We start from the raw sequence: 114012 nt of genomic DNA on the forward strand, positions 1-114012 counted from the left end.
GCCGGCCCACACCAGGACCGGAATCCGAAAATTTTCCATGCAATCTCCCTGCGTATGTTTTCAAACAGACTTTTGAACATGAACGAAGCAGAAGGTTCGCATACAAAATGGAGAAATGGCAGCGCGCAAGGTTGCGGGGCGCTTGGCGTCTGACCGGCGGCCATCGCTGATGGCGGCCGGTCAGGTGGTGCAGCTACTGTTTTTTTAGCCCAGCAGCAGGGCGTCGTCGTCCAGTTTTTCGCCACGTGTGCGCTCGAACATGGCGAGCAGGTCGGGCACATCCATGCGGCTGCGTTCTTCGCCGCTGACATCCAGTACCACCCGTCCTTGGTGCAGCATGACGGTGCGGTGGCCATGGTCCAGCGCCTGGCGCATGGAGTGGGTCACCATCAGGGCCGTCAGCTTGTTTTCGCTGACGATACGGTCGGTCAGTTCCAGCACGAAAGCGGCGGTTTTGGGGTCGAGCGCGGCAGTGTGCTCGTCCAGCAGCAGCAGGCGTGAAGGCTGCAAGGACGCCATCAGCAGGCTCACCGCCTGGCGTTGGCCACCGGACAGCAAGCCCATGCGGTCACCTAGGCGGTTTTCCAAGCCCAGTTGCAGGGTGGCCAACTTGGCGCGGAATTGCTCGCGATAGCTGGCTTTGACTGCACGCGACAGGCCACGACCCTGGCCACGCTGCATGGCCAGCGCCAGGTTTTCCTCGATGGACAAGCCTTCGCAGGTGCCGGCCAGCGGGTCCTGAAATACCCGTGCTACCAGTCCGGCGCGCTGCCAGGCTGTCTGGCGCGTCACATCCTGGCCATCGATGCTGAGGCTGCCGCTATCCGGGCTGATGTCGCCGCTGATGGCATTCAGAAAGGTGGATTTGCCGGCCCCGTTGCTGCCGATCACGGTGACAAACTGGCCAGATTCGATGGTGAGCGACAGGCCACGCAGCACCGGGTTTTCCAGCGGCGTACCGGGGTTGAAGGTCTTGAACAGATTGTCGGCGCGCATCATGCGGTGCGTCCTCCTTGCTTGTTGCGCAGTTTGGCCTTGATCTTGGGCAGTACCAGCGCCAGGCCCACCAATACGGCGGTAATGAGGTTCAGGTCCTGCGCTTGCAGGCCGATGAAATCGGCGTTGAGCGCCAGGGCAATCAGCAGGCGATAGAGCAGGGCACCCAGTACGGTGGCCAGCGTCACCAGCCACAGACTGCGCGGTGGCAGCAGGGTTTCGCCAATGATCACGGCGGCCAGACCCACCACGATGGTACCGATACCCATGGAGATGTCGGCACCACCCTGGGTTTGCACATAGAGGGCACCAGCCAGGGCAATCAGCGCATTGGACAAGGCCATGCCGGCCAGCGTCATGCGGTCGGTGGAAATGCCCTGAGCACGCGCCATACGCGGATTGGCGCCGGTCGCGCGCAGCGCCAGTCCGGCTTCGGAGGCAAAGAAGGCATCCAGCAGCAGCTTGGCCAACACCACGATGACGGCCAGGACGGCAGGCTGGATCAGCCAGGCATTGTCATTGACGGTGCTGATGAAGGGGGTGAATACGGTGGGCAGGCCGATCAGCGCGATATTGGGCGCACCCATGATGCGCAGGTTGATCGAGTACAACGCAATCATCACCAGAATACTGGCTAGCAATTGCAGGATGCCCAGGCGGACATTGAGCCAGGCGGTGACCCAGCCGGCTGCGGCACCGGCAATGGCCGCCAGGCCACAGGCCAGCCAGGGATCATGACCACCGGCAATCAATACGGCGGCGACGGCACCGCCCAGCGGGAAGCTGCCGTCGGCGGTGAGGTCGGGGAAATTGAGCAGGCGAAAGGAAATCAGCACGCCCAGTGCGACCAGCGCAAAGATCAGGCCGATTTCCAGCGCACCCATCAGTGAGATCAGGGACATGAAAACCTCTACGACAAACCGGCTGCCCGGATAGGGGGCCGGCAGGCCCTGTCTTGGCAGACCGGGCGGTGATAACGGACAAAGCCCCGACGGCCATCCGGCCATCAGGGCAGCGTTGCACAGGTGTTGCTTACTTGACGGTGGTCTGGGCCTCTTTCAGCAGGGTGGCCGACAGCGGGGCACCTTGCTTGATGGCGGCTGCCGGGTTAACGGTCAGGCTCAGCTTGCTGCCCACTTCCGGGGCGATGGTGCCGGCTTTTTCACCCTTGAGCAGGCGCACCACGATCTTGCCGGTCTGGCGGCCCATATCGTAGTAGTTCATGCCCAGCGCGGCGATGGCACCGCGCTTGACCGAGTCGGTATCGGAGGCGATCAGCGGCAGCTTGGCCTGGTTGGCCACGGCCACCAGCGATTCGTAAGTGGACACCACATTGTTGTCGGTGCTGGTGTAGATGGCATCAACCTTGCCGATCAGGCTCTTGGCGGCCGGGGCCACGTCGACGGTACGTGCTGCCGGAGCTTCCACCAGGGTCATGCCGCGCTTGGCCAGCTCGGCCTTCAGCTCTTTGGCCACGATGGTGGAATTGACTTCACCCGGGCTATAAACCATGCCGATACGCTTGGCGGCCGGTTTCACTTTCAGGATCAGGTCTACCTGCGGGCCCAGCGGCAGCATGTCGGACACACCGGTGACATTGGTGCCACTGGCTTTCCAGTTGCTCACCAGTTTGGCGGCTACCGGGTCGGTTACCGCAGTGAACACGATGGGCAGGGTCTTGCTGGCGGCAACCAGAGCCTGGGCTGACGGGGTGGCGATGGCTACCGCGACAGTCGGCTTGTCACCCACGAATTTGCGGGCGATCTGGCCGGCGGTGGCCGGGTTGCCCTGGGCGCTCTGGTACTGCACCTTGAGCTTGTCATCACCGTAGCCGGCGGCTTTCAGTTCATCGGTCACACCCTTGCGTGCGGCATCCAGTGCCGGGTGATCGACGATGGCGGTAATGGCGACAGATTGCATTTCTGCCGCGGCGGCAGACAGGGACAGCACGGCAGCGGCAGCAGCCAGCAGTTGGCGATGGCGTAGGGACATGGCGTTTCCTTGTGAGTCAGGATAGATTTTTTTGGAAAATGTTTATTTCGCGCAATTTTATTCCAATGCCAAAGATTTTTCTTGCTGCGATGCGCAATAAAATGGCTGAAATTGGATATTGGAGACAGGAAGTTGCCCATTCGGCGGGCAGGCATAAAAAAAGCGGCCCGGATCACGGGCCGCATGAGTGTAAGCTGGCAAATTGCCAGCTATAGGGTCGATCGTTTAATCGATGTAGTCGTAGCCTGGCAAGGTGAGGAACTCGACAAAGTCGTCCGAGGTGGTCAGCAGATCGAACATGCCGGCCGCGTCTTCATATTGCTTGCTCCAGCGGCTGCCGTATTCGGCTTTCAGCTTGGCTACTTCTGCCGCTTGCAGTTCGCGGAACAGTTCCACGGTCACCTTGCGGCCATCATCCAGCACGCCCTTGGGGCTGCGGATCCACTGCCAGATCTGCGAGCGGGAGATTTCTGCGGTCGCGGCATCTTCCATCAGGTTGTGGATGGGCACGCAGCCATTGCCGGAAATCCACGAGCCCAGATACTGGATACCCACATTGATGTTCATGGACAGGCCGGCTTCGGTGATCGGGGCTTCCGGCTGGAAATTCAGCAGGTCGGCAGCGGTAACATTCACATCCGGGCGCTGCTTGGCAATCTGGTTGGGCGCATCGCCCAGCACACGGGTGAAGGCTTCGTTAGCAATCGGTACCAGGCCCGGGTGAGCCACCCAGCCGCCATCGTAGCCGTCGGTGGCATCGCGGTCCTTGTCGGCCTTCACGCCGCCCAGTGCCTTTTCATTGGCCACCGGATCGTTCTTGATCGGAATCAGTGCAGCCATGCCGCCGATGGCCGGCGCATTGCGCTGGTGGCAGGTTTTCAGCAGCAGCAGGGCATAGGCACGCATGAAGGGTACGGTCATGGTGATCTGTGCGCGGTTGGCCAGGCAGAAATCACGATTCTGCTTGAACTTCTTGATGCAGCTGAAGATGTAGTCCCAGCGGCCGGCATTCAGGCCCGAGCTGTGTTCGCGCAGTTCGTAGAGGATTTCGTCCATCTCGAAGGCCGCGAGGATGGTTTCGATCAGTACGGTGGCCTTGATACTGCCTTGGGCGATGCCCAGTTCCGTTTGCGCAAACACGAATACATCGTTCCACAGCCGCGCTTCCAGATGGCCTTCCATCTTCGGCAGGTAGTAATAGGTGGCGCTGCCCACGCTTTGCAGGTAGGCGATGTTGTGGAAGAAGGACAGGGCAAAGTCGAACAGCGAACCGGAGACGATTTCACCATCCACGGTCACGTGCTTTTCCATCAGGTGCCAGCCGCGCGGACGCAGGATCAGCGTGGCCACGCTGTCGTTCAGGCGGTATTGCTTGCCGTCCGGATTGGCAAAGGAAATGGTCTTGCGATAGGCATCGCGCACATTGATCTGGCCGCTGATCTGGTTTTCCCAGCTCGGACAGTTGGAGTCCTCGAAGTCGGCCATGAAGCTCTTGGCGCCGGAGTTGAGCGCGTTGATCATCATCTTGCGGTCAACCGGCCCGGTGATTTCCACACGGCGGTCCAGCAGATCCTGCGGCAGCGGGGCAATTTTCCAGTCGCCGGCGCGGATGGCGGCGGTTTCCGGCAGGAAGTCGGGCAGCTTGCCGGCATCCAGTTCGGCCTGGCGTACCACGCGGGCGGCGATCAGTTCGCGGCGGCGCGCTTCAAACTGGCGGTGCAGCTTGGCAACAAAGGCCAGCGCCTCGGTAGTGAGGATTTCTTCAAACGCCGGGGTCAGCGGGGCGAGGATTTCCACGCCTTGCGGAAGGGTGATAGCCATGTGCTTGCTCCTGATTGAATTGCCGTAGGCGGCGGAGTGCCGTCCTGATTGATCAAAATGCTGCATTGCGATGACAGCCAGTGTATCTAGCCAAACAGTAAAAAAAAATGCATAAATAGGCATAACATCTTTTACTTTTAAGTATGCAATGAGCGAGTTCAAGCAACTGGAAACCTTTGTCGCCGTGGTCAATCACGGCAGCTTGTCGGCCGCTGCGCGCCAGCAAGGCGTGGTGCCGGCCATGATAGGGCGGCGGCTGGATGCGCTGGAGGAGCGGCTGGGGGTGAAATTGCTGGTACGCACCACCCGCAGTGTGACTCTGACCCAGGAAGGGGCGGCGTTTTTTGAAGATTGCCAGCGCATTCTGTCCGAGCTGTCCGAGGCCGAGGCGGCGGTAGCCTCTGGCAGCGGCCGGGCGCGCGGGCATCTGCGGGTGTCGGCTCCTGCAGGCTTTGGCCGCCGTCATGTGGCACCGCATATTGCGGCTTTCCAGCTGGCGCAGCCGGACATCCGGGTTACGCTGGACTTGTCCGACCGCCTGATCGACCTGCAGCGCGAACGCATCGATTGCGCCATCCGTATTTCTGATCTGGCTGACTCCTCGCTGGTGGCGATGCGTCTGGCCGAAAACCGCCGCGTGGTGGTGGCCTCGCCCGCCTATCTGTCACGTCATGGCATTCCGCGCACGCTGGAACAGCTGGCACAGCACAACTGCCTGTCTCTGGGGGAAAGCCAAAGCCGCGGCTGGAGCTTTGAGCGCGATGGCGAGCTGATCAATCTGCGCGTATCCGGCCGCCAGGAATGTAATGACGGTGCGGTGCTGCATGACTGGGCCTTGCAGGGCCTGGGCCTGGCCTGGCGCTCCTTGTGGGAGGTGAAGGACGATGTGTCGGAGGGGCGGCTGGTGACGGTGCTGGAGCAGTTTGCTGCGCCGGATTACCCGGTGTATGCCGTGGTGCCGCAGCGGCGCTTCCTGCCGGCACGTGTGCGGCATTTCATCGAGCACCTGCGGCAGATTTACACGGCTGCCGGCTACTGGGACTGAGTCATGGGCGCGGGTGGACCGACGTCGGGCAGTCTTGTAAGGTAGCGTTTCTCATCCGGGACGCGAGTCCCGGCCAATGGCCGAGTGAAAGCCTGTGAACAAGTACAACCAGATTTATTCCGACATTGTTGCCGATATCGACAATCAGCGTTTTGCCCAGGGGGAACGCATTCCTTCGGAAACCGAGCTGATGAGCCAGTACCAGGCCAGCCGTGGCACGGTGCGCAAGGCGGTCGACATGCTGCAGGAGCGCGGCTATGTGCAGAAAATTCATGGCAAGGGCGTGTATGTGCTCAAGCCGGGCAATATCGAATTCCAGCTGAGCGGCATTGTCAGCTTTCAGGAAATGAACGACCGCATGGGGCGGCAGGTGGTGTCGCAGGTGGCCGCGCTGGAACAGGTGCTGGCTGATGCGGTGCTGGCCCGGCAGATGGGGCTGGCGGAAGCGACGCCGCTGGTCAAGATCAAGCGGGTGCGCAATATCGACGGCGAAAATGTCATTGTCGACATCAATCATTTCGTGGCCGAGCTGGTTCCCGGCTTGGATGCCGGAGTGGCGGCCGGCTCCATCTATCACTACATCGAACAACAACTGGGGCTGACCATCAGCTATGCCCAGCGCATCATCGAGGCCCAGCCCTGCAATGAAGATGACCGCCAGTATCTGGATCTCAATGGCATGGACCACGTCATCGTGGTGAAGAACCTGACTCATCTCTACGATGGCCGGCTGTTTGAGTACACCGAGTCGCGTCATCGGCTGGATAAGTTCTACTTTACCGATATTGCCAGACGTTAGCGTTTTTTGGAGTTTTTTTGCCAACAATTTAGGGCCCGGTACTGGTTGATCCAGGCCGGGCCCTTGTCATTGCCGCAGCCGTGTTGCGTTTTGGTCGCAGCGTTTTATGATAAAAATGCCAACTCGTACATACGAGTATTGCAATAACTCGTCTGTACGAGTTTAATGCCGTCATGGTGACTGACAAACCATCAGTCTGGGCAAGCGGCATTAATGTCTTGTCCCGGCTGCCAAACAGGACGGAGACAAAATGAGCCAGAACTATTCAGCAATTGCCGCTCAACTGCTTGCTGCCATTGGCGGGGCTGGCAATATCCAGCAGGCAGCCCACTGCCTGACCCGGCTGCGCATCGCCCTGCGTGACGACAGCCTGGTGCAGGTCGATGCCATACGCCAGGTCGAACTGGTCAAGGGCTGTTTCAGCAATGCCGGGGTGTTTCAAATCGTGATTGGTGCCGGGGATGTCGACCGGGTTTATGCCGAGCTGGTGGCGCAGGCAGGGATCGCCACCGCCACGGTGGCACAGGTGAAGTCCAGTGGTGATCACAAGCAAAACCGGCTGCAACAGCTGGTGAAGGTGTTTTCCGATGTGTTCATGCCGATTCTGCCGGCCATTATCGTGGCTGGCCTGCTGATGGGCCTGAACAACCTGCTGGGTGCCCGTGGCATGTTCATCGCGGATAAAACCCTGCTGCAGGCCTATCCCGGCCTGGATGGGGTGTGGGGGCTGATCAATATGATGGCCAACACTTCCTTTGTGTTCTTGCCGGCGCTGGTTGGGTGGTCGGCAGCCAAGCGCTTTGGCGGCAGTGAGATCCTTGGCATCGTGTTGGGCTTGTTGCTGGTGCATCCGGATTTGCTCAACGCCTGGAACTACGGCAAAGCCGCTGCCGGGCTGGACGGTGCATCCGTGCCGTATTTTGATGTATTTGGCCTGCATATCGAAAAAGTGGGCTACCAGGGGCAGATTCTGCCGATTCTCGCCGCCAGCTGGGTCATGAGCCGTATCGAGCTGTGGCTGCGCCCGCGCGTGCCCAACGCCATCCAGCTGCTGGTGATTCCCATCGTGACCATTGTGATCAGCGGCCTGCTGGCGCTGGCAGTGATCGGCCCGCTGACGCGCCATCTGGGTATCGCCATTACCGATGCGCTGGTCTATGTGTTCAATCTGGCACCATGGCTGGGCGCTTTACTGTTTGGCGCGCTGTATGCCCCGCTGGTACTGACCGGCATGCATCACATGTTTATCGCGGTAGACCTGCAGCTGATTGCCAACCAGGGCGGCACCTTCATCTGGCCGATGATTGCGCTGTCCAATATCGCGCAGGGTAGTGCGGCGCTGGCCATGTTCTGGCTGCTCAAGTCGCCACGCGACAAGAGCATGGCTTCCACCTCCGCCATCTCGGCCTTCTTTGGCATCACCGAGCCGGCCATGTTCGGGGTGAACCTGCGCTACAAGCTGCCCTTTTATGCCGGGCTGACCGGTTCGGCCTGCGCCGCTGTGCTGATTACCCTGGGCCATGTCCGGGCGGCGGCCATCGGGGTAGGCGGCCTGCCGGCATTTATTTCCATCATTCCCACATTCATTCCGCTGTTTTTGCTGGGAACACTGGTGGCGATCATCGTCCCGATCTGCCTTACCCTGCTGCTGGCGCGCCGGCATGCTGCCATGGCCGGGGATGAGGTAGCACAGCATGCCTGACAACATGAAGCAGGCCGTGGTCTACCAGATTTATCCCAAGAGTTTCAGCAGCCATCGCCAGCAGACTACCGGCGATCTGCTGGGGGTGGTCGACCGGCTGGACTACCTGGCCTGGCTGGGCGTGGATTATCTATGGCTGACGCCGTTTTACTGCTCGCCGCAAAAGGACAATGGCTACGATGTCAGCGATTATTACCGCATTGATCCGGCCTACGGCAGCATGGCTGATTTCGAGCTGCTGCTGGCCGAGGCGCGGCAGCGTGGCATCGGCATCATGCTGGACATCGTGGTCAACCATACCTCGACCGAGCACGCCTGGTTTCGCCAGGCGCTGAAGGGGCGCGACAATTTCTACCGCGACTTCTATATCTGGCGCGACCAGCCCAATAACTGGCAGTCCAAGTTTGGTGGCTCGGCCTGGGCTTTCGAGCCGGAAAGCGGCCAGTATTATCTGCATCTGTTCGATCAGACCCAGGCCGACCTGAACTGGGAAAACCCGCAGTTGCGTCAGGCGGTGTTCGAGATGATGCGTTTTTGGGCGGACAAGGGGGTGGCCGGTTTCCGGCTGGACGTGATCAACCTGATCTCGAAAGACCCGGCTTTTTCCGAAGATGACAGCGATGGCCGCCATTTTTATACCGATGGCCCGCGCGTGCACGAATACCTGCAGCAGATGCACCGCGAAGTCTTTGCCGGGCGCGAACTGCTGACTGTGGGCGAGATGTCGTCCACCTCGCTGGCGCACTGCATCGATTATTCGCACCCGGAGCGGCGTGAGTTGTCGATGACCTTCAATTTTCATCACCTAAAGGTCGATTACCCGCAGGGGCAGAAGTGGCAGCTGGGCCGCTTCGACTTTGTCGGCCTCAAACGCATCCTGTCGGACTGGCAGCAGGGCATGCATGCCGGGGGGGGCTGGAACGCTTTGTTCTGGTGCAACCATGATCAGCCGCGCGTGGTATCGCGCTTTGGCGATGAAGGCCAGTACCGGCAGGTTTCGGCCAAGATGCTGGCCACCGCCCTGCATGGCCTGCAAGGCACGCCTTATCTCTTTCAGGGCGAGGAAATCGCCATGGCCAATCCGGCATTCCAGCACATTGAAGAGCTGCGCGATGTGGAAAGCCTCAATGCCTACCAGCAGCTGCTGGCCAGCGGGCTGGATCGCACACAGGCGATGGCGGTGATCCGCCAGAAATCACGTGATAACAGCCGCACGCCCATGCAATGGGACAACAGTCGGTTTGCCGGCTTCAGCCAGGCCCAGCCCTGGTTGCGGCTGGCCGATGATGCTGGCCACATCAATGTGGCCGCTGCCCTGGCCGATCCGGATTCGGTCTTGCACCACTACCGGCGCTTGATTGCCCTGCGCAAGCAATACCCGGTACTAGCTGATGGCGATTACCGCTGCCTGACGCCGGAACACCCCAGCCTGTGGGTGTATACCCGGCGTAGCGCCGCAGAAATGTTGCTGGTGATCAGCCATTTCGGAGCCGAAGCGCAAAGCTACCGGCTGCCGGAGGGGGTGATTCCGGAGGGCTGGCAAGCCGAGTTGCTGTTGAGCAACTACCCGGCACCGCCAGCCGGCTGGCAATGGCAGCTGCGCCCCTGGCATTCGCTGCTGTACCGGTTTTATCCCGTCACACCACCTTAACGACACCTGACCCCGCATGACCGTCATGCCTGCGCTTGCGCCGGCAGGGCGGAGCTTTGCCCGCACGCCACGCTCTGGGGGACAGCAGGGCGGCGTTGCGCAGATCAATAACACGGATAAGGAGAATACCCATGACAACAACACCATCGACCATCGTCCTGAGTGCCTTGCTACTGGGCCTGAGTGGAGCCGCCATGGCCGCCGACAGTACAAGCGGCGGCAGTACGCCCAGTGCCGAGCAATTGGGCAGTGCCATGAAACAGGCACTGGAAGACAGCGGTTTCAGTTTTGATGGCTATTTACGTAGCGGCTTTTACTCCGGCGGCAAGGATGAACCGCGCGGCCAATACCAACTGGGCGGCGATTTACAGCACTTCCGGCTGGGTAACGAAGGTGACACCTACGGCGAATTCGGTATCGGCAAGAAATGGAGTGGCAGCGGTGGCGTCAGCTGGGGGGTATACGCCATGCCCACCTTTTATAGCTATGACCCGGTGATCGGCGACAGCGGCAGCACTAGCAAGACCAGCGCCGCACAGCTCTATGCCTATCTGTCCGGCTTGGCCTTTGCCCCCGAGTTGACCTTCTGGGCTGGCCAGCGCTACCACCGCATTCAGGACATCCATATTCTGGACAACTGGCTGATGCAGGATGGTGACAATTACGGTGCCGGCGTCGACGGCATTGCCATCGGCCACAGCGCGCGGCTGAATGTGTCCCTGTCCAGCTCGGGCAACTATGCCAATAGCAATGCCACGCTGAACAATGCGCGACGTGTCAATTTCCAGCTGATCAATATTGCAAGCAATCCCGGGGGCAAGCTGGCGCTGACCGGTGGCGTCATCAGCGGAGACTTTGCCATGGGCAAGGCCGGCAGTGCCTGGGGGCTGCTGCATAATCAGCAAGACTTCCTGGTGACCGGGCTGCAAAACGCACTGTTCCTGCAGACTGCCTCCGGCCATGCCTCACTGTCCGGCGAGTTTTACAATCTGGATAGCGCGGGGGCCGCCCAGCCAGGGGCCAGACAGAACCGGCTGGCCGAAGTGCTCAGCTGGCAGCGTGGTCGTTTTGGCGGACAGGCGGTGTTCGGCTACCAGACCGTGGCTCCCGATCATGCCGCCAAATACCGTGATGTCAGCCTGGGTGGGCGCCTTTCCTACGGGCTGGTGGCCAATATCAAGTTGCTGGGTGAGGTTGGCCTGACCAGCCGCAACACCGACGGGCAGGATACGCAGCAGTTGAACAAGGCCACGCTGGCGCTGGCGTTTGCTCCGGATACCGATTTCTGGAGTCGACCGGAGTTCCGGCTATATGTCAGCCGCTTTAACTGGAATGATGCCGCAGCCCTGGCCAATGCCAGTACGTTTGCCAGCAATGGCCGGCGCAATGCCACCACGCTGGGGGCGCAAATCGAAGCCTGGTGGTGATTCAGTCTGCTGTCATCGCGCCCTGTCGCATTATGTTGCGGCAGGGCGAATCAGATTTGCAGTAAGGCAAACTGCTGTCAAATAGGCATGGCATTGCGTTTTTATGGCAATTTCTACCGGATTGTGGGCTATCTAGCGCTATTAACTGCCTTGTCTTGCAGGCTTATGACAGCTTTGAGGCAAATCCTGCTGCCAGAACTGCCATGGAATGGATAATGGATACACTTTGTCCGATTTTATGGCTTGAACTGTTCCCCCCTTCCTGTAAGATCGCGCGTTTTCCGCTGCAGTGTCCTGCGTTGAGGTGTCGGTCACGAACCGGCAACAGACGGGGCAGCCGCGGATGGGCTGAGTATGATCATCAACGCCGGCTACCCCGTCGCCCAAACATGGCAAGGGGAAGCGGCGCACACAGGATAGTCTGAACATGAGTTTGATGCGCAAGAAGAGCGTTCAGGGCATGCTGGAATTTGCCCAGACCGCCAAAGGGCTTCGCAAGGAGCTGACGGCTTTCGACCTGACCATGCTGGGGATCGGTGCCATCATCGGTACCGGTATTTTCGTGCTGACCGGTACCGGTGCCACGGTGGCCGGCCCGGGACTGGTGCTGTCCTTCATCATCGGTGCCATGGCCTGCGGTTTTGCCGCGCTGTGCTATGCCGAATTTGCCGCCATGCTGCCGATTTCCGGCTCCACTTACACCTATGCCTATGCCACGCTGGGCGAGCTGGTGGCCTGGATCATCGGCTGGGACCTGATGCTGGAATACCTGCTGGCCTCCTCGGCGGTATCCGTTGGTTGGTCCGGCTACTTCCAAAGCCTGTTGGGTGGTTTCGGCATTCATCTGCCGGTGGCCCTGACGGCCGCCGCCGGGGCTGTGCCGGGCAAGGAGACGCTGTTCAACCTGCCGGCCTTTACCATCGCCATCCTGATTACCGCCTTGCTGGCTTTTGGCATCAAGGAATCCAAGCGCGTCAACAATATCGTGGTGCTGATCAAGGTCGCTGTGGTACTGGTATTCATCGCCATCGGCATCTGGCACGTCAAGCCGGTCAACTGGAGCCCGGCCCTGCCTTATGGCATGAATGGCGTGTTCCATGGCGCGGCTATCGTGTTCTTCAGCTTCCTCGGGTTTGATGCAGTGACCTGCGCAGCCGAAGAAGTGAAAGACCCGGCGCGTGACATTCCCAAGGGCGTGATCTGGTCGCTGGCCATCTGTTCCATCCTGTACGTCATCGTGTCGGCCATCATGACCGGCATCGTGCCTTACGCCCAGTTTGCCGGTATCGACCACCCGGTATCGCTGGCCCTGCAAGTGGCCAAGCTGGACTGGTTTGCCGGCTTTGTCGACCTGGGTGCCATTCTGGGCATGCTGACGGTGATTCTGGTGATGACCTACGGCCAGACCCGCATCCTGTTCGCCATGAGCCGAGATGGCCTGCTGCCAAAGATCTTCTCCGAGGTAAACCCGAAATACGGCACGCCGTACAAGGCCACCTGGCTGATCGGCTCCATCATTGCGCTGATTGCCGGTTTCATTCCGCTGCACACCCTGGCCGAGCTGGTGAACATCGGCACCCTGGCGGCGTTCTCGCTGATTGCCATCGCCATCATCAAGCTGCGCAAGACCGAACCCAACCTGCCGCGCAAGTTCCACTGCCCGGGTGTACCGTATGTGCCGGCACTGGCGGTCATTTTCTGTGTCTTCCTGATGACCCAGCTGTCCGCACTCACCTGGCTGTGCTTCGTGGTGTGGCTGGTGATTGGCCTGGCGGTCTACTTCGGTTACTCACGCAAGAACTCTCATCTGCACAAGCAGTCCTGAGCCGGCGATTGCCCATGAAAAAAGCCACCTTGAACAAGGTGGCTTTTTTTACATCTTTAGCTAGCTGATACAGCTAGCACAATCAGCCGCGCAGCTTGGCGGCGATGGCGGCTACGCGTGCGCCGTATTGCTTGGCGGTGTCCAGGTCGCCTTGCGGAATTTCATCCACGCTGGCATCTGACGGGGATTGCACCAGCAGGCCGACCGAGCCACCCAGATTGTTGACGTCGGTACGGGCGGCTGCCTTGCTGTTGCTGGGCAGCAGACCCAGGCTGACCCAGATGCCACCGTGTTGCGAGGCCAGGGTTTGCAGGTTGATCAGTGCTACCTGCTTGTCGCCATTCAGACTGGCGCTATTGGTGAAACCGCCAAATACCTTGTCCTGCCAGGCGCGGGTAAACCAGGCTTTGGAGCTGGCATCGGCAAATTTCTTGAACTGCCAGCTCGGGCTGCCCATATAGGTGGGCGAGCCAAAGATGATGGCATCTGCAGCCGCCAAGGTATCCCAGGCGCTGTCCGGCACATTGCCTTCGGCATCGATGGCGATGAGTTCGGCATTGGCACCGGCAGCCACTTGCTGGGCAACGCGTTGGGTATGACCGTAACCGGAGTGATAAACGACGACGACTTTTGCCATGTTCTTGCCTTTCGTGAAGGACGATCATGAGAAGTTAAGCGGCCTGCGCTGCCGCAGGCCGGATGTTCATAGTATTGGTGAGAAATCGTGCAAGAAAAAGCGCTGTTGGATGAATAAATTGTTTAGCTCAACTAAACAATCACGCGGCAGCCTCCGCGCTGGTGATGGTCGGCGTGGTGGTGAGGCCTGCCAGTACCGCGCGCAGCGCTGCGCGCTCCACATCCGCATCTGTCGCTGCAGCCAGGACGCGCTTGCCTGCGGCTAGCATCAGTTCGACGTAGCAGATGGCGCAGGCATCCGAGCCACTGGCCAGCGCATGCTCCTGGTAATCCAGCACCTGCACCGCTTGTGGCAAGGCGTCTAGCAAGGCGCTGATTAGTCCTTGGCCGCTGCCGCGCAGCGTGCATGGGCCATTTGCGGTCAGCAGTTGCACTTCCAGCGTGACAGCGCCGTTTGCTGTGTTGCTCAGCGAATGCGCCTGATAGCGCCAGTTGTTGGCCGGCGTCAGATAAGCGGCCTCGAACAAGGCGTACAGCCGGATGGGCTCCAGCTCTTTACCATCGCTGTCGGCGGCGAGTTGCGCACGGTGGCTGAGGTCGGTCTGGAAGGCGCGTGGCAAGCGCAAGCCGTAGTGTCTTTCCAGCAGCCAGCTAATGCCTCCCTTACCTGATTGACTGTTGACGCGGATTACCGCTTCGTAGCTTCGGCCTACATCGGCCGGGTCTATCGGCAGATAGGGTACACGCCATGGCTCATCGGCCTTTTGCTGCGCGAGGCCTTTGCGGATGGCGTCCTGATGCGACCCGGAAAAGGCGGTGTAGACCAACTCGCCGGCGTAGGGGTGGCGTGGATGCACCGGTAATTGCAGAAAGTCCTCTACTTGTCGGCGCAGGGTGTCGATGTCGGAAAAATCCAGGCCTGGTGCAAGCCCCTGGCTGTAGAGGTTGAGCGCCAGCGTCACGAGGTCGACATTGCCGGTGCGTTCGCCGTTACCGAACAGACAGCCTTCCACCCGTTCAGCACCGGCCAGCATCGCCAGCTCGGCTGCCGCTACCGCGCTGCCCCGGTCGTTGTGGGGGTGGACGCTGAGAATCAGGCTGTCTCGGTGCGGCAGGCGGCGGGATAGCCATTCGATCTGGTCGGCATAGGTGTTGGGTGTTGACATCTCTACTGTTGCCGGCAGATTGAGGATCATCGGTTTGCTTGGCGTGGGTCCCCAGCAATCGATGACGGCGGTACACACCGAGAGGGCAACCTCAGCCTCGGTCGCAGAGAAGGTCTCCGGTGAATACTGGAATACCCATTCTGTGTCTGGCTGTTGTTGTGCGTGCTTACGTATCAGACGGCAACCATCAACTGCCAGTTGGGTTACTCCGGCTACATCCAGGCCGAATACCATTTCGCGCCAAGCCGGCGCGGTGGCGTTGTAGAGGTGAACAATGGCGCGCCGTGCGCCACGCAGGGCATCGAAGGTGCGGGCGATCAAATCGACGCGTGATTGGGTGATCACCTGCAGCGTGACATCGTCGGGAACCCGGCCGTCTTCAATCAGACGTCGCACGAAATCGAAATCTGTTTGCGAGGCGGCAGGGAAGGCAACTTCGATTTCCTTGAAGCCACATTGCACCAGCACGTCGAAAAAGTGCAGCTTCTGTTCCACTGTCAGCGGCTCGGCCAGGGCCTGGTTGCCGTCACGCAGATCAGTGCTGAGCCAGATCGGAGCATGAGTCTGCTGACGTGACGGCCATTGCCGGTCTGGCAGCGGCCAGGGCTGGAAAGTCGGATAACGATGGGTGGGGAAGGGCAGCATGGGGATCTCCTTTGCAAGGGCATGATGAGCTTGTGGCTTGCAGAGAAGTTTGACAGAAAGTCTTATATTTTCATTTAATTTGATTTAATTTTATTTAGAAAGAAAATAATTTGGACTTAATGTAGAAATTATTGATGTTTAAGGCTGTTTGTTTTACAAATTGTAGAATTGACTGTGGTGGTTTTGCCACGACATCATTTTGCGCGGGCAATAAAAAACCCGCCTTGCGGCGGGCTGTCGATGCGTTACCGGCGACCGGTATGCGCAGCTTAGTGGAACTGCTCTTCTTCGGTGGAGCCGGTCAGCGCGGTCACGCTGGACTGGCCGCCCTGGATCACGGTGGTGACATCGTCGAAGTAGCCGGTGCCCACTTCCTGCTGGTGCGATACGAAGGTGTAGCCGCGGTCGCGTGCTGCGAATTCCGGCTCTTGTACCTTCTCGACGTAGGCCGACATGCCGCGTGCAACATAGTCTTGTGCCAGATCGTACATGTTGTACCACATGCTGTGGATACCAGCCAAAGTGATGAACTGGTATTTGTAGCCCATGGCACCCAGTTCGCGCTGGAACTTGGCGATGGTGGCATCGTCCAGGTTCTTTTTCCAGTTGAAGGACGGCGAGCAGTTGTAGGCCAGCAGCTTGCCCGGATGCTTGGCGTGTACCGCTTCGGCAAATTTGCGGGCAAATTCCAGATCCGGCGTGCCGGTTTCGCACCATACCAGGTCGGCGTAGTCAGCGTAGGCTACGGCGCGGCTGATGGCTTGTTCCAGACCCTTCTTGGTCTTGTAGAAGCCTTCGGCAGTGCGCTCGCCAGTCAGGAAGGGCTTGTCGTTGGCATCGTAGTCGCTGGTGATCAAATCAGCAGCTTCCGCGTCGGTACGGGCAATCACCAGGGTCGGCACGCCGTACACGTCGGCAGCCATACGGGCGGCGATCAGCTTCTGGATGGCTTCCTGGGTCGGTACCAGTACCTTGCCGCCCATGTGGCCACATTTCTTAACCGAGGCCAGTTGGTCTTCAAAGTGCACACCACCGGCACCAGCGCGGATCATGGCCTTCATCAGTTCGTAGGCGTTCAGTACGCCACCGAAACCGGCTTCGGCATCGGCTACGATGGGAGCGTAGTAGTCAACAAAACCGGCGGCACCTTTTTCAACACCTTTGGAGTGCTGGATTTCGTCGGCGCGGGTGAAGGCGTTGTTGATGCGCTCTACTACCTTCGGCACCGAGTCCACCGGGTACAAGGACTGGTCCGGGTACATGGCGGAGTATTCGTTGTTGTCAGCAGCCACTTGCCAGCCGGACAGGTAGATGGCCTTGATACCGGCTTTCACCTGCTGCATGGCCTGACCACCGGTCAGCGCGCCCAGACAGTTGATGTAGGGTTCGTTGTTGACCAGGTTCCACAGTTTCTCGGCGCCTTGGCGGGCCAGGGTGTGTTCCACTTGCACCGAACCACGCAGACGCTCTACGTCGGCGGCGGTGTAACCACGCTTGATACCCTTCCAGCGCGGGTTGGTGTCCCAGTCATGTTGAATGGCGGCGATACGTTGTTCGCGAGTAGTCATGTTCAAACCCTTCTCGAATAGTTTTCTCTGCAGACCGGTGAATTCCGGCAATCCTCTGGCCAAATGACATTCCGGTTTTTCCGGAGTGATTTTGTTGACAACGGTTTTTGCCTGTTGCCCGTTCTGACCACCAAAAGCCCGCGGATAACGGCTTTGCTTGGTGGGTCATTCAGCGTGTGTGGCTCATTATAAGCACAAAAAAAATAGCTTGTGTGCGGTGCAACACCGAAAAAACCACGATGTTCAGAAGGTGACAATTGTGGCGAAAAATGAATAATTGATCGCCCAGTTTTTGTTGCAGTTGCGAAAAGAAAAGTCCGAAAACGCACCGCGAGGTGAGCGCTGGTCACAGCGGTTGTGAACCCTTGGCAAGACCAGGGACTTGAATTCCCGCAGAGAGACCTTATCTGGCATCGGGACATCGTTAAAAGCTGATTCACTTGAGGTCTTGCCATGCAGGAAAACCAGAACAACGCGACCAACGAAGCCGCGGTCGACGAAACCATCAACGCAGCAGCCAGCGAACAGACTGTCGAGCAAACCGCTGAACAGCGCATCGCCGCACTGGAGGCACAGCTTGCCGAACTGCAGGATCAGTTGCTGCGCAGTCGTGCAGATCAGGAAAACCAGCGTCGTCGCAATGCTGAAGAGCTGCTTAACACCCAGAAGTACGCCATCAACAAGTTTGCCCAGGAACTGGTACCGGTAAAGGACTACCTGGAAATGGCGCTGCTGGACCAGAGCGGTCAGATCGACACCCTGAAAATGGGCGTGGACATGACGCTGAAACAACTGGTGGCCGCCTTTGACAAGGCGCAGATCAAGGAAATTTCGCCGGCAGTGGGCGACAAGCTCGACCCGCACCAGCATCAGGCCATGAGCGCGGAAGAATCCGATGCCGAAGCCAATACGGTGTTACGGGTGCTACAGAAAGGTTATCAGCTGGCTGAGCGCACGCTGCGTCCGGCCATGGTGATCGTGGCCAAGGCGCGTGCCTGACCCGGAAATCATAAAAAGGTTCTTGGCGGCCACTTGAAAAAGACAGCATAGCCAATACCTATGAAGACAACAGGCCTCGGCTATCAGCGTTTGGCCGCAGTCGCAACGAATTGAGATAAAGGAATACTGAATATGGGCAAAATCATTGGTATCGACCTGGGCACCACCAACTCCTGCGTAGCAGTTGTTGAGGGCGGTAACCCCAAGGTGATTGAAAACGCCGAAGGCGCACGCACCACCCCGTCCATCATTGCTTATATGGAAGACGGCGAAATCCTGGTTGGCGCACCGGCCAAGCGTCAGGCTGTGACCAACCCGAAAAACACCCTCTACGCAGCCAAGCGCCTGATCGGCCGCCGCTTCGAAGACAAGGAAGTACAAAAAGACATCGACCTGATGCCTTTCCAGATCATGAAGGCGCCCAATGGCGACGCCTGGGTCAAGGTACGCGATCAGGAACTGGCTCCGCCGCAAATCTCCGCAGAAGTACTGCGCAAGATGAAAAAGGCTGCCGAAGACTACCTGGGCGAAGAAGTGACCGAAGCGGTGATTACCGTTCCGGCCTACTTCAACGACAGCCAGCGTCAGGCTACCAAGGATGCCGGCCGTATTGCTGGTCTGGAAGTAAAGCGCATCATCAATGAACCGACTGCCGCTGCGCTGGCGTTTGGCCTGGCCAAGCAGGAAGGCGACCGCAAGATTGCAGTATACGATCTGGGCGGTGGTACTTTCGACGTGTCCATCATTGAAATCGCCGACGTTGACGGCGAGCACCAGTTCGAAGTGCTGTCCACCAACGGTGACACCTTCCTGGGCGGTGAAGACTTCGACCAGCGCATCATCGATTACATCGTGACCGAGTTCCAGCGCGAACAGGGCGTGAACCTGAAGAACGACGTAATGGCCCTGCAACGTCTGAAGGAAGCTGCTGAAAAGGCCAAGATCGAGCTGTCCAGCGCCACCCAGACCGAAGTGAACCTGCCGTACATCACCATGGATGCCACCGGTCCGAAGCACTTGGCCATGAAGATTACCCGTGCCAAGTTCGAAAGCCTGGTTGACGACCTGATCACCCGCTCCATCGAGCCGTGCCGCGTGGCCCTGAAGGACGCCGGTGTCTCGCTGTCCGACATCACCGACGTGATCTTGGTTGGCGGTCAGTCGCGCATGCCGAAGGTACAGGATGCCGTTAAGGAATTCTTTGGCAAGGAACCGCGCAAGGACGTGAACCCGGACGAAGCCGTGGCCGTTGGTGCTGCGATTCAGGGCTCGGTACTGTCCGGCGAGCGCAAGGACGTGCTGCTGCTGGACGTGACCCCGCTGTCGCTGGGTATCGAAACCCTGGGCGGCGTGATGACCAAGCTGATCCAGAAGAACACCACCATCCCGACCAAGGCTTCGCAAACCTTCTCGACGGCAGATGACAACCAGACTGCGGTAACCATCCACGTGCTGCAAGGCGAACGTGAAAAGGCAGCCGCCAACAAGAGCCTGGGCCAGTTCAACCTGGGTGATATCCCGCCGGCACCGCGTGGCATTCCGCAAATCGAAGTGGAATTCAACATCGATGCCAACGGTATCCTGCATGTGTCCGCCAAGGACAAGGCTAGCGGCAAGCAGGCCAACATCACCATCCAGGCGTCTTCTGGTCTGTCGGAAGATGAAATCCAGCGCATGGTGAAGGATGCCGAAGCCAATGCCGAGGAAGACAAGAAGCTGCATGAGCTGGTGACTGCCCGTAACCAGGCAGAAGGTCTGATCCACAGCGTGAAGAAGTCGCTGGCGGAACACGGCGACAAGATCGACGCTGCTGAAAAGGCCAAGATCGAAGACGCCGTCAAGGCCGCTGAAGAAGTGGTGAAGAGCGAAGACAAGGCTGTCATCGAAGCCAAGACCGAAGAACTGGCCAAGGCCAGCCAGAAGCTGGGCGAAATCATGTATGCCCAAGCGCAGCAGGCTGAAGCCGGCCAGGGCGCTGCCGATGCTGGCAAGGCCAAGGAGGAAGGCGATGTGGTGGATGCCGAGTTCGAAGAAGTGAAAGACAAGAAGTAAGCACCCGCTTGCTGACTGAACGAGGCACAGGGAATGGCGGAGGGCTCTCCACCGGCCTCTGTGCCTTTGCCGTATCAAGAAGATCATTGCCTGCCGGACCGGCTGGTCGCGGCCAGAGAGTGAAACACCATGTCCAAAAGAGATTTTTATGATGTGCTCGGCATCAATCGTGATGCTTCCGAGGACGACATCAAAAAGGCATACCGCAAGCTGGCGATGAAATATCACCCGGACCGCAATCCGGACAGCAAGGAAGCCGAAGAAAAATTCAAGGAAGTCAAAGAGGCCTATGAAATCCTCTCTGACAGCCAGAAGCGCAGTGCCTACGACCAGTTCGGCCATGCCGGGGTAGACCCGCAAGCCGGTGGTGGCGGCGGTGGTGCCGGTTTTGGTGGCTTTGGCGATTTCGCCGACATTTTCAGCGACATTTTCGGCGGTGGCCGTGGCGGTGCTGGCGGTGGTGGTCGTTCCAATGTCTATCGCGGTGCCGACCTGCGCTACAACCTGGATATTTCACTGGAAGAGGCGGCGCGTGGCTGCGAAAAGCAGATCCGCATTCCCTCGCATGAGGATTGCGATGTCTGCCACGGCACCGGTGCCAAGCCGGGTACGCAGCCCAAGACCTGCTCCACCTGCGGTGGACATGGTCAGGTGCGCATGAGCCAGGGTTTCTTCTCCATCCAGCAGACCTGCCCGACCTGCCACGGCACCGGCAAGCAGATCAGCGATCCTTGCACCAGCTGCCATGGTGCAGGTCAGAAGAAGACCAACAAGACGCTGAACGTGAAGATTCCGGCCGGGGTGGATGAGGGCGACCGTATCCGCCTGTCTGGTGAAGGCGAGCCGGGACAGAATGGCGGCCCGTCCGGCGATCTGTATGTGGTTACCCATATCAAGCAGCACGCGGTATTCCAGCGTGACGGCATGGACCTGCATTGCGAAATGCCGATTTCCTTTGCCACGGCAGCGCTGGGCGGCGAGGTGGAGATCCCCACGCTGGACGGCATGGCCAAGGTGAAGATCGCCGCCGAAACGCAAAGTGGCCGGGTATACCGTCTGCGCGGCAAGGGCGTCAAGGCCGTACGCGGTACCGACTATGGCGATCTGCATTGCCACGTGGTGGTGGAAACGCCGGTCAAGCTGACCGAGCGCCAGCGCGAACTGCTGCGTGAGTTCGAAGCCATCAGCCAGGGCGACGTTGCCATGCATAATCCGCGTTCCAAGTCCTTTATGGACAAGCTGCGCGATTTCTTCGAATAAGCCGCCAGACAGCGTCTGCGGCTGCGTGCAGGCACTATTGAACAACCCCCGGTTTTCCGGGGGTTTTGTTTTTCAGGGGTGTTGATGGCGGCAGAATGAAAAAAGCCACCGCGGCAAAGCGGTGGCAAATGACTTTTCAAAGGAACCAGCCAGTGGATCTTGCTTAGAAGTTGTGTTTCAGCATAACCCAGGTAATGGAAGCTTTGTCTTCTGCCCAACCCAGTGCAGCTTGTGCACCCTTGTCTTCCTTCACCTGACCGTAGCCAGCTTGCAGCATGGTGCGCTTGCTCAGGCTGTAGTCCACTGCAGCTGCCCACTGGGTAGCACCCCAGTCTTGTGACTGGCCGTCAACCTTCACGCTGCTGCGCTTGGAGTAGACGATGGACGGCTTGAAGGCGCCGATGGTGTAGGCCGCATTGATAGCCCAGGAGCGGCTGGTCAGCTTGTTGGCGCCAGTATTGGCAACGGTAGTGCCAGCAATACCAGACACTGCATAGCTGCCATCGGTGTTCTTGGACCAGGCATCGCCCCACAGAGTGGTTTTCTGCAAGGTGGCGGCCAGGTAGAGATTGTTGGCGTCGTAACCGAATTCAACACGGTGTACACCGCTGTTGTGATCGGCAACGGTATTGTACTTGGCCATGTAGGCGTAGGCACCGAAGAAGCCGGCATTGGAGTAGGCCAGACGGGTACCCAGGGTGTTGCCGGTTTTCTTGCCGCCAGCAGCTTGTGCTTCACCGGAGCCCAGGTGAACCATGGCATTGAAGCCGTTCAGATCCGGGCTGTCATAGCGCACGCCATTTTTAACGCGGCTATCACCATAAGTGCCGAATACGTCGCTGCCTTCATACAGCGGGAAAGCCATACCAGTGTTGTCGCGACGCGGGCCGTACAGGTTGTCGGTAGACTCGGTCTCGCCCAGTACGTCATCGAGGTAACCCAGGCGGATTTTACCGAAGTTGCCTTCTACGCCAACAAAGCTGGTACGGTTGGCGAAGGTGCCTGAACCGGTACCGCCGGTGGTAACGCCATCCACGTTCATACCGGTTTCAACTTGCCAGATAGCCTTCAGGCCATTGCCCAGGTCTTCGCTACCCTTAAAGCCGATACGGCTGGCAAAGTCGTCAACACCGGTGTTCGACTTGAAGTTGGTGTCGCTGCTCTTCATGCTGTCAAGGCCAGCACGAATGGAGCCGTAGATGGTCACGTCTGCTTGGGCGAGCACCGGCATGGCTGCTGCGAGGGCAGCAACGAGTACGAGTTTTTTCATTCCTCTAAATCCTTTAGTAGTTTTTTCTAGGCCTGCCTGATCTGTTGGCAGGCTGGGCGCGGTGTAAAGCAAGCCATGTGAAAACTTGATCTCACCAACGGGGCTGAGTGTGCGAAACACGTTTGTAACCGTCAATGAACATTTATTAACAAATTGCCATGGGAAAAATCTTCTACTGAGTATGTTTCATGATGTTTTTTTTGATTTATATTTTGTTTTCTTTTTTAAAACAATGGTTTGCTATTATTTTTTAGTTCAGTGGCCATCTGCGGAATATTGTTTTTTATTGTAGTTTTCTGATTCAAACGATCGTTCTACTCAGTATTTTGACTGTTGCATTTTGGTAAATTAGACGTTTTGTCTGATAAAAATGCAGTTTTTACACAACAGTTATTGTCAATTGCCATGAGCTGTAAGAATGCTTGGTATGATTTTTTCTGATGTATGACGCGCTGTTGCAGCGACTGCTTGCCTCAAATGCACTGCTTGCCGCAGCGCATGCCACCAGCAGTCGCGCCGCAGGGGAATGGCACTGCCAGTTGGCAGTAACAGGCGTACAATTCCGGACATTGCTATTGTCACCTGTGATGGAAACCCCATGATTTTTGCCAACCGCTATTTCCCTGCCACCCGCATGCGTCGCATGCGCAAGGATGATTTTTCCCGTCGGCTGATGCGCGAGAACGTACTGACCACCAATGACCTGATCTATCCGGTGTTTGTGCTGGAAGGCGAAAATCGCGAGCAGGAAGTCGCCTCCATGCCAGGCGTGGTGCGTCAGAGCCTGGACAAGCTGCTGTATACCGCCGAGCAGGCGCTGGAACTGGGCATCCCCATGTTGTCGCTGTTTCCGGTGATTGAAACCGGCAAGGACAATGCTGCGCAGGAAGCCTATAACCCGGATGGCCTGGTACCCACCGTGGTACGTGCGCTCAAGCAGCGCTTTCCTGAGCTGGGCGTGATGACTGATGGTGCACTGGACCCGTATACCGTGCATGGTCAGGATGGCCTGATCGATGACAGTGGCTATGTGCTGAATGATGAAACCACCGAGGTGCTGATTCGCCAGGGTCTGTGCCATGCCGAGGCCGGCGTCGATGTGTTTGGCCCGTCCGACATGATGGATGGTCGTATTGGCGCGCTGCGTGATGCCTTTGAAGAAGCCGGTTTCATCCACACCAAGATTTTGGCCTACTCGGCCAAGTATGCTTCCGCCTTTTATGGCCCTTTCCGTGATGCGGTAGGTTCGGCCGGCAATCTGGGCAAGGCTGACAAATACAATTACCAGATGGACCCGGCCAATCTGGATGAAGCCATCCAGGAAGTGGCGATGGATCTGGAAGAGGGCGCCGACATGGTGATGATCAAGCCTGGCATGCCTTATCTGGACGTGATTCGCCGGGTGAAAGACACTTTCCGCGTGCCGACCTATGCCTATCAGGTGTCCGGTGAGTACGCCATGCTCAAGGCCGCCTTCCAGAATGGCTGGCTGAACGAAGAAAAGTGCATGATGGAAAGCCTGCTGGCATTCAAGCGGGCCGGTGCGGATGGCATCCTGACCTACTTTGCGCTGGATGCGGCGCGCCTGCTGCGTCGCGGCTGATCACTCGCACTACGCCGCCTGTTTGCCCGGGCGGCGCACTGTGCTGAAAAAGGAGTAGGCCATGGATTTTCTGCACTCAACCTGGTTCTGGCTGTTTGTCATCGTGGCGCTGGTGATGTCCACCATCGGTTCGCTGGCCAGACTGTCCAAGGCCCCGCCGCCGGTCGACCTGCCCGGCGTCAAGCCGCAGCCCTATGCGGCGGATGATGATGATGACGAAGACGGACCGGATAGCCCGGCCGGCCATACTCCGGCCAGCCTGCGCAAGCCAAAGTAGTGTGTTGTATTGTTGCTGATCGGCGTGCGGGCAGGGGCATCACGCCAGCCCGCCGCGCTGAAAATACTGCTGGATGAATTCGACACAGACACGCAGTTTGGCCGAGTTGGCCAGCTTTTCCGGATACACTGCCCAGATGTCTGCCGGCAGATAGTAGTCTGGCAGTACCTGTACCAGTTCTCCCCCTTCCAGTTCGTGCGCCACATCCCATAGTGAGCGCAGCATGATGCCATGTCCCTGCAAGGCCCATTGGTGCACCACCTCGCCATGGTTGGCCGCTAGCGCACCCTGTACCCGAATGCTGCATTCCCCTTGCGGGCTGAGCAGGCGCCATACCCCGAAAGGGTGATCTCTTTCCTTGATGACCAGGCAGTTGTGCTGGCTCAGTGCATTGAGCGTGGCCGGAGAGCCATGTTGTGCCAGATAGGTTGGTGAGGCGCACAGGATGCGCCGGTTATTGGCCAGCTTGCGCGCCAGCAGCTGTGGGGCAATCTGGTTTCCCACCCGGATGTCCAGGTCGATTCCCTCTTGTGCCAAGTCAACCAGACAGTCGGCTACCTCGAAGCGGATGCTCAGCTCAGGGTAGTGCTGTGCCAGTTCCCCCAGTGCCGGTGCCAGATGCACCCTGCCAAAGCCAAAGCTGCTGCTGATGCGAATGATGCCGCGTGGTTGCTCGCGTGCCGTACCGATCTCCACGCTCATCTGCTCCACATCCTGCAGGATTTTCCCGGCCCAGCCGTAGATGCGTTCTCCACGTTCCGTCATGGCAATACGCCGGGTGGTACGGTCCAGCAGGCGACATCCCAGGCATTGCTCCAGCACACGAATACGTTTGCTGACATAGGCCGGGGATGCGGCCATGGCTTCGGCGGCGGCGGCAAATCCTCCCTTGCGGACGACCAGGCAAAATACCCGCAAATCCTCTAGCTGCAGCAGATCCTTCATGTTTCGTGTCTTCTGTATGCACGGAGCAGCCCATTATCCAGGCTTTGTTTTCCGCCATGCTAGGCCTCGAAGTACAAAGTCATTATGACGAAAGAACAGAGGAGGGCAGGATGCGGGCTTACAGGATTGCGGCCATCGCGGGCGATGGCATCGGGCAGGAAGTGCTGCCGGAAGGCTTGCGGGTGCTGGAGGCAGCTGCCAGGCGCTTTGCTATCGAGTTGACGGTGACCCGGTTTGACTGGGCCAGCTGTGACTATTACCTGCAACACGGGCAGATGATGCCTGACGACTGGTTTGACACCCTGCAGGGCTTTGATGCCATCTATTTTGGGGCGGTCGGCATGCCTGATCAGGTGCCTGATCATGTATCGCTGTGGGGCTCATTGTTGAAGTTCCGCCGCCAGTTCGACCAATACGTCAATCTGCGCCCGGTGCGTTTGCTGCCTGGTGTGCCCTGCCCGCTGGCCAATCGCCAGCCAGGTGATATCGATTTCCTGGTGGTGCGGGAGAATACCGAGGGAGAGTACTCCGCAGTCGGTGGCCGCATGTTTGAAGGAACAGAGCGCGAGCTGGTGTTGCAACAATCGATATTTACCCGCCATGGCGTCGATCGCATCCTGCATCACGCTTTTGCCCTGGCACAAAGCCGGCCGCGCAAAAAGCTGACGGCCGCGACCAAATCCAACGGCATCGCCGTGAGCATGCCCTATTGGGATGAACGCGTGGCGGCGGTGGCACAGCACTACCCGGATGTGCAATGGGAACGCCAGCATGTGGATATTCTGGCAGCGCGTTTTGTATTGCAGCCCGACCGTTTCGACGTGGTGGTGGCATCCAATCTGTTTGGCGACATCCTGTCCGACCTGGGGCCGGCTTGCACCGGCACCATTGGCCTGGCAGCGTCCGCCAATCTCAACCCCGAGCGTCGTTTCCCCTCGCTGTTTGAACCGGTACATGGTTCCGCCCCGGACATCTTCGGTAAAAACATCGCCAACCCCATCGCCATGATCTGGTCCGGTGCACTGATGCTGGATTTCCTTGGCCATGGCCAGGGGCCTTGCCGTGCTGCGCACGACGCCATCATGCAGGCCATCGAATCGGTGCTGCTCAGCGGGCCACTGACCGCTGATCTTGGCGGTAAGGCCAGCACAACCGAGCTGGGTCAAGCCATTGCGGCTGCGGTTTCGCAGGCCTCGCTGGCGGTAAAGGGCTAGTCCAGAGCCTGCTGGCAGACCGGTCCGCAACATTGCGGCAGTGTCTGCCGCGATCCCCCGGCAGCTGCTGGGCCAAGGATATTAAGGAGAAAACATGCAAACCTCCAAGCAGGGCCAGCGTGATATTCCGCTGGCCATCATTAGCCTGTTGATTGTGTTTGCGCTGGTCTTTGTCATGATTGCCATGCCAAAAGAATCGGTCGCGGTGGCCAATCGACTGATGTACTGGTGTACCACGGTATTTGCCTCGCCCATATTGTTGTTTGCCTTTTTTGCCGTGCTGTTTGTCATCTGGCTGGGCCTGAGCAAGTACGGTCAGATTAGGCTGGGGGAGGGCGGGCCGGACTATTCGACTTCAACATGGATTTTCATGTTCATCATGTCCGGACTGGGTTCGTCCACGTTGTATTGGGGTTTTTTGGACTGGGCGTATTACTACCAGACCCCTGGCCTTAATTTGCCACCCGCATCGCCGCAGGCATTGAAATACAGTGTGGCTTACTCGTTCTTTCATTCCGGTCTGAGTGCCTGGGCCATGTATGCGCTGGGGGCGGTGGCCATGTGCTATCACTTTCATGTGCGCAAGAACAAGGGTCTGAGCCTGGCCGCGATTATTGGTGCCATCACTGGTCGCAAGCCCGATGGGGCCTTGGGGCGATTGGTCGATTTGCTGTTCATGTTGTGCATGTTTGGCGCACTGACCATCTCGCTGGTACTGACCGCCATCACCTTTGCCCGGTTGCTGTCCATTCTGACTGGCATTCCCGATAGCTTCACCATGCAGCTGATCATCATTCTGGCGGTATCCGTGCTATTCACCCTGTCTTCCTGGGTGGGCATGGATGGTGGCATGAAGCGCCTGAGCCAGATGGTGTGCTGGGGCGTGGTGCTGCTGGCTTGCTACATCTATTTGCTCGGCCCCACTCAGTTTATTACCAGCAATGCTTTGTCCAGCCTGGGGCTGATGCTGAGCAGTTTTGTCGACATGAGTCTGTTTACCGATCCGATGGGCGATGGCAAGTTCACTCGCGAATGGACGGTGTTCTACTGGCTCTGGTGGATTTCCTATGCACCGGGGGTGGCATTGTTTGTCACCCGCATTTCGCGTGGCCGTACCATTCGAGAAGTATTGCTGGCCATGGTGGTCGGTGGCTGTGCTGGTATCTGGTGCGTCTATGGCGTACTGGAAAGTTACAGCGTGCATAGCTTCATCAGCGGCCTGATCAATGTGCCGCAAGTGCTGAGCGAGCAGGGTGGTGAAGTGGCGATTGGCCAGCTGCTGGATTTGCTGCCGGCCGGGCGTTGGGTGATGGCATTTTTCCTGGCGGTGATGGCGATCTTTTTGGCCGCCCACATGGATGCCGTGGGTTATGCGGTAACCGCGACCTGTACCCGCAATCTGGCCGAAGGTGAAGACCCATCCCCTGTCGATCGCCTGTTCTGGTGCGTGATGCTGACGCTGGTTCCGCTGGCAATGATCTTTGCCAAGGCACCGCTCAATACCATGAAGACCACGGTGATTGTAACGGCCATCCCCTTTGCCCTGATCACGCTGGTCATGGTGTATGGCCTGCTCAAGTGGCTGCGTGAAGATTATGGCGATGTTCCGGCACATCAGATTGGCGAACAGCCTCCCCCTGAAGTGGCCAGTAATCAGTCCAGCAGCTGAGCCCGGCCATGGCGAGTACTTATCAGCTTTCTGCGGAAATGCAGTCTTTTGTCAACCAGTGCGCCTTGTTTCAACCGGCGGATGACAGCCTGTCGGAAATGCGGGTCGCCTACGACGCCCTGTGCCGTTACTTCACACCGGTGCTGCCGGATGGGCTGCAGGTTGAGGACCATCTGCTGCTGGTAGCCGGACGACATATCCCGCTGCGCTCGTACCGTCCGGCTGCGCCTATGCCGCCAGCCGGTTGGCCCTGTGTTCTGTATTTGCATGGTGGTGGCTGGATACTGGGCGGCTTGGATTCACATGCTTTTATTGCGGCACCGCTGGCGCAGGAATGTGCTGCGGCTGTGCTGGTCGTCGATTACCGCCTGGCTCCAGAGCATGTATTTCCTGCCGCATTTGAGGATTGCATGGCGGTGTGGGACCAGCTGCGCGTGGATGGCCTGACGCTGGGTATCAATGCCAGCAGGATCGTGGTCGCCGGTGACAGTGCCGGTGGCAATCTGGCTGCTGCACTCTGTATGGCCGCACGTGGCAAAGACGGCCCTGCCTTGCGCGGGCAGGCGCTGATCTACCCCGCGCTGGCCGCTGATCCAAGCCCACCAGCTGCAATTGAACATGCGGCTGCGCCGCTATTAAGCCGCGTGGACATGGCGTATTACCTGGCGCAGTACGCCCCAGATCCAGCAACGCATGCCGACCCACGGCTGGCACCACTGATGGAGGCCAATCTGCAGGGTTTGCCCCCGGCCTTTGTTGCAGTGGCAGAGTACGACCCGCTTCGTGACGATGGCCTGTGCTATGTGCAGCGCCTGCTGGCACATGGCATTGCCGCCGAGTGCCATGTTGGTCGCGGGCTGCTGCATGGCTGCCTGCGCTTTTGGCCACAAGGCATGGAGACTGCCCGCATGTACCGTGCACTGGTCACCGCCCTGCGTCGCCTGTTGGCTGGCCAGGCATGACACTTGTCGCGTATTGGCACGCGATATGGCGCTGCACAAGCTTTCCCGGCCTTGCCATCCTTATTCGTCAGGCATGACCGGACAAGAAAAGGGCAGGCATTTACCGCCCTGTGACGACCCCAAGCAGAGGAGAACACCCATGAATGACTACATCAGATTGAGCCCGGATTTCTGTGCCGATCCTGAGCGTGCCTGGACCTTGCCGGCCGAGTATTACACCTCAGCGCGGGTTTATCAGTATGAGAAGGAGAAGATTTTTGCCCATAGCTGGATTTGTGTAGCACATGTCAGCGAACTGGCCGAATCCAACGACTACATCACGCGGGATGTGGCGGGCGAGAGCATCATCGTGGTGCGTGGCCGGGATGGCGTGCTGCGCAGTTTCTACAATGTCTGTCCACACCGTGGTCATCAGCTGTTGCAAGGCAGTGGGCGTGCCAAGAATGTGATCACCTGCCCCTACCACGCCTGGACCTTCAAGCTGGACGGGCAGCTGGGTCATGCACGAAATTGTGAAAACGTGGTCGATTTTGATGCCAACAAGGCTACGCTATCGCCGCTCAAGGTAGAGCAGTATGCCGGCTTCGTGTTTATCAGCATGAATCTGGATGCCGGCCCGGTGGAAGAACAACTTCCCGGGCTGGAAGAGAGTTTGCGCACGGCCTGTCCGGTGATCGACCAGTTGCACCTGGCTGCTCGTTTTGTCACTTCTACCCCGGCCAACTGGAAAATCATCGTCGACAACTACATGGAGTGCTACCACTGTGCGCCGGCACATCCGGGCTTTGCCGACTCGGTACAAGTAGACAAATACACCCATACCTTGCATGGCAACTGGACCGTGCAGTTCGGTTTGGCGCGCTCGTCGGAAAAGTCGTTCAAGATCGATCCCTCGGTAGAGAACCCCAGCTTCAGTGGCTACTGGGCTTGGCCTTGCACCATGTTCAACGTACCACCGGGGGCCGACTTCATGACGGTGATCTACGAATACCCGGTGGATGCAGAAACCACCTTGCAGCACTACGACGTCTATTTCCGCAACAAGGAACTGACGGCGGAACAGCAGGCACTGGTGGAGTGGTATCGCACCGTATTCCGTCCGGAAGACCTGCGGCTGGTGGAAAGTGTGCAGCGTGGATTGAAGTCGCGTGGCTACCGTGGTCAGGGCCGTATCATGACCGACCGCCAGCGCAGTGGCATCAGTGAACACGGCATTGCCCATTTCCACCAGCTGGTGGCACGTCAGCACCAGGACTGATTCCACTGGCGGCGGTGCCGGTTTTGTCGTAGCCGCCGCTGGTGTGCAGTTCGCTGGCATTGCAAGACTCCCTGCTATACCGGCCGCAAGCCTATATCCATGGCTAGTTGTACATGGCGTGCTAAGTGCTGCTGCCGGTTTTCCCAGTCAACCCCGAGCATGGACCCACATGACCCTGCAGACTCCGAATATTGCCGTCCGCGTGGTGCGGATCGAACAAGCAAGCCCTTTGATCAAACGCTTTACCCTGCAGGCCGCAGATGGCGGCGATCTGCCGGCATTTGGCGGTGGCAGCCATATCATTGTGCAAATCCCCGCTGCCAGCGGTTTGCTCTACAACGCCTATTCCCTGCTCAGCTCTCCATTCAGGCTGCAGCAGTACCAGATTGCCGTGCGGCGTGAGGAAGCCTCGCGGGGAGGCTCGGCCTTCATGCATGAACAACTGGCCGTCGGCGACATGTTGCAGATTTCCTCGCCTAACAACCTGTTCCCGCTGCACGCCACGAGTGGGCGGCAAATATTGATTGCCGGTGGTATCGGCATCACGCCTTTCATGTCCCAGCTAGAGGAGCTGCAGGCAAACGGCGCAGCGTTTGAGTTGCATTACGCCTTTCGCAGCCGCGAACAAGCTGCTTTTGTCGACGAACTGAGTGCACGTTGTGGTGCGCACTGCCATTTACATGATGCTGCCAGAGGTGAACAGTGTGATGTTGCCGGCTTGCTGGCGTCACTGGACATGACTGACCACGTCTATGTCTGTGGGCCGCAGTCCTTGATTGAGGCTGTGCAGCAGGCCGGAGCAGAACAGGGCATTCCGCCTGCCCGCCTGCATTGGGAGCAGTTTGCCGCCAGCACGCAAGGCGGAGAGGCATTTACCGTGGTGCTGGCCCGTTCCGGGCGCGAAATCCGGGTGGAGGCGGAACAAAGCATTCTGCAAGCCATCGAGCAGGATGGTTCGGTCGCCGTGGATTGCCTGTGCCGCGAGGGCGTGTGTGGCACTTGTGAAGTCGCCATTGTGCAAGGCGAGGCCGAGCATCGTGACCAGTACCTGAGTGAAGAGGAAAAGGCCGCGCAGAAAAGCCTGCTGATCTGTGTATCGCGGGCGCGCGCTTCCCGGCTGGTGCTGGATCTGTAAGCAGTGGCGGCCGGTCTGCCACCTGTCCTGGTAGGAAAGTCTCAGTCGGGTGAATGATGACAGTTGTTCGCAAACTGCTTGCAACAAGGTGACAGCTGCTCGGTGAAATCCTTGATAACTGTCACTGATAAAGCCGCATGCGCTGGGCTAGAATGGATGACAGTTTCCAGGCGCGCGGCGATCCCGCAGCTGCTCGAACCCGGCGCCCCACGATTGGCCTATAAGGACATCCCTGCCATGAACCATACCTATCTTGCCCATCTTGAAGCGACGCTGGCGCAAATCCGCGCTGATGGTTTTGAAAAGCCGGAACGGGTGATTGCTACCCCGCAGCGTGCCGATATTGCCTTGTCCGGTGGTGGCCATGTACTCAACTTCTGTGCCAACAACTACCTGGGTCTGGCCGATGATGCCCGCCTGATCGACGCGGCCAAGCGCGGGCTGGATGACTATGGTTATGGCTGCGCCTCGGTGCGCTTCATCTGTGGTACGCAGCAGGTGCACAAGGATCTGGAGCAGGCCATTTCCGGCTTCCTCGGTACCGACGACACCATTCTGTATTCCAGCTGTTTCGATGCCAATGGTGGTGTATTCGAAACCCTGCTGGGTGAAGAAGATGCGGTGATTTCGGACGAGCTGAACCACGCCTCCATCATCGACGGTGTACGCCTGTGCAAGGCCAAGCGTTTCCGTTACAAAAACAACGACATGGCCGATCTGGAAGCACAGCTGCTTGCTGCCGAAGCGGCTGGTGCCCGCTTCAAGCTGATCGTGACCGATGGCGTGTTCTCCATGGACGGCATCATTGCCGACCTGAAAACCCTGTGCGAAGTGGCGGGCCGTCATGGCGCGCTGGTGATGGTGGACGATTCTCACGCTGTCGGCTTTATCGGCGAAAACGGTGCCGGTACGCCAGAGTTGTGCGGTGTGGCCGACAAGGTGGACATCTACACCGGCACGCTGGGCAAGGCGCTGGGCGGGGCTTCCGGCGGTTATGTGTCGGCGCGCCAGCCCATTGTCGATCTGCTGCGTCAGCGTTCGCGCCCCTATCTGTTCTCCAACAGCCTGGCACCGGCCATTACCGCCGCCAGCCTGGAAGTGCTGAAACTGATCAAGAGCGAAGGCCAGCAGTTGCGCGCCCAGCTCAAGCGTAATGCCGAGCTGTTCCGCAATGAAATGTCTGCCGCCGGCTTCACCCTGGTGCCGGGCCAGCATCCCATCATTCCGGTGATGCTGGGCGATGCCCGTCTGGCCGGCGAAATGGCCGCCCGCCTGTTGCAGGAAGGCGTGTACGTGATCGGCTTCTCCTTCCCGGTGGTGCCCAAGGGCAAGGCACGCATTCGTACCCAGATGTCGGCCGGCCACACGGTGGAGCAGGTCCAGCGTGCGGTAGCCGCCTTCATCAAGGTGGGCCGCGAGCTGAAAGTGATCGACTGAAGCACATCCAGACTTCAGCCCGTGGGCCTGCTGGCCGACGGGCGCGCAACTTACAGGCAGGCAAACAGCATGAAAGCATTATCCAAACTCAAGTCCGCACCCGGTTTGTGGATGAACGATGTGGCCCAGCCGGAAATCGGCCATAACGACCTGCTGATCAAGATCAGCAAAACCGCCATCTGCGGCACCGACATCCATATCTGGAACTGGGATGAATGGGCGCAGAAAACCATTCCGGTGCCGATGCATGTGGGCCATGAATACGTTGGCGTGGTCGCTGCCATGGGCTCCGAAGTGCGTGGCTTTGAAATCGGCCAGCGCGTGTCCGGCGAAGGCCACATCACTTGCGGGCATTGCCGTAACTGTCGTGCCGGCCGTCGCCACCTGTGCCGCAACACCGTGGGCGTGGGGGTGAACCGTGAAGGCGCATTTGCCGAATACCTGGTGATTCCGGCCTTCAATGCCTTCCCCATTCCGGACGACATTTCCGACGATCTGGCCGCCATCTTCGACCCCTTCGGCAATGCGGTACATACCGCGCTGTCTTTCAATCTGGTGGGCGAGGACGTGCTGATCACTGGTGCCGGCCCCATCGGCATCATGGCCGTAGCCATTGCCAAGCACGTGGGCGCGCGCCATATCGTGATTACCGACGTCAACGACTACCGCCTGGATCTGGCGCGCCAGATGGGTGCCAGCCGTGCGGTGAACGTGGCGCGTGAAGACCTGAAGCAGGTGATGGGCGAGCTGCACATGTGCGAAGGCTTTGACGTGGGCCTGGAAATGTCCGGCAACCCGCAGGCCTTCCGCCAGATGCTGGAAACCATGAACCATGGCGGCAAGGTGGCGCTGCTGGGCATTCCGCCGGCCAACACCGCCATCGACTGGAACCAGGTCATCTTCAAGGGCCTGGAAATCAAGGGTATCTATGGCCGCGAGATGTTCGAAACCTGGTACAAGATGGTGGCACTGATCCAGTCCGGCCTGGATATCCGCCCCATCATTACTCATCATTTCAAGGTGGATGATTTCGAGCAGGGCTTCGCTGCCATGCTGTCCGGCCAGAGCGGCAAGGTAATCCTGGACTGGAACTGATTGCTCACACTCCTGACTGGCCTGTGTCACTGTTAACGGCACGGCCGGAGCCTTGTCAGCAGCTTCAAACCCGGCGCAAGCCGGGTTTTGCTTTGGCACTGCCGTTGATGGGGGTCAAGCCTCAGGGCGGCTGGCTGCGGCACACTGGGGTATGGAAAATTCTGCAGATTGTTGCTCATGATTGCCGTCATTGGCGCTGGCGTATCCGGCTTGTCCTGCGCCTGGTGGCTGCGCGAGCAGGGCATGGCGGTACGGGTATTCGAGGCGGACGACAGGGTAGGTGGCAAGGTCTTGAGCCAGCATACCGGCTTGGCACAGATCGAGGGCGGCCCCAATACCTTGTATGCCGATGCCGCCTTGCTGGACTGGCTGCGGCAACTGGGCCTGAAGCCGCTGCAGCCGGCGACGGTCGGTCGTCAGCGCCATGTGCTGTGGCAGGGGCGCTATCACCAGTTGCCGGCAGGCCCGCTGGACTTGCTGTGTGGCAATTTCTTTAGCCGGCAAGCCAAATGGCGCTTGCTGGGTGATGTGTGGCGACGTGGCCAGCCAGCACCCGCCGGCGAAACCGTCGCAGCCTTTTTCCGCCGCTGTCTGGGAGAAGAAGTACTGGCCAAGGCCGTGGCGCCGTTTATTGGCGGGGTGTTTGCCGGTGATGCCGAAGAATTGTTGATGTGCGAGACCCTGCCACAACTGGCCCGGCTGGAAGCAGAGGCCGGCTCGATCAGCCGTGGTGCGCTGTTGCAGCTGCTGCGAGGCAAGGTAGCGCGCAAGCAGGCGGTATCGCTGGAAGGGGGGCTGGCCAGCCTGCCACAGCGGCTGGCGCAGGATGTCGATGTCAGGCTCAACTGTCCGGTGCGGGCCATCCGGCGTCAGGGTGACGCCTGGCTGCTGGAGACCGCCAGCGGTCCCTGCATGGCGCGGACGCTGGTGCTGGCCTTGCCGGCAGGGCAGGCGGCCAGCCTGCTGCAAGATTGCGATGCAAGTGCGGCGCAGGCCTTGCGGCAGATTGTGCATGCGCCGATGACGGTAGTGGCCAGTGTGCTGGATGCTGCTACGGTACGCAGGCCATTGCAGGGTTTTGGCGGCTTGCATGCCCCCGGCGAGGGGGCTTTTGCTGCCGGGCATCTGATGAGCAGCCTGCTGTACCCGCAGCGCTGTGCGCCCGGCCAGACGCTGATTACCAGTTTTGTCGGCGGCCGCCATTACCAGCAGCAGGCTGCGCTGGCCGATGGGCCATTGCTGCAGGGCTTGAACCGGGAACTACAGCAGTTGTTTGGCCTGGAGTCCGCGCCCTTGCAACAAACCATTATCCGCTGGCCGCAAGCCCTGCCGCAGGGAACGGCTGCCATTGGGCCAGCCCGCCAGGCCATGCAGCGGCTTGAGAGGCAGGGGCTGCATGTCTGTGCCAACTGGCTGGATGGCGTATCGCTGCCGGATTGTCTGGCCAAGGGGCGGCGGTTGGCACGCCAACTGGCGGAACAGAGTGAACACTAGGGCAGAAACGGCGATTCTTTCGCGCAATGCACAACGCGGCAGGCGTTCTGGCCGTCGCCTTGCTTTTCGCCGGGGGCGCTAGGCGGTAGAATCGTCCTTTGACTTTTCACTAGCTACCCCACGTCTATGCTTACCTTCCAGGAAATCATCCTTACCCTCCAGAATTATTGGAACGAGCAAGGGTGCGTCATCATGCAACCCTTCGACATGGAGGTGGGCGCCGGTACCTCGCATCCGGCCACCTGTCTGCGTGCCATCGGCCCGGAGCCGTGGAATGCAGCTTATGTGCAGCCCTCGCGTCGTCCCAAGGACGGCCGCTACGGTGAAAACCCGAACCGTCTGCAGCATTACTATCAGTTCCAGGTCGCCCTGAAGCCGTCGCCGGCCAATATTCAGGAGTTGTACCTGGGTTCGCTCAAGGTGCTGGGCATCGACCCCACCGTGCACGACATCCGTTTTGTGGAAGATGACTGGGAAAACCCGACGTTGGGTGCCTGGGGTCTGGGCTGGGAAGTGTGGCTGAACGGCATGGAAGTGACCCAGTTCACCTACTTCCAGCAAGTGGGCGGTCTGGATTGCAAGCCGGTACTGGGCGAAATCACCTACGGTATCGAACGTCTGGCCATGTATCTGCAAGGCGTGGAAAACGTCTACGACCTGCTGTGGACGGTCTACCCCAACGGTCAGCGTGTGACCTACGGCGACGTGTACCACCAGAACGAAGTGGAGCAGTCCACCTACAACTTCGAACACGCCAATGTGCCCAAGCTGTTCGAACTATTCAGCTACTACGAATCCGAAGCCAAGCGTCTGCTGGAGATTCCGCTGGCGCTGCCGGCCTACGAAATGGTGCTCAAGGCTGGCCACAGCTTCAACCTGCTGGATGCGCGCGGCGCCATCTCGGTGACCGAGCGTGCCACCTATATCGGCCGGGTACGCACCCTGTCGCGCGGCGTGGCGCAAGCCTATTACGCCTCGCGTGAGGCACTGGGCTTTCCCATGTGTCCCAAGGCCTGATTACCAATGAAACTCTGGATCAGCCTGTTGCTTGCCCTGGCCGCCGTGCCGGCGCTGGCCGAAACCGCCGATTGGGGCGTCTACCAGCAGGGCTCTGCCCTGGAACTGGCCATGGACCGCAACTCCATCTGGGTGGAGAAAGACGGGCTGGTCCATTTTGTGAATCAGGAACGGTTCAGCGAGCGTCAGTACGACAAGGCCACCGACATCCAGTATTACATTCGCCGCACCACGGGCTATGCCAATTGCGCCAAACAGCAATACGCGCTGATCGGGCTGGAATACGCCAGCAAGAATAACCGCCATCTGTATTCCAGCATGTTCCCGGTGCAGCGTTTTGCCTGGAACTGGCAGCCGGTGTACCAGAACTCGGTGGCCGACACCATGCTGCAAGTCGTGTGCTATCTCGCCAAAACTGCTCCGCACAAGAAATCTGAATAAACCATGAACGCCACCCTGCTTATCGAGTTGCTCACCGAAGAGCTGCCGCCCAAGGCGCTGGAAAAGCTGTCGCTCAGCTTTGCCCAGACCATTTCCGAAGAACTGAAAAAACTGCAATTCGTCGCTGCCGATGTCGAGGCGATTGCCTTCGCTTCGCCGCGCCGTCTGGCTGTGCAGGTGCCGGCCGTGCTGGCCGTGCAGCCGGACCAGAAAATCGTGCGCAAGGGCCCGGCCGTGGCCGCCGGCATGAAAGATGGTCAGCCCACTCCGGCACTGGCCGGTTTTGCCCGCTCCTGCGGCGTGGAAGTCTCCGCCCTCAGCACCATGAGTGATGGCAAACAGGATGTGTTTGCCTACGAGAGCACCAAGACCGGCGAAGCGCTGGCCGCCGTGCTCACCGATATCGTGGCGCTGGCGCTGAAAAAACTGCCCATCCCCAAGCTGATGCACTGGGGCGATCTGGACTACCAGTTCGTGCGCCCGGTACATGGCCTGATCATGCTGTGGGGCGAAACCGTGATCGAAGGTGGCGTGCTGGGTCTCACCAGCTGCAATGCCACCCGTGGTCACCGTTTCCTGTCCACTTGCGATGTGATGGTGGAAAAGGCCGATGACTACGCCCGCGTGCTGTTCGAGCAAGGCAAGGTGCTGGCCAGCTTCAATGCCCGCCGCGAACTGATCAAGAAACGTCTGGCCGAGGCCGCCGCCGTGCACGGTGCCACCATCGCCGCCGACGAGGCCCTGCTGGACGAAGTGACTGCGCTGGTGGAATGGCCGGTGGTGCTGGAGGCTGGCTTTGAAGCCGAATTCCTCAAGGTGCCGCAGGAATGCCTGATTCTCACCATGCAGCAGAACCAGAAGTACTTCCCGCTGCTGGATGCCCAAGGCAAGCTGATGAACCGCTTCCTGCTGGTATCCAACCTGGAAACCGCTGATCCCAGCCACATCATCCAGGGTAATGAGCGCGTGCTGCGCGCCCGCCTGTCCGATGCCAAGTTCTTCTTCGAGCAAGACCAGAAAGCCCGTCTGGAAACCCGCCTGGCCAAACTGGCCGAAGTGGTTTACCACAACAAGATCGGTAGCCAGCTGGAACGGGTAGAGCGCCTGCAAGCCATTGCCGGCCAGATTGCTGCCCAACTGGGCGCGGACAAGTCCGTAGCCGAGCGTGCCGCCTTCCTGGCCAAGGCCGACCTGGTTACCGACATGGTGGGTGAATTCCCCGAACTGCAAGGCGTGATGGGCATGTACTACGCCCAGCACGACGGCGAGAGCGAGGTGGTTGCCGCCGCCATCGAAGGCCACTACCACCCGCGCTTTGCCGGTGACAGCCTGCCGCAGGGCGATATTGCCACCGCCGTGGCGCTGGCCGACAAGTTGGAAGCCATTGTCGGCATCTGGGGCATCGGCCTGATCCCCACTGGCGACAAGGATCCGTACGCGCTGCGTCGCGCGGCCCTGGGCGTGCTGCGCATGGCACTGGAAGCCAAGCTGGACCTCAAGGCCCTGCTGGCGCTGGTAGCCGCCGCCTTCCCGGCAGGCAAGCTGTCTGCCACCACGGCTGACGAAGTGTTCAGCTTCATGATGGACCGCCTGAAAAACTATCTGGCTGCCGATTATCAGGGTGATGAAGTCGATGCCGTACTGGCACTGGCACCGTCTACCCTGAACGAAGTGCCTGCGGTACTGGCTGCCGTGGCCGCCTTCAAGGCGCTGCCGGAAGCCACCACGCTGGCCGCCGCCAACAAGCGCGTGAAGAACATCCTGAAGAAAACCGAAGGCGAAGTGGGTTCGGTCAATCCGGCCCTGCTGAGCGAAGCGGCCGAACAGGCACTGTACGCTGCCGTGACCGAACTGGCTCCGCAGGTGGACGCCAAGTTTGCCGCGCACGACTTTGCCGGTGCGCTGGCCCAGCTGTCCAGCCTGAAGGCACCGGTGGATGCCTTCTTTGATGGCGTGATGGTGATGGCAGACGACCTGGCGGTACGTGCCAACCGCATCGCCCTGCTGGCCCGTCTGGCTGATCTGTTCAACCGCGTGGCGGATATCTCGCTGCTGGCGGATTAAGCTTGTAGCCGGTCCTGCGGGACCGGCTGGCGCAGTTTTTGCCTGCATCAATCCGGCAAGGTGGCACGTTTGCCCGCCGGATTGTTCTCCCACTGCAAGGAAAACCATGAAACTCGTCATCCTGGATCGCGACGGCGTCATCAACGAAGACCGCGATGATTTCGTCAAGAACACCATGGAGTGGGTGCCGCTGCCGCACAGTCTGGAAGCCATCGCCAACCTGACCCAGGCCGGCTGGCATGTGGTGGTGGCCACCAATCAGTCCGGCCTGGCGCGTGGCCTGTTCGATGTGCATGCGCTCAATGCCATGCATGAAAAGATGCACCGGCTGGTGGGGCAGGCTGGTGGCCGTATCGATGCCATCGCCTACTGCCCGCATGGCCCGGATCACGGCTGTGAATGCCGCAAACCGCTGCCGGGCATGGTGCTGGAGCTGGCCGAGCGTTTCAATGTCAAGCTGCAGGGCCTGCCCTTGATCGGCGACAGCCTGCGCGATCTGGAATCGGTGGCTGCGGTTGGCGGACAGCCCATTCTGGTGCGTAGCGGCAAGGGCATGAAGACTCTGGAAAAGGGCGGCCTGCCCGAAGGAACGCTGGTGTTCGACGACCTGTTCGACGCCGCCGAGCACTTGATCAATCTGTGAACTGGCTAAGTCCAAGGCTGATATAACCCATGATCTGGATTCGTAATCTGATTTACTGGCTGTTACTGCTGATTGTCACGCCGCTGTGTTTTCTGGGCCTGTTCATCGCCGCACCGCTGCCACGCCGTACCCGCCATGTGTTTGGCGAGAGCTGGGCCAAGATCATGCTGTGGCTGCTGGTGCATGTGGTGGGCCTGAAATACAAGGTGATCGGGGCCGAGAACATCCCGTCCGAGCCGTCCATCATCTGCTCCAAGCACCAGTCCGGCTGGGAAACCCTGGCCTTGCAGAAAATCTTTCCCTCGCAGATTTATGTCGCCAAGCGCGAATTGCTGTGGCTGCCCTTCTTCGGCTGGGGCCTGGCCTTGATGAACCCCATTGCCATCAACCGTTCCGACCGTTCCCGAGCCAACGACCGCATGCTGCAACAGGGGCTGGAGCGCAAGAAACACGGCTTCTGGATTACCGTGTTTCCCGAAGGTACCCGCACCAAGCCGGGTGTGGCTGGCAAGTACAAACACGGCGCAGCGCGCATGGCGCGTCAGCTGGACATGCCACTGGTGCCGGTGGCACACAATGCCGGCGAATTCTGGCCGCGCAATGCTTTTCTGAAATATCCGGGCGAGATTACCGTGGTGATCGGCCCGGCCATCCGGCCGCAGGATGGTGTTGGCCCGGAGGCCATGACCCAGCAGGCGCAGCAATGGATCGAAGCGCGTCAGCGCGAGATCGGCGGCGTCGGCCCCTTTGCCCATCCCGATGACAAGCGCCGCCGCCTGGACCATCCTGCCGCTGCCTGAGGGCGCGGTAGAGGTGCACCTGGTGAGGCGGGTGCGCAAAAGCATAGGCATCCGCATTGCCGATGGCCGGGTGGAGCTGATTGCCCACCCCCGCATCAGCCAGGCCCGTTTGCGCGAGGTGTTGCTGGCGCGACAGGACTGGATTGCCCGGCATGTGCTGACACAGCGGGAACAAAAACAGCAGCTGGCCGATCTGACCAGCCTGTCTTATCTGGGGCGCGAGCTGCCCATCCAGCTGCAGGGCGGCCAGCGCCGCACGGCGCGGCTGGACGGCGATGTGCTGCAGGTATGCGGCATTGCCCCGGGTGACACGGCTGGCCTGCAGGCGGTGGTCAGCGCCTGGCTCAAGCGTCAGGCCCAGTTGTGCTTTGCCCAGCGGCTGGGGCAGTTCGCCGTGCACTGCCCGCGTCAGCCGGGCAAGCTGTCGCTGTCATCGGCCCGCACCCGCTGGGGCAGCTGTACCGCCGCTGGCGATATCCGCCTCAACTGGCGGCTGATGCAGGCTCCACTGCCCATCATCGATTATGTGCTGGCACACGAGCTGGCCCATTTGCTGCACATGAACCATTCTTCCGCCTTCTGGGCGGAAACCGCCCGCTTGTTTCCCGACTGGAAAAATGCTCGCCACTGGTTGAAACAACAGGGGAGTAGCCTGTTTCGTTTTGGCTAGTCGCCTGTCCGGTAGTGAGCACGGGCGGTTTATCTGATACAGGAGTCATACCATGCAATTTCTGCACACCATGCTGCGCGTCGGCAATCTGGAACGTTCGCTGGCCTTTTATCAGGAAGTACTGGGCATGCGCCTGCTGCGCCGCCAGGACTATCCGGAAGGCCGCTTTACCCTGGCTTTTGTCGGCTACGGTGATGAAACCGACCATACCGTGCTGGAGCTGACCCATAACTGGGATACCGACAGCTATGAACTGGGCAACGCCTTTGGCCATATCGCCATCGGAGTGGAAGATGCCTACCAGGCTTGTGAGGCGGTACGCGCCAAGGGCGGCAAGGTGGTACGCGAAGCTGGCCCGATGAAGCATGGCACTACCGTCATCGCTTTCGTGGAAGACCCGGACGGCTATAAGATCGAGTTCATTCAGAAGGGCAGCCTGTAAGTGAGTCCGCTCACCAGCCCTCATCCACCGGCGGTGTAATACTGCAGAGGCTGGCAGCCAGACTACCAGCCTTTTTTCATGCCGGCGTCGCCACTAGGCCGACGCCTCAATCGGGAGAATCAATGCGCACCACACTGTGCAAGCTGGCGGCCATGTTCGCCTGTCTGTTCCTGCCTGCGTTGGCACAGGCAGCCGACCTTGACGGAACAAGCCTGAGCCTGGCCTGGGTCCTGCCCTTTGCCGGCATCCTGCTGTCCATTGCCCTGTTTCCGATTTTTGCGCCGGCATTCTGGCATCATCATTTCGGTAAGGTCACCGCGCTCTGGAGCGTGCTGTTCCTGTTGCCCTTTGCCTTCAGTTTCGGGGCCAGCAGCACGCTCAGCCTGATCGTGCATGCGCTGATTACCGAATACATCCCCTTCATCGTGCTGCTGCTGGCACTGTATACCGTGTCCGGCGGCATCCTGGTGGGCGGCAGCCTGCATGGCTCACCCAGGGTCAACACCAGCATTCTGGCCATCGGTACTGTGCTGGCCTCCATCATGGGGACCACCGGGGCCGCCATGCTGCTGATCCGGCCCTTGCTCAAGGCCAACGACAACCGCACGCACCGGGTGCATGTGGTGGTGTTCTTCATTTTTCTGGTGGCCAATGTGGGCGGTGGCCTGACGCCGCTGGGTGACCCGCCGCTGTTTCTGGGCTTTCTCAAAGGGGTGACCTTCGGCTGGACCTTCCAGCATATGCTGTTGCCGGTGGCGCTGCTGGCTGCTTTGCTGCTGCTGGTGTTCTATGCGGTGGACAGCTATTTCTACCGCCGCGAGGACGAGGAGTTCAAGCCGCATCGTGATCAACCCTTGCACTTGTTCGGCAAGATCAATTTCCTGTTGCTGGCCGGCGTGGTGGGGGCGGTATTGTTGTCCGGTTTCTGGCAGCCGGCGGTGCATTTCGAAGTGGCCGGCGTGCATGCCGAGTTGCAGAATCTGGTGCGCGATGGCCTGTTGCTGCTGCTGACCATTGTTTCCCTGTGGGTCACGCCCAAGCAAGTGCGGGCGGGCAATGAATTCAACTGGGGCCCGATTCTGGAAGTGGGCAAGCTGTTTGCCGGCATCTTTGTCACCATCGCGCCGGCCATTGCCATCTTGCGCGCAGGCACGGCCGGGCAGCTGGCCGCACTGGTGCATGCGGTATCCGCGGCCGATGGCCAGCCGGTGAATGCCATGTATTTCTGGATGACCGGCCTGCTGTCCAGTTTCCTGGACAATGCGCCAACCTATCTGGTGTTTTTCAATCTGGCCGATGGTGATGCCAGCACGCTGATGGGGCCGCTGGCCCAGACGCTACTGGCCATTTCCATGGGGGCGGTATTCATGGGTGCCAATACCTATATCGGCAATGCGCCCAACTTCATGGTCAAGTCGATTGCCGAGCAGCGCGGCGTGGCCATGCCCAGCTTCTTTGCCTACATGCTGTGGTCCATCAGCGTGCTGATGCCGCTATTTGCCCTGCTGACCTGGGTTTTCTTCTGATGCAAAAACGGCGTGCCTCCACTCCTGGGGCGCGCCGCTGCAGTCTTGTTACCTGGGTTTGCTTGTTTACTTGGGCTTGATGGCTGCCTGTTCCGGGCTAGCGCTCATGGCCTCGTCCCACACATGGCGCGGGATATGCGATTGCAGGTACTCCAGCGCCTTTTCCAGCAAATCTTCATGGATGTGGTGGCCGACAAAGGGCTCAATCTCGGCGGTGACATCGCTGCCCAGCGCGATCAGATGTTCGGCCGCCTGAATGCTGTGCTGGTAGGGAATCACCGGGTCGGCCTTGCCATGGAACAGATGCACCGTGGTGTGTGCCAGTGGTGCAGCCGGCAGGCTGGCAAAGCGCCCGCTGAATGCCAGCACGCGGCTGGCGAGGTCCGGCTTGGCTGCTGCTGCTTCCAAGGCCATGATGGCGCCCTGGCTGAAACCCACCAGTGCGGTGGCCGCATGGCCCAGGCCGCTGTCTTGTTGCCAGCGTGTTACCGCAGCGAGAAAGTCGGGCAGGGCAGCCGCCACCCGTGCCGGGCGATTTTCTTCGGTGACTTCCTGCACCGAAAACCACTGGAAACCCTGGCCCAGATCACTGGCATGGCTGCCGGCCACGCTGACAATCAGCGCCTGCGGAAAGCCTTTGGACAGAAACTGGCCCACTTGCTGCATGCTGTCCGGGGTGGCGCCCACACCATGAAACAGCAGCATCAGTTGCTGTGGCTGGCCGGGACGCTGGATGACGATATCGTGGGTCATGGTGATTCTCCTGATGGGGCAGCGCTAGCTACCCACGGTGATTGAGTGCAGTGTGCCGCAGTGTGTGCGGCGTGCGAACAAGTGAATTATGCGGCCAAGGCGGCGTTATAATAGCCCCCTCGCGGTCAACACAGCATTTACTGTCATGCACATTCATATCCTGGGCATTTGCGGCACCTTCATGGGCGGCATTGCTGCCATTGCCAAGCAGGCCGGCCACACCGTTACCGGTTGTGATGCCAACGTCTATCCCCCGATGAGCACCCAACTGGAGGCCATGGGCATTACCCTGACCCAGGGTTTTGGTGCCGAGCAGCTAGAGCTGGGGGCTGATGTGTATGTGATAGGCAATGTGGTGACCCGTGGCAAAGAATTGATGGAAGCCATCCTCAATCGTGGCCTGCCCTATATCTCCGGGCCGCAGTGGCTGGCAGAGAATGTATTGCAGGACAAATGGGTGCTGGCGGTGGCCGGTACCCACGGCAAAACCACCACCAGTTCGATGCTGGCGTGGATTCTGGAAGACGCCGGCCTGGCGCCGGGTTTCCTGATTGGCGGCATTCCGCAGAACTTTGGCGTATCGGCCCGCCTGCCCGGTGTGCCGGCGCAGGACCCGGCCAGCATCAGCCCCTTCTTTGTGATCGAGGCCGATGAATACGACACGGCATTCTTCGACAAGCGTTCCAAGTTTGTCCACTACCGCCCGCGCACCGCCATCCTGAACAATCTGGAATACGATCACGCTGATATTTTCCCTGATCTGGCAGCCATCGAAACCCAGTTCCACCATCTGGTACGCACCATTCCGGCACAAGGCTTGATTGTCAGCAATGGCCGCGAAGCGAGCCTCACGCGGGTGCTGGAGCGTGGCTGCTGGACCCCGGTGGAAGCTTTCGGCGTGGCTACCGGTTGGCAGGCAGGCGAGCCGGATGCGGCGGGACACTTCGATGTATTGCTGGATGGCCAGCCGCAAGGCCGGGTGGAATGGACGCTGCTGGGCGAGCACAACCGCCTGAATGCGGTGGCTGCCATTGCTGCTGCCCGCCATGCTGGCGTGGCGGTACGCGATGCCATCGCCGCCCTGGCACGCTTTGACAATGTAAAACGCCGCATGGAAGTGCGCGGCACGGTGGCCGGCATCACCGTGTATGACGACTTTGCCCACCATCCCACCGCCATTGCCACCACGCTGGAGGGCTTGCGCCGCCATGTGGGCAGTGCACGCATTCTGGCGGTACTGGAACCACGCTCCAACACCATGAAGCTGGGCACGATGAAAGACGCCTTGCCCGGTTCGCTGGCACTGGCCGACCGGGTGTTCTGCTCCGCTGCGGGCCTGAACTGGAGCCCGGCCGAGGCACTGCAGGGCATGGGCGACAAGGCGGAAACCTTCGACCAGCTGGACACGCTGATCGCCGCCATTCTGGCCGAGGCCAAGACGGGCGACCATATCCTGGTGATGAGCAATGGCGGTTTCGGTGGCATCCATCAGAAACTGCTGGATGGGCTGGCTGCCGCTCAGGCACACTGAACGCCCATCCCCGAAGAAAGCCCGCCATGCCACAGTCCCTGCACTGGTTGACCTTTGCCCTGCTGGCGCTGGGCATGGTGCTGACACCCGGCCCTAATATGGCCTATCTCTTGTCGCGCTCCATCTGTCAGGGGCGGCGCGCCGGTCTGATTTCGCTGGCGGGTGTCGGGGCGGGCTTTCTCTGCTACATGCTGTGCGCCGCGCTAGGCATCAGCGCGCTGCTGCTGGCGGTGCCGCTGGCTTACGATGCGCTGCGGCTGGCCGGGGCGGGCTATCTCATGTATCTGGCGTGGCAGGCGCTCCGGCCGGGTGGCCGCTCGCCTTTCGAAGTCCGCCAGTTGGCCGCAGACAGCCCACGCAAGCTGTTTGCCATGGGCATGCTGACCAATCTGCTGAACCCCAAGGTCGCCGTGATGTATCTGTCGTTGCTGCCGCAGTTCATCGATACCGCGCAAGGCAATGTGCTGAGCCAGTCGCTGTGGCTGGGCTTTACCCAGATTGCCATCAGCTTGCTGGTCAATGCGCTGCTGGTGTTGCTGGCTGGCAGCATGGCGCGCTTTCTTGGCGGCCGCCCGCTGTTTTTGCGCTTGCAGCGCTGGCTGATGGGCGGCGTGCTGGCGGTCATGGCCGTGCATCTGGCCCGCCAGGGCCGTAGCTGATCCGGTTCAGGCCTGGCGGTGGATCTGGTTGGCTCCGGCTATCCGCGCCAGGCTCAGTGCGCCCTGCAGGCGGTCCAGCATGGCATTGGGCGAGTTTTCTTCCAGCCGCAGCGCACTGATGCCGATGCAGGCCTGAGCCTTTTCTTCCTGCCCCTGATGGATATAGGTGAGCTGCCCCAGTGAGTGCAGCAGCCTGCGGCCCAGTTCGTGAGCGCCTTCCAGGCTGGTATTGGGCATCAATACCAGAAAAACATCATCTTCCTGCCGTGCCACTTGATCGCTGTCGCGCGTGCTCTGTACGCACAGGCTGCCAGCCAGCCGCAGCAGATGGCGTCGTGCCGAGCCATTGTCCTGTTGTGGAATCAGCTGCGGGATATTGATCAGCTGTACCGCCATGCCTGACAGGTCCCCACCATAGCGGCGGATGCGCCCGGTTTCGGCATGGGCTCCGCTCAGTAGTTGCGGCATGCCCACCACGCCGGTGAGCTGGTCGTCATCGTGGTTGGTCTGTTGTTCGTGCTTCATGCTTTTCACCAGATTGAGCGAGCGTTCGACTAGTTGGTGTTCGAAATTGAGCAATTGGCTCATCATCTGGCTTTCGGTGCGGTCACTAAAGCTGATCACCAGCGTGGTGCTGTCATCCAGCATCACTTCCCGCAGCGATAGCTGAACCTCGAAATGGCGGCCGGTGGCGGTTTTCAGTTGTAGCCGCCGGTTATAGACCATGCTGTTGCTGGCCAGTAAGGCCTTGAGTTCGGCGGCGTCGGCCGGGTGTTGCAGATACTGCCCGAAATCGCGGCCCAGTAATTCGTCGTGCGGGGTGGCCAGCAGGATGGCCGCCAGCTGATTGGCGCTGATGATGCGGCCGCTGGCAGGCTGTGCCAACAGCAGGGCACCCTGTACGGTATCGATCAGCGACTGGAATGAGGGGAAGCTGGCCATGGGGCATACCTAGACTAAATGGCAGTTGAGTGCCTGATATTTTCAGTCTAAGCCAGCAGGCGGAGGATTTCACCTGTAGGCGGCAGCCAGTGATGGGCGGGGTGTCAGCGCTCCAGGATGGCGCGGCGGTGGCGGCGGAAAACCCAGCGCTCCCACAGTGGGCCGGTTTGCTCGTCCGCTGGCAGCTGCAGGCGGGCGGTAATGGCATAGGCTTCGTCCGGCGTCGGACATTGGGCTTCGATACGCGCGGCCATGAACAGCATTAGCGCTGAATCCGCATTGGGCGACAGCGCAATCTGCACGGTGTCACCCACCCGCCACGGGTGGTCGGACAGCCAGGCTATGCTGTCCAGCCCCAGCCGGCAGCGGGTCAGTGGCGGGCGGTCCGGGTGATGTCCGAGCAAGGAGATTTCCAGCGCCAGATCCAGCTTGGCTTCCAGCCGTACCAGCATCGGGTCGGGTTCTTCCGGTGTTTCGCTGGGCGCGGCCAGCACCCGCAGCGCCAGCCGGGTTTCGCGCTGACGCGCTGGGGAGCATTGCTCTTCGCTGAGCAAGTGCACGCTCAGCGGCAACATGGCATCGAAACTGGCACTGTCCAGCGGTGGTAGCGGGCTCATGACGCTCTCCTTGGAATGGACTATCAGGCGAACAGTCTGCTGACGCCATCCAGCCCCATGACATTGATGGCCACATCGGTCTGGGCCTGCACCACCGGCTTGGCTCGGTAGGCGATACCCACGCCGGCCTCTCCCAGCATCAGCAGGTCGTTGGCACCATCACCCATGGCGATGACCTGGTCTGGGCGCAAGCCCAGTTGTTCGCGTTTTTCAATCAGCAGGCGTTGCTTGGCGGCGGCATCGACGATGTCACCCACCACGCGGCCGGTCAGCTTGCCGTCCACCACTTCCAGCTGGTTGGCATAGGCGTAGTCCAGCCCCAGCTCCTGCTTGAGTTTTTCGGTAAAGAAGGTGAAACCGCCGGAAACCAGCATGAAGCGGATGCCGTGCTGCTTGCATGCAGCCAGTAGCTGCTCGGCGCCGGGGCTCAGTTGCAGGCGTTCTTTATAGACCTTTTCCAGTGCACTTTCCGGCAGGCCGGCCAGCAGGCTCACCCGTTCGCGAAGTGAGGCGGAGAAGTCCAGTTCGCCGCGCATCGAGCGTTCGGTAATGGCGGCCACCTGGGGCTTGATGCCCTGCATGTCGGCGATTTCGTCGATGCACTCGATGGTGATCAGCGTGGAGTCCATATCGGACACCAACAGGCCGAAGTTGGCCAGCTGCAGGCTGCTGTCGACAAAAGCGAAGTCGTAGCCCAGTGCCTGGCAGCAGGCGCTGATGGCATCACGGCTGGCCGGGTCGGCCTGTTCCAGCCGGGCAGATTCCAGCGAGGATTGGTTGATGCTGCTGGCACCGGCTAGCGCGGCCAGTTCCTGCAATTCCTTGCTGTCGAGACGGGGGGACTGGATGACGAGGGTAAGAGGCATGGGCGGGCGGATGTGGAGTTGGGCAATACGCCATTATGCCACTGCCGGGCAGTCTGCCGGAATGTCCGTGTGCGGGAGCCGGCCGGCGTGCTGTCTGCGGCGCGCCGGGCCTGCCCGCAGGCTTCAGGCCGGCTGGCGGTGTTTGCCGCGCCAGCTGCGCCAGGCCGCATCCAGCGACAGGCCACCGGGGCCGAAGGCAAACAGCGCCAGCAGCAGCATGCCCCAGTAGTAGTGGAACTGGCGGGTGATGTCGGTGAGGCCGGGGTAGCTGATGACGGCCATCAGGTTGACCACGAACAGCCCGGCGGCGGCAAAGCGGCCAAACAGGCCGGCAACCAGCAGGCTGGAAAACACCGTTTCGCCAAAGGTACCCACCAGTGCCGCCAGTACCGGCGGCAGCAGCGGCACATGATATTCCTCAGTAAACAGCAAGACCGTGGTATCCCAGTCGTCCAGCTTGGTAAGGCCAGACTTGAAAAATACATTTGCTACCCACAGCCGGAACAGCAGCAGCACCAGCGGGCGGGCAGCGTGACTGGCTTGGTCGAACAGCCGCTGCAGCGGCAGCAGTTTTTGTCTGAGAACTTGCATGGTCGGTCTCCCGTGGTGTGGGCAAGCCGCGCCCCTCCGCCATGGTGGCGGATGGTGGACAAGCCTGGTCTTAGAGTTGGTAGTGGCTGAGCAGGCCGTCGGCGAATAACAGCGCCAGTCCGGCTTGCAGGTCGAAATCGTCTTGTGCGGCCAAGGCCAGCCCGGCAGCCTCGCCCAGCGGCAAACCATCCTGCAAGGCCAGTAGCAAGGCGGCCATGCCGGCAGCTTGTGCCTGTACGCTGACCTTGCCGGCGTGGCGGCTGACCAGTGCCTGCTCGCCACCGGCTGCCAGGTCTACATTCAGCGTCTGGCCGGGCTGGTGTCCCTGCCAGATGGAAACCACCGGCCAGGAGGATGACAGTGCCCGGCTGCTGTCAGTCAGGCTGAAGCGCAGCTGGCTGAATTGTTCCGGGTCGATGCTGCTTAGTGTGGCGGCGGCCAGCGGGGTCTGGTCGATGGCGTAATAGCTGCGGTGTACTGCCCATTCCAGCTGGGCGACATCCGCCAGATAAGGCAGTGTCTGTACCGGCGGGAAGTCCCGCAGGAAGTCGCCAAAACTGCCGCCATAGCGATGCAGATTGCCACTGTATGAGGCGTACTGCTTGCTGTATTCACGCGCCAGCCCGGTCATGAATTCTTCACCGACGATCTGTCTGGTCACCGGGTAAATCATGTTCAGGGTTTCGATCAGGCCGACGCGGTAGTTGTTGCGGTAGACCGCCAGCCCAGCAGGGTTCAGGCCCAGTGCGGCATCGGCCAGTTGCTCCTGTCGGGCAATCAATTCCAGCAGCTCTGCCTGCCAGCGTACTTCAGGCGTCATGGCGTGCTCCTTGTAGGATGGCATCGGCCTTGGCGGCTTCGGCCTGCAGCGTGTCCAGCGGTGGAATATCCAGATCCCATTCAATCAGGGTCGGGCGCGGGCCAATGCTGGCGATGACCTGGGCGTATAGCTGCCACACGCCGGGGTGTACTGGCTGGCTGTGGGTGTCTACCAGCATGCCTTCTCCCTCGCTATAGCCGGCCAGATGGATTTCGCCAATCGCCGTAGCAGGTAGCGCAGAGAGTACGGCTTGCACATCCGTCCCCAGGTTGATGCCGTTGACGTAGAGGTTGTTGACGTCCAGCAGCAGGCCGCAGCCGGTGCGCGCCACCAGTTCGGCCAGAAACTCGCCTTCGTTCATCTCGTTGCCGGGAAATTCCACATAGCTGGACAGGTTTTCCAGCAGGATGCGCCGCCCGAGTGCCTGCTGGGTTTCATCCACATGACTGGCAATCACCGCCAGCGAGGCCATGGTGTAGGGAATGGGCAGCAGATCGTTCACATAGCGCTGGGCGCTGTGGTTGAACGACAGGTGTTCGGACACCGCCGGCGGATCGATGGCGTCCACCAGCCGCTTGAGGGCTGCCAGATGCTCTCCATCCGGGCGCACCAGCGAACCCAGACCCAGTCCCACGCCGTGTAGCGACAGCGGATAGTGGCTGGCCACCCGCTGCAGCATGGCCAGCGGCATGCCGCCATCAAAAAAGTTTTCGCTGTGCACTTCCACCCAGCCTAGCGGCGGCAGGGTATCCAGTACCTGACGATAGTGGGGCGCACGCAGGCCGATGCCGGCGACAGCGGGAAGAGAGGACGGAGTCATGACCAGGTTTACCGGGAGGGAGAGGGGGAGGTGGTTGCCGGCAGTGACCGGCAACCATGCCGGGGCGGATTACTTGGCCAGTTTGCCGCCCATTTTTTCACAACTGCCCTTGGCGACGTATTTCCAGTCGCCCGGGTCCTTGTCCTTGGTGGCCTGACCGGCGCAGGAGTGGCTGCCATTGGCGGCGGCGCAGTCGTTCTTGCCGGCCTGGGCGATGCCGAAGCATTTTTCCTTTTCTGCCGCGGCGGCTGGGGTGGCGCTGAGTGCACCCATGGCGACAACGGTGCCGAGGGCGGAGGCGAGCAGGGCTTTGGATACATTCATGGTGATTCTCCTTGGGTGGGCAAGTTCAAGCGGGTTTTATAGTGGGGGCGCTGCGCCGGATCAGGCAGCCCGGTGGGCCACCCGACAGGCGTGCTGTTAACGATAGACTGTTTATTGTTTCATTGGTGCCATGGTCATGCCACCCATCTTTTCACAGCTGCCTTTGGCAACCAGCTTCCAGTCGCCGGGGTCCTTGTCCATCTTGGCCTGGCCTTTACAGCCATGCGCACCAGTGGCGGATGCACAGTCGTTCATGCCGGCCATGGCCACGCCATAGCATTTTTCCTGTTCTGCGGCCTGGGCCGGTACGGCAGTCAGAGCTGCCAGGCTAACGACAGCACCGAGGGCGGAAGCAAGCAAGGTTTTGGAAGCGTTCATGTCAATCTCCTGTCGGGGGTAAGCGGCAAGTGCCGGGTTTCAGGAGTCAGTCGCGTGGGCCGGGGCTTTCTTACACATCAGCAGAAAATATTTTGAAATTATTTGCATTTCGCTGCTATTGGCTGCTGTTGCAAAAAATTCAACGATGTTTTCCGCAAGCCTGCTGCGTGACCGTCTCTGCAGCATAAGTCGGCTTTACTGTCGGCTTCTTACAATGACAGGCAAAAAAAATCGGGCGACCAGGCGCCCGACGGTTTAACGGATGTTGACTACCTTGTGCGTCTGCACCGATAGCCGCCAGCGCGGATGGGCCATGCAGTAGGCAATGGCAGCGCGGGTATTGGCTGCCAGTTCCGGGCCATCCATCGGCTGCAGATAGAAGGTATCGAACTGCAAGTGGGCGACGGTTTCCGGTAGCTGGGTGGCTTGCGGGTAGACCAGCTTCAGTTCGTTGCCGCTGGTTTGTAGCAAGGGAGCACCGGCCTTGGGGCTGACGCAGATCCAGTCCAGCCCGGCCGGGGCGGCGATGGTGCCATTGGTTTCCACAGCGATTTCAAAGCCCTCGGCATGCAGTGCGGCGATCAGTTCAGCGTCCAGCTGCAATAGCGGCTCGCCGCCGGTACACACCACGTAGGGTGTGCCGCCGCTGCCTGCCGGCCATTGGCTGGCAATGTGTGCAGCCAGCTCGGTGGCGGTGGCAAACTTGCCGCCATCCGGGCCGGTGCCGACAAAATCGGTATCGCAGAACTGGCAGACTGCCTTGCTGCGGTCTTCCTCGCGGCCCGACCACAAATTACAGCCACTAAAGCGGCAAAATACGGCGGCGCGGCCGGCTTGTCGGCCTTCGCCCTGCAGGGTGTAGAAGATTTCCTTGACCGTATACATGCTCATTCTCCCTGCAGCAGCGGCCAGCGCATGTCGTCATGGAACAGCAGCGATACGCCGCTGTGCTCGTCGTCCATCAGGTCGATACGGGCCAGCTCCGGCACCAGCGGCGACAGATGGGCGTGAATCCACTCGGCCACCGACTGGCTGTGGCCGTCGCGCACGCCGGCCAGCTTGTCCAGCGGATTGTGGTCCAGCTGGCGATACAGCGGTTTGAAGCGGTCTTTGACATCGCCAAAGTCCAGCAGCCAGCCCATGGTGCGGTCCAGGCTGCCGGTGAGCATCAGCCGCACCAGATAGCTGTGGCCGCTGTAATTGCCATCACTGTCGAAAGGCACGGCGCTTTCAAAGCGCTGTTCCTTCCAGATGCGGAAGCGCTTGCCGTCAAACTGACTGCCGGCGGTATGGGTTTCGCGTACTTCCACCCAGGCCAGCCCTTGCAGGCCGGCGCTTTGCAGCTGGGAATACAGCCAGGCGGCAATCACCTCGCTGGTGGGGTTTTCCAGCCCCGGAATGTCGTTCAGATAGCGTTGGTGCAGCCGCAAAAACAGCGGTGCCCAGGCGGCTTCCAGCTGGCGCTGGCTGCAGTGCTGGGCATTGGCCACGATACGTACGCCAAAGCCATGGCCATGCAGGCGGCCGCATTTGTGGCCAGCCGGCACATGCGGCAGATGGTGGGCGGCTTCGAAACGGGCGGCAATCCAATAGAGTGCGGTGCCGTTTTCCAGCATCACCCCGCGCTGCGGCGTGCTTTGCAGCAGCAGGGCCGCTGGGCAGGGCAGGGCATCCTTGATGTGCTGTGCCAGGCTCAGGTCGTCGCACTGTGCCAGTTGCTGGTTGAGGTCGGCATAGTCTAGCGGTGCCAGTACCCGGGCCAGTGCGCTGTGGAGTTCGTTTTGTTCGATGTGGGTGACATCGGCACGGGCCAGGGCGCGAAAGCTGTGGCCGTGCAGGCCATTCAGGCGATCTTCATCTCCGGGGACGCGGCGGGCTGCTTCGAAACGGCCACCGGCCAGCAGGCAGGATGCATGCATGTCAGACCTCCCTGGCGCAGCGTTCGACCAGCGGGTCGGCCACGCCAGCTTCGGCAAAGCCCTTGGCGCGCAGCTCGCAGGAGGCGCAATGGCCGCAGGGCGGTACCGCGCCGTTATAGCAGGTGTGGCTCCAGGCCAGCGCTTCCATCGCGCCCACTTGCTGTGCCAGGGTGACGGTTTCGGCCTTGCTCAAATACATCAGCGGGGTGTGCAGTTCTACCCGGCTGTCCATGCCCAGTCGCACCGCCAGCTGCAGCGCCTGCAGGGTGTTTTCGCGGCAGTCCGGGTAGCCAGAGTAGTCGGTTTGCGCCACGCCGGTAACGATATGGCGTGCACCACGGGTGTAGCCAAAGGCAGCGGCAAAGGTGAGGAAGATCAGGTTGCGGCCCGGCACAAAGGTATTGGGCAGGGCGTCGTCGTCGCGGCTGCCTTGTTCCGGCTGGATGCTGTCGTCGGTCAGCGCATTGCCACCGATGGCGGCAAAGGTGTCGATGGGCAGCACGGTCTGGCGTACGCCAGCCATGGCGGCGATCTTGCGGGCGCAGTCCAGCTCCACGCGGTGGCGCTGGCCATAATCAAAGGTGACGGCTTCCACATTGCCGGCGCCGAATTTTTGTAGCGCCCAAAACAGGCAGGTGGTGGAGTCCTGACCGCCGGAAAGCACCACCAGGGCTTTTTCCGCAGTCGGCGTGGAATTGGGGTTCATAGTGTGATCCATCGATAAACAGTCGAGGTGGCCTTGCTGGCTGTGGCCGGTGCTGTCGCGTCGCACACACGGGATCGGTCTCACCCGGCAGGCGGCGGCAGCCTGTAAACGGCGCAGCAAAACCGCCAAATCTACCAGAAAACCATTGCTCCGGCCAGCTTGCCACCGGTTTATGCCCTTGATTTTGCTGTTTTGTCCCTATCCTGCCGGCCTTGGGTGCTGACGCGAGCTGGATGTTTCAAAAGCATGACATCTGTCTGATAATCCAGCGCTTCACTGCTAACGTCTTTATGTTATGGATCAGACCCGACTGGTTTTCATCCTGCACGGCCAGCGCTGCCCGCGCTCGCTGCCCAACCGTCTGCTGGAAAAGTTTGGCCAGCACTTCCAGGTGGACATTCACATCACCACTTCGGCCGTCAGTGCCGAAGCCATGGCCCTGGCGGCGGTGACGCAGGGCTGCGACTTTCTCATTGCCGTGGGGGGCGATGGCACCATCCACGAAGTGATCAACGGCGTGATGCGTGCGCCGGCTGCTGCGCGTGAGCGGGTGGCGGTAGGGGCGCTGCCCTTTGGCACGGGTAATGATTTTGTCCGTTCGCTGGGCGTGAGTGATTCGGTGGAGCAGCTGGATGGCTTGATCCGTTCCGGCCAGGTGCGCCGTATCGACCTGGGCCGGCTGACGCTGGCGGGTGGGCCTGAAGGCGAGCGGGTGGTGTGGTTTGGCAATATCGCTTCGCTGGGCATCAGTTCGGCCATCGTGGAGCAGGTAAAGCGCCTGCCGCGCTGGCTGCCGGCCAGTGTGGCTTTTTACTGGTCTATCGTGCTGACCCTGCTGCGCTACCGGCCACGCCGCATGCGGCTGCTGCTGGATAATGGCGAGGTGATCAGCGGTGATTTCATCAGCCTGTGCGTGGCCAATGGCCGCTATTTCGGCAGCGGTCTGGGCATTGCGCCGATGGCGCGGCTGGATGATGGCCTGCTGGAGGTGGTGATGATTGCCAATGCCGGCAGCTGGGATTTTGTCCGTTTCCTGCCCACCTTGCGCAAGGCACAACCGGTGCTGGATGCACGGGTGCGCTATCTGAGCGTGCGTAGCCTGAGCATAGATGGCCAGGCTTGTCCGCTGGAGGTGGATGGCGAACTGGCAGGCCATGCGCCAGCCCATATCGAAGTGGTACCGCAGGCCCTGCGCTGTCTGTCCGCTTTGGGCGCGCAGGAGGGGGTGCATTAACCGCAGCTGACAACAAAATGGCTGCTGCATCTTGCTCTTGCTACTGTCCCTGCATCGCGCTGCTATTCTGGCAGTCGTTGCAAGGCTTTGCCGCAATAAAAAGGCCCCGCAGCAAGCGGGGCCGGGCAGGGCGCGGGGGGAGCTCTGTCTTACAGCCGTGCCAGCAGTTTTTCTGCCACCAGTTCGGACGAGGCCGGGTTCTGGCCGGTAATCAGCAGGCCGTCTTCGCGCACGAATACGCCCCAGTCCGGGCCTTTTTCATAGATGCCACCCTTGGCTTGCAGCGCGTCTTCCACCAGCAGCGGCACGATGGCGGTCAGTTGAACCGCGTCTTCTTCGGTATTGGAAAAACCGGTGACCTTGCGCCCGGCCACCAGCGGCTGGCCTGCGGCATCACGGGCATTCACCAGTACCGCCGAGGCATGGCACACGGCGGCTACCGGCTTGTCGGCAGCAATAAAGGCTTCGATCAGCGCAATGGAAGCGCTGTTGTCGACCAGATCCCACAGCGGGCCATGGCCGCCGGGGTAGAACACGGCGTCAAAATCACCGGCGTTTACGCTGTCCAGCGCCACGGTATTGGCCAGTATGGCTTGCAGGGCGGCGTCCTGATTGAAGCGTTCGGTGGCCGGGGTGCTGAAGGCCGGGTCGGCGCTCTTGGGGTCGATGGGCGGCTGGCCACCCTTGGGCGAGGCCAGGGTGATGGCAACACCCTTGTCGGCCAGCGCGTAGTAGGGCGCGGCGAATTCTTCGATCCAGAAACCGGTTTTGTGGCCGGTATTGCCCAGCGTGTCGTGGCTGGTGAGGACAAACAGGACTTTTTGCATGGTGTGCCTTCTCGTGTGGAGTGGTCCGGGTGGCGCAGGCCAACCCGGACGTTTGTTATCAGTGCGCGCTGAGGATTACAGCGTCGGGTAGTCGGTATAGCCCCGTGCATCGCCACCGTAGAAGGTGGAGGCATCCGGCGTATTCAGCGCGGCGCCGGCTTGCAGGCGTTCTACCAGATCCGGGTTGGCGATATAGCTGCGGCCAAAGGCCACGGCGTCGATATAGCCTTCGCCAATCAGCTTTTCCGCTTTTTCCGCGCTATAGCCACCCGCAGCGATGATCACACCCGGATAGCGCTTGCGGATTTCCTGGCGGAAAGCTTCGGTCAGCGCCGGGCCACCGGCCCAGTCCGGTTCGGAAATGTGCAGGAAAGCCAGCTTGCGCTTGGCCAGCTGTTCGATCACATACAGCGCGATGTCCTGTTCTTCCACATTGGACAGGCCATTGAACACGCCGAGCGGGGAAATGCGGATGCCCACGTGTGCGGCATCCCATTCGGCCACCACGGCATCCACTACTTCCAGCAGGAAGCGGGCGCGGTTTTCCACGCTGCCACCGTAGGTGTCGGTACGCACATTGGCTTCCGGCGACAGGAACTGGTCGAGCAGATAGCCGTGGGCACCGTGGATTTCCACCAGGTCGAAACCGGCGCGGCGGGCGTTGTCGGTGGCGCGGCGGTAGTCTTCCAGAATGTCGGCCAGTTCGGAAATTTCCAGGGCGCGCGGCTCATCGCAAGGGACGCGGGCCAGGCTGCCATCCAGCTGGCGCACATTGGTATTGCTTTCGGCGCGAATGGCCGACGGGGCTACCGGTGCTTCGCCATCCGGCTGCAAGGAGCGATGCGAGATACGGCCGGTATGCCACAGCTGCAGCGCGGTCTTGCCGCCAGCGGCATGGACGGAAGCATTCACCTTGCCCCAGGCGGCAACCTGTTCTTCGCTATAGATGCCCGGCGCACCGGCATAGCCCTTGGCCGTGGGGGAAATGTGAGTGCCTTCGGCAATGATCAGGCCGGCGCTGGCGCGCTGGGTGTAGTACTGCACCGACAGCTCGGTGGGCACATCGCCCGGTTCGGTATTGCGCAGGCGGGTGAGCGGGGCCATGGCCACGCGGTTGTTGAGGGTGACGGCACCTACTTGCAGCGGGGTAAACAGTTTATCCAGGCTCATAAATCAGACCTTTCCTGTGCAGATGAAATGATTAACGATCAAAACCAAAGCCCTGTTTACGGGCAACCGGGGCGACTTCGGGGAAATACACATTCTGGTAGTACTGGGCGGTATTGGCGCTCCACGGCAGGCCATCCGGGCGGCCGATCTGCTGCCAGTAGGCGGCCAGGGTCTGGTCGTACTGGCGGATCTGCTCGGGCAGTTGTGCTGCCTGGTAGTGCTCGTGATGGACAAAGCTTTCACGCGGCAGGCGCGGCTTGATGCTGCTGTCCTGATCGGTATAGCCGACGACCACGCCGGCAATCGGGAAGGTGAGTTCCGGCAATTGCAGCAGATCGATCATGGCTTGCGGATTGCGACGGATGCCGCCGATGGGCACTACGCCCAGGCCGGCGGCGCGGGCAGCGGTCATCAGGTTGCCCAGGGCAATGCCGGCGTCCACTGCGCCCACGGCAAAGCCTTCTACGCTGTCCTGGATCACCTGCTCGGCACCGGCAGCTTCCACGCCCAGCCGGGTCTTGTGGAAATCCACTACCAGGGTGACAAACACCGGCGCCTGGGCAATCCACGGCTGGCCACCGGCAATCTCGGCAATTTGCTGACGGCGTGCGGTGTCCTGCACCACCACCAAAGACACCTGCTGGCCATTGATGGAGGTGGGGCCTTTCCAGGCGGCGTCCAGTACTGCATCCAGGACGTCGGCGGGGATGGGCTTGTCCTGATAGCTGCGAATACTGCGGTGCTGTTGCATCAGCTCCAGTGTGCTGTTCATGAAGCATTCTCCCGTGTGGGTGAAGATAAATAGACCGGTCGTCTAGTTGCTGTGTCAAAAATACCCGCCGCAGGGGCGGGCAAGATAAATCAGTGTTGCTGCGTCAGCCTGCCTGGCAGTCACCGGGCTTGAGCATGACATTGGTCAGTGCCAGTGCCTGCAGCATCGGCTGCTGGGTGTGTTGCACCTTGAACAGCAGGGCGGAACCTACCCACAGGCTGTACAGGCTGCCTGCGGTGTCCTCGGCTGACAGCCGGGTACACAAGCTGCCCTCCTGCTGGCCGCGGCGGATACAGTCGGCCAGGCGGACAATCACCCGTCCCATGCCCTCGGCCAGCGCTTCGCGCATCGGTTCGGACAGATCGGATACTTCTGCCGCCAGCTTGATGGCCAGACAGCTCTGATTGCCTTCTTCGCATTGCTGGTGGCGGTCCAGCCAGCCGGAGAAATAACGCAGCAAGCAGCTGCGTGCATCACCCTGGCTTGGGTCCAGCGCTTCCAGCAGGCGCGCATCGTAATGTTCAAAGTAACGCCGCAGCATTTCCACCCCGAAACCTTCCTTGGAACGGAAGTAGTGGTAGAACGAACCTTTGGGCACACCGGCACAGCCGAGGATTTCGGCCAGGCCAACGGCAGAAAAGCCTTTGCCCAAAATGATGGACTCGCCGGTGGCAAGCAGGTGTTCGCGGGTATCGGAAAACTGGCTGGGTCGTGACATGAACTGGATAGTACTAGACCAGTCGTCTAGTTTGCAAGTTGTTTATCAGGGAGAGGATAGGGTTTTGCTCCGTGGTGTGTCACACGCATGCCCCGCTAGCCTGCTGCCTGCGGATGTCTGCACAGCAAGTTGCGTGTTGTGATGGCCGGGCTGAGGTGTGGTGAAAACGCTCGGGAATGGGTGGGAAGTGCAGTCTGGCTGGCGGAAATGCGCATTCCTCCGCTGCCTTATCGCAGCGTCGCCGCTATTTTGACCAAGTCCTGCAGGCAAGAAACCGCTGCTCAGGGGCTGGCCGGGAAGAAGTCGGGATTGGAAAAGTCGTTCACCAGCCAGTCGTATACCGCACGAATGCGTGGCGGCACCGGGCTGCGCTGTGGCCGGTACACGCTCAGCGCCCACGGCATGGGGGCCAGCTCCGGCAGCACTTCGCGCAGCGTGCCCTGGCGCAGATGCGGTATGGCAATGAAACCGGGTAGCTGGGCAAAGCCGAGGCCAGCCAGCGCGGCGGCGCATTCGGCTTGCGTGCTGTTGCCGAGCAAGGCCGGTTCGCGCGGAATCCACTGTGCATCCTGCCGGAACAGCCAGGGCCAGGGACGGCCGGTGCGCTGGTCTATGGTGCTGACCACCGGCTGCGCTTGCAGCTCGGCCAGGGTTTGCGGGCGGCCGGTCTGTTGCAGCAGGGCGGGGGCGGCCACCATGAAAAAGCGCACTTCGGCTACCTGGCGGGCGACAAAGCGGCTGTCGCGGATCAGGCCGTGGCGGATGCCGATGTCGATCTGTTCGTCCACCACATTGGTTTCATCGTCTTCCAGATGCAGTTCGAAGCGCAGGCCGGGGTGTTGCTGGCGCAGGCGTGCCAGGCTGTCTACCAGGCTGGCCTGGCCGATGGCCTCCGGTGCAGTCAGCCGTACATGCCCTTCCACTGGCTGGGTAGCGCTGTCTTCGGCCTGACGGAACAGGCTGTCTATGCATTCCACGCCCAGCCTGGCCTGGGCCGCCAGCCGCTCGCCGGCACGGGTGACCCGGCATTGCCGGGTATTGCGGTGAAACAGCAATTCGCCCAGCTGGCTTTCCAGCTGCTGGATGGCGCGGGTGACCGCCTGCGGCGAGATGCCCAATTGCTGGGCCGCTTCCTTGAAATTGCGCGCCTCGGCGGCGCAGCAGAAGATGCGCAGCATTTCCAGCCGGTTCAGCATGATGGGCTCCTGTGTCGCTCTGCCAGCAGATTATTCCGCATTATGGAATTCTGAAAGCAAATCTTGTTCATTCCTGTGATTACCCGCTTGCTGAATACTGGCGGCTTGAATAGCGGCGGCTGCCGCTGCAACAGGAGAATTTCATGCAGCACCACACAACCGGGCCGCTGCCGCGGCGGCATGCCGAGCGTGGCATGAGCAGGGCAGGCCGGCCATGCAGCTGATTCTGGCAGCCATCCTGCCCATTCTGCTGGCCTTGCTAGCCGGCTATGGCGTGGGGCGTGCCTTGCCGCGCCAGCACACTCGCCATGCCGCCAGGCTGCTGACTCCGTTGATCTGGCTACTGCTGTTCTTTTGCGGCAAGGAGTTCGGCCATGTACTGACTGAGGCCGCCGGGCTGGGCCAGACCCTGGGCACCGCGCTGGTGTTTGCCTTGCTGACAACGCTGCTGCCGTGGGGGCTGATCCTGTGCTGCCTGCCACGGCCGCACCAGGACCAGGGGGCGATGCCGGGGGGAGCTGCGTCCTGGCCGCAGCTATTGCAGGCGCTGCGTGACTGCGTGCTGGCGCTGGGCATGGTGGCGGCCGGGGTGATGGCAAGCAGCTACCCGCTGCCCTGGCTGGCTGCTGTCACCACCACGCAATTGCTCTATCTGCTGATTGTGCTGGTCGGTATCGACCTGGTGGGGGTAAAACTCGGCGCTGCCTGGCGTGCCCCGGCGGTGATGGCGGTACCCTTGCTGGTGGTGGCGGGGTCCTTGGCTGGCGGCTTGCTGGCGGCCCTGTTTACCGGCCAGGGGCTGTGGACTGGGCTGGCGCTATCCAGTGGCTTTGGCTGGGTGACCCTGTCCAGCATTCTGGTCGGCAGCAAGCTGGGCAGCGTTTATGGCGCCATCGCCTTGCTGGTTGATCTGTTTCGCGAGCTGATTGCCATTGCCATGCTGTATCTGGTGGGGGCGCGCTTCAGCCGCGAGGCCATCGGCATCTGTGGTGCCACCGCACTGGATGCCACCTTGCCGCTGATTCGCCAGCAGTGTGGCAGCCAGCATGTGTCGCTGGCGCTGATCAGCGGTTTTGTACTGACCCTGCTCAGCCCGCTGCTGATCATGGTCTGCCTGTCGGTCACTGGCTGAGTCGGGCCGCGCCGCTGCCGTTTACCGGGCGGCGGCGCTTGTTGCTGCTTCAGATCAGGGTCAGTGTCACGTCGATATTGTTGCGGGTGGCATTGGAATAGGGGCAGACGATGTGGGCTTGCTCCACCAGTGCTTGCGCCTGTTCGCGTGGCAGGCCGGGCAGGCTGATCTGCAGCTCGGCTTCGATGCCGAAGCCGCTTGCAATGGCGCCGATGCCTACGCTGCCGGTAATGCTGGCGTCGGCAGGCAGGGCCACTTTTTCTCTGGCAGCGACAAACTTCAGTGCGCCAAGAAAGCAGGCCGAGTAGCCGGCGGCGAACAGTTGCTCGGGATTGGTGCCGCTACCGCCGGCACCGCCCAGCTCGCGCGGGGTGGACAGCTGCACGTGCAGTGCGCCGTCAGAAGATTCGGCGTGGCCTTCGCGGCCTCCGCTGGCAGTGGCTTGGGCGCGGTACAGGACTTTTTCGATGGACATGGTGGGCTCCTTGGTGGAAAGCAGCGGCTTGCTGCGGGGTATGGAGCTCACTTTACGCCTTGATTCAGGATTATATGTGGCATAAAGTCCTGAAAATTTGATTTTACGTACTCATTTGGTGGGGGCGGCTGCCCATGCTGGTGATTTGCCACCGTGCAGACAGCAAAACGCCCCGGCGGGCCGGGGCGTGTTTGGAGTGGCTACTGCTGAGAACCGCTAACAAAACCTCGTAGGGCGCCCGGGCCAAGGCGCGCCGCCGCAGACTGTACATAGAACACGGCCAAGGCGGCGCAACGCTGGAGCGGGGTTTTGTTATCGGGTTTTAGTGCTGTTGGCGGTTGGCTTCCATCACCGTCAGTGCCGCCATATTGATGATGCGGCGTACGGTGGAGCTGGAGGTGAGGATGTTCACCGGTGCGTTGACACCTAGCAGGAAGGGGCCGACGGCGACATTGCTGCCGGCGGCGGTCTTCAGCAGGTTGTAGGCAATGTTGCCGGCATCGACATTGGGGCAGACCAGCAGATTGGCCGCACCCTTCAGCTGCGACATCGGCAGGATGTCCATGCGCAGCGCTTCGTCCAGCGCGCAGTCGCCGTGCATTTCGCCATCGATTTCCAGCTCAGGCGCTTGCTGGCGTACCAGTTCCAGCACGCGGCGCATCTTGCTGCCGGAGGCCGAGCTGCCGGAGCCGAAGTTGGAGCGCGACAGCAGCGCAGCCTTGGGCTTCATGTGCAGCAGGGCCATTTCCTCGGCGGCGGCGATGGTGAATTCGGCAATCTGCTCGGCGGTGGGGTCGTCGTTGACGTGGGTATCCACCAGCGCCACCGTCTGTTTTTCCAGCAGCAGGATGTTCATGGCGGCGTAGGTATCCGAGCCGGCCTTCTTGCCGATGACCTGGTCGATATAGCGCAGGTGGTCGTGATAGCTGCCCACCGTGCCGCAGATCATGCCGTCGGCGTCGCCCAGGCGCACCATCATCGCGCCGATCAAGGTCAGGCGGCGGCGCATTTCCACGCGCGCCATTTCCTTGGTTACGCCATCACGGCACATCAGTTCCCAGTAACTGGTCCAGTACTGGTGGAAGCGTTCGTCGTATTCCGGGTTGGTGACTTCCACGTCCTCGCCCAGGCGCAGGCGCAGGCCGAATTTTTCGATGCGTGCCAGCAGCACTTCCGGGCGGCCCACCAGGATGGGGCGGGCCAGCTTTTCATCCACGATCACCTGCACTGCACGCAGCACGCGCTCGTCTTCGCCTTCGGTAAACACGATGCGGGTCTTGCCGCCTTCGCGCACCTGTTTCTTGGCGGCGGCAAACAAGGGCTTCATGAAGCTGCCGGAATGGTAGACAAACTGCTGCAGCTGCTCGGTGTAGGTATCGAGGTTGGCAATCGGCCGGGTGGCCACGCCGCTGTCCATCGCCGCCTTGGCCACGGCCGGGGCGATGCGCACGATCAGCCGCGGGTCAAACGGTTTGGGAATCAGGTATTGCGGGCCGAAGGACAGGTCGTAGCTGCCATAAGCCGCTGCCACCACTTCGTTCTGCTCTTCTTCGGCCAGGCCGGCAATGGCGTACACCGCCGCCACTTCCATTTCACGGGTGATGGTGGTGGCACCCACATCCAGCGCACCGCGGAAAATATAGGGGAAACACAGGACGTTGTTGACCTGGTTGGGGTAGTCGGAGCGGCCGGTGGCCATCACCACGTCGTCACGCACTGCGTGGGCGACTTCCGGCAGGATTTCCGGGGCCGGGTTGGCCAGTGCCAGGATCAGCGGGCGGGCGGCCATCTGCGCCACCATCTCGCCCTTGAGTACGCCGCCGGCGGACAGGCCAAGGAACACGTCGGCATCCTGAATCACTTCGGCAAGCGTGCGCGCACTGGTCGCTTGGGCAAAGCGCGCCTTGGCCGGGTCCATCAGGCTGGTGCGGCCCTGGTAGACCACGCCTTCGATATCGGTGACCCAGATGTTTTCCAGTGGCAGGCCCAGGTGCACCATCAGATCCAGGCAGGTCAGCGCGGCAGCGCCGGCACCAGAGGTCACTACCTTGACCTGGCGGATGTCCTTGCCCACGACCTTGAGGCCGTTGATGAAAGCAGCAGCCACGGTGATGGCGGTGCCGTGCTGGTCGTCATGGAAGACCGGAATCTTCATCCGTTCGCGCAGCTTGCGTTCCACTTCGAAGCATTCCGGTGCCTTGATGTCTTCCAGATTAATACCGCCAAAAGTGGCTTCCAGGCTGGCGATGATGTCCACCAGCTTGTCCGGGTCGGTTTCGTTGATCTCGATGTCAAACACATCGACACCGGCAAATTTCTTGAACAGCACCGCCTTGCCTTCCATTACCGGCTTGGAGGCCAGGGCGCCGATATTGCCCAGGCCCAGCACGGCGGTGCCGTTGGTGATGACGCCCACCAGATTGGAACGGGCGGTAAAGCGGCTGGCATTGAGCGGGTCGGCGACGATTTCTTCGCAGGCAGCAGCCACACCAGGGGTGTAGGCCAGCGCCAGATCGCGCTGGGTCACCAGCGGCTTGCTGGCATTGACGGCGATTTTGCCCGGGGTGGGAAATTCGTGGTAGTCCAGTGCTGCCTGACGGTCGGTCGTATCCATGGTGTCGCTCCTGATGTGGGCTTGGTCGCAGTGCCAAGGCCATCGCTATGCCGTTTTGGCTGCCAGCAGGGCAGCCGCTTTGTCTCCAGCCGGGCCGTGTCGCGTGGGCCGGCTAACTGGATTAGCGGCAAGTCTAGCGAAATAACATAAGGTAAATATTTTGATTTACTATCAAGCCATACTATTTACCTGATGATCTGAGCCGCCATGGCCGAAATCAATGCCGACGAGATCCTGCGCCGCCTGTCTGCCCGGCTGAAAATGCGCCATCTGATCCTGCTGCTGAACATCCAGCAGCATGGCTCGCTGACGCGGGTGGCCGAACAGATGGCCAGTAGCCAGCCGGCCATTACCAATGCCCTGTCCGAGCTGGAGGGCATGTTTGGCGGTGCGCTGTTTGACCGCTCGACACGCGGCATGGCCCCCACCTCGCTGGGCAAGCTGGTGCTGGCCCGCGCCCAGGCCATGCTGCACGATCTGGACCATCTGGTGCGCGACATGGCCACCGCGGCTGCCGGCTATAGCGCTCATCTGCACGTTGGTGTTATTCCCTTCATTCCGGGGCGGCTGTTGTCGGCCGCCATCGGCCACACCTTGCCGGAAGGCCAGGGGGGCATGACGGTGACGCTGCATGAGGGCACCAGCGACCAGCTCTTGCCACGGCTGCAGGATCACAGCCTGGACATCGTGATTGGCCGTGCCTCGTCGGCGGTGGATCTGCAACAGCTGGAGTTCGAAGTGCTGTACCGGCAACAGCCACGGTTGATTGCCAGCCGGCGGCTGGCGGCGCAACTGGGGCGGGTGCGGCTGGACTGGAGCCGGCTGGTGGCACTGGACTGGATTCTGGGGGCACCCAATACGCCGATGCGTGAGCAGGTGACGGATATCTTCCTGGCGGCTGGCGTCGCCCCGCCAGTGCCCATTGTGGAGAGTTATTCGTCCAAGCTGATCGGCGAGATGATTGTCGCCAGCGAACGGGCAGTGTCCATCGTGCCGGCTGATATTGCCGAAGAGCTGGTGCGCACGGCCGGCCTGTCCATCGTGCCCTATTCATTTGACTGGACGCTGCCGCCGATTGCCATGTTTACCCGCGCCGGCGGTGCGCGGCATACCGTGGCGCTGTTCTGTGCCGCCTTGCGCGGCTTGTGTCAGGAGGCCTGACTACCTTGCTGCGCGCCGCTTAGTCCGCGGCTGGCTCCGCGTCCAGCGCTAATGCCAGCTGTACCGTGGCCGCAGGCTTGGCGCTGCCGCCGGCACGTGCTAGTTGCTTGCGCGAGCCATGCTTGTGCAGGATGGCCTGCTTGCCGGCCCGTACCGCCTGTTCATTGCGGCGGGCATGCAGGTGCTGGCGGGCCAGCCGGGCGGCGCTTTCCAGCTCCACCAGTGGTTGCACCAGCGCGTATTCGCCTTCCAGCCCGTGCTGCCGGCACAGATCGTCCGGCATTTTCCACGGCTGGAACAGCCAGCTGTCCGGTACCCGGCGCATGGCGGGCAGCCATTGCCGCACAAAGCGCCCTTGCGGGTCGTGATCCATGGCCTGCTTGACCGGATTGTAGACGCGGGTGGTATTGATGCCGGTAGTGCCGGCCTGCATTTGCAGCTGGCTCCAGTGAATACCCGGCTCGTAATCGAGAAAACAGCGCGCCAGCCATAGCCCCACTGGCCGCCAGTGCAGCCAGAGCGGGTAGGCCGCCACCGAAACCAGCATGGCGCGCATGCGGAAATTTAGCCAGCCGGTGTGACGGAGCATGGCCACGCAGGCATCCACCAGCGGCCAGCCGGTGCGGCCGTCCATCAGTGCCTGCAGCCGTGCGGCGTCGACTTCCTCCTCCCGCAGTCCGTCGTAGCCAGGGTGCAGATTGCGCCATTCGATGGCGGGTTCGGATTCCAGCTTCTGCAAGAAATGGCAGTGCCAGTGCAGGCGGCTGATGAAGGCTTGCAGCCCTTTGCGCTGGCGCGTGTTTTCTGCCGGTAATTGCGCCAGCCGGCGGCGGGTGCTCTGCACGATTTCACGCAGGCTGAGGCAGCCCATGGCCAGATAGGGCGACAGCCGCGAACAGGCGCTGGGTGCAGACAGCGGCGAGGAGATACCGCCCCGGTAGTGCGCGCTGCGCGTAGCGAGAAAATCCTGCAACACGGCAATGGCGCGGCGGCGACCGCCACGCTGGCGTTGTGGCGGGTCGAAAGGGTAGATGCCCAGTTGCTCGGGCGATGGCGTGGTATCACTGGCTAGCGGAGCAGGCCAGGCTTGCATTGGCGGTACCGGCAGGCAGGGGGCGCTGACCAGTTGCTCCCAGCGTGCCGCCCAGCCATCGCGCGAGGCGAGGCGGCGGATGACACCGCTTTGGCGGAATTCCTGCCAGGGCAGTCCATGGCTGCGGCACCAGCTGGCGACGGCCAGATCGCGCTGGTAGGTGAAGTGATTGCCGGTTTCCTCATGCGCATACAGCGCCCGGAACGGGCTGGCCTGATACAGCTGTTGCAGTACGGTGCAGGCCTCGCCCACTTTCACCAGCAGTGTCATGCCGCGCTGCTGCAGTGATTGGCGCAGGTCGTGCAGGCATTCCAGTAAAAAGCAGTAATGTTGGCTGGACAGATCGGGCTGCTGCCACAGCTGTGGCTCGATGATGTACAGGCACAGCAGCGGTCCCTGTGCGCTGGCGGCACACAGGGCCGCATGGTCGTGCAGGCGCAGGTCGCGCTTGAACCAGACCACACCGTAACTCATGGCAAGTTATCCCGGAGCGCTGCCGGCGGAAGCTGGCGGCTCAATGCCAGCCCTGCCGCCACACGGCGGTATCGGTCAGCGTTTGCCAGGCGATGATGCGGCTGTGCCGGCTGTATACCGCCTCCAGCTCCACTTCGCGGATGCCTTGCGCCGGGTCTTCCGGCTCGATCAGCCGCACCACGATGAAGTGTTTTTCCTTGTTGCGCGGCTGCACGGCCGTCCACTTGCTCAGCAGCAACTTGCGCGGGTTCAGTCGTACCGTCATGAGCTGTTTACCTTGATTATCCTTGGAGCCGCTAACAAAACCTCGCAGAGAATCCCAGCCAGGGCGGTGCAAGGCAGGAGCGGGGTTTTGTTGTCGGGTCTTACTGGCCGGCTGCGCTTTGCTTTACCCAGATCAGGCTGGCGGTATCAAAGCCCAGGCTGGCGGCCTGACGCAGCAGCGGCTGGGTCACGGCCTGCGGCAGCTGCTTGTCGCGTGCCAGTATCCACAGATAGTCGCGGTCGTTACCGGCCACCATGGCCCATTGATAGTCCGGGTCCAGCGCTACCACATGGTAGCCGCCGTAGAAGGGGCCGAAGAAGGACACTTTCAAGGACGCCACATGGCTGTCGCCATTGAACAGCGCCCGGCCCTGAGCCTCTTTCCAGCTGGCGCTGGACTGGTCGTAGCCACGGTTGACGACCTTGATGCTGCCATCGGCATTGAGCGAGTAAGTGGCGCTGACCTCGCTCAGACCACGCTCGAAGCGGTTGTCCAGCCGGGCGATTTCATGCCACTGGCCGCTATAGCGCGTCAGCTCGAAGCCGCTTACCGGCTGGATGCCCGGTGGCGGCAGGGTGGAGCAGGCGGCCAGTAGCAGGGTGCTGGCCAGCAGCAGGATCAGGGAGAGGGAATATCGCTTCATGGTGTGGCTTCCTTGTGGTATCAGGCTTACAGGGTGTCCAGCCGCTGACGGATGGCATGGGCGGTCGTGGTAATGGCGGTGCTTTCCGCTGCGTCCATCTGCTGTAGCTGGCGATAGACCAGCGCCAGTCGGGGATTGCCCGCCAGGGTGGCGGCATTACGCTGGAAAAAATCCCAGTACAGGGCGTTGAACGGGCAGGCGTCATCGCCGTGACGCTGTTCGCGCCGGTAGCGGCAGTCGCCGCAATAATTGCTCATGCGCTGTATATAGGCACTGCCGGAGACATAAGGCTTGCTGGCCAGCAGGCCGCCATCGGCAAACTGGCTCATGCCCAGGGTATTGGGCAGCTCCACCCATTCGAAGGCATCGATGTAAATGCCCAGATACCATTCATGCAGGGCCTGTGGTGACAGGCCGGCCAGCAGGGCGAAATTGCCGATGACCATCAGCCGCTGGATGTGGTGGGCGTAGGCATCGCGCAGCGACTGGCCGATGGCCTGGGCCAGGCAGTGCATGCCGGTGTCGCCGCTCCAGAACCAGTGCGGCAGTGGCTGCTGGTGGTCGAAGTGATTGCTGCTGGCATAGCCGGGCATGCGCGCCCAGTAAACGCCGCGCACATATTCGCGCCAGCCCAGAATCTGGCGGATGAAGCCTTCCGCTGCGGCCAGCGGCACCTTGCTCTCTTGCCAGGCGGCAGCGGCAGCGTGGACCACCTCCAGCGGCGACAGCATCTTGGTGTTGAGAGCAAAGGACAGCAGCGAATGAAACAGCCGTGGCTGTTCGCTGTGCATGGCGTCCTGATAGTCGCCGAAGCAGGGCAGGCCGTGCTGGATGAAATGCTGCAGCAAGGCCAGGGCCTCCTCGCGGTGCAGTGGCCAGCGTAGCTGCGCGGCACAGGGCTGACCCAGCGCGGCCACGCCGGCATCCTGCAGCATCTGCCACAGCGCGCTGTGATCGTGGCTGGGGCGTGCATCGGCCAACGGCGCGGGGCTGCCGCGCCACGGCTTGCGATTGTCCTGGTCGAAATTCCATTTGCCGCCGGCCGGGCCGCCACGCTCATCCAGCAGCACGCCATATTGCTTGCGCATGTGGCGGTAGAAGGTTTCCATGCGCCAGCTGGCCTTGCCGGCAAACAGCTGGCTGGCAGCCAGCCGTGGGGCGAGGAAGTGCTCGCTGTCCACCGCCTGACACACCACGGTCTGCCGCGCTGCCCAGGCTTGCAGTTGCTGGTCCAGCCGCCATTCATCCGGATATTGCCAGCTGAAATGGCTGGCGGCGTAGTGCTGTAGCAGGGCATCCAGATTGGCTTCCAGCGTGCCCCGATTGGACGGGTGATCGAGTGCGACATAGCGCACGCGGTGGCCGGCGGCTTTCAGGCGGGCGGCGAAGTGGCGCATGGCGGCCAGTACCGCCAGCAGCTTTTGCGCATGATGGCGCACGTAGTCGGTTTCCTGGCGCAGCTCCAGCATCAGGTAAACCACATGGTCATCCACGCGGGAAAACCAGCTGTGCCGGGGGTTGAGCTGGTCGCCCAGAATCAGTCGCAGCTCCTTACATCGGCGGCTCCGCCGGGCTGGCTGCATGGTGCTCAGCGGTAGGTGCAAGAGGGAGTGACATGGTGGCAGGGTATGGTTTTGCTGGTTCAATGCTGTCGGCGGCAGCGCTCGGAGCAGAATTGCACCTGTTCCCAGCAGCGCGCCCATTTGCGCCGCCAGCTCATTGGCTTGCCGCAGCCACGGCAGGGCTTGGAGGGCAGTGCCTGCTTGTTGCCCTTGAAACCGGCTTTCATGCCGGGCGGTCCTCGTCGCATACCGACAGCAGCCGGCGCAGCAGCCGCAGCGGTGCGCCGATCAAGGGCAGCTTGTGCAGCAGTTCTTCGGCCGAATCCCAATAGTCGCGGTGCAGGATGAGTAGGCCATCCTCGTTGAAACGCAGATGGCTGCCACCGTGCAGGCAGTAATCCTTGCCGCGCAGGCGGAAATGAAAGTCCCAGCTGAGGAAAGCCTGCTGGCCATCCAGCAATTGCTCCAGCACCACGAAGCGCGGCTGCTCCAGCTTGCGGAACATGTGCTCGAAAATCAGCCTGACCCCTGCGCGGCTGTGCACCGTATTGAAGGGGTCCTTGAAGCTGACCGTGGCGGCGTAATACAGCGGCAGCTGTTCCAGGCTGTGTGGGGTGAGCTGGCTGTACCACCCCACCAGTGCGGACAGCTGCGCTCTCAGTGCCGCGCCAGCCGGCGCAGCAGCGGCAGCCGCAGGCGATAGGGCAGCAGTCTGAGCAGTTTTATCCATGTGGTGAACCTGAAAGGAAAGTGGATTTCAAAACAGCCGCGCTCCAGCCCGCGCACGATATGCGCCGCCGCTTGGCTGGTGTTCAGCAAGGCCGGCATGGTGAAGTCGTTGCGGGCAGTGAGCCGGGTGGCGACAAAGCCGGGGTTGATCAGGTAAACGGCGATGCCATGCTGGCGCAATTCCGCGTGCAACAACTCGGCCAGATTGATCAGCGCCGCCTTGCCCGGCCCATAAACGCAGGCACCGGGCAAACCGACATAGCCGGCCACGCTGGCCACCAGCGCGATGCCGCCGCCGTGGCGGGCCATCAGTGCCGGCAGGATGGTTTCCAGCCCGAAATAAACCCCGGCCAGATTGGTGCTCAGGGTATGGCTGACCGAGTCGGCACGGATGTCCCAGCTATGCTCCGGGCGATAGTCTGCCGCGCAGAACACCACCAGGTCAGGCAGGGCCTGGCGGGCTTCCAGCTCGGCCCAGGCTTGCTGCCAGGCTGCCGGCTGGCTGACCTCCAGCGGCAGGACGATGGCGGCGGCATGGGTGGCGGCAACCTGCTGCAGGGCAGCCTGGTTGCGCGCCGACAGGATCACCTGCGCGCCCTGTTGCAGCAGCTGGCTGGCCACCGCCGCGCCAATGCCGCTGGAGGCACCGATAATCCACACCCGCCGCTGGCGCCAGCTGGCGATGCGGGGGTTGGGCGGGGGTAGCAACATCATGGCTTACTCCTGGTAACAGCGCGTGGCACTGGCTGCCGGTGGTAGGGTGGCGTGCTGGTCGGTGCTGAGCCGGTTGTTCATGCCGGGCGGTCTTGCAGCAGAAACTGGCTGACCCCGATGCGTCCTTCGTCGAAACCCGCCTCGCAATAGCACAGGTACAGCCGCCACAGGCGGATGAAGGCTTCGTCAAAGCCCTGTTGGCGCACGCTGTCCAGCGTATTCTCGAAGGCCTGCCGCCAGCGGCGCAGGGTCTCCGCATAGTCCGGGCCAAAGTCCAGCCGCTGGCTGGTGTGCAGGCCGGCGGCGCTGGCGGTCTGGCTGAAGCGGGCGGGGCTGGGCAGCATGCCGCCAGGAAAAATGAACTGCTGGATGAAGTCGCTCTTGGCGCGGTAGCGTTCGAAATAGGCGTCGGCGATGGTGATGCTCTGGATCAGTGCCTGCCCACCCGGGTGCAGCAAGCGACGCACCGTGCGGAAATATTGCGGCCAATAGGCTTCGCCCACCGCTTCGAACATTTCGATGGACACCACCGCGTCGTACTGGCCGTCCAGGTCGCGGTAGTCGCGCAATTCCAGTTGCGCCAGAGGCTGGCCGGCCAGGCGCTGGCGCGCCAGTTCAAGTTGGGCCGGTGAAATGGTGATGCCATGCACCGCGATGCCGGCGCGGCTGGCGTGTTCGGCAAACCCGCCCCAGCCGCAGCCGATTTCCAGCACCCGCATGCCCGGCTGCAAACCCAGCGTGTCGCAGATGCGCTGGTACTTGGCCTGTTGAGCCTGTTGCAGCGACTGCGTGTAGTCGCCGTTGAACCAGGCGCTGGAGTAGGTCCAGGACGGGTCCAGCCACAGGCGGTAAAAATCATTGCCCAGATCATAGTGGGCGTGGATGTTGCGGCGGCTGCCACGACGGCTATTGCGCCGCAGCAGGTGCTTCAGCCGGTACCACCATCGCGCCGGCAGGCTGCCGGACAGCGCCGGCGGCACGGCGTGTTCGTTGCGCAGGGCCAGCCGTAGCAGGGCGGTCAGCTCCGGGCTGTCCAGCAGCCCGTCGCGATAGGCTTCGGCAAAGCCGATGTCGCCGGCAGTCAGCAGCTTGCGGCAGCCCGCCCAGTCATGGATATGCAATTCGGCATTCACGCTGTGCTGCGGCTGGCCGAACCACAGCGCATGGCCGGCCGGTGTCAGCAAGCGCAAGCCCCCGCTCTGTAAGCGTTGCAGGCGCGACAACAACAGGCGGGCGCTGGGCGGCAGGGAGGGCGGCAGTTTGTCCAGGGTGTGGGTGATGCTCATGCTTGCGGCTCCTGTCCATGGCTGAGCGAGTGAGAAGGGGCGAGCGGTTTGCGGTAGATGGGCAGTTTTTTCCGCCACAGCTGCAGTGCCTGCCAGTGAATGCGCCAGATAACGCCAAAGGTCAGCAGCGGCTGGCGCAGCAGGGCTTTGGCCAGCGCCGGTGGCGTCAGCGCCTGCAACTGGCCGGAAATACTGGTATTGATCAGTTCGCCGGCTTCATCGTGGTAGTCGATGCGCATCAGCATGCGCCCGGGGAGTTCGGCCAGCCGGAAACGGTAGTGTCCGGCCACCTGGCAGAACGGCGACACATGCAGCTGCTTGCGGCACAGCAGGGTGCTGCCGTTGCGGATGGGGCTGCCATCCTGATTGGCCAGCAGATAGCAATGGCGCTCGCCAAAGGTATTGTTCACCTCGGCCAGCATGGCAATCAGCTCGCCGGCGGCATTGTGGCAATACCAGAAGCTGACCGGGTTGAAGGCATAGCCGAACAGGCGCGGGAAGCATTGCAGCCACACCTCGCCATCGCAGGGCAGGTCGGCTGCCGCCAACTGCTGGCGTATCCACGGCAGTAGCGGGCTGCCATCACGGGGGCCGTGGTCACGGCGCTTGAGCGTTAGCGGACGCCAGCGATCCACTCCCAGCCACAGGCCCAGCCAGCCCTTGCCGATGGACTCCAGTGCGGACAGCCTGAAGCGCAAGGCAAATACCGGGTAGCGAAAGCGATGGTGGACGGGGCGCAGCCGCTGGTGGATGACGCTGCCGTTCAGCAGATAGGCATCGGGCTGCTTCACAGCTTGGCCCAGTGTGGTAGCGGGGCAAAATCCGCTGCCACGCGCAGTGCGGATTTCAGCCCGTCTTCATGAAAGCCGTAGCCGGTCCAGGCGCCGGCAAACCAGCAATGCCGGCGGCCCTGGATGGCCGGCAGCCGGCGCTGAGCCTCGATGGCCGCTGCATCCAGCAGCGGGTGCTCGTACAGGAAGCGCGCCAGTTCCTGCGAGGGTTCCGGCTGCTGCAGCGGATTGAGCGTCACCATCAGCGGCGTGCTGATGGGCAGCGGCTGCAATTTGTTCAGCAGATAGCTGACGCAGACGGCGCGCTGGCCACCGCTGTTGCTCTCCGACAGGAAATTCCAGGCCGACCACACCTGGCGCCGCCGTGGCAGCAGGCTGCTATCGGTATGCAGCACGGCGATATTGCTCTGGTATTGCACCGCGCCCAGCACGGCACGCTCTTCTGCCGTGGCATCCGCCAGCAGGCGCAGGGTTTGCGGCGCATGGGTGGCGAAAATCACACTGTCGAAGTGCTCCTCGCCATGGCGGCTGCTCACCACCACACCGCGCTCGCGGCGCTCCACCCGGCTGACCGGGCTGGACAGGCGCACATCGTCCAGGCTGGCCAGCATTTTCTGGACATACTGGCGTGCGCCACCCGGCACGGTAAACCAGCGCGGCCGGTGGCGGATCTGCAGCAAGCCGTGATTCATGCAAAAGCGCAGAAAGGTTTCTGCCGGGAAGGCCAGAATCTGGCTGGCCGGGCTGGACCAGATGGCTGCGGCCATCGGTATCAGGTAGTGATCGCGAAAACGGTTGCCGTAGCTGCCCTGTTCCAGCAATTCGCCCAGTGTCAGCCCCAGCTCGGTGGCCAGCTGCAGATTGGAGCTGGCTGCAGCATTGAAGCGCAGGATATCGCCCAGCATGCCGTAAAACGACGGGGACAGCAGCTTGCTGCGCTGGGCAAATACGCTGGACAGACTGCTGCCGGCCCACTCATCCCGCCCCTGGTCTACCGAGACGCTGAACGACATGTCGCTGCTGCTGCATGGCAGCTCAAGCTGCTGAAACAGCGCGATCAGATTGGGATAGGTGGCCTCGTTGAAGACCAGAAAGCCGGTATCCACCGCGCAGTGCTGGCCTTCCAGTTCGATATCTACGGTATTGGTGTGACCGCCGGCGTAATCACCCGCTTCAAACAGCGTCACCTCGTGGTGGCCTGCAGTCAGCCATGCGCTGGCCAGGCCGGAGATGCCGGCACCGATGATGGCGATGCGCTGGCGCTTGGGGCTGGGTTGATTCACCGGGTCTCCCGTCGACGGTTCGGAATGTAGAAAACTGCTTGGCACGCTGTGCGCTAGTGCTTATATTCAGGATATAACTGCTTTGTAAAAAAAGCTACCAATTAGTAAAAGGTTGTACTCATGAGTATTTTCAGCAAGCTCAGCTTCAAGGATCAAGCCTTCAAGCTGCGTGAACAGGCAGTGCTGGACGCCACCACCAAGTTGCTGGCCAGCAAGGGTTTCGACCTGATGACCATGGACGATGTCGCTGGCGAGGCAGGTATTTCCAAGCCCAGTCTGTACAAGCATTTCAAGTCCAAGGAAGAGCTGGCTACCGAGGTGATGATCCGGCTGCTGGATGGTGCGCTGGCATTTCTCGAGGCACAGGATGGTGCGCTGAGCGCAAAATCAAGGCTGGCGGGATTACTGGAATGGGCCTTGCGGGTGAGGCTGGAGGGCGGTTTGCCTTTCCTGCCGTCGTCCAGCCCGCAGGTGAGGGAAATGCTGACCAAAAGCCTGCGCTATGTCAGCCGCGTGTACAAATTGCACAAGCTGCTGACCGGCATTGTCGATGCGGCCAAAGAGGCCGGGGAGCTGCGGGCGGATCTGCCCACAGACGTGCTGCTGTATGCCTATTACTCGCGCACCTGCGACCCGGCCGTGGACTATATGCAGCTATACGGACGCTACAGTACCGAACAGATCGTGGCGCACATGCTGGCCATGGTTTTCGACGGCATGGCAGGTAGCGGCAGCACCGACAATCACTGACCGGGCTGCCTGTCCCCAGCTGTCCCCCCGAGTTTCCAGGCCTGCGTTGGTGGTTGTCGCTACCCAGCCTCGCTACCAGGCCAAGAAGGCCGCTGACAAAACTTTGCTGAATGTCTGAATTGGCGGAACCGACGCTGACTGTATATGTAGTACGACAAGGAGGCGTGGAGCGGGTGTGGGGAGTGTATGAGCGAGTCAGAATAGGGCCGGCCTGTGACACCGGCCCCTTGTTGCTTACATGGCGCCGGCGAAGATCTGCTCGATCTCCTGTTGCGTGGCCTGGCGCGGATTGGTCAGGCCGCAGGCGTCTTTCAGCGCATTGCTGGCCAGCAGGGGAATGTCCTCGTGCTTGACGCCCAGCTCGGCCAGGCTGGCCGGGATGCCGATATCGGCCGCCAGCTTGCGGATGGCCACCAGGCAGGCCTTGGCACCGGCCTCGGCAGTCAGCCCCTGGGTGTCTACGCCCATGGCCGCCGCCACATCCGCCAGCCGTGCCGCCGAAGTCTGGGCATTGAAGGCTTCCACATGCGGTAGCAGCAAGGCATTGCACACGCCGTGCGGCAGGTCGTAAACCCCGCCCAGCTGGTGGGCCATGGCGTGTACATAGCCGAGTGAGGCATTGTTGAAAGCCATGCCGGCCAGGAATTCGGCATAGGCCATCTGTTCGCGTGCTTCCAGATTCTTGCCGTTTTCCACTGCGGTACGCAGATGGCGGGAAATCAGCTCCACTGCCTTGAGCGCGCAGGCATCGGTAATCGGCGTGGCTGCGGTGGACACATAGGCTTCGATGGCGTGGGTCAGCGCATCCATGCCGGTGGCTGCGGTCAGGCTCTTGGGCTTGGCCAGCATCAGGTCGGGGTCGTTGACTGACAGGATGGGGGTGACATTGCGGTCGACGATGGCCATTTTGATATGGCGTGCTTCATCGGTAATGATGCAAAAACGAGTCATCTCGCTGGCCGTGCCTGCGGTGGTATTGATCGCCACCAGCGGCAGCTGCGGTTTTTTCGAGCGGTCCACGCCTTCGTAATCGGCAATCTTGCCGCCATTGGTGGCCACCAGCGCAATGCCCTTGGCACAGTCATGCGGCGAGCCGCCACCCAGCGACACCACGAAATCACACTGCTTTTCCCGCAGCACCTGCAAGCCGGCTTCGACATTGCCGATGGTGGGGTTGGGCTGGGCACCGGCGAAAATGCTGGCCTGGATGTCGCGCTCGGCCAGCAGGGCCTGCACATTGGCCGCCACGCCGATGTCGGCCAGCACCTTGTCAGTCACGATCAGCGCATGCCTGAAGCCATAGGCCTGGATGGCATTGACCGCCTCCTTGAGGCAACCGGCACCCATTACATTGACTGGCGGAATAAAAAAAGTCGTTGTTGTCATGGTGTTATCTCCTTATGTGGGTGGCCGGTCTGCCTGGAAGGCCGGCCTGGACGACATGCTGTTGCGGTATTGCCTGCATGACCAAGCGTCATGGCAACAGCCTAAGGGGTGTGCTGATGTTGTCCCATTCGACTTTAGTGCCATGTCATGGCCGGGGTGGCGCGGGAGAAGTGGATTGAGGCGGCAGCGGAACGTAGCTAATGCTAAAGTCATGAGTAGCAGGTGTCATTGTGGCCTGTTGCTTTGTGCAAACCTGCACATCACCAGCCAGCACCGACAGGGGTGATGCTGTTATGCGTTTTAGCTTTGATTCACGGGTCATGACTGCGTTTGTCTGTGCGGCACTTGCGGTGGTGGTGCTGACTGCCATGACCTGGTCGGTGGCTGATCAGGCAAGTCGTGCCGGCGAAAGCGTGGCCCACTCGCACGAAGTGCTCAATGGCTTGGCGCGGATACGCGGCGATACCCTGCAAATCGAGTTGAGCAGCCAGAATTTCCGTCTGAGCGGTGATGTGACCAAGCTGCAGGAGCGCGATCAGGGCATTGCCAGCCGTGAGCTGCTGCTGGCGCAGATTCGCCGCCTGACTGCTGACAGCGCTGATCTGCAGCAGCGCTGGAGCAGCCTGCGCCAGGTACTTGACCGGCGGCTGCGTATTGCCCGCCAGGTGGAGCAGGTACGCAAGACCCAGGGGGCGGCGGCGGCCAACCAATTTGCCAGCCAGTCGCCCTTGCTGCAGACCAGGGTGGTGGTCTATCGCTTGCTGGATGAAATGGATGCGCTGGAGCGCGGCAGCCTGGAGTTGCATCAGGCGGAGTATCTGACAATCAGGCAGCGCTTGCTGCAGCTGGGTAGCGTCACCGCCGTATTGTTGCTGCTCTTGCTGGCGGCCACCTATCGGCTGATCCGCAGCCAGTTGCGTGCGGTGGAAGCCAGCCGGCAGCAACTGGCGGACAGCGAAGAGAGCCTGTCCATTACCTTGCATTCCATCGGGGACGCGGTACTGGCTACCGATGCGGCCGGCCGTATTACCCGCATGAACCCGCAGGCCGAGCGACTCACCGGCTGGACACTGGCCGAGGCTGCCGGCAAGCCGGTGGCCGAGGTGTTTCACATCATCCACGAGCAGAGCCGCGAGCCCGCGCTGATGCCGGTGGACCGCGTACTGGCCACCGGCAAGATGCAGGAGCTGGCCAATCACACCAGTCTGCTTGCCCGCAACGGCAGCGAGCACCCGATAGCCGACAGTGCCGCCCCCATTACCGATGACGCCGGGCAGATTCGCGGCGTGGTGCTGGTGTTTCGCGATGTTAGCCGCGAGCGCAGTATCGAGCGTGCCATCCTGCAGCAGAATGCCCAGCTGGAGATCCGGGTGGACGAACGAACCCGGCAATGGGCGGACAGCATGGCGCATCTGCACAGCATCATCAGTGCGCTGCCGGCCTATATCGCCTTTGTCAGCAGCGAGCAGCGCTATGTCTATGTCAACGAACAATACCGTCAGCGCTTTGCCCCCGACCATGCCGATATCACTGGCCACCTGGTGCGCGACATTCTTGGCCCGGAGCGCTATCAGCGGGTTGCTCCGATGATAGACAAGGTGTTGCAGGGCGAGCTGCAGGAATACGACTGGCAACCGTTTGCCGATGTGTGGCAGGCCATTCGTTATGTGCCCAAGCGTGACAGCAGCGGCGCGATAGAGGGCTATTACGTGCTGGGCAACGACATTACCGGGCGCAAGCGCGACGAAGAAAGAATACAGCTGCTCAATCTGGAGCTGGCCGGGCGGGTGGCCGAGCTGGAGGGCGTCAGCCGCGCCTTGCGCACCCTCAGTGCCGGTAATCACGCCATGCTGCGCGCCAGTGATGAGCCCGGCCTGTTGCAGGCCATGTGCCAGCTGATTGTCAGCGTGGCCGGCTATAGCAGTGCCGTGGTCTGGCTGCATGCTGGCGATGGCGAACGGCTGTTTCCGGCGGCACAGCATGGTTTTTCCGGTGGGCTGGAGCGCCTGGCCGGCATGGCCGGCAGCGTGCTGTCGGCCATCACCTGCAGCGAGCGGGCCAGCTTGCTGCAAGTGCCGCTGGGCACCGATATCGCCAGCGATGACGCAGTACAGGGCCTGTCCTGCCCATTATGGGTGGATGGCCGCAGCATCGGCGTGCTGCTGATCCACACCGGTGGCACCGCCTGTTTTGACAGCGACGAAATCGCCTTGCTCAGCGAGTTTGCCGACGATCTGGCCTTCGGCATCGGCATGTTGCGCGGACGGGCCGAGCAGACGCGGGCACAGGCTGCCATGCACTACCTGACTCACCACGACGCGCTCACCGGCCTGGCCAACGAAACCCAGCTGGTGGAAACACTGGCCGCCATGATGTCGGCCGACCAGCAAACGCCACTGGCGCTGTTGCAGCTGAATATCGAAAGACTCAGTGAAATCAACGATGCCCTGGGCTTCAGCCATGGCGACCACATCCTGCGCGAATTCGGCCGGCGGCTGGTGCTGTGCGCCCCCGCCAGCGCCATCGTGGCGCGCCTGCGCGGCGACGAATTCGCCGTGCTGTTGCCGGAACATGAGGTTGCCGCCGCCCAGCTGGTGGCCCAGCAACTGGAACAGTGCCTGGCCCAGCCTTTCCTGGTGGCTGATATCCGGCTGGATGTCAGCGCGAAAACCGGTATTTCGCTATTTCCCGACTACGCCGGTACGGTGCACGAGCTATTGCGTCAGACCGATATCGCAGTACATGCCGCACGCCACAAGGCGGTCAGCCACTGGCTGTTCAATCCGCAGGAGTACAGCGACCAGTCGCCGCATCTGAATATGGCCGGCGAGTTGCGGCAGGCCATCGAGGGGGGCGAGCTGCGGGTTTATCTGCAGCCAAAGGTAGAAATGGCCAGCGGCCGGGTATGCGGTGCGGAAGCGCTGGTGCGCTGGCAGCACGGCGCGCAGGGGCTGCTGTCTCCGGCCTTGTTTATTGGTTTGGCCGAGCGCACCGGGCTGATCAAACCGCTGACCGAGTGGATGATCAACAGCGTGCTGGACCTGCTGCAGGACTGGCAGCAGCAAGGCTGTGCGCTGCCGGTTGCCGTCAATCTGTCGGCACATAATCTGCGGGACGAAGCGCTGGGTGACAAGATTCGCCACTGGCAGCAGCAACGCCAGCTGCAAGCCGGCCTGCTGGAACTGGAAATCACCGAAAGCACGCTGATGGAGGATGCCGCCAGCTGCCTGCGCACCTTGCAGCAATGGCGTGACGATGGCATCCCGCTGTATATCGATGACTTTGGCACCGGCTATTCCTCGCTCAGTTATCTGCAGCGCCTGCCGGTGGAGTACATCAAGATCGACCAGTCCTTTATCAGCAATCTGTCCGGCAGCAAGGACTCGGCCGCCATCGTGCGCTCCACTATCGACCTGGTGCACGATCTGGGCCGCAAGACCGTGGCCGAAGGGGTGGAGTGCCGCGCCGACTGGCAGCAGCTGCTTGGCCTGGGCTGCGATGTGGCCCAGGGCTACTACATTGCCCGGCCGATGCCGGCGGCCAGTTTCATGCCGTGGGTAGCCGGGTTTTCCATGGCGCAGCTGGCGCGGGAGTAAAGGGGGGCGCTGCAGGTCCTGCGCTCAGTAAAAAACGCCTGACCATGTCAGGCGTTTTTTTTGCCGGGCTGGTTTACCACTGGTAGCTGAGGGTGGCGCTGATATTGCGCTTCTCGCCGTAGTAGCAGGCATAGCTGCTGTAGCACGAGGCAATGTAAGTCTTGTTGCTGAGGTTGTTGGCGTTGATCTGCAGCGTGCTGCCTTTCAGCGACGGACTGAACTGCCCCAGTTGCAGACGCAGGCGCAGGTCGTACAGGGTGACACCCGGAATGGTCAGGGTATTGGCGCTGTCAGCCCACATCCACGAGGTACGGCGTACCCCGCCACCCAGATTGATGCCGCTGTCAAAGGCGTAATCCAGCCAGGCAGTCGCCTTGTGGGCCGGGGCCAGATAGGGCGTCTTGCCCTGGTTGCTGCCCTCGGTGACCTGCATGTCGGTATAGGTGTAGCTGGCCAGCAGCGACAGCTGCTTGCTCAGCTTGGCATTGGCTTCCAGTTCCACACCGCGCGAGCGCACCTTGCCGATGGGGTCGTAGCTGAAGCTGATGGCGTTGTACTGGGCCACATTGCTTTGCTGCAGCTCATACACCGCGGCGGACAGCTGGATATCGCTGGTGGGCTGGTAGCGCAGGCCGGCTTCGCTCTGTTTGCTCTGCATCGGCTTGAGCACATTGCCATGGCTGTCGGTGGCATAAGCCTGGCTGGGGTCGAAGCCCTCGCTATAGCTCAGGTAGGGAGCCAGGCCGTTTTCTGCCTCATACACCAGACCCAGCCGGCCGGTGGTCTTGCCACCTTCCCAGCTGGTGCGGCTGCCGGTACCGGTATTGGTTTCCGATACCTTGGCCTGGTCGTGGCGCAGGCCGGCGGTCAGTTTCCAGTTGCCCAGCGCCATCTGGTCCTGCAGGTAGACGCCGGTCTGGTCGCGCTTGCGGTCGAAGTATTTGTAAGACAGCGGATGGCTGCTGTCGTCGTACACGGTGTTGAAGGGATTGATGGTGGTGCCGGTGTAGGTATAGGAGTTGTCGCCCTTGTTGCGGCTGGTCTGGTAGTCCAGCCCGGCCAGCACGGTGTGCTTCATCCCCAGTGCATTGAAGCGGGCTTCCAGGCTGTTGTCGATGATGTGGGCGGTGGAGCGCTCGTTGGAGCGGGCATAGGTGCGGTTGAGTAGGTCCGAGCTGTCGGATACCCAGCCGACATCGGAATACTGGCTCAGGTCGGTCTTGCTCAGTTGCAGGCGGTATTGCTGGCGGAAGGTCAGCGCGTCGTTGAAGCGGTGTTCCAGCTGATAGCCATAGTATTGCTGCTCGCGGCTCATGCCGTCGCCACTGGAGCCTTCGTTGAAGTCGGGGGAGATGGTCTTGCCATTATGCGGGACCACGGTGCCGTAATAGGGCAGGGTGCCGTGGTAGCCGGTGCTGGGGTCTTTCTGCAAATAGGCCTGCAGCAGCAGATTGGTGCTGTCGCTGATTTTCCAGTTGAGCGAAGGGGCCAGCACATAGCGCTCGGTACTGGCACCGTTTTGTTGCTGGTCGGCGGCGCTGCCCTTGGCCACCAGGCGGTAGGACAGGTCGTCGCGGCCGGCCACGGCACCGCCAAAATCCAGCCCCAGACTGCGTTGCTGGCGGTTGCCCACGGTCAGTGACAGCTCGTGGTAGTCCTCTTGCAAGGGGCGCTTGCTGGTGATGGCCACCACGCCACCGGGCGAGGCCTGGCCATAGCTGGCCGAGGCCGGCCCGCGTATCACGTCCAGCCTTTCCACCGCATAGGGGTCGATCTGCAGGGTGTTGTAGCCGTCCGGATCACCAAACAGCCGCAGGCCATCGAGGAATTCATTGGCGGTGGGATGGTCGCTGAAGCCGCGCAGCACGATGTAGTCGTAGCGGGTGGTGGAGCCCACCGCACCGCTGAACACCCCCGGCGTGTAGTTGAGCGCTTCGCTGATGGTGCGCGGTTTCTGGTCTTCGATCTGCTGGCGGGTGACGACCGAGACAGCTTGCGGAATCTGCGCCAGCGGGGTGTCGGTCTTGCTGGCGCTCTTGCTGCTGCCCACCTGGTAGCCCTGGGTGGGGGCCAGTGCATCGGGGCGCTGTTCTGCGCTAACCGTTACCGTTTCCAGTGTGCTGCTGTCGGCGGCATAAGCCTGCTGTACGGCCAGTGCCAGTGTGGCCACGCACAGGGTTCTCCCCAGTTGGCGGCCTGCTTGCTGGCGTCTGTTGCTGCTTGTCATCACGCATCGTCCTTGAGTTCTTGCTTGCCGCGCCCGGCCCCTGCCGGGCTTGTGTCATGGCGGCATCGGCCATGCCTCGTGCTTGGGCAGGATGGCAGGCTGATGCAATAATGCTATTGATAATCGTTATCATTCGCAATATTATTGTGAAAATTCTGATTCGGGAGTGGGATTCATGAGCAAGCAACAGCGAGTCGTCAGCCATATCGCGGGTGGTCTGTCCTGTAGCGGCGCAACGGGCCGGTGTTGCCCGCTGCGCCAGCCCTGACCGGCACACGGCCTGCACGCGCTGCGGCCGTGGCCGGCCTCCCACCCGCTGGCCTGACCAGCACACGGAGAGCGACCCGAATGAAACTGACTTTTGTCCTGCAAGCAGCAAGTGACGCCACGCAGCGGAGGATGGCGCGATGAACGGCAAGATTCACGATTTCGTGGCCATTGGTATAGGCCCCTTCAATCTGGGCCTGGCCTGCCTGACCCAGCCGCTGGAAGGGCTGGACGGTGTATTCCTGGATCAGGCAACGGGTTTTGACTGGCACCCGGGCATGTTGCTGGAAAACGCCACCCTGCAAACGCCCTTCCTGGCGGATCTGGTGACGCTGGCCGACCCCACCAGCCGTTTCAGTTTTCTCAACTACCTGAAAAGCAGCGGGCGGATTTACGCTTTTTACATCCGCGAAGATTTCTTCATGCTGCGCCAGGAATACAACCAGTACTGCCAGTGGGTATGCGCCCAGCTGGACAGCCTGCGCTGGCAGCGCCAGGTAGAGCGGGTGGAGTACGACGAAATCAACAGCCTCTACCAGGTGTATTGCCAGAATCTGGCCAGCGGCGAGCTGGAGCTGTACCGCGCCCGCCATCTGGTGCTGGGCACTGGCACCGTGCCGCTGTGGCCGGAGTGCTGCCAGTCGGTAGCGCGGCAGGCCAGCCATTCGGCTAGCTATCTGGCCGACAAGGCGGCGCTGCAGCGCCAGCCATCCATCACCATTGTCGGCAGCGGCCAGAGCGCGGCAGAGATTTACTACGACCTGCTGCAGGACATCGACCGCTACGGCTACCAGCTGAACTGGCTGACCCGTTCGCCGCGTTTCTTCCCGCTGGAATACACCAAGCTGACGCTGGAGCTGACCTCGCCGGAGTATGTGGATTACTTCCACCGGCTGTCGCTGCCGCAGCGCGACCAGCTGTTGCAACAGCAAAAAGGCCTGTTCAAGGGCATCAATGCCAGCCTGATCAACGACATCCACGAACTCTTGTACCGCAAGCACCTGAACGGCACACCGGCCACCATATTGCTGGCCAATACCGCGCTCAGCGACTGCCGCTATGACAAGGCGCAAGGGCATTTCCAGCTGGAACTGCAGCAATTGGAGCAGCAAAAGCGCTTCAGTCTGCAAACAGCCGGGCTGGTGCTGGCGACCGGCTATGGCTACCGCCAGCCGGCCTTCCTTGCGCCGATTGCCGGCCGTATCCGCCGTGACGAACGTGGCCGTTTTGCCGTGGCACGCGATTACAGCATCGATGCCGAGCATCGCCTGTTCGTGCAAAACGCCGAGCTGCACACCCACGGCCTGTCGTCGCCGGATCTGGGCATGGCCTGCTATCGCAATGCGCGGCTGATTCGCAGCATCAGCGGGGTGGAGCATTACCCGGTGGAGCAGCGTATTGCCTTCCAGCAATTCACCGCACCGGACAGCCTGCCTGATCCGGAAAGACTCAGCGCATGAGGCGGGCCTTGCTGACGCTCAGCACGCTGGCGGTGGTGGGCGATGCGGTACTGCTGCCGTTTTACCCGCAGTACTTCGCCAGCCGCTTCGGCGTGGAAGATGCCCGGCTGGTGGGCAACTATCTGGCCGCGCTATGCCTGGTGGTGATGCTGGCGCTGCCGCTGTGGGCGCGGCTGGCGCGGCGGGTGGAGTTGCTGCGGCTGCTGCCCTTCACCCAGCTGGCGGCAGCGCTGCTGTGTGTTGCCTGCTATGCCGCCGACAGCATGATGCTGTTCTGGCTGGCTTCGCTGGCCATGGTGGGCTGCAAATCCAGCTATCTGCTGATCTACCCGCGGCTGATGAGCCAGGCCGCACCGCAGGAGCATGCCGGGCTGATCGGCCTGCTGTCGGTCATCGTCCACTTTGGTGGCATCGCCGGGGCTTTGCTGGGCGGGGTATTGCTGGGCCTGTTGCCAGCCCACCATGCCTTCTTGCTGATGGCACTGGCTGATCTGGCGCAGATGGGTTTGTGCCTGTGGCTGCTGCGCGTACCGCTACCGGCCTTGCCGCAGGCTGCTGCACCGGCTAGCAGCGCGGGCGAACACCCGCCGCAAGCGGCTGGCGGCTTGTGGCGGCTGGGTTTGCTGATGCTGCTGTTTTACTGCAGCGCCTATCTGGTGCGTGGCTTCTTTGCCCTGTACTGGCAGCAGCAAAGCGGGCTGGACAACAGCACGCTGGCGGCGGCGGTGTTTGCCTTGCCAGCGCTGCTGGCCTTGCTGGGCCTGTGGCACAACCAGCGCCGGCAGCGGCGCGCTCAGCCACCGGCTGGCAGTACCAGCAGCCTGCTGCTGCTGGGGGTGGGCGGCTTGCTGCTGCAGGCGCTGCCGCAGCTGCCACTGCTGTTGCTGGGGCGCTGCCTGTTCGGCTGGGCCTTGTTCCAGCTGACGGTGCGGCTGGATTTGCAGCTATTCCGCCTGAGTACCCCGCTGCATTACGCCCGTGATTACAGCCGCATCAATCTGTGCCAGAACCTGGGCGTGCTGCTGTCGTCCAGTGCGGCCGGTGCGCTGGTGGCCAGTTACGGCCTGGCCGCGCCCTTTGTGGTGGCGGCGCTGGGGCTGCTGCTGTGCCTGCTGGCCTATCCACTGTTATTGCCCGGCGTGCGGCCACCACTTTCCCAAGGAGTTTGCTCATGAGCACGCTTGACCTTGCTCCGCTGTTTTCCCATCAGCTTGCCGGCATGGGCGAGTTCAGCCTTTATCCGCTGCGGGTGCCGCAGGACATGCCGCTGCTGCACGACTGGGTTGGCCGCGATTACGCCCGTTACTGGGGCATGCAGCAGTGCGATCTGGCTGCGGTCACCGCCGCCTATGCCCAATTGCAGGACAGCGGCCATGCCCAGGCACTGCTAGGCCATCTGGACGGTGTGCCGGCCTTCCTGATCGAGCGTTACGACCCGGCGCACGACGTGCTGGGCCAGCACTACCCGGTGCAGCCGGGCGATATCGGTATGCATCTGCTGCTGGCTCCACCTTTGCAGCCGCGCAGCGGTTTCAGCCGGGCGGTGATGCTGACCGTGCTGGCTGCGCTGTTTGCCGACCCGGCCGTGGCGCGGGTGGTGGTGGAGCCGGATGTGCGCAATGACAAGATCCACCGCCTCAACCGCTATGCCGGCTTCGTCTATCAGGGCGAGATCCAGCTGCCGCACAAGCGCGCTGTCCTGGCTTTTTGCAGCCGGGCGCAGTTTGCAGCGGCCTGCGCGACCGCCCAGCCCGCTTGTGCAGTCTGATCTCCGATTTTTCCGGCCGCCGCACCTGCGGGCTGCGCGGTCGTCACGCAAGGAACACCATGCAAACGCCTAGCCATCAACACCCGCAACAACTGGTTCAACATCTGCAGCCGGCCATCTGGGCCAAGGTTAACCGCCTGCTGCTGCGCAAGGCTATTGCCGAGTTCTCCCACGAGCTGTTGCTGGCGCCACAATTGCAACAGCAGCAGGGCGACTGGGGCGAATACCGCCTGCCCATTCCGGATGGCAGCGGGGAATACACCTTCCGCGCCCGTGTACTGGCGCTGGAGCACTGGCTGATCGATGCCGCTTCGCTCAGCCGCAGCCTGCACGGTGCGCCGGCTGCGCTGGACGCCCTGGCCTTCATCATCGAATTCAAGGCAGTGCTGGGCATTGGCGACGACATGATGCCGGTGTACCTGGAAGAGATCAGCAGCACCCTGTATGGCAGTGCCTACAAGCATGCCCGTGGCGGGCTGAGTGCCGAGGAGCTGACCCGTGCCGATTTCCAGTCGGTGGAAACCTCGATGATGGAAGGGCATCCGGGCTTTGTCGCCAATAACGGCCGTATCGGCTTCGATGCGGTGGATTACCTGCGCCATGCGCCGGAAGCTGCGGCACCGCAGCGCCTGATCTGGCTGGCGGTGCACAAGTCGCGTGCCACCTTCTCGTGCGCGGCCGATCTGGACTACCAGCGCCTGTTGCAAGAAGAGCTGGGCAGTGAGGCGCTGGCCGGTTTTGCCCGCCAGCTGGCCGCGCAGCAACTGGAGATGGACGACTACCTACTGATGCCGGCCCACCCCTGGCAGTGGTTCAACAAGCTGGCCATTTCCTTTGCCCCGGAAGTGGCACAGCGCCATATCGTCTGCCTGGGTTATGGCGAGGATGCCTATCTGGCGCAGCAGTCCATCCGCACCTTCTACAACATCAGCCAGCCGCAGCGCCGCTATGTGAAAACTGCGCTGTCCATTCTCAATATGGGCTTCATGCGCGGGCTGTCGCCGTATTACATGCTGGCCACCCCGGCCATCAACGACTGGATCCGCCAACTGGTGGACAGCGATGCCTACCTGCATCAGCAGGGCTTTGCCATCCTGCGGGAAGTGGCTTCCATCGGTTTTCGCAATCCCTATTTCGATGGCGGCATCAGCAAGGATTCGCCGTACAAGAAGATGTTGTCGGCGCTGTGGCGCGAAAGCCCGGCCTCGCTGCTGGGACCGGGCAAACGGCTGATGACCATGGCCGCGCTATTGCACATCGATGCTGCCGGAGAGTCCTTGCTGGCGGCGCTGATCCACAGTTCCGGGCTGGATGCGCGCAGCTGGGTGGCGCGCTATCTGCAAGCCTATCTGGCGCCGCTGCTGCACTGCTTCTATGCCCACGAGCTGGTGTTCATGCCGCATGGGGAAAACCTCATCCTGCAGCTGGAAAACAATATCCCGCAGCGCGCCATCATGAAGGACATTGCCGAAGAAGCCGCCATCCTGAATCCGGATGCCGCCCTGCCGCCTGCCGTGGCACGGCTGGCGGTGAAGGTGCCGGAGGAGATGAAGCTGCTGGCGCTGTTTACCGATGTGTTCGACGGCTTCTTCCGTTACCTGGCAGCCATTCTGGATGAACACTGCGACTTGCCAGAGCAGGCGTTCTGGCAAGAGGTGGCCCAGTGCGTGCGTGATTACCAGGCGCAATTCCCGCAGCTGGCCGAGCGCTTTGCCCGCTACGACCTGTTCGTGCCGGAGTTTGCCCGCTCATGCCTGAATCGCCTGCAGTTGGGCAATAACCAGCAGATGCTGGATCTGGCCAATCCGGCCGGCAATCTGAAGTTTGCCGGCACCCTGCGCAATCCACTGGCCGGCCATGCCGTTTGACGCCACAGCCGCAGGCGAGGGCAGTGCGCTGGGCCGCTTGCTACAGCAGCTGGCCCAGGCGCTGCCCGGTCTGGATGGCCGCATAGGCGAGGCCGCCGCCGCCGAGTTTGCCCTGGCGGCGGCCGGCTCGGCCATTGGCCAGTTGCTGCAGCATTTGCGCAGCCGGCATCCGGAGGCTGGCCCGCATTACTGGGGCTGCCGTAGCTGGGGCCTGCTGCTGTGGCAGCCGGCTTACGCCACGGTGCTGGCGGTGGAGCTGGCGGGAGCTCTACCGGATTGGAGCTCCATGCAGCAATGCCTGCTGCCCGGCATGGTGGCCGGTTTTTCCCTGCCGGCGCAGCCGCTGCGCCATGGGTCGGCCGCCAGTCTGCGCCAGCCGGCGGCAGCGCAGCTGGCCGCCATCGCCGCCACCGTGTTGCCGCAACTGGTCGCGCAGCAGCCCTTGCATGCCAAGCTGGCCCGCCGGCTGCTGGCCGATTGCGTGGTAGCGGCCCTGCTGCTGCTGCAGCGGCTGCAGCCGGCGCGCGACAACGCGGCCATCGAACAATTGACCGGGCAATGGCTGAGCGCACTGGGCTTGCCGCAGGCCAGCGGTGTGTGGCCGGTAACGCTGGAAAACGGCGGCGAGCGGCTGGCACTGGCACGGCGTGCCTGCTGCCAGCATTTCCGCCGCTGTGATGGTGCGCTGTGCAGCACCTGCCCGAAATTGCAAGTAACAGCGCGTGTGGCGCTGCTGAGAGAGGAGTGGGCGCAGCATGCTGACCCTGCGTGATATCCGTGTGGAGCGGCAAGGCCGTAGCGTATTGCAACTGCCGGCCTTGCAGCTGGATGGCCGGGCTTTCACCGTCATCCTGGGGCATAACGGCTCCGGCAAATCCACCTTGATGAATCTGCTGGCGCGCCAGTTGCAGCCCGATCAGGGACAGTTGCAACTGGATGGCCAGCCGCTGAACCGGCTGTCGGCGCGGCAGTTTGCCCGTGCCGTGGCTTACCTGCCGCAGCGCCTGCCCGAGGTAGCCGGCCTGACCGTGGCCGAGCTGGTGGGGCTGGGGCGCTATCCCTGGCAGGGCGCTTTTGGCCGCTGGAGCGCAGCAGACAGCGCCATCGTGGCCGAGGCCATGCGCGCTGCCGACGTGACGCAGCATGCCGCACACGAGGCCGAGCTATTGTCTGGCGGCGAGCGCCAGCGCGCCTGGATCGCCATGCTGCTGGCGCAGCAGTCGCCGCTATTGTTGCTGGACGAACCGACTTCGGCGCTGGACCTGGCACACCAATACCAGCTGATGGGCCTGCTGCGGCAGCTTAACCGCGACAGCGGCCGTGGCGTGGTGGTGGTGCTGCACGACATCAATCTGGCGGCACGCCATGCCGACCGCATCGTGGCCCTGCAGCAAGGACGGCTGTATTTCGATGGCTCGCCGCTGGAGTTGTTGCACTCGCCGCGTCTCTCGGGGCTGTACGGGGTGGATATCCAGTTGCTGCCGCAAGCCGGCCAGCCCTGTCCGGTCGCGGTGGTGGCCTGAGATGCAAGCAGTCATCACCTTGTTATTACCTGCTACCTGGCGTGGCTGGCGCTATCCGCTGGGGCTGTGCGGCCTGCTGGGCTTGTTGTCCTTACACCTGTGGCTGGATGGCGGGCTGCTCCCGGCCGCACAATGGGCGCAGTTGTGGCAGGCACCGGTCGATTTCAGCGGCCTGCAATTCCACTATGCGGCCTTGCCGCGTGCGGCAATGGCCCTGCTGGTGGGGGCTGCACTGGGTTTGTCCGGCAGCGTGCTGCAGCAGCTGACCGGCAACCGGCTGGTGTCGCCGATGACGCTGGGCCTGTCCGCCGGGGCATGGCTGGGCGTGGTGCTGGCCAGCATCTGTCTGCCCGGCGTGCTGGCACTGCACCCGGCCTGGCCGGCGCTGGGCGGGGCGATGCTGGCGCTGGGGCTGGTCTTGCTGCTGGCCGGGCCACAGGGGCTGAACGGCTTGCCGCTGGTGCTGGGCGGCATGGCGGTCAACCTGCTGCTGGGGGCAGTGGCGACGGCGTTAGTGCTGCTGCACGACCAGTACGCGCGCAATCTGTTTGTCTGGGGTGCTGGCGATCTGGCACAGATCGACTGGCAATGGACGCTGTGGCTGCTGCCCCGGCTGAGCCCGGCCCTGCTGTTGCTATGGCTGGCTCCGCGCCCGCTGTCGCTGCTGGTGCTGGGGCTGGCCGCTGCGCGTGGCCGTGGTGTCGCCATCAGCACCATTCTGTTATTGCTGCTGGCAGCGTTGTGGCTGAGTGCGGTGTCGGTGGCGGCGGTGGGGCTGATCGGCTTCATCGGCCTGGTGGCACCCAATCTGGCCAGCCTGCTCGGTGCACGGCAGCCACGGGCGCAGCTGGCTGCCAGCGCCTTGCTGGGGGCGCTGTGTCTGCTGGGTAGCGACTGTCTGGCGCTGGCCTTCAGCCAGTGGGCGGGCGACAGCCTGCCCAGCGGTGCGGTGACCGCCTTGCTGGGCGCACCGGCCTTGCTGTGGCTGGCGCGGCGCAATCTGCGCCCGGCGCAGCAGGCGGCTGCACCACCCAGCGTGGTGGCTGGCCAGCGACGCTGGGGCAGGGGAGGCTGGCTGCTGGCGGTTTCCCTGTTAATGCTGCTGACCCTGCTGAGTGTTTGCCTGTCGCCGATGCCTGATGGCGGGCAACTGCGCTGGGTGCTGGGCTGGCCGGAAGCGCTGCTCTGGTCCTTGCGCTGGCCGCGCAGCCTGGTGGCGTTGAGCGCGGGTGCCGGGCTGGCCATGGCCGGGGTGCTGCTGCAACGGCTATTGCGCAATCCGCTGGCCAGCCCTGATCTGCTGGGCCTGTCGGCTGGCGGCAGCCTGGCCTTGTTGCTGGCAGCCAGCTGGCTGGGGCAGCCTCTGCTGCAGGGCGGGCCGCTGCTGGTACTGGCCGGCACCCTGCTGGTGTTGGGGCTGCTGTTGTGGCTGGGGCGCAGGCAAGGCTACGCCCCCGGCATGATGGCGCTGAGCGGCATTGCCCTGGCGGCCTTGCTGGATGCGCTGCTGCAGGCGGTGCTGGCCAAGGGGACGGCGGACAGCTTTGCCGTGCTGGGCTGGCTGGCTGGTTCCAGTTACCGGGTCAGTGGCGCACAGGCGCTGTGGCTGAGCCTGGCGGTGCTGGTGCTGGGCATGCTGGCGCTGGCGGCGCAAAGGGTGCTGGCCTTGCTGTCCACCGGCGATGGCGTGGCGCAGGGGCGCGGTCTGGTGCTGGAACGGGCGCGACTGGGCTTGCTGCTGCTGGTGGCCTTGCTGACGGCGGTGGTGACGGCAGTGCTGGGGCCGGTGGCCTTTCTGGGCTTGCTGGCTCCGCATATTGCAGCGCTGCTGGGCGCACGCCGGCCGGTGGCGCAATTGCTCTTGGCGGCCTTGCTGGGCGCGGCGCTGCTGTTGCTGGCCGACTGGCTGGGGCGGGTGCTGATCTATCCACGGCAGTTGCCGCTGGGCATGCTGGCCTCGGTGTTGTGCGGGGCCTATTTCATCGTGCTGCTGTGCTGGCAACGACTGAGTCGTGGAGGTGGGCGATGAGCTTGCGCGTACTGCTTTGTTGTCTTGCTGTCTGGCTGGCCGGCAGCCTGCTGCCGGCCATGGCGGGGGGAATGGATGAACTGGAACAGGCCAGCCGCCAGCCGGTGGGCTCGCCGCCACAGCGCATTGTTGCCCTGAGCTGGGAGGCGGCGGAAAACCTGCTGGAACTGGGCGTTACCCCGCTGGCGGTGGCAGATGCCGATGACTACCGGCAGTGGGTGGTACGCCCACGCCTGCCGGCGCAGGTGCCGTCGGCCGGTAGCCGGCTGGAGCCCAATCTGGAGCTGCTGGCCAGCCTCAAGCCGCAGCTGATCATCATCAGCCCCACCTTGCTGTCCATGCGCAGCAGCCTGCAGCGCATTGCCCCGGTGTTGAATATCGATGCCTATCAGCCGGGGCAGGATCATGCGCAGGCGGCCGAGCGCATCCTGCTGCAACTGGGGCGTTTACTGGGACGCGAGCAGCAGGCGCAGCAGCGGCTACAGCAGCTGGAGCAAGGCTTTGCCGGCCTGCGCCGCCAATTGCAGGCACGTGGTATTGCCAATTGGCCTACGGTGCAGGTTATTCGCTTTGCCAACCCGTCCATGGTGTATGTCTACGGCAGCAATGCCATGCCGGTGCTGGCCTTGCGCCGGTTGGGCCTGCGCAGCACGACACAGCCGGCCCCCTCGGTATGGGGTGTCAGTCAGCAGCGGGTGGGCCAGCTGGTGGCATTGCAGCAGGACATCGTGCTGTATCAGCAGCCTTTTGCCGCCGCGCCACAGCTGTTTGCCAGCCCCTTGTGGCAGGGCCTGCCCTTTGTGCGGCAGCAGCGCTTTGCCGCAGTGGCACCCGCCTGGAGCTACGGTGGCGTGGCTTCGCTGTTCTATCTGGCGCAGGGCATGACCACCGCCCTGTTACAGCTGCCGTTGGCGTCGCTGTGCAGCCGGTCGTCGCTGCATTAGCGCGGCTGGCTGCGGCATGCCATCCGTCGTGGGTGCAGTCTGACACTGCATCAAGTTGGAAAAAGCGTATTCCAGTGCTTTTTTCTGCTTGATATGGTGTTTTTTCCTGTTTTTCACCCGTTGTGCATTTTTCCTGCCAAAGCCATTTTTTTCAATGACTTGTCTGCATCTTTTCCGCCATCTGGCACGCTGATTTGCTGTTTAAAATATTATTCATTGTGGTGTTTTGTTAAACGCATGATTAGAATTGTTGCGCCTGCAAGTCTTGGAAAGTTCATTCTATACAATGATTTGACTGCTTTGAATATTGTAGTCAATGACTTGCTGTTTAAAAAAATGCCATTTTTTTACTGAATGGCAGCATAAACAGTTGCCACAGCAGACCGCTGTCGCAGCATTGCGCACCGACCCGCCTGGGCGGTGTCCGATGCCGGGGCTGGCCGTGGCTCCGTAGGCCGCAGGCAAGCAGTAATGTGGGTCACTTTCACCGCTACAAAAACAAAAAATGTTATTGCCGGAGGACCTGCCCACGCGGGCCGCCGGTTTGGGAGAATCTTTCATGAGTGCTTCATCTCAAGGTTTGAGCCACGGGCTCAAGCAACGTCACGTCACCATGTTGTCCATTGCCGGTGTGATCGGTGCCGGCCTGTTCGTCGGCTCCGGCCACGCCATTGCCGAGGCCGGCCCTGCCGTGCTGATCGCCTATGCCATGGCCGGCTTGCTGGTGGTACTGGTCATGCGCATGCTGGGTGAAATGGCGGTAGCTGCGCCGGATACCGGCTCGTTTTCCACCTATGCCGACCGTGCCATCGGCCACTGGGCCGGCTACATCATCGGCTGGCTGTACTGGTGGTTCTGGGTATTGGTGATTCCGCTGGAAGCCAATGCGGCCGCCACCATCCTGCATGCCTGGTTTGCCGGCGTGCCGATGTGGGCCTTTGCCCTGGGTATTACCACCTTGCTGACCATCACCAACCTGTTCAGCGTGAAGAACTACGGTGAGTTCGAGTTCTGGTTCGCGCTGGTGAAGGTGGTGGCGATTGTTGCCTTCCTGGCGGTGGCCGGTGCGGCCATGCTGGGCCTGATTCCGGGCAGCCAGGTCAGTGGCACCGCACGGCTGTTTGATCACGGCGGCTTCATGCCCAATGGCTTCGGTGCGGTGCTGGGTGCCATGCTGACCACCATGTTCACCTTCCTGGGTACAGAGATCGTCACCATTGCGGCGGCCGAATCGGACAACCCGCAGCAGCAGATCACCAAGGCCACCAATTCGGTGGTATGGCGGATCAGCCTGTTCTATCTGGGTTCCATCTTTGTGGTGACTGCGCTGGTGGCGTGGAACGATCCGCAACTGGCGGCCCTGGGCTCCTACCAGCGCACCTTGCAGCTGATCGGTATTCCCAATGCCAAGGCCATCGTTGATGTGGTGGTGCTGGTGTCGGTAGCCAGCTGCCTTAACTCCGCGCTGTATACCGCCTCGCGCATGTTGTATTCGCTGTCCACCCGTGGCGATGCCATCCGGATGTTTGGTGAAACCGCCAGCAACGGTACCCCGCAAAAAGCGGTGCTCGGTTCCATGGTGGTGGGCTTCATCACCGTGATTGCCAACTACCTGGTACCCAAGGAAGTGTTCGACATCCTGCTGGCCACTTCCGGCACCATCGCCCTGCTGGTGTATCTGGTGATTGCCATTTCCCAGCTGCGCATGCGCCAGCGCCTGGAGGCCAATGGCGAAACGCCGGCCTTCCGCATGTGGATGTTCCCGGTACTCACCTGGATTGTCATCGTCTTCATCTGCGCCGTGGTACTGCTGATGGCCATTCGTCCCGAGCACCAGATCGAAGTGATCAGCACCGGTGCGCTGGCCGTGGCATTGCTGGCGGTGGGCTGGGTTCGCTCCCGTCTGTACGGCACGCCGTGGATGGAGTCACGCCCAGCCAAGGTAGCCACGCAGTCCTGAGCGCTGGCTCATCTGGCTTTTCTTTTCCTGACGACCCTTAGCATCACTTCCGCCCCCGCAAGGGGGCTTTTTTTTGTCGTCGTCGGCTCCTGTCAGGCTGTACTTTCCCTTACACAAGGCACACGATTGCTTACACACGGTGGCTGACAGGCAGACTAGAATGTAAACAGTTGCTTGTTGTTATTTAAAATAATGGCCACCGCGCAAGCCCGGCGACTGAACTTGAGCCGCTTGCCTCTGCCATATGCTGTGCTTGTAGCGCCTTATTGCAAGGGCCGGTCCGGCCTGCGGCGCTGCCTAACCATGAAGGCCGCCATCGTGCGCCGCTTGCGGTCTGCACGGACGGTATCTGTATCGGGCATGCAGCATGCATCCCGTAACGAGGAGTCTACGATGAAAAAACAAGTCACTTCCCTGTTGGTCATTACCATGGCGGTGGCCAGCCTGAGCGGCTGCGCCAATATGAATGATACCCAGCGCACCACCGGTACCGGGGCTGCAGTTGGCGCTGGCGTGGGTGCGGTGCTGGGTGCACTGACTGCTGGCGGCCATACCGGCCGCAGCGCGGCCACCGGTGCGGCGGTAGGCGCGGCGCTGGGCGCGGGTGGTGGTTACCTGTGGTCGCAGCACATGCAAAAACAGAAAGAGGCCATGGAGCAGGCTTCGCAGGGCACCGGCGTCAGCGTGAGCCAGACTGCCGACAACCAGCTCAAGCTGAATATCCCCAGCGATGTGTCTTTTGATTCCGGCCGCTACGACATCAAGCCCAACCTGCGCCCGGTACTGGATCGCTTTGCCACCACCTTGCAGCAGAATCCGGTGACAACCGTGCGCATTGTTGGCCATACCGACAATACCGGTAGCGATGCCATCAATAATCCGCTGTCGGTGAACCGTGCCAAGGCTACCCGTGACTACCTGGTCAACCGTGGTGTATCGGGTAACCGTATCGCCATCGATGGCATGGGCTCACGCCAGCCGGTGGCTGACAACAGCACGGTGGCCGGCCGTGCCACCAACCGCCGCGTGGAAATCTTTGTCGGCGAAGCCGGTAAATAAGCCGTCAGGTTTGCTGTCGAGCTTAGCCAAAGCACCCGCAAGGGTGCTTTTTTGCGTTCAGGGCCGGGTGGAGTTCATGCCTTGCGGCTGTCTTCCAGCGCCTGCAGGAAACATTCCAGCACCAGGTTGGGGCGGCGGCCCTTGCGCATGGCCACATTGAGCGGAATGTCGTAGCAGAAGCGGGCTGGGTGCAGGGGGCGCATTACCCCTTGTGCCACCCAGCCAGCGGCAAAGTGGTCGGGCAGAAAACCGATATAGCCGCCGGTGAGAATCAGGAAGGCAATGCCTTCGCGGTCGGACGCGGTGGCACTGCAATTGAGTGCGTGATGGCGCTCCATGGCCTCGGCGGTCAGGCGGTAATTGGGGGCCACCGCCTCGGTACGGCACAGTTCATCTTCACTGATGTCGGTGTCGGCACGGGTAAAGAAGGGGTGCTCGCGGCTGCAGTACAGCAAGGAATGCTCTTCATATAACTGGATGTAATCCAGCCCGGACAGCGGGTTGATCAGCGGCACCACGCCAACATGCAGATGGCCGTCCTGCACCCCCAGTTCGATTTCGCTGGGGGTGGTCATGGAGATATTGATGCGCACCCCCGGCCCGCGTGCGCTCAGCGATTTCAGCGCCCGCGTCAGGTGCATGTGCGACTGGGTGACCAGATTATTGATGATGCCGATGTTCAGCTCGCCCCGTAGCTGATGGTGCAGCTGGTTGACCTCGGTGCGGAATTCCTCGATGGCCGCCAGCATGGTCTGGCTGGCGTGCAGCACCGCGCGCCCCTCGTCGGTGAGCGCAAAACCGGCGCGGCCACGCTGACACAGGCAGATGCCCAGCCGCTTTTCCAGGTCCCCCATATGCAGGCTGATGGCCGAGCGGCTGATGCCCAGCACGCTTTCTGCTGCGGAAAAACTGCCGCATTCCACGACGGTCTTGAACAGGCGCAGCAGGCGGATATCAAAATCGCTGACTTGGCTTAAGGGGGTTTTTTTGCTCATCAGGTGAGTAAAACTAAAACTGAAGTTAAGAAATTATGGATTTATCTCAACATATCACCTGATACAAGCTATGCCAAGCCGCAAACTGGCCACAGTCCGGACCATTATCCGGGCCTGCCACGCCAGGCGTGCGGCGGCGGCGCAGCGTAGCAGGCTACACTGGTCTGGCGCCGTACCGGCAAGGCCAGCAAACATTCGCCAGCGCTGGCAAGCTGCCCTGTGTCTGCCGCCGGTCGTTGTGCCCAATCTCAAACAGCGTGCAATGTGCACAAGGAATGACAGCTTTATGCCGCAAATCGTTTTCGAACGTCAGGCTCCCGCAAGCGCGCTGATCCACAGCGCATTGGCCGATAGCGTCAACCGCCCGTTCTGGGGTGACGACGTGGCCGCCCGCCGCCGCGCTTTTCCCCAGTTCCAGGGCCGCGCCGACACTGCGCTGGCCATTGTCGGCGGTGGTTTTCTCGGACTGTGGACCGCCATTCTGGCCAAGGAGCGCGACCCGGCGCGCAGCGTGGTACTGCTGGAAGCACAGCGGGTGGGCTGGGCCGCTTCCGGCCGTAACGGCGGCTTTTGCGAAGCCAGCCTCACGCACGGCGAAGAAAACGGTCACAAGCGCTGGCCAGAGGAAATGACCGAGCTGGAAGCATTGGGCCTGCGCAATCTGGACGAAATCGAAGCCACCATCCAGCGTTATGGCATCGACTGTGATTTCGAGCGCACCGGCGTGCTGGTGGTGGCGGTGGAGCCCTATCAGGACGAGCAACTGCGCGGCGAAGGCTATATGAGCGCGGCGGAAATCCGCGCCGAACTGAATTCACCTACCTTCCTGTCCGGCTTCTGGGAAAAAGACAGCACGGCGATGATCCACCCCGGCAAGCTGGTGCTGGAGCTGGCACGGGTAGCCAGTGAGCTGGGGGTGCAGATTTATGAACAATCGGCGGTGACCAGGCTGCAGAGCAGCGGCCGCCAGGTGACGCTGCATACCGCGCAGGGCCAGCTGAACGCAGCACGGGTGGCGCTGGCTACCAATGCCTTCCCCTCGCTGCTCAAGCGTTATAGCTGGCACACCATCCCGGTATACGACTACGTGCTGATGACCGAGCCGCTGACGCCAGAACAACTGGCCTCCATCGGCTGGCAGCATCGTCAGGGCATTGCCGACATGGCCAACCAGTTTCACTACTACCGCATTACCCGCGACAACCGCATCCTGTTTGGCGGCTACGACGCGGTGTACAACTTTGGTGGCAAGGTGAGCGATCAGCATGACGACCGCCCCGAATCGTTCGAACGGCTGGCCAGCCATTTCTTCACCACCTTCCCGCAACTGGCTGGGCTGCGTTTCAGCCATCGCTGGGGTGGTGCCATCGATACCTCTACCCGTTTTTGTGCCTTTTTCGCGCTGGCGCGTGGCGGCAAGGTGGCTTATGCCGCCGGCTTTACCGGCCTGGGTGTCGGCGCCACCCGCTTTGCCGGTAATGTGCTGCTGGACAAGCTGGACGGGCTGGATACCGAACGCACCCGGCTGCGCATGGTGCGCGAGATCCCGCCGCCTTTCCCGCCGGAGCCGCTGGCTTATGTGGCGGTACAGGCCACGCGCTGGTCGCTGAACCGCGCCGACCACAACCACGGCAAGCGCAACCTGATGCTGCGCACCATGGATGCGCTGGGTCTGGGCTTCGACTCCTGAATCTGTTCGCCCCTTTTTTGAGAATCCAAGGAACCGACCATGTCCAATCCCTTTGCCCTGCTGGCCAATCACTGCGTGGACGCCACGCGCGTTGCACTGGAATACCGCGATGTCCCGGCTGCTCAGCTGATTGCCGGCCCGGCCCGTGTCGGCACGGCGGAACTGGGCAGCCTGCATGGCTGCAGCATAGGCGTGTGGGAAATGTCGCCCAGCGTCACCACTGACGTTGAGGTGGACGAATTTTTCGTGGTGCTGGCTGGCAGTGCCACGGTGAGCTTTGCCGATGGCAGCCCGGCCTTGCAGCTGCAGGCCGGCAGCGTCGGCCACCTGGCAGCGGGTACGGCCACCACCTGGACCGTCACCGACACGCTGCGCAAGATCTATATCGCCTGAGCACTCCGCCACGGAGACTGGGCGACCATAACAAGCAGGAGGAGGGAAGCATGGAAGTGCGCAACAACTATATCAACGGCCAGTGGCAGGCTTCGGTCAGCGGTGCCACCCGCGAAGTGATCAACCCGTCCAATGGCGAAGTGATTGCCCTGGTCACCGACAGCGTGGCCGAGGACAGCAAGCAGGCGATTGCCGCCGCCAAGGCGGCGTTTTACCAGAGCGGCGCATGGCGACGCATGGCTGGCCCCAAGCGCGCCGACCTGCTGTTGCGTATTGCCGATGCCATTGCCGCCCGCGCCGACGAACTGGCCGTCATGGACACGCTGGACAATGGCAAGCCGCTGCGCGAAGCGCGCTGCGATGTGGATGATGCCGCTGCCTGCTTCCGTTACTACGCCGGCCTGATCACCAAGCCGCAGGGCGGGGTGTACGAGGTGAGTGACGGCTTCGGCCCCATGCATGCCTATTCCATGCACGAACCGGTCGGCGTGTGCGCGCTGATCACGCCGTGGAACTACCCGCTGCTGATGGCAGCGTGGAAGCTGGCCCCGGCACTGGCGGCTGGTAATGCCGTGGTGTTCAAGCCCAGCGAGGTGACCCCGCTGTCGGCGGTGGCCCTGTTTGAGATTTTCCATCAGGTGGGCCTGCCGGCCGGCACCGCCAACCTGGTGCTGGGCAGCGGCCCGGCCGCCGGACAGGAGCTGGCCGCCAGCCACGATGTGGACATGATCACCTTTACCGGCAGCACCCGCACCGGCCAGACCATTGCCGCCGCCGCAGTGGGTAATCTGAAAAAAGTGGGGCTGGAGCTGGGTGGCAAGTCGCCCAATGTGATTTTTGCCGATGCCGATCTGGAAGGTGCGGTGGAATGGGCGATGATCGGCGTGTTCTTCAACCAGGGCGAAGTGTGCTCGGCCGGTTCACGCATCCTGATCGAAGAGAGCATCAAGGACCGTTTTGTCGCTCGTCTCGCCGAGCGCGCCCGCGCCATGAGCATCGGCCCCGGCATGAAAGACCCGGACATGGGTGCCATCGTGTCGGCAGCCCAGCTGGAAAAGGTGCTGGGCCATATCGAACGCGCCAAACAGCAAGGCGCCACGCTGGTGTGTGGCGGTGTGCGCCATACCGCGGGCGAATGCGCCAAGGGCTATTTTGTGCAGCCCACCATCTTCGACAATTGCACCCGCGACATGGACATCGTGCGTGAAGAGGTATTCGGCCCGGTGGTGGCGATCCAGACCTTCACCAGCGAAGCCGAAGCGATTGCCATGGCCAATGACACCCCTTATGGCCTGGCCGGCGGTGTATTCACTACCGATGGTGCGCGTGCGCTGCGGGTGGTGAAGGAAATCCGTGCCGGCGTCACCTGGATCAACTGCTACAACCCCACCTTCAACGAAGCGCCGTGGGGCGGCTACAAGATGAGCGGTTATGGCCGTGACCTGGGGGTGAACGGCCTGCTGGAATACCAGCAGGTGAAGCAGGTGAATATCAATCTGCAGCCGGGGCCGGTGGGCTGGTATCAGCGCTAAGCGCAGGCAGGATGGATAGGCCAGGGGGTGGCGAGCATGGCTCGACCACCCCCGCTGTGTTTTAAAGCTTGCCGAAGCGTGCCAGTTCGCGTTCCCACAGCAAGGGGTCGCTACGGCTTTGGCGGTCTTCATCCTGCAAGGCTTCCTGCGGGACAAACCAGGTGACTTCGAACAGCAGGCCATCCGGGTCATGGCCGTACACGCTCTTGTGCACGCCGTGATCCTCTTCCAGACCCAGGCGGCCCAGCGCCTGCAACTGGTCACGGATGCGCTTGAGCTCTTGCAGGGTATCTACTTCCCAGGCCAGGTGATAAAGACCGGCGGGCGGTTCGCTGGCGGCCGGCACCTCGCCGCGCGGGCTGAATACCCCGGCCCGTTGCTGCCCCAGATTGCGGGCAAACAGTGCCAGATCATGATCGTTGTCTGAGTCGGCGGCCTGGGTAAACACCGCCCGGTCCGGCTGGCTGCCTGCCTTGGGACGGAAGCCCAGAACATCCTGGTAAAAGCGTGTGCTGCGCGGCACATCGCTGACATAGAGTACGGCGTGGTTCAGGCGTTTGATTCCCATGATGCGCTTTCGCTAAGGGTGAACGGTTCAGAGATGATAGGCCGCATGCTGCTCGGCCAGATAGGCGGCGATCTGCCGGGCATCCTGCAGGAAATAGCGGCCCTGATGCTGAGCCGCCTGCGGTGGCACCGGGCTGTCGGCAGCCAGTAGCAGCAGTGGCAGGGCCTGGTTGTCTGCGCCAACTAGCTCGATCACCGGCTGGCGCGGGCGTGGAAACGGTAGTCGACGTATTTCAATGCGCTCGGCCAGTGCCGGTTGCACCGCCAGCAGGCCTTCCAGCAGCGTGCTGTGCGGGCAGACAAAGCCTTGTGCGGCAGGGTGGTCGGGGCGGCTGAAACCGGGTTCCAGCAGCAATAACAGGTCACGGCTCATCAGGCATCCTCGCAATGGTTTGGGCAGGAAGCAGCCCCGCCAGCAGGCGGGGCCGTGCTGCTTAGAAATACTTGGCCAGGCTCAGGCTCAGCGCGCTTTCGCTGGCCACACCATTGCCGCCCCAGTTGGCACGGCCATACGAGGCATAGGCCTTGGTCTGCTTGGACAGCGTGTAGATGGTGCCGACCACATACTGGGTGTAGCCAGTCTTGTCGATGTCACTGCCGCCCACGCTCAGGTCATAGCCCTTGGTCAGCGAGACATAGGGCAGCCACGGGCCGATGTTGTAGCCGAAGGTGAGCACGGCCTCACGCGCCTTCACCTCCTGGCTGGAGGCCGCCGCGCTGGCGCTCAGGCCACTGGCCGCCAGGCGGGCATTCAGCACATTCACGTTGTAAACCACGCCCGGGCTGTCGACGAACTTGCCGCTGCTCACCCCCAGGTAGCCATTCACGCTCTGGAAGCCCAGCGCCAGGTAGATCGGGTCGCTGATATAACCAGCCTCCACCCGCCACCAGTTTTTCACGGCACCGGTCTGGGCTGAGCTATTCACCTGCTGGGCATCGCCCTTGTTCTCATAGCTGAACTTGGCGAAGTAGCCGGCCTGCTCGTAGCTCAGACCCAGATTGAATACCTGATTGTTGGTCGGGTTGCCGCTGCTGTCGTTGGCGCGCTTTTCATCGGCACCCCAGGTGGTGGTAAAGCTGAAACCTGCCAGATTGGGGCTGTCGTAGCGGATGGCGTTATTGATGCGTCCGTCCAGCCGGGTGGAGTAAATCTGGCCGGCCACGCTGCTGTAGGAGCCCGGATCGATATATTCCATGTCGAGGTTGGCGTAGTCGGACAGGCGACCCAGGCGAATCTTGCCCAGCTCGCTTTGCAGGCCGACAAAGGAGTCGCGGCTGGCGAAGGTATCCGTACCGCTGCCATCAACGTGAATGCGGTTTTCCACCTGCCAGATGGCGGTGACGCCATTACCCAGATTCTCGCTGCCCTTGAAACCGATGCGCGAGGTGTTGTCATCTACCCGCCAGCTGCTGAAGGGCTGGCCGTTATTGGTGGTGGCTGAATAGCTTTTCACATTGGACAGGTTGCCAGCGATTTTGCCGTATACGGTGACGCCATCATCGGCATGGGCCAGCAGCGGCAGAGCCGCCATGGTCAGGGCGAGCAGTTTTATTTTCATGATCAAGTCGCGATTAAGTTGGAAAAGAGAACATCACAGGCCGCCAGTGCAGAATGCGTTGTCGGTGGCTGATGGCTATTGTTCCGCAATGTTCCCGTTTTATTAATCAAGAAAATATTATTAGTTAATCAGTTGTCGTGTCATTGCAAACAGGTGGCTGATATTGTCTGGGAAATGACTGTGAGGGGTGGGTGGTGTTGATGCAGCTCTGTGTTTCAAGGCTTAGCAATATTTATGCTGGTTCTTTTCATTATCGGTATAAGCATTTTTCAGAATGTACCAGCTGATTTTTTTATAAAAAATATTTGCCGGGTCGATTAATAAGCTTATCTTTTTAACTTATGGATTTGCTATTGATATTAAATTGTGGCGGGAATAGATTTTGTGGCGTCAATCAAGTGGTGCACACAAATGTCTTATTCACTGTCGATTCTGGATAAAAGCCCCATTCCCCCTGGTGCTAGTGCGGCCGATGCGCTGGCCAATACTGTGGCGCTGGCCAAACTGGCCGAGCAACTGGGCTATTACCGTTTCTGGGTGGCCGAACACCACAGCACGCCGTTGCTGGCCAGCTCTGCACCGGAAGTGCTGATCTCCCACATCCTGGCGCATACCAGCCGCATCCGCGTGGGCAGTGGCGGCGTCATGCTGCAGCACTACAGCCCGTACAAAGTGGCGGAAACCTTCAATCTGCTGGCGGCACTGGCGCCGGGCCGGGTGGATCTGGGCGTGGGCAAGGCCCCCGGCGGCCTGCCGTTCAGCACCCGTGCCCTGCAGCACTATCACGATGCCGCCCGCAAGCCTGATTTCAGCGCCCAGCTCTCTGAACTGAATGCCTTCCTGAACGAAGGTCAGCCGGAAGGCCACCCGCTGGCCGGTGCCCAGGCCACGCCGCAGCCGCCCATTACGCCGGGGCGTTTCCTGCTGGGCGGCAGCCCGGACAGCGCCCGGCTGGCAGCCCGCCTGGGCTGGGATTTCGCCTATGCCGGCCACTTCAATGGCGACCCTTTGAATATCCAGCAATCCATTGCCGTGTACCGCCAGTGGACCGGCAAGGTACCGGCGCTGGCGCTGTATGCCTTTGTGGCGGAAACCCGCGAACAGGCGCAGGCGCTAGTAGGCGAGCTGAAGCTGTTCAAGGTGACGCTGGAAGATGGCCGCAGCGTTAACGTGCCCAGCCGTGAGGCGGCCGAAGAATTTGCCCGTCAGGCTGGCAGCAGCCAGTACCAGCTGGAAGAAAAGCATCCGCACGTGATTGCCGGTACTGCCGGAGATGTGCGCGCCGAGCTGGATTCCCTGCACCAGAGCTACGGCATCCGCGAATTCATCATCGATATCCCGGTGGCCCAGTTTGCCCTGCGCCGCGCTTCCATTTCCCTGCTGGCCGAGGCGCGCGAGCCGCTGGCCGCCTGAGCTGACTGATCACCATTTTTGGAGCTGAACATGAGCAAACCCATTACTTTCGGCATCATGCTGCACGGCGCTGGCGGCCACATGCACGCCTGGAAACACCCCAGCGGCCCGGCGGATGCCAGCGTGAACCTGCAGTTTTATATCGATACCGTGCAAAAAGCCGAAGCCAACGGCATTGCCTTTGCCTTTGTGGCGGACGGCCTGTACATCAATGAAAAATCGATTCCGCACTTCCTCAACCGTTTCGAGCCGATTTCCATTCTGTCGGCGCTGGCCAGCGTAACGCGCAAGATCGGCCTGGCCGGTACCGTGTCCACCTCCTACAGCGACCCGTTTACCGTGGCGCGCCAGTTCGGCTCGCTCGACCTGATCAGCGGTGGCCGTGCCGGCTGGAATGTGGTGACCACCCCGCTGGAAGGCACGGCGCTCAATTACAGCCGCCCGCATCCGGAACATGCGCTGCGTTATGAAATTGCCGACGAATACCTGCAAGTCACCCAGGGCTTGTGGGACAGCTGGGACGACGATGCACTGCCGCGTAACCGTGAAACCGGCCAGTTCTTCGACAAGGACAAGCTGCACACGCTGAACCACAAGGGGCGTTTCTTTCAGGTGGCCGGGCCGCTGAATATCAGCCGCTCGCCACAGGGCCAGCCGGTGATTTTCCAGGCCGGCTCTTCCGATGCCGGTATTGGCCTCGCGGGCAAGTATGCCGACGCGGTGTTTACCCACTCGCCGTCCATCGCGGAAACCCGCGACTTCCTGCGCAAGGTGAAAACCAGCGCCGTACTGCATGCGCGCCAGGCGGACGATGTGAAAATCTTCCCCGGCATTGCGCCGGTGGTGGCCGCCACCGATGCCGAGGCTGCAGCCAAGTTCCGCATCATCCAGCAACTGCTGACCATCGACGATGCGCTGGCCTATCTGGGCCGCTTCTTCGACCACCACGACTTTACGCAGTACCCGCTGGACGAGGCCTTCCCGGAGCTGGGCGATATTGGCCGCAACAGCTTCCGCGCCACCACCGACCAGATCAAGGCCCGCGCCCGCGAACATGGCCTGACCCTGCGCCAGGTGGCACTGGAAGTGGCCACCCCGAGCAGCAATTTTGTCGGCAGCGGTGAAAAAGTGGCGGCTGAAATCATCCGCTGGGTGGACGAGGGCGCAGCCGACGGTTTCATCCTGGGCTTCCCGGTGGTGGCCGAAGGGCTGGACGACTTCATCACCCATGTGTTGCCGGTGCTGGAAGCCAATGGCCGCTTCAAGCGCCAGCTGGACGGCCGCACCCTGCGCGACCATCTGGGCCTGCCGCGCAAGCAAAACCGTTACCAGCAAACGGCTGACGATAGCAGCCAGCAGCAGGTGGCCTGATGAATGCAGCATTAGACAGCGCCGTGTTGCCGCGCAGCCTGCAGATCGAAACCGGCATTGCGGCTGCCAATGCCGAGTTCGTGGCCCTGCGCCGCGACTTGCACCAGCACCCGGAACTGGCGTTTGCCGAACACCGCACCGCCGGCAAGGTAGCCGCGCTATTGCAGCAGTGGGGCTATCAGGTGACTACCGGCATTGCCGGCACCGGGGTGGTGGGCAGCTTGCGCCGTGGCAGCAGCCAGCGTGCACTCGGCCTGCGCGCCGACATGGATGCGCTGCCCATCCACGAAGCTACCGGCCTGCCGTATGCCAGTCAGAACCCCGGCGTGATGCATGCCTGCGGGCATGACGGCCACACCGCCATCCTGCTGGCCGCCGCCCGCTTTCTGGCGCTGCACGGCCAGTTTGACGGCACTTTGCAGCTTATTTTCCAGCCGGCGGAAGAAACCGGCAGCGGCGCACGGCGCATGCTGGAAGAAGGCCTGTTCGAGCGCTTTCCCTGCGATGCGGTGTTCGGCCTGCACAACTGGCCCGGGGTGAGTTGCGGCCATATCGGCTGCATCGAAGGCCCGGCCATGGCCTCGGTAGACCAGGCCCACATCACCGTGCACGGCAAGGGCGGCCATGGGGCCGAACCGCATAACACGGTGGACCCGGTGCTGGTGAGTGCCCACCTGATTACCGCGCTGCAGTCGGTGGTGTCACGCAATGTCGACCCGCTGGACATGGGCGTGCTCACCGTGGGCAGCATCCACGGCGGCCATGCGTCCAATGTGATACCGGACAGCGTGGAGCTGAAACTGACCGCCCGCACCTTCCGCCCGGAAGTGCGCAGCCTGCTGCAACAGCGCGTGCCGGCACTGGTGGAGGCACAGGCCGCCAGCTTTGGCGCACGTGCCGAGGTGGATTACCGCCTGGGCTTCCCGCCGGTGTGCAATCACCCGGCAGAAACCGCACTGGCGCGTGAAGTGGCGCAGGACACGCTGGGCGCGGCGCGGGTGGAAGAGGCCTTCCGGCCGCGCACCGCCAGCGAGGACTTTGCCTTCATGTTGCAGGCACGACCCGGCAGTTTCGTGTTCTTCGGTAATGGCGACAGCGCCGGGCTGCACAACCCGCGCTACGACTTCAACGACGCCATCCTGCCGCTGGCCGCCAGCTACTGGGTGGCCCTGGCCGAGCGCTACCTGCCGCAGCCAACGGCGGCCACATAACAAGCGACAGCCAGACACACATCGCAATGGACCGAGCACATGCGTGACTACTTTGTTTACACCACCACCACCGACCCGCGCGCCAGCGTGATGCTGGCCGAGCTGACGCAGGAATACGACGCACGCTACGGCGACTTGTTTAGCCCCGGAGGCGCTGCAGAGGAAATGCGCCGCTATCCGCCGGCAACCTTTGCTCCGCCGCATGGCAACTTTCTGTTGCTGCTGCGGCAGGGTCAGGCGATTGCCGGTGGGGCCTTCAAGCGGCTGGATGAGCACACCGCCGAATTCAAGCGCATCTGGACCCACAGTCAGTTCCGCCGTCAGGGCTTGGCCGGGCTGGTGTTGCAGGAGCTGGAAGCGCAATGCCAGCGCCAGGGCTACCGCCAGATTTACCTGACCACCGGTTGCCGCCAGCCGGAGGCGGTCGGGCTCTACCTGCGCCATGGCTATCAGGCGCAGTTCGACCCGGCGGGTGATCTGGAAGCCTTGCGCACCCTGCCGTTTACCAAGGCAGTGCCATGGCTGGCCAGCGCGCCATCCCATGCTGGCTACTTGACAGAACTGGCCGGTATTGCCGTTTGAAACCGCTTTGACTTGCTTGCCGAGCACCCACCCCGGCTTTTGCACAGGACAAGACATCATGAGTGAAATTACCGAAGTCGGCGAAATCGCCTTTAGCCATTCACTGCCACGGCAGGCAAACGCGCCTGCGGTGGCCGAGGCCAGCGGCAGCAACCGCTATGCCGGGCTGCGCATCATCCCGGCGCGTTACCCGGCGCGCATTGCCGGCAGCGTGCTGGCTCTGTTGTTGCTGGCCGCCATCGTCAGCTCGGTGGCCACCAATCCGCGCTGGGGCTGGCCGGTGTTTGCCGAATGGTTTCTGGCCGCCCCGGTGCTGGAGGGCCTGGGCCGCACCTTGCTGCTGACCGCCATCGGCACGGTATTGGGGTCGGCGCTGGGCACGGTGCTGGCGCTGGCGCGGGTATCGCGCTCGCCGCTGCTGGCCAGCCTGTCGTGGAGCTATATCTGGCTGTTCCGCTCCATTCCGCTGATCGTGCTGCTGCTTATCCTCAACAACCTGGGTTATCTGTACGAAACCATCAATATCGGTGTGCCGTATACCGGCATCAACTGGTTCAGTTATTCCACCACCGAGCTGATCAGCCCCTTTGCCGCTGCCGTGCTGGGCCTGAGCCTGAACCAGGCGGCTTTCTCGGCGGAAATCATCCGTGGCGGCATTTTGTCGGTGGAGCAGGGCCAGCTGGAAGCAGCGGCCGCGCTGGGCCTGCCACGTGGCCGGCAGATCTTCCGCATCGTGCTGCCGCAGGCCATGCGCACCATTTTGCCCACCGCCTTCAATGACATCATTGGTCTGGCCAAGGGCACGGCCAATGTCTACATCCTGGCGCTGCCGGAGCTGTTCTACACCATCCAGGTGGTGTACCACCGCAATCTGGAAGTGATTCCGCTGTTGATGGTGGCCACCGTGTGGTACCTGATCATCCTTACCGTACTGTCCACGGTGCAGGTGCAGGTGGAACGTCGCTATGCGCGTGGCGCGCTGCGCCAGCAGCCGCAGTCGCTGTGGCAGCGTGCCCGTCAGCGCTGGTGGCCGGCTGCTGCTGGCGGTAGTGCGCTCATTGCGCAGCCGGTGTCGCTGACCGAGCTGCCTGCCGTCAAAGGTGGCGAAGTGGCCATTCATGCCGTCAGCAAACGCTATGGCCAGCAGCAGGTGCTGGATGACGTGTCGCTGACTGTCCCGCCCGGTAGCGTCACCGTCATCATCGGGCCCTCCGGTTCGGGCAAGTCCACCTTGCTACGCAGCATCAATCATCTGGAGCGGGTGGATGGCGGTTTCATCGCCATTGACGGCGAGTTGATCGGCTACCGTCAGCAGGGCCACGCGCTGCATGAGCTGAAGGAAAAGGACATCCTGCAACGCCGCGTTGAAGTGGGCATGGTGTTCCAGCACTTCAACCTGTTTCCCCATCTGACTGTTCTGCAAAACCTGATTGAAGCGCCCATCGCGCTGCGCGGGTTGAGCCGGGCCGAGGCCGAAGCGCAGGCGCGCCTGTTGCTCAAGCGGGTAGGGCTGGCCGACAAGGCCGCTGCCTGGCCGCGCCAGCTGTCCGGCGGCCAGCAGCAGCGCGTGGCCATTGCCCGTGCGCTGGCGCTGCGCCCCAAGGTGTTGCTGTTTGACGAACCCACCTCGGCACTCGACCCGGAGCTGGTGCAGGAAGTGCTGGACGTCATCAAGGAGCTGGCGCGTTCCGGTACCACGCTGATCATCGTCACCCATGAAATCGGCTTTGCCCGTGAAGTGGCCGATACCGTGGTGTTCATGGAGCAGGGCCGCATCGTGGAAAGCGGCAGCCCGGAACAGGTATTGCGCCAGCCACAGCAGCAACGCACCCGAGAATTCCTGGCCCGCGTGCTCTAGGGCCATGGATAAAACATTTGCCATCGACCAAACCATTCACACACCGTCACGACCACAAGCAAGACCACAACAAGGAAAGCATCATGTCGCGTAACACCCATCTGCCGCGTCGTACCGTACTGGCTGCCCTTAGCCTCACCCTGCTGGCCCCGCTGTTTGGCCATGCCGCCAGCAGCATCGACCTGAGCCCGCAGCAAAAAGGCCAACCCAGTGCCCGCCCGGTGCCAGAGGCCATCAAGCTGCTGCCCAAGGATGTCCGCTTCGTCAAAGACAAGACCCTGGTGGTGGCCATCGCCGGCGGCATTTTGCCACTGGGAGGTTTTGCCAATGATTCCAAAACCATTATCGGGGCTGATCCGGACATTTCGCGCCTGGTGGCCGGTGGCCTGGGCCGCAAGCTGGAGCTGGTGAACGTGGCCTGGGATGATTGGCCGCTGGGCCTGCAGTCCGGCAAGTACGATGCGGTGATTTCCAATGTCACCGTTACCGAGGCGCGCAAGGAGAAATTTGATTTCTCCACCTATCGCAAGGATTTGCTGGGCTTTTACACCAAGTCGGGCAGCAAGCTGAAAATCAATGCACCCAAGGATGCCGCCGGGCTGAAGGTGATCGTGGCTGCCGGCACCAATCAGGAGCAGATCCTGCTGGAGTGGAACAAGAAAAATCTAGCGTCCGGGCTCAAGCCCTTGCAAGCCCTGTATTTTGATGATGAAGCCGTGGCAAGGGTAGCCTTGCAGTCCGGCCGTGCCGATGCCTGGCTGGGCCCCAATGCCATCTATGCACTGGAGGCGGCACAGACCGGCAAGGTGAAGCTGGCTGGCACCTTCTCTGGCGGTTGGCCGCTGACCGCGGATATCGCCGTCACCACCCGCAAGGACTCCGGCCTGGCCGCAGCCATTACCAAAATCATCAATACCCAGATTGCCAACGGCAATTACACCAAGGTGCTCAGCCGCTGGGGCCTGAGTGCCGAAGCGGTGAGCGAATCGCGCACCAATCCGCCCGGCCTGCCCAAGAGCTGAGAGCGTGTTTACGATCGGCGATACTCGGGTGATCCTGCGTTGAAATGTCGTTCAAAATGCGCATGGACTCCCTGTCCATTGTGCTTTTTCACGCCCTTTCGCCTTGTCTGACCCTTCGTTCGCTAAATCGTAAACAAGCTCTGCCACGTCAACCTGACATCGCCAACACGTTCAGTGTTGGCGTTTTTCTGCAATGCTTGTCATTTTTTCTTGGTTTGGCGGCGGCGGGGGCAACACTATAGTGGTCGGCTCATTCTAGGAGCCGACTCATGTATTGCTCATTGCAACATGCCGGTTTGCATTCCGGCCGCCTGTATCGCGAAGGTTCTGCCATTCCCGACTCGCGGGATGGCGACGTTGCGCCATCAGTACCCGCCGGGCAGTCCGGCTCGCGGGCCTGGCTGGCGCGGCTGGAGCTGCCCACCTGGCTGCTGATTGCCGTCATCTACGGCGGCTGGTTCGGCACGGCGGCGCTGTGGCGCCAGCTGGGGCCTTGGCTGGGCACGCCGCTGCTGATTGTCTTTACCAGCTGGTATATGTCGCTGCAGCACGAACTGATTCACGGCCACCCCACGCGCCATGGCTGGCTGAATGCCTTGTTCGGCCAGCTGCCGCTGGCAGTGTGGTATCCCTATGCCGTCTATCGGGACAGCCATCTGGCCCATCACCGTGATGAAAGCCTGACCCTGCCGGGGGTGGACCCGGAAAGCTACTACCACGCCAGCTTGCCAGCAGGGGCCGTGGCCCGTGGCCTGCTGCGCTGGCGCAACACTGCCGTGGGGCGTTTGCTGCTGGGGCCGGCCCTGGGCTGGCTGGCCACGCTGCGTGCTGCCGTGCGTAGCGGCCAGCGGCAACAGCTGCTGGTATGGGGCAGCCATCTGCTATTGTTGGGCCTGTTGCTGCTGTGGTTGCGCCAGGCTGGTATCGCGCCATGGTATTACCTGTCGTGCATTGCCTATCCCGCACTGGCGCTGGCCATGGTACGTTCCTTTTACGAGCACCGGGCCGTGCCCGATGCGGCCGCCCGCTCGGTGCTGAACGAAGCGGCCTGGCCGTGGCGCTTGCTGTTTCTCAACCTGAATTATCATCTGGTGCACCACCTGCATCCTGGTCTGCCTTGGTATCGCCTGCGTCAGGCTTATCTGGCCGAACGCCAGCATTACCAGCAACTCAGTGGCGATTTTGTCGAGCAGGGCTACCTGCCGCTGCTGTGGCGGCATCGTCGCCGGCCGGTGATCGATACGCTTCATCCCTTTGCCTGAACGGCTGCTGTTCATCCATCAAGAGGAATACCATGATCCACGCAAAATTTTCCCGTCGCTGGCTGTTGGCCGCTCTCGCGCTGAGCGCTTTTTCCGGCCAGAGCATGGCGGCCGATGCGGTACGGGTTGGCTCCAAGATCGACACCGAAGGTGCCTTGCTGGGCAATATCATCCAGCAGGTGCTGGAAGCCAATGGCATCAAGACCGTCAGCAAGGTGTCGCTGGGCAATACCAAGGTGGTGCGTGGCGCCATTACTGCTGGTGAAATCGACATCTATCCGGAATACACCGGCAATGGCGCGTTTTTCTTTGCCGATGAAAGTAATCCGGCCTGGAAAAATGCCGAGGCGGGCTATCAGCTGGTGAAAAAGCTGGACCAGGAGAAAAACCGCATTACCTGGCTGACGCCTGCGCCGGCCAACAATACCTGGGCCATTGCCATCCGCAAGGATGTGGCGGCAGCCAACAAGCTGAAAACGCTGACTGACCTGGGCAACTGGATCAACAAGGGCGGTCGCTTCAAGCTGGCGGCATCGGCCGAATTCATCGAACGCGCCGACGCGCTGCCCGCCTTCCAGAGCGCCTATGGCTTCAAGCTGAAGCAGGACCAGCTGCTGACGCTGGCCGGTGGGGACACCTCGGTCACCATCAAGGCTGCAGCCGAGCAGACATCCGGCGTCAATGCCGCCATGGCCTACGGTACCGATGGCCCGGTGGCCGCGCTGGGCCTGGTGACGCTGGATGACGTCAAGGGTGTGCAGCCGATTTACGCGCCCGCGCCGATCATCCGCAGCGAGGTGCTGGCCAAACAGCCCAAAATCGCCGCCGTGCTGAAGCCGGTATTCCTGTCGCTCACCGGCCCCACGCTGCAGAAGCTGAATGCCAGCATTGCCATCGGAGGCCGCGATGCGCGCAAGGTGGCGCAGGATTACCTGAAGAAAAAGGGCTTTATCAAGTGAGCGGGCGCTTCTGGCCTGCAGGGGTGATGCATGCGTCTGTATAGCCGGGTGCGCCTGCTGCTGGTGTTGCTGTCGCTGGCGGCGGCGCTGGGCCTGCCCTTGCTCACCTATGCGCCCAACCGCCTGCTGACCGGGCAGGGCATCGCTCTGCTTGATTTGCTGCAGGGCGGCTCCGGCCTGCGCTGGCTGGTGCTGCTGCCAGTCTTGCCGCTGCTGCTGGCACCGTGGTGGCGGCCAGCTGTGCTGCGCGAACGGCTGGTATATCTGGCAGCGCTGTGGCTGGGTGCGGCGCTGTGGTGGCTGGCCGGCAGCGAGGCCACGCTGCGCGCCGGCGGCGAGGATGCGCTGGCGCGGGTGTCGTTTGGCGGTGGCTTCTGGCTGTTGCAGTTGTTGCTGTTGCTGCAGCTGGCCGAAGCACTGCAGGTATTGGCTGGCGGCCTGCCGCGGCGCGTGTTGCTGCTGTTGCTGGCCCAGCTGCCGCTGCTGTGGCTGTTGCTGTCCGGCAGGCTGGACAGCCTGTCGCTGCTGCGCGAGTACCACAATAACCAGGACGCGTTTGACGATGCCCTGTTGCGCCATCTGCAGCTGGTGCTGTTTTCCGTGCTGCCGGCGCTGCTGCTGGGCGGCGCGCTGGGGGTGTGGGCCTATCGCTCGGCCCGCTTTGCCCGGCTGCTGTTTCCCGTACTCAATGTATTGCAGACCATTCCGTCGATAGCGCTGTTCGGCCTGCTGATCGGCCCACTGGCCTGGCTGGGCCGGCAGTTGCCCGGCCTGGGCATTGCCGGCGTCGGGCTGGCACCGGCCTTGCTAGCGCTCAGCCTGTATGCGCTGTTGCCGGTGGTGCGTGGCACGCTGGCCGGCTTGCAGCAGGTGCCGCCTGCGGTGCGCGAGGCCGCGCGTGGCATGGGCATGACACCGTGGCAGATCATGCTGCAGGTGGAAACCCCGCTGGCGCTGCCGGTGTTTCTCAGCGGCCTGCGCATTACTGCTGTGCAGGCGGTGGGGCTGGCGGCGGTGGCGGCGCTGATTGGAGCGGGTGGCTTTGGCGCCATCATGTTCCAGGGCCTGTCGGCCAGCGCACTCGACCAGGTATTGCTGGGGGTGTTGCCGGTGCTGCTGCTGGCCTTGCTGGTGGACGTGGCGTTTCGCCTGCTGATTGCCCGGCTGAAAGGGGCTGATGACCATGCTTGAACTCAAGGCAGTAAACAAGTTTTTCAATGGCTGGCAGGCGGTGGCCGATGTCGACCTGCAGGTGGCCGCCGGCGAGCTGGCGGTGCTGATCGGCACTTCCGGCTCGGGCAAATCCACCACGCTGAAGATGATCAACCGGCTGATCGAGCCGGACAGCGGCAGCATACGGCTGGCCGGCGAGGATATCCGCAGCCAGCCGCCCGAGGTGCTGCGCCGTCGCATCGGCTATGCCATCCAGTCGGTGGGCCTGTTTCCGCACTGGACGGTGGAGCAGAACATCGCCGCCGTACCGTCCCTGCTCAAATGGCCGAAAGCCCGTATCCGCGAGCGGGTGGTCGAGCTGCTGGAGCTATTGCACCTGCCGGCAGCACAGTATTTGTCGCGCTACCCGCACCAGTTGTCGGGTGGTCAGCAGCAGCGTGTCGGGGTGGCGCGTGCCTTGGCGGCCGACCCGGAAGTCTTGCTGATGGACGAGCCATTCGGTGCGCTGGACCCGGTTACCCGTGGCACGCTGCAGCAGGAGCTGCTGCGCATCCAGGCCCTGTCCGGCAAAACCATCGTGCTGGTGACTCACGATATCGACGAAGCCCTGTTGCTGGGCCAGCGTATCGTGCTGATGGACAAGGGCAGGGTGGTGCAGCAGGGTTCTGCCCAGGATTTCCTGCTGCATCCGGCCAGTGATTTCGTGCGCGACTTTGTCGGACAGAGCGATGTCGGCGTGCGGCTGCTGGGGCTGGACACCGTGGCCAGCCGGATGCGGCCGCTGCAGCCAGTCAGTGGCGAGCCGATTGCTGCCTCCGCCACGCTGCGCGAGGCGCTGTCGGCCTTTGTCGCGCGCCGGGTCAGCAGCCTGCCGGTGATTGATGCACAGGGCCAGCCGGCTGGCGTGCTGCATTTTGCCGACTTGCTGCCGGTGGCCGCATGAAGCCGGCCCGTCTGCCTGCGGCCTTGTGGCTGAG

General features: G+C 61.6%; 102 protein-coding genes and 2 pseudogenes (2 of these 104 only partly in view). 59 read left to right on the forward strand and 45 right to left on the reverse strand.

The annotated features are described in order from the left end of the window. The 5 genes from H2Z84_RS02065 to aceB form a co-directional block, all read right to left on the reverse strand. On the reverse strand, positions 1-39 hold the start of the coding sequence (locus tag H2Z84_RS02065; protein WP_181834501.1) for an SIMPL domain-containing protein. The gene continues 657 nt to the left of window position 1, outside the view; 39 of the gene's 696 nt are visible here — the first part of the coding sequence; its start codon is at positions 37-39; its stop codon lies beyond the left edge, outside the window. Positions 40-204: 165 nt separating this feature from the next. Next, complete coding sequence (locus tag H2Z84_RS02070; protein WP_181834502.1) at positions 205-999, reverse strand: ABC transporter ATP-binding protein; 795 nt, start codon at positions 997-999, stop codon at positions 205-207. Next, complete coding sequence (locus H2Z84_RS02075) at positions 996-1898, reverse strand: ABC transporter permease (protein WP_181834503.1); 903 nt, start codon at positions 1896-1898, stop codon at positions 996-998. Before H2Z84_RS02075 ends, H2Z84_RS02070 begins: the two co-directional genes overlap by 4 nt. A 130-nt stretch (positions 1899-2028) precedes the next feature. After that, on the reverse strand, positions 2029-2988 hold the full coding sequence (locus H2Z84_RS02080; protein ID WP_181834504.1) for an ABC transporter substrate-binding protein: 960 nt from the start codon (positions 2986-2988) through the stop codon (positions 2029-2031). Between the two features lie 225 nt (positions 2989-3213). Beyond that, a complete protein-coding gene (aceB, locus tag H2Z84_RS02085; RefSeq protein ID WP_181834505.1) occupies positions 3214-4809 on the reverse strand; it encodes a malate synthase A in 1596 nt (531 codons plus the stop codon). Between the two features lie 148 nt (positions 4810-4957). Between aceB and H2Z84_RS02090 the strand changes: the two genes are divergently transcribed. The 6 genes from H2Z84_RS02090 (at position 4958) to bcaP (ending at position 13258) form a co-directional block, all read left to right on the forward strand. Then, on the forward strand, positions 4958-5854 hold the full coding sequence (locus H2Z84_RS02090; RefSeq protein ID WP_181834506.1) for a LysR family transcriptional regulator: 897 nt from the start codon (positions 4958-4960) through the stop codon (positions 5852-5854). 94 nt (positions 5855-5948) lie between these two features. Continuing rightward, on the forward strand, positions 5949-6653 hold the full coding sequence (treR, locus tag H2Z84_RS02095; protein WP_181834507.1) for a trehalose operon repressor: 705 nt from the start codon (positions 5949-5951) through the stop codon (positions 6651-6653). Between the two features lie 250 nt (positions 6654-6903). Beyond that, a complete protein-coding gene (gene treP, locus H2Z84_RS02100) occupies positions 6904-8355 on the forward strand; it encodes a PTS system trehalose-specific EIIBC component (RefSeq protein ID WP_181834508.1) in 1452 nt (483 codons plus the stop codon). Further along, on the forward strand, positions 8348-10006 hold the full coding sequence (gene treC / locus H2Z84_RS02105; protein ID WP_181834509.1) for an alpha,alpha-phosphotrehalase: 1659 nt from the start codon (positions 8348-8350) through the stop codon (positions 10004-10006). The genes treP and treC overlap by 8 nt, the downstream gene beginning before the upstream one ends. A 131-nt stretch (positions 10007-10137) precedes the next feature. Further along, positions 10138-11433: a carbohydrate porin gene (locus tag H2Z84_RS02110; RefSeq protein ID WP_181834510.1), complete on the forward strand. Its 1296-nt coding sequence runs from the start codon at positions 10138-10140 to the stop codon at positions 11431-11433. Between the two features lie 427 nt (positions 11434-11860). Further along, entirely contained in the window at positions 11861-13258 is a 1398-nt protein-coding gene (bcaP, locus tag H2Z84_RS02115; protein ID WP_309545425.1) for a branched-chain amino acid transporter BcaP, read from the forward strand. 82 nt (positions 13259-13340) lie between these two features. Here bcaP and H2Z84_RS02120 read toward each other — a convergent pair whose 3' ends face one another. The 3 genes from H2Z84_RS02120 to aceA form a co-directional block, all read right to left on the reverse strand. Continuing rightward, positions 13341-13895: a flavodoxin family protein gene (locus tag H2Z84_RS02120; protein WP_181834511.1), complete on the reverse strand. Its 555-nt coding sequence runs from the start codon at positions 13893-13895 to the stop codon at positions 13341-13343. 139 nt (positions 13896-14034) lie between these two features. Beyond that, complete coding sequence (gene leuA / locus H2Z84_RS02125) at positions 14035-15705, reverse strand: 2-isopropylmalate synthase (RefSeq protein ID WP_181834512.1); 1671 nt, start codon at positions 15703-15705, stop codon at positions 14035-14037. Between the two features lie 269 nt (positions 15706-15974). Then, entirely contained in the window at positions 15975-17273 is a 1299-nt protein-coding gene (gene aceA / locus H2Z84_RS02130; RefSeq protein WP_103523347.1) for an isocitrate lyase, read from the reverse strand. Positions 17274-17726: 453 nt separating this feature from the next. On the opposite strand from aceA, the gene grpE reads away from it, so the two are divergent. From grpE to dnaJ, 3 genes are all read left to right on the forward strand, one after another. Then, positions 17727-18272, forward strand: a complete 546-nt coding sequence (gene grpE, locus H2Z84_RS02135; RefSeq protein ID WP_103523346.1) for a nucleotide exchange factor GrpE — start codon at positions 17727-17729, stop codon at positions 18270-18272. A gap of 132 nt (positions 18273-18404) precedes the next feature. Then, complete coding sequence (gene dnaK / locus H2Z84_RS02140; RefSeq protein WP_181834513.1) at positions 18405-20324, forward strand: molecular chaperone DnaK; 1920 nt, start codon at positions 18405-18407, stop codon at positions 20322-20324. A gap of 129 nt (positions 20325-20453) precedes the next feature. Further along, on the forward strand, positions 20454-21584 hold the full coding sequence (gene dnaJ, locus H2Z84_RS02145) for a molecular chaperone DnaJ (RefSeq protein WP_181834514.1): 1131 nt from the start codon (positions 20454-20456) through the stop codon (positions 21582-21584). 163 nt (positions 21585-21747) lie between these two features. Here dnaJ and H2Z84_RS02150 read toward each other — a convergent pair whose 3' ends face one another. Continuing rightward, positions 21748-22854: a porin gene (locus H2Z84_RS02150; protein ID WP_181834515.1), complete on the reverse strand. Its 1107-nt coding sequence runs from the start codon at positions 22852-22854 to the stop codon at positions 21748-21750. A gap of 598 nt (positions 22855-23452) precedes the next feature. Between H2Z84_RS02150 and hemB the strand changes: the two genes are divergently transcribed. Next, positions 23453-24457, forward strand: a complete 1005-nt coding sequence (gene hemB / locus H2Z84_RS02155) for a porphobilinogen synthase (RefSeq protein ID WP_181834516.1) — start codon at positions 23453-23455, stop codon at positions 24455-24457. A 61-nt stretch (positions 24458-24518) separates the two neighbouring features. Next, positions 24519-24734, forward strand: a complete 216-nt coding sequence (locus H2Z84_RS02160; protein WP_124644770.1) for a hypothetical protein — start codon at positions 24519-24521, stop codon at positions 24732-24734. A 39-nt stretch (positions 24735-24773) separates the two neighbouring features. On the opposite strand, the gene H2Z84_RS02165 is transcribed toward H2Z84_RS02160, so the two are convergent. Further along, positions 24774-25679, reverse strand: coding sequence for a LysR family transcriptional regulator (locus tag H2Z84_RS02165; protein WP_181834517.1), 906 nt, complete (start codon positions 25677-25679; stop codon positions 24774-24776). 110 nt (positions 25680-25789) lie between these two features. Here H2Z84_RS02165 and H2Z84_RS02170 point away from each other — a divergent pair, with 110 nt between their 5' ends. From H2Z84_RS02170 to H2Z84_RS02245, 16 genes are all read left to right on the forward strand, one after another. After that, positions 25790-26893, forward strand: a complete 1104-nt coding sequence (locus H2Z84_RS02170) for a tartrate dehydrogenase (RefSeq protein WP_181834518.1) — start codon at positions 25790-25792, stop codon at positions 26891-26893. A 94-nt stretch (positions 26894-26987) separates the two neighbouring features. Continuing rightward, positions 26988-28562 (forward strand): BCCT family transporter, encoded by a 1575-nt coding sequence (locus H2Z84_RS02175; RefSeq protein ID WP_181834519.1) that lies wholly within the window; start codon positions 26988-26990, stop codon positions 28560-28562. Positions 28563-28570: 8 nt separating this feature from the next. Further along, a complete protein-coding gene (locus tag H2Z84_RS02180; protein ID WP_181834520.1) occupies positions 28571-29524 on the forward strand; it encodes an alpha/beta hydrolase in 954 nt (317 codons plus the stop codon). A 139-nt stretch (positions 29525-29663) separates the two neighbouring features. Continuing rightward, entirely contained in the window at positions 29664-30782 is a 1119-nt protein-coding gene (locus H2Z84_RS02185) for an aromatic ring-hydroxylating oxygenase subunit alpha (protein ID WP_181834521.1), read from the forward strand. 169 nt (positions 30783-30951) lie between these two features. After that, on the forward strand, positions 30952-31917 hold the full coding sequence (locus tag H2Z84_RS02190) for a PDR/VanB family oxidoreductase (RefSeq protein ID WP_181834522.1): 966 nt from the start codon (positions 30952-30954) through the stop codon (positions 31915-31917). 237 nt (positions 31918-32154) lie between these two features. Continuing rightward, positions 32155-33354 (forward strand): glycine C-acetyltransferase, encoded by a 1200-nt coding sequence (locus H2Z84_RS02195; RefSeq protein WP_181834523.1) that lies wholly within the window; start codon positions 32155-32157, stop codon positions 33352-33354. A gap of 69 nt (positions 33355-33423) precedes the next feature. Further along, a complete protein-coding gene (gene tdh / locus H2Z84_RS02200; protein ID WP_181834524.1) occupies positions 33424-34449 on the forward strand; it encodes an L-threonine 3-dehydrogenase in 1026 nt (341 codons plus the stop codon). Between the two features lie 177 nt (positions 34450-34626). Continuing rightward, complete coding sequence (hemG, locus tag H2Z84_RS02205; protein WP_181834525.1) at positions 34627-35943, forward strand: protoporphyrinogen oxidase; 1317 nt, start codon at positions 34627-34629, stop codon at positions 35941-35943. A 126-nt stretch (positions 35944-36069) separates the two neighbouring features. Further along, positions 36070-36960 (forward strand): glycine--tRNA ligase subunit alpha, encoded by an 891-nt coding sequence (gene glyQ / locus H2Z84_RS02210; protein WP_124644782.1) that lies wholly within the window; start codon positions 36070-36072, stop codon positions 36958-36960. Positions 36961-36966: 6 nt separating this feature from the next. Further along, entirely contained in the window at positions 36967-37401 is a 435-nt protein-coding gene (locus tag H2Z84_RS02215; protein WP_181834526.1) for a surface-adhesin E family protein, read from the forward strand. A 3-nt stretch (positions 37402-37404) separates the two neighbouring features. Beyond that, positions 37405-39465: a glycine--tRNA ligase subunit beta gene (gene glyS / locus H2Z84_RS02220; protein WP_181834527.1), complete on the forward strand. Its 2061-nt coding sequence runs from the start codon at positions 37405-37407 to the stop codon at positions 39463-39465. Positions 39466-39571: 106 nt separating this feature from the next. Further along, on the forward strand, positions 39572-40108 hold the full coding sequence (gene gmhB, locus H2Z84_RS02225; protein ID WP_181834528.1) for a D-glycero-beta-D-manno-heptose 1,7-bisphosphate 7-phosphatase: 537 nt from the start codon (positions 39572-39574) through the stop codon (positions 40106-40108). 29 nt (positions 40109-40137) lie between these two features. After that, a complete protein-coding gene (locus H2Z84_RS02230; protein ID WP_181834529.1) occupies positions 40138-40908 on the forward strand; it encodes a lysophospholipid acyltransferase family protein in 771 nt (256 codons plus the stop codon). After that, positions 40868-41578: a M48 family metallopeptidase gene (locus H2Z84_RS02235; protein ID WP_181834530.1), complete on the forward strand. Its 711-nt coding sequence runs from the start codon at positions 40868-40870 to the stop codon at positions 41576-41578. Before H2Z84_RS02230 ends, H2Z84_RS02235 begins: the two co-directional genes overlap by 41 nt. 52 nt (positions 41579-41630) lie before the next feature. Next, positions 41631-42020: a lactoylglutathione lyase gene (gloA, locus tag H2Z84_RS02240; RefSeq protein WP_103523325.1), complete on the forward strand. Its 390-nt coding sequence runs from the start codon at positions 41631-41633 to the stop codon at positions 42018-42020. 122 nt (positions 42021-42142) lie between these two features. Then, positions 42143-43546 carry a sodium:proton antiporter gene (locus H2Z84_RS02245; protein WP_181834531.1) on the forward strand — a complete coding sequence of 468 codons (1404 nt, stop codon included), beginning with the start codon at positions 42143-42145 and terminating at the stop codon, positions 43544-43546. Between the two features lie 66 nt (positions 43547-43612). Here the strand turns inward: H2Z84_RS02245 and ypfH are convergent, their stop codons facing one another. After that, entirely contained in the window at positions 43613-44299 is a 687-nt protein-coding gene (gene ypfH, locus H2Z84_RS02250; protein WP_181834532.1) for an esterase, read from the reverse strand. Positions 44300-44444: 145 nt separating this feature from the next. Between ypfH and mpl the strand changes: the two genes are divergently transcribed. Then, positions 44445-45830 carry a UDP-N-acetylmuramate:L-alanyl-gamma-D-glutamyl-meso-diaminopimelate ligase gene (gene mpl, locus H2Z84_RS02255; protein ID WP_181834533.1) on the forward strand — a complete coding sequence of 462 codons (1386 nt, stop codon included), beginning with the start codon at positions 44445-44447 and terminating at the stop codon, positions 45828-45830. Positions 45831-45856: 26 nt separating this feature from the next. Next, positions 45857-46489 (forward strand): LysE family translocator, encoded by a 633-nt coding sequence (locus H2Z84_RS02260; RefSeq protein WP_181834534.1) that lies wholly within the window; start codon positions 45857-45859, stop codon positions 46487-46489. Positions 46490-46495: 6 nt separating this feature from the next. On the opposite strand, the gene H2Z84_RS02265 is transcribed toward H2Z84_RS02260, so the two are convergent. The 11 genes from H2Z84_RS02265 to queC form a co-directional block, all read right to left on the reverse strand. Next, a complete protein-coding gene (locus tag H2Z84_RS02265) occupies positions 46496-47431 on the reverse strand; it encodes a GGDEF domain-containing protein (RefSeq protein WP_181834535.1) in 936 nt (311 codons plus the stop codon). 104 nt (positions 47432-47535) lie between these two features. Next, a complete protein-coding gene (locus tag H2Z84_RS02270) occupies positions 47536-48048 on the reverse strand; it encodes a hypothetical protein (protein WP_181834536.1) in 513 nt (170 codons plus the stop codon). Between the two features lie 23 nt (positions 48049-48071). Next, positions 48072-48914, reverse strand: a complete 843-nt coding sequence (gene serB, locus H2Z84_RS02275; RefSeq protein ID WP_181834537.1) for a phosphoserine phosphatase SerB — start codon at positions 48912-48914, stop codon at positions 48072-48074. Positions 48915-49037: 123 nt separating this feature from the next. Beyond that, on the reverse strand, positions 49038-49505 hold the full coding sequence (locus tag H2Z84_RS02280; protein WP_181834538.1) for a DoxX family protein: 468 nt from the start codon (positions 49503-49505) through the stop codon (positions 49038-49040). A gap of 70 nt (positions 49506-49575) precedes the next feature. Then, a complete protein-coding gene (locus H2Z84_RS02285) occupies positions 49576-50325 on the reverse strand; it encodes an HvfC/BufC N-terminal domain-containing protein (RefSeq protein WP_181834539.1) in 750 nt (249 codons plus the stop codon). Further along, positions 50315-51145 (reverse strand): MNIO family bufferin maturase, encoded by an 831-nt coding sequence (gene bufB, locus H2Z84_RS02290; RefSeq protein WP_181834540.1) that lies wholly within the window; start codon positions 51143-51145, stop codon positions 50315-50317. The genes H2Z84_RS02285 and bufB overlap by 11 nt, the downstream gene beginning before the upstream one ends. A 69-nt stretch (positions 51146-51214) precedes the next feature. Continuing rightward, positions 51215-51469, reverse strand: a complete 255-nt coding sequence (locus H2Z84_RS02295; RefSeq protein WP_181834541.1) for a BufA1 family periplasmic bufferin-type metallophore — start codon at positions 51467-51469, stop codon at positions 51215-51217. 111 nt (positions 51470-51580) lie between these two features. After that, positions 51581-51847, reverse strand: coding sequence for a BufA1 family periplasmic bufferin-type metallophore (locus H2Z84_RS02300; protein WP_181834542.1), 267 nt, complete (start codon positions 51845-51847; stop codon positions 51581-51583). A 255-nt stretch (positions 51848-52102) separates the two neighbouring features. Continuing rightward, the gene (gene queE, locus H2Z84_RS02305) at positions 52103-52732 is read right to left on the reverse strand and encodes a 7-carboxy-7-deazaguanine synthase (protein WP_181834543.1); all 630 of its coding nucleotides are present in this window, start codon (positions 52730-52732) and stop codon (positions 52103-52105) included. A gap of 2 nt (positions 52733-52734) precedes the next feature. Next, a complete protein-coding gene (locus H2Z84_RS21570; protein ID WP_181834544.1) occupies positions 52735-53766 on the reverse strand; it encodes a 6-carboxytetrahydropterin synthase in 1032 nt (343 codons plus the stop codon). A 1-nt stretch (position 53767) separates the two neighbouring features. After that, positions 53768-54472 (reverse strand): 7-cyano-7-deazaguanine synthase QueC, encoded by a 705-nt coding sequence (queC, locus tag H2Z84_RS02315; protein ID WP_181834545.1) that lies wholly within the window; start codon positions 54470-54472, stop codon positions 53768-53770. A 295-nt stretch (positions 54473-54767) separates the two neighbouring features. Here queC and H2Z84_RS02320 point away from each other — a divergent pair, with 295 nt between their 5' ends. After that, complete coding sequence (locus tag H2Z84_RS02320) at positions 54768-55706, forward strand: diacylglycerol/lipid kinase family protein (protein ID WP_181834546.1); 939 nt, start codon at positions 54768-54770, stop codon at positions 55704-55706. Between the two features lie 149 nt (positions 55707-55855). On the opposite strand, the gene H2Z84_RS02325 is transcribed toward H2Z84_RS02320, so the two are convergent. The 5 genes from H2Z84_RS02325 to H2Z84_RS02345 form a co-directional block, all read right to left on the reverse strand. Beyond that, positions 55856-56533, reverse strand: a complete 678-nt coding sequence (locus H2Z84_RS02325; RefSeq protein ID WP_181834547.1) for a type 1 glutamine amidotransferase domain-containing protein — start codon at positions 56531-56533, stop codon at positions 55856-55858. A gap of 75 nt (positions 56534-56608) precedes the next feature. Beyond that, positions 56609-57703, reverse strand: a complete 1095-nt coding sequence (gene nemA / locus H2Z84_RS02330; RefSeq protein ID WP_181834548.1) for an N-ethylmaleimide reductase — start codon at positions 57701-57703, stop codon at positions 56609-56611. 31 nt (positions 57704-57734) lie between these two features. Then, on the reverse strand, positions 57735-58475 hold the full coding sequence (locus H2Z84_RS02335) for an NADPH-dependent oxidoreductase (protein ID WP_181834549.1): 741 nt from the start codon (positions 58473-58475) through the stop codon (positions 57735-57737). A gap of 103 nt (positions 58476-58578) precedes the next feature. Next, a complete protein-coding gene (locus tag H2Z84_RS02340; RefSeq protein WP_181834550.1) occupies positions 58579-59193 on the reverse strand; it encodes a TetR/AcrR family transcriptional regulator in 615 nt (204 codons plus the stop codon). A gap of 281 nt (positions 59194-59474) precedes the next feature. After that, positions 59475-60389 carry a LysR family transcriptional regulator gene (locus H2Z84_RS02345; protein WP_181834551.1) on the reverse strand — a complete coding sequence of 305 codons (915 nt, stop codon included), beginning with the start codon at positions 60387-60389 and terminating at the stop codon, positions 59475-59477. Positions 60390-60603: 214 nt separating this feature from the next. Here H2Z84_RS02345 and H2Z84_RS02350 point away from each other — a divergent pair, with 214 nt between their 5' ends. Then, positions 60604-61521 (forward strand): LysO family transporter, encoded by a 918-nt coding sequence (locus H2Z84_RS02350; protein WP_181834552.1) that lies wholly within the window; start codon positions 60604-60606, stop codon positions 61519-61521. A gap of 49 nt (positions 61522-61570) precedes the next feature. On the opposite strand, the gene H2Z84_RS02355 is transcribed toward H2Z84_RS02350, so the two are convergent. Continuing rightward, positions 61571-61996, reverse strand: a complete 426-nt coding sequence (locus tag H2Z84_RS02355) for an organic hydroperoxide resistance protein (RefSeq protein WP_181834553.1) — start codon at positions 61994-61996, stop codon at positions 61571-61573. 322 nt (positions 61997-62318) lie between these two features. Next, positions 62319-64610, reverse strand: a complete 2292-nt coding sequence (locus H2Z84_RS02360; RefSeq protein WP_181834554.1) for an NADP-dependent malic enzyme — start codon at positions 64608-64610, stop codon at positions 62319-62321. A gap of 207 nt (positions 64611-64817) precedes the next feature. Between H2Z84_RS02360 and H2Z84_RS02365 the strand changes: the two genes are divergently transcribed. Next, entirely contained in the window at positions 64818-65771 is a 954-nt protein-coding gene (locus H2Z84_RS02365) for a LysR substrate-binding domain-containing protein (RefSeq protein ID WP_181834555.1), read from the forward strand. Positions 65772-65790: 19 nt separating this feature from the next. Here the strand turns inward: H2Z84_RS02365 and H2Z84_RS02370 are convergent, their stop codons facing one another. The 10 genes and pseudogenes from H2Z84_RS02370 to H2Z84_RS02415 all read right to left on the reverse strand — a co-directional run bounded on the left by H2Z84_RS02370 (position 65791) and on the right by H2Z84_RS02415 (position 74611). After that, entirely contained in the window at positions 65791-67338 is a 1548-nt protein-coding gene (locus H2Z84_RS02370) for an FAD-binding domain-containing protein (protein WP_181834556.1), read from the reverse strand. Positions 67339-67378: 40 nt separating this feature from the next. Beyond that, positions 67379-67603, reverse strand: coding sequence for a TIGR02450 family Trp-rich protein (locus H2Z84_RS02375; protein WP_181834557.1), 225 nt, complete (start codon positions 67601-67603; stop codon positions 67379-67381). 100 nt (positions 67604-67703) lie between these two features. After that, entirely contained in the window at positions 67704-68246 is a 543-nt protein-coding gene (locus H2Z84_RS02380; protein WP_181834558.1) for a lipocalin family protein, read from the reverse strand. 26 nt (positions 68247-68272) lie between these two features. Further along, the gene (locus H2Z84_RS02385; protein WP_309545427.1) at positions 68273-69988 is read right to left on the reverse strand and encodes a cryptochrome/photolyase family protein; all 1716 of its coding nucleotides are present in this window, start codon (positions 69986-69988) and stop codon (positions 68273-68275) included. Continuing rightward, positions 69952-70056 (reverse strand): annotated as a pseudogene (locus tag H2Z84_RS21425) (DUF2256 domain-containing protein); the annotation flags it as partial. The pseudogene H2Z84_RS21425 and the gene H2Z84_RS02385, both read right to left, overlap by 37 nt. Beyond that, positions 70032-70538, reverse strand: a complete 507-nt coding sequence (locus H2Z84_RS02395; protein ID WP_181834561.1) for a nuclear transport factor 2 family protein — start codon at positions 70536-70538, stop codon at positions 70032-70034. The pseudogene H2Z84_RS21425 and the gene H2Z84_RS02395, both read right to left, overlap by 25 nt. Continuing rightward, positions 70466-71251 (reverse strand): SDR family NAD(P)-dependent oxidoreductase, encoded by a 786-nt coding sequence (locus H2Z84_RS02400; RefSeq protein ID WP_258869263.1) that lies wholly within the window; start codon positions 71249-71251, stop codon positions 70466-70468. Before H2Z84_RS02400 ends, H2Z84_RS02395 begins: the two co-directional genes overlap by 73 nt. Positions 71252-71328: 77 nt before the next feature. Next, entirely contained in the window at positions 71329-72537 is a 1209-nt protein-coding gene (locus tag H2Z84_RS02405; RefSeq protein ID WP_181834562.1) for an SAM-dependent methyltransferase, read from the reverse strand. Beyond that, positions 72534-73328 carry a DUF1365 domain-containing protein gene (locus H2Z84_RS02410; RefSeq protein WP_181834563.1) on the reverse strand — a complete coding sequence of 265 codons (795 nt, stop codon included), beginning with the start codon at positions 73326-73328 and terminating at the stop codon, positions 72534-72536. The genes H2Z84_RS02405 and H2Z84_RS02410 overlap by 4 nt, the downstream gene beginning before the upstream one ends. Then, positions 73325-74611, reverse strand: a complete 1287-nt coding sequence (locus H2Z84_RS02415; RefSeq protein WP_181834564.1) for an NAD(P)/FAD-dependent oxidoreductase — start codon at positions 74609-74611, stop codon at positions 73325-73327. The genes H2Z84_RS02410 and H2Z84_RS02415 overlap by 4 nt, the downstream gene beginning before the upstream one ends. Positions 74612-74731: 120 nt before the next feature. Here H2Z84_RS02415 and H2Z84_RS02420 point away from each other — a divergent pair, with 120 nt between their 5' ends. Then, a complete protein-coding gene (locus H2Z84_RS02420) occupies positions 74732-75361 on the forward strand; it encodes a TetR/AcrR family transcriptional regulator (protein ID WP_181834565.1) in 630 nt (209 codons plus the stop codon). 234 nt (positions 75362-75595) lie between these two features. Here H2Z84_RS02420 and yiaY read toward each other — a convergent pair whose 3' ends face one another. Continuing rightward, on the reverse strand, positions 75596-76747 hold the full coding sequence (gene yiaY, locus H2Z84_RS02425) for an L-threonine dehydrogenase (RefSeq protein ID WP_181834566.1): 1152 nt from the start codon (positions 76745-76747) through the stop codon (positions 75596-75598). 320 nt (positions 76748-77067) lie between these two features. On the opposite strand from yiaY, the gene H2Z84_RS02430 reads away from it, so the two are divergent. Next, positions 77068-80343: an EAL domain-containing protein gene (locus tag H2Z84_RS02430; protein WP_181834567.1), complete on the forward strand. Its 3276-nt coding sequence runs from the start codon at positions 77068-77070 to the stop codon at positions 80341-80343. A 73-nt stretch (positions 80344-80416) separates the two neighbouring features. Here H2Z84_RS02430 and H2Z84_RS02435 read toward each other — a convergent pair whose 3' ends face one another. Next, the gene (locus H2Z84_RS02435) at positions 80417-82570 is read right to left on the reverse strand and encodes a TonB-dependent siderophore receptor (protein WP_181834568.1); all 2154 of its coding nucleotides are present in this window, start codon (positions 82568-82570) and stop codon (positions 80417-80419) included. Positions 82571-82977: 407 nt separating this feature from the next. Here H2Z84_RS02435 and H2Z84_RS02440 point away from each other — a divergent pair, with 407 nt between their 5' ends. The 10 genes from H2Z84_RS02440 (at position 82978) to H2Z84_RS02485 (ending at position 95448) form a co-directional block, all read left to right on the forward strand. Then, entirely contained in the window at positions 82978-84297 is a 1320-nt protein-coding gene (locus H2Z84_RS02440; protein WP_181834569.1) for a lysine N(6)-hydroxylase/L-ornithine N(5)-oxygenase family protein, read from the forward strand. Further along, on the forward strand, positions 84294-85472 hold the full coding sequence (locus H2Z84_RS02445; RefSeq protein WP_181834570.1) for an MFS transporter: 1179 nt from the start codon (positions 84294-84296) through the stop codon (positions 85470-85472). The genes H2Z84_RS02440 and H2Z84_RS02445 overlap by 4 nt, the downstream gene beginning before the upstream one ends. After that, positions 85469-86065 carry a GNAT family N-acetyltransferase gene (locus H2Z84_RS02450; protein WP_181834571.1) on the forward strand — a complete coding sequence of 199 codons (597 nt, stop codon included), beginning with the start codon at positions 85469-85471 and terminating at the stop codon, positions 86063-86065. The genes H2Z84_RS02445 and H2Z84_RS02450 overlap by 4 nt, the downstream gene beginning before the upstream one ends. Positions 86066-86124: 59 nt before the next feature. Next, the gene (locus H2Z84_RS02455; protein ID WP_181834572.1) at positions 86125-87933 is read left to right on the forward strand and encodes an IucA/IucC family protein; all 1809 of its coding nucleotides are present in this window, start codon (positions 86125-86127) and stop codon (positions 87931-87933) included. After that, positions 87923-88705: a siderophore ferric iron reductase gene (locus H2Z84_RS02460; protein WP_181834573.1), complete on the forward strand. Its 783-nt coding sequence runs from the start codon at positions 87923-87925 to the stop codon at positions 88703-88705. Before H2Z84_RS02455 ends, H2Z84_RS02460 begins: the two co-directional genes overlap by 11 nt. After that, the gene (locus H2Z84_RS02465) at positions 88689-89456 is read left to right on the forward strand and encodes an ABC transporter ATP-binding protein (RefSeq protein WP_181834574.1); all 768 of its coding nucleotides are present in this window, start codon (positions 88689-88691) and stop codon (positions 89454-89456) included. The genes H2Z84_RS02460 and H2Z84_RS02465 overlap by 17 nt, the downstream gene beginning before the upstream one ends. A gap of 1 nt (position 89457) precedes the next feature. Continuing rightward, complete coding sequence (gene fhuB, locus H2Z84_RS02470; RefSeq protein ID WP_181834575.1) at positions 89458-91485, forward strand: Fe(3+)-hydroxamate ABC transporter permease FhuB; 2028 nt, start codon at positions 89458-89460, stop codon at positions 91483-91485. Next, the gene (locus tag H2Z84_RS02475) at positions 91482-92429 is read left to right on the forward strand and encodes an ABC transporter substrate-binding protein (RefSeq protein WP_181834576.1); all 948 of its coding nucleotides are present in this window, start codon (positions 91482-91484) and stop codon (positions 92427-92429) included. Before fhuB ends, H2Z84_RS02475 begins: the two co-directional genes overlap by 4 nt. A gap of 559 nt (positions 92430-92988) precedes the next feature. After that, the gene (gabP, locus tag H2Z84_RS02480; protein WP_181834577.1) at positions 92989-94389 is read left to right on the forward strand and encodes a GABA permease; all 1401 of its coding nucleotides are present in this window, start codon (positions 92989-92991) and stop codon (positions 94387-94389) included. A gap of 393 nt (positions 94390-94782) precedes the next feature. Continuing rightward, the gene (locus tag H2Z84_RS02485) at positions 94783-95448 is read left to right on the forward strand and encodes a YiaD family glycine zipper/OmpA-like lipoprotein (RefSeq protein ID WP_181834578.1); all 666 of its coding nucleotides are present in this window, start codon (positions 94783-94785) and stop codon (positions 95446-95448) included. Positions 95449-95522: 74 nt separating this feature from the next. Here the strand turns inward: H2Z84_RS02485 and H2Z84_RS02490 are convergent, their stop codons facing one another. Further along, positions 95523-96443: a LysR family transcriptional regulator gene (locus H2Z84_RS02490; protein ID WP_181834579.1), complete on the reverse strand. Its 921-nt coding sequence runs from the start codon at positions 96441-96443 to the stop codon at positions 95523-95525. A gap of 286 nt (positions 96444-96729) precedes the next feature. Between H2Z84_RS02490 and H2Z84_RS02495 the strand changes: the two genes are divergently transcribed. From H2Z84_RS02495 to H2Z84_RS02505, 3 genes are read left to right on the forward strand one after another with little or no spacing between them, the layout of a single operon-like run. After that, positions 96730-98133 carry an NAD(P)/FAD-dependent oxidoreductase gene (locus tag H2Z84_RS02495; protein ID WP_181834580.1) on the forward strand — a complete coding sequence of 468 codons (1404 nt, stop codon included), beginning with the start codon at positions 96730-96732 and terminating at the stop codon, positions 98131-98133. Between the two features lie 39 nt (positions 98134-98172). Then, positions 98173-98526: a cupin domain-containing protein gene (locus tag H2Z84_RS02500; protein ID WP_181834581.1), complete on the forward strand. Its 354-nt coding sequence runs from the start codon at positions 98173-98175 to the stop codon at positions 98524-98526. A 50-nt stretch (positions 98527-98576) separates the two neighbouring features. Continuing rightward, on the forward strand, positions 98577-100058 hold the full coding sequence (locus H2Z84_RS02505; protein WP_181834582.1) for an aldehyde dehydrogenase family protein: 1482 nt from the start codon (positions 98577-98579) through the stop codon (positions 100056-100058). A 61-nt stretch (positions 100059-100119) separates the two neighbouring features. Here the strand turns inward: H2Z84_RS02505 and H2Z84_RS02510 are convergent, their stop codons facing one another. The 3 genes from H2Z84_RS02510 to H2Z84_RS02520 form a co-directional block, all read right to left on the reverse strand. Continuing rightward, a complete protein-coding gene (locus tag H2Z84_RS02510) occupies positions 100120-100626 on the reverse strand; it encodes a VOC family protein (RefSeq protein ID WP_181834583.1) in 507 nt (168 codons plus the stop codon). 27 nt (positions 100627-100653) lie between these two features. Next, a complete protein-coding gene (locus H2Z84_RS02515) occupies positions 100654-100998 on the reverse strand; it encodes a DUF3088 family protein (RefSeq protein WP_181834584.1) in 345 nt (114 codons plus the stop codon). Between the two features lie 61 nt (positions 100999-101059). Next, complete coding sequence (locus tag H2Z84_RS02520) at positions 101060-102184, reverse strand: porin (protein WP_181834585.1); 1125 nt, start codon at positions 102182-102184, stop codon at positions 101060-101062. A gap of 411 nt (positions 102185-102595) precedes the next feature. On the opposite strand from H2Z84_RS02520, the gene H2Z84_RS02525 reads away from it, so the two are divergent. From H2Z84_RS02525 to H2Z84_RS02575, 12 genes and pseudogenes are all read left to right on the forward strand, one after another. Continuing rightward, on the forward strand, positions 102596-103597 hold the full coding sequence (locus tag H2Z84_RS02525) for an LLM class flavin-dependent oxidoreductase (RefSeq protein WP_181834586.1): 1002 nt from the start codon (positions 102596-102598) through the stop codon (positions 103595-103597). Positions 103598-103627: 30 nt separating this feature from the next. Beyond that, on the forward strand, positions 103628-104968 hold the full coding sequence (locus tag H2Z84_RS02530; protein ID WP_181834587.1) for an LLM class flavin-dependent oxidoreductase: 1341 nt from the start codon (positions 103628-103630) through the stop codon (positions 104966-104968). After that, positions 104968-106179: a M20 aminoacylase family protein gene (locus H2Z84_RS02535; protein WP_181834588.1), complete on the forward strand. Its 1212-nt coding sequence runs from the start codon at positions 104968-104970 to the stop codon at positions 106177-106179. The genes H2Z84_RS02530 and H2Z84_RS02535 overlap by 1 nt, the downstream gene beginning before the upstream one ends. A 39-nt stretch (positions 106180-106218) precedes the next feature. Beyond that, positions 106219-106761 carry a GNAT family N-acetyltransferase gene (locus H2Z84_RS02540; protein ID WP_181834589.1) on the forward strand — a complete coding sequence of 181 codons (543 nt, stop codon included), beginning with the start codon at positions 106219-106221 and terminating at the stop codon, positions 106759-106761. A 58-nt stretch (positions 106762-106819) separates the two neighbouring features. Continuing rightward, a pseudogene (locus H2Z84_RS21210) lies at positions 106820-107716 on the forward strand (amino acid ABC transporter permease); the annotation flags it as partial. Between the two features lie 153 nt (positions 107717-107869). Next, a complete protein-coding gene (locus H2Z84_RS21070) occupies positions 107870-108619 on the forward strand; it encodes an amino acid ABC transporter ATP-binding protein (RefSeq protein WP_226034256.1) in 750 nt (249 codons plus the stop codon). An 83-nt stretch (positions 108620-108702) separates the two neighbouring features. Next, positions 108703-109641, forward strand: coding sequence for an ABC transporter substrate-binding protein (locus H2Z84_RS02550; RefSeq protein ID WP_181834591.1), 939 nt, complete (start codon positions 108703-108705; stop codon positions 109639-109641). 269 nt (positions 109642-109910) lie between these two features. Beyond that, positions 109911-110903, forward strand: a complete 993-nt coding sequence (locus tag H2Z84_RS02555) for a fatty acid desaturase (protein WP_181834592.1) — start codon at positions 109911-109913, stop codon at positions 110901-110903. Positions 110904-110935: 32 nt separating this feature from the next. After that, positions 110936-111862, forward strand: a complete 927-nt coding sequence (osmF, locus tag H2Z84_RS02560) for a glycine betaine ABC transporter substrate-binding protein OsmF (protein ID WP_309545426.1) — start codon at positions 110936-110938, stop codon at positions 111860-111862. 30 nt (positions 111863-111892) lie between these two features. Next, positions 111893-113053, forward strand: a complete 1161-nt coding sequence (locus H2Z84_RS02565; protein WP_181834593.1) for an ABC transporter permease — start codon at positions 111893-111895, stop codon at positions 113051-113053. Next, complete coding sequence (locus H2Z84_RS02570) at positions 113046-113978, forward strand: ABC transporter ATP-binding protein (RefSeq protein WP_181834594.1); 933 nt, start codon at positions 113046-113048, stop codon at positions 113976-113978. Before H2Z84_RS02565 ends, H2Z84_RS02570 begins: the two co-directional genes overlap by 8 nt. Further along, positions 113975-114012, forward strand: the beginning of a protein-coding gene (locus tag H2Z84_RS02575; protein ID WP_181834595.1) for an ABC transporter permease. Its footprint extends 709 nt past the window's final position; only the first 38 of its 747 coding nucleotides appear in the window; it begins with the start codon at positions 113975-113977; its stop codon lies off the right edge, out of view. The genes H2Z84_RS02570 and H2Z84_RS02575 overlap by 4 nt, the downstream gene beginning before the upstream one ends.

Source organism: Aquitalea aquatica (genome assembly GCF_013911085.1).
GTDB lineage: Bacteria > Pseudomonadota > Gammaproteobacteria > Burkholderiales > Chromobacteriaceae > Aquitalea > Aquitalea aquatica.

Coding starts and splice junctions, on each gene's coding strand:
- H2Z84_RS02260 (WP_181834534.1), top strand. CDS start 45,857: ATGCCACAGTCCCTGCACTGGTTGACCTTTGCCCTGCTGGCGCTGGGC.
- H2Z84_RS02490 (WP_181834579.1), bottom strand. CDS start 96,443: ATGAGCAAAAAAACCCCCTTAAGCCAAGTCAGCGATTTTGATATCCGC.
- H2Z84_RS02475 (WP_181834576.1), top strand. CDS start 91,482: ATGAGCTTGCGCGTACTGCTTTGTTGTCTTGCTGTCTGGCTGGCCGGC.
- H2Z84_RS02435 (WP_181834568.1), bottom strand. CDS start 82,570: ATGACAAGCAGCAACAGACGCCAGCAAGCAGGCCGCCAACTGGGGAGA.
- queE (WP_181834543.1), bottom strand. CDS start 52,732: ATGTATACGGTCAAGGAAATCTTCTACACCCTGCAGGGCGAAGGCCGA.
- H2Z84_RS02405 (WP_181834562.1), bottom strand. CDS start 72,537: ATGAGCATCACCCACACCCTGGACAAACTGCCGCCCTCCCTGCCGCCC.
- aceA (WP_103523347.1), bottom strand. CDS start 17,273: ATGACTACTCGCGAACAACGTATCGCCGCCATTCAACATGACTGGGAC.
- H2Z84_RS02375 (WP_181834557.1), bottom strand. CDS start 67,603: ATGACGGTACGACTGAACCCGCGCAAGTTGCTGCTGAGCAAGTGGACG.
- H2Z84_RS02485 (WP_181834578.1), top strand. CDS start 94,783: ATGAAAAAACAAGTCACTTCCCTGTTGGTCATTACCATGGCGGTGGCC.
- H2Z84_RS02420 (WP_181834565.1), top strand. CDS start 74,732: ATGAGTATTTTCAGCAAGCTCAGCTTCAAGGATCAAGCCTTCAAGCTG.
- H2Z84_RS02245 (WP_181834531.1), top strand. CDS start 42,143: ATGCGCACCACACTGTGCAAGCTGGCGGCCATGTTCGCCTGTCTGTTC.
- H2Z84_RS02500 (WP_181834581.1), top strand. CDS start 98,173: ATGTCCAATCCCTTTGCCCTGCTGGCCAATCACTGCGTGGACGCCACG.
- H2Z84_RS02180 (WP_181834520.1), top strand. CDS start 28,571: ATGGCGAGTACTTATCAGCTTTCTGCGGAAATGCAGTCTTTTGTCAAC.
- dnaJ (WP_181834514.1), top strand. CDS start 20,454: ATGTCCAAAAGAGATTTTTATGATGTGCTCGGCATCAATCGTGATGCT.
- H2Z84_RS02190 (WP_181834522.1), top strand. CDS start 30,952: ATGACCCTGCAGACTCCGAATATTGCCGTCCGCGTGGTGCGGATCGAA.
- aceB (WP_181834505.1), bottom strand. CDS start 4,809: ATGGCTATCACCCTTCCGCAAGGCGTGGAAATCCTCGCCCCGCTGACC.
- H2Z84_RS02370 (WP_181834556.1), bottom strand. CDS start 67,338: ATGAGTTACGGTGTGGTCTGGTTCAAGCGCGACCTGCGCCTGCACGAC.
- bcaP (WP_309545425.1), top strand. CDS start 11,861: ATGAGTTTGATGCGCAAGAAGAGCGTTCAGGGCATGCTGGAATTTGCC.
- gmhB (WP_181834528.1), top strand. CDS start 39,572: ATGAAACTCGTCATCCTGGATCGCGACGGCGTCATCAACGAAGACCGC.
- H2Z84_RS02280 (WP_181834538.1), bottom strand. CDS start 49,505: ATGCAAGTTCTCAGACAAAAACTGCTGCCGCTGCAGCGGCTGTTCGAC.
- H2Z84_RS02165 (WP_181834517.1), bottom strand. CDS start 25,679: ATGAAGGATCTGCTGCAGCTAGAGGATTTGCGGGTATTTTGCCTGGTC.
- H2Z84_RS02300 (WP_181834542.1), bottom strand. CDS start 51,847: ATGAACGCTTCCAAAACCTTGCTTGCTTCCGCCCTCGGTGCTGTCGTT.
- H2Z84_RS02345 (WP_181834551.1), bottom strand. CDS start 60,389: ATGCTGAACCGGCTGGAAATGCTGCGCATCTTCTGCTGCGCCGCCGAG.
- H2Z84_RS02495 (WP_181834580.1), top strand. CDS start 96,730: ATGCCGCAAATCGTTTTCGAACGTCAGGCTCCCGCAAGCGCGCTGATC.
- H2Z84_RS02160 (WP_124644770.1), top strand. CDS start 24,519: ATGGATTTTCTGCACTCAACCTGGTTCTGGCTGTTTGTCATCGTGGCG.
- H2Z84_RS02230 (WP_181834529.1), top strand. CDS start 40,138: ATGATCTGGATTCGTAATCTGATTTACTGGCTGTTACTGCTGATTGTC.
- queC (WP_181834545.1), bottom strand. CDS start 54,472: ATGAACCCCAATTCCACGCCGACTGCGGAAAAAGCCCTGGTGGTGCTT.
- H2Z84_RS02510 (WP_181834583.1), bottom strand. CDS start 100,626: ATGGGAATCAAACGCCTGAACCACGCCGTACTCTATGTCAGCGATGTG.
- H2Z84_RS02120 (WP_181834511.1), bottom strand. CDS start 13,895: ATGGCAAAAGTCGTCGTCGTTTATCACTCCGGTTACGGTCATACCCAA.
- H2Z84_RS02335 (WP_181834549.1), bottom strand. CDS start 58,475: ATGAACAGCACACTGGAGCTGATGCAACAGCACCGCAGTATTCGCAGC.
- H2Z84_RS02365 (WP_181834555.1), top strand. CDS start 64,818: ATGGCCGAAATCAATGCCGACGAGATCCTGCGCCGCCTGTCTGCCCGG.
- H2Z84_RS02430 (WP_181834567.1), top strand. CDS start 77,068: ATGACTGCGTTTGTCTGTGCGGCACTTGCGGTGGTGGTGCTGACTGCC.
- leuA (WP_181834512.1), bottom strand. CDS start 15,705: ATGCTGCCCTTCCCCACCCATCGTTATCCGACTTTCCAGCCCTGGCCG.
- H2Z84_RS02570 (WP_181834594.1), top strand. CDS start 113,046: ATGCTTGAACTCAAGGCAGTAAACAAGTTTTTCAATGGCTGGCAGGCG.
- H2Z84_RS02185 (WP_181834521.1), top strand. CDS start 29,664: ATGAATGACTACATCAGATTGAGCCCGGATTTCTGTGCCGATCCTGAG.
- H2Z84_RS02395 (WP_181834561.1), bottom strand. CDS start 70,538: ATGGATAAAACTGCTCAGACTGCTGCCCTATCGCCTGCGGCTGCCGCT.
- dnaK (WP_181834513.1), top strand. CDS start 18,405: ATGGGCAAAATCATTGGTATCGACCTGGGCACCACCAACTCCTGCGTA.
- H2Z84_RS02075 (WP_181834503.1), bottom strand. CDS start 1,898: ATGTCCCTGATCTCACTGATGGGTGCGCTGGAAATCGGCCTGATCTTT.
- H2Z84_RS02150 (WP_181834515.1), bottom strand. CDS start 22,854: ATGAAAAAACTCGTACTCGTTGCTGCCCTCGCAGCAGCCATGCCGGTG.
- H2Z84_RS02355 (WP_181834553.1), bottom strand. CDS start 61,996: ATGTCCATCGAAAAAGTCCTGTACCGCGCCCAAGCCACTGCCAGCGGA.
- gloA (WP_103523325.1), top strand. CDS start 41,631: ATGCAATTTCTGCACACCATGCTGCGCGTCGGCAATCTGGAACGTTCG.
- bufB (WP_181834540.1), bottom strand. CDS start 51,145: ATGACTCCGTCCTCTCTTCCCGCTGTCGCCGGCATCGGCCTGCGTGCG.
- H2Z84_RS02235 (WP_181834530.1), top strand. CDS start 40,868: ATGACAAGCGCCGCCGCCTGGACCATCCTGCCGCTGCCTGAGGGCGCG.
- H2Z84_RS02070 (WP_181834502.1), bottom strand. CDS start 999: ATGATGCGCGCCGACAATCTGTTCAAGACCTTCAACCCCGGTACGCCG.
- H2Z84_RS02440 (WP_181834569.1), top strand. CDS start 82,978: ATGAACGGCAAGATTCACGATTTCGTGGCCATTGGTATAGGCCCCTTC.
- H2Z84_RS02455 (WP_181834572.1), top strand. CDS start 86,125: ATGCAAACGCCTAGCCATCAACACCCGCAACAACTGGTTCAACATCTG.
- H2Z84_RS02295 (WP_181834541.1), bottom strand. CDS start 51,469: ATGAATGTATCCAAAGCCCTGCTCGCCTCCGCCCTCGGCACCGTTGTC.
- fhuB (WP_181834575.1), top strand. CDS start 89,458: ATGCAAGCAGTCATCACCTTGTTATTACCTGCTACCTGGCGTGGCTGG.
- H2Z84_RS02460 (WP_181834573.1), top strand. CDS start 87,923: ATGCCGTTTGACGCCACAGCCGCAGGCGAGGGCAGTGCGCTGGGCCGC.
- H2Z84_RS02465 (WP_181834574.1), top strand. CDS start 88,689: ATGCTGACCCTGCGTGATATCCGTGTGGAGCGGCAAGGCCGTAGCGTA.
- glyS (WP_181834527.1), top strand. CDS start 37,405: ATGAACGCCACCCTGCTTATCGAGTTGCTCACCGAAGAGCTGCCGCCC.
- hemG (WP_181834525.1), top strand. CDS start 34,627: ATGATTGCCGTCATTGGCGCTGGCGTATCCGGCTTGTCCTGCGCCTGG.
- H2Z84_RS02400 (WP_258869263.1), bottom strand. CDS start 71,251: ATGATGTTGCTACCCCCGCCCAACCCCCGCATCGCCAGCTGGCGCCAG.
- H2Z84_RS02450 (WP_181834571.1), top strand. CDS start 85,469: ATGAGCACGCTTGACCTTGCTCCGCTGTTTTCCCATCAGCTTGCCGGC.
- grpE (WP_103523346.1), top strand. CDS start 17,727: ATGCAGGAAAACCAGAACAACGCGACCAACGAAGCCGCGGTCGACGAA.
- H2Z84_RS02215 (WP_181834526.1), top strand. CDS start 36,967: ATGAAACTCTGGATCAGCCTGTTGCTTGCCCTGGCCGCCGTGCCGGCG.
- H2Z84_RS02530 (WP_181834587.1), top strand. CDS start 103,628: ATGAGCAAACCCATTACTTTCGGCATCATGCTGCACGGCGCTGGCGGC.
- hemB (WP_181834516.1), top strand. CDS start 23,453: ATGATTTTTGCCAACCGCTATTTCCCTGCCACCCGCATGCGTCGCATG.
- H2Z84_RS02380 (WP_181834558.1), bottom strand. CDS start 68,246: ATGAAGCGATATTCCCTCTCCCTGATCCTGCTGCTGGCCAGCACCCTG.
- H2Z84_RS02110 (WP_181834510.1), top strand. CDS start 10,138: ATGACAACAACACCATCGACCATCGTCCTGAGTGCCTTGCTACTGGGC.
- serB (WP_181834537.1), bottom strand. CDS start 48,914: ATGCCTCTTACCCTCGTCATCCAGTCCCCCCGTCTCGACAGCAAGGAA.
- H2Z84_RS02270 (WP_181834536.1), bottom strand. CDS start 48,048: ATGAGCCCGCTACCACCGCTGGACAGTGCCAGTTTCGATGCCATGTTG.
- glyQ (WP_124644782.1), top strand. CDS start 36,070: ATGCTTACCTTCCAGGAAATCATCCTTACCCTCCAGAATTATTGGAAC.
- H2Z84_RS02525 (WP_181834586.1), top strand. CDS start 102,596: ATGTCTTATTCACTGTCGATTCTGGATAAAAGCCCCATTCCCCCTGGT.
- gabP (WP_181834577.1), top strand. CDS start 92,989: ATGAGTGCTTCATCTCAAGGTTTGAGCCACGGGCTCAAGCAACGTCAC.
- H2Z84_RS02285 (WP_181834539.1), bottom strand. CDS start 50,325: ATGACGCCTGAAGTACGCTGGCAGGCAGAGCTGCTGGAATTGATTGCC.
- mpl (WP_181834533.1), top strand. CDS start 44,445: ATGCACATTCATATCCTGGGCATTTGCGGCACCTTCATGGGCGGCATT.
- H2Z84_RS02350 (WP_181834552.1), top strand. CDS start 60,604: ATGCAGCTGATTCTGGCAGCCATCCTGCCCATTCTGCTGGCCTTGCTA.
- H2Z84_RS02195 (WP_181834523.1), top strand. CDS start 32,155: ATGAACCATACCTATCTTGCCCATCTTGAAGCGACGCTGGCGCAAATC.
- treC (WP_181834509.1), top strand. CDS start 8,348: ATGCCTGACAACATGAAGCAGGCCGTGGTCTACCAGATTTATCCCAAG.
- H2Z84_RS02090 (WP_181834506.1), top strand. CDS start 4,958: ATGAGCGAGTTCAAGCAACTGGAAACCTTTGTCGCCGTGGTCAATCAC.
- H2Z84_RS02175 (WP_181834519.1), top strand. CDS start 26,988: ATGCAAACCTCCAAGCAGGGCCAGCGTGATATTCCGCTGGCCATCATT.
- nemA (WP_181834548.1), bottom strand. CDS start 57,703: ATGAGCCTGGATAAACTGTTTACCCCGCTGCAAGTAGGTGCCGTCACC.
- H2Z84_RS02555 (WP_181834592.1), top strand. CDS start 109,911: ATGTATTGCTCATTGCAACATGCCGGTTTGCATTCCGGCCGCCTGTAT.
- H2Z84_RS02540 (WP_181834589.1), top strand. CDS start 106,219: ATGCGTGACTACTTTGTTTACACCACCACCACCGACCCGCGCGCCAGC.
- osmF (WP_309545426.1), top strand. CDS start 110,936: ATGATCCACGCAAAATTTTCCCGTCGCTGGCTGTTGGCCGCTCTCGCG.
- H2Z84_RS02520 (WP_181834585.1), bottom strand. CDS start 102,184: ATGAAAATAAAACTGCTCGCCCTGACCATGGCGGCTCTGCCGCTGCTG.
- H2Z84_RS02340 (WP_181834550.1), bottom strand. CDS start 59,193: ATGTCACGACCCAGCCAGTTTTCCGATACCCGCGAACACCTGCTTGCC.
- treP (WP_181834508.1), top strand. CDS start 6,904: ATGAGCCAGAACTATTCAGCAATTGCCGCTCAACTGCTTGCTGCCATT.
- H2Z84_RS02445 (WP_181834570.1), top strand. CDS start 84,294: ATGAGGCGGGCCTTGCTGACGCTCAGCACGCTGGCGGTGGTGGGCGAT.
- H2Z84_RS02550 (WP_181834591.1), top strand. CDS start 108,703: ATGTCGCGTAACACCCATCTGCCGCGTCGTACCGTACTGGCTGCCCTT.
- H2Z84_RS02080 (WP_181834504.1), bottom strand. CDS start 2,988: ATGTCCCTACGCCATCGCCAACTGCTGGCTGCTGCCGCTGCCGTGCTG.
- H2Z84_RS02325 (WP_181834547.1), bottom strand. CDS start 56,533: ATGCAAAAAGTCCTGTTTGTCCTCACCAGCCACGACACGCTGGGCAAT.
- H2Z84_RS21570 (WP_181834544.1), bottom strand. CDS start 53,766: ATGCATGCATCCTGCCTGCTGGCCGGTGGCCGTTTCGAAGCAGCCCGC.
- H2Z84_RS02360 (WP_181834554.1), bottom strand. CDS start 64,610: ATGGATACGACCGACCGTCAGGCAGCACTGGACTACCACGAATTTCCC.
- H2Z84_RS02505 (WP_181834582.1), top strand. CDS start 98,577: ATGGAAGTGCGCAACAACTATATCAACGGCCAGTGGCAGGCTTCGGTC.
- H2Z84_RS02515 (WP_181834584.1), bottom strand. CDS start 100,998: ATGAGCCGTGACCTGTTATTGCTGCTGGAACCCGGTTTCAGCCGCCCC.
- tdh (WP_181834524.1), top strand. CDS start 33,424: ATGAAAGCATTATCCAAACTCAAGTCCGCACCCGGTTTGTGGATGAAC.
- H2Z84_RS02535 (WP_181834588.1), top strand. CDS start 104,968: ATGAATGCAGCATTAGACAGCGCCGTGTTGCCGCGCAGCCTGCAGATC.
- ypfH (WP_181834532.1), bottom strand. CDS start 44,299: ATGACCCACGATATCGTCATCCAGCGTCCCGGCCAGCCACAGCAACTG.
- H2Z84_RS02265 (WP_181834535.1), bottom strand. CDS start 47,431: ATGGCCAGCTTCCCCTCATTCCAGTCGCTGATCGATACCGTACAGGGT.
- H2Z84_RS02320 (WP_181834546.1), top strand. CDS start 54,768: ATGGATCAGACCCGACTGGTTTTCATCCTGCACGGCCAGCGCTGCCCG.
- yiaY (WP_181834566.1), bottom strand. CDS start 76,747: ATGACAACAACGACTTTTTTTATTCCGCCAGTCAATGTAATGGGTGCC.
- H2Z84_RS02565 (WP_181834593.1), top strand. CDS start 111,893: ATGCGTCTGTATAGCCGGGTGCGCCTGCTGCTGGTGTTGCTGTCGCTG.
- H2Z84_RS02170 (WP_181834518.1), top strand. CDS start 25,790: ATGCGGGCTTACAGGATTGCGGCCATCGCGGGCGATGGCATCGGGCAG.